Source organism: Streptomyces sp. NPDC057682, assembly GCF_042799575.1.
In the GTDB taxonomy this organism is placed as follows: domain Bacteria; phylum Actinomycetota; class Actinomycetes; order Streptomycetales; family Streptomycetaceae; genus Streptomyces.
The window spans coordinates 56,881-168,204 of record NZ_JBHVIN010000001.1 but is presented as its reverse complement, the minus strand read 5'-3'; the positions used below and the strand labels follow the sequence as shown (position 1 = coordinate 168,204).

Here is a 111,324-nt window from a genome sequence, read left to right as displayed (position 1 = left end):
GATGGCGCAGGACGGCGGTGATCCGCTCCACCTCGGCCGGGGTGCAGGGGTGTTCGAGCCGGTCGGCGCGGGCCGCCGGGTCGCCCGCGGCCAGGCGCAGCAGCAGGGCGAGATCGGCGCGCGGGCGTCCGGCGAGCGGGGCCAGGACCGGGTTGGCGGTCAGGGCGTTCTCGACGAAGCTCAGGGCGAAGACGTCCTCGCGTCCGCTCAGCACCTCGCCGAGGTTCCAGACGTCGGCCCGGTTGGCGAGCATGTCGGGGATCCGGAAGCGCTCGCCCGACTCGGTGTACGGATTGCCCGCCATGCAGACCGCGAAGCGCTTGCCCCGCAGGTCGTAGCTGCGCGGTTCGCCGTCCCTGACGCCCTCGACACGGCGGGTGGCGTCGCAGAGCGGGATGAACTTCTGGAGCAGTTCCGGCGAGGTGTGCTGGATGTCGTCCAGGTACAGCAGCGTGTTGTTGCCCGCCTCCAGCGCGAAGTTGATCTTCTCGATCTCCTGGCGCGCGGTCGCGCTGCCCGCCCGCGCGGGGTCGAGCGAGGTCACGTCGTGACCCAGGTTGGGGCCGCTGATCTTGACCAGGACGAGGCCCAGCCGGTCGGCGACGTACTCCATGAGCGTCGTCTTGCCGTAGCCGGGCGGCGAGACGAGCAGCAGCAGCCCCTGCGAGTCGGTGCGCCGGTCGGCGTCGGCGGTGCCGAGCTGCTTGGCGAGGCTGTCGCCGATCAGCGGCAGGTACACCTCGTCGAGCAGCTGGTTGCGGACGAACGCCGACATCACCCGCGGCCGGTGGTCCTCCAGCCGCAGCCGCGCGCGCTCGGCGTCGACCAGGGCGGTGCGCCGCCGCTGGTAGGCGCGGAAGCCGGGGACCGTCTCGGCGCGGAACCGCGCGGTGCGGGCCAGCAGTTCGTCGATGCGCACGGTGAGCGCGCCGCGCTCGATGCGCGGATGGACCCCGAGCAGACCGTCCACGCGCGCGGTCAGCGGCGCGTCGCCGTCGTAGCGGACCAGCACCGGTTCGGGGCACAGCTCGACGGCGACGGCCTCCGCGAGAAGACCCGCGTCCGGCTCGGTTCCGCTCGACGCGGCGTACGCGCCGAGCCATCCCTCCACCAGCTGGCGGCGGGCCGGCAGATCGTCCGCGAGCGCGGCCAGGTCCTCGTCGTACGCCGGGGTCCCGGTCGTCCGGCGGAACTTGTCCAGGAAGGTGCGGACCCCGGCCGCCGTGACGAAGCCCTCCGGACCGCCGGTCAGCTCCTCGAAGAGGTACGCGGCCACCGCCGCCGCCCCGTCCCCGGCGATCTCCGCCGACCACTCCTCCTGGAGCGCGTCCACGGCCCCCGACAGCCCGAAGGTCTCCCGGGCGCGGGCCAGCGAACGGGCCCGGCGGGTCCACGAGACACGGCGCGCCTCGTCCGTTCCGTACGCCCAGAAGAGCTGGGCGGCGGCGCGGACGGCGGGCGAGTGGCGCAGCAGCCCCGCCCCGGGGTACAGCTCCAGCAGGGCGGTCAGGATCGCGGTCGCGTCCTCGTCGTGGACCCCGCGCTGATATCCCTCGTCGTACGCGGCGGCGGCCGACTCCCGCACCAGCGCCGCCAGCTCCGCTTCGTCCAGCGCGGTCAGCCGGTCCGCGCCGTGCTCGGCGAGCAGCCGGGCGGCCAGGTGCTCGCCCCGGTAGACGTCCGGGGACTCCGAGGGCAGCGTCTGCTCCCAGTACGGCCGGGTGGCGGCGAACTCCGGGTCGGTGACCGGCATCCGGTAGTCGGTCCCGGTGACGGCGAAGGCGAGCCCGTCGTCCTGTGGCACCAGGGTCAGTTCGAAGGGCTGGGTGTTGACCGCGAAACGGTGCCGGCCCAGCCGGATCGTCGCCCCGCCGTCCGCGTACAGCTCGCCCCGGTCGCGCAGCGCGCGCGTCGCCTCCTGGCGGGCGGCCAGCAGCTGCCCGTCCAGTTCCTCGGCCCGTACGGTGTCGCCGAGTCCGCGCAGCTCATCGGCGGTGCGGCGGACCTTGGCGACCATCGGGTCGGAGGCGAAGTAGGTGTGGACGGCGTCCGCGTCGGCCAGTGCGGCGCTGCGGCGCGCGACGGTCTCCAGCACCCGGTGCGCCGAACCGGCGAGCCGCTCGGTGCGGCGGGCCAGCTCGTCCGCGAGGGTCTGGCGGCGCGCCGAGAACGCCTCGTACACCTCGGTGCGGCGCTCGGCCAGTTCGGCCAGGAAGTCGTCGAACTCCGCGAACCGCGCCTCCAGGTTCTCCAGTTGGAGCAGCAGCCGGGCGAGCTGGTCGGAGCAGGCGTCCGGGGTGTCCGAGGCGGCCAGCGCGGCCGTGACGGCCTGCCCCAGCAGCGCGGACTCGGCGGCGAACTCGGCCCGCCCCTCCCGGTCCGCCAGCTCCCGGCGGCGGTGGCCGAGCGTGGCGCGGGCGCGGTTCACACCGCCCAGCACCTCCGCGATCCGCTCCAGGATCGAGGTGCGCACGACGCCGTCGCCGATGTCGAGACCGGCGACCACCTCGGTCACTGTGCCCAGGCCGTCCGTCATCGACGCCAGCCGCTCGCCGAGCGCGGAGGCGTCGGTGACGGTGGTGAGGGCGGCGGCCTCCTCGGTGAGCCGGGCGACGTCCTCGTGGTAGCCGGTGAAGGCGTCGGGCCCGGACAGGAACGCGACCGCGCGCCGGCCCGCCGCCTCGATGTCCTCCGCCGTGCTCGCGGTGAGCCGGGCGATCCGCTCGGTGTCCGCGTACCGCATCTCGGAGAGCGTCGCCAGATGGCCGTGGGCACCGCGCAGCGCGGTCAGCCGGCCGACCCACTCGGCGGCCGTGCGCGGGGCCTCGCCGCGCACCGTGCGCACCAGTGCGGTGATCCGCTCCGCCGTCTCCTCGACGGCCTCGGCGGCCCGCCGGGTCTCCTCCTGCACGGAGGCGAACTCGGCCAGCACCTGGCGCGCGGTGCCGCTCAGCTCGGCCAGCGGCTCGCCCAGGGCGCCGAGCGCCTCGTCGTCGAGCCAGTGGTAGCGGTCGGTGGCGCGGGAGCAGTCCGCGACGAGCTGTTCGTAGACCGCGGTGGTCGGGGTGGTCGCGGCGGCCCCGTGGGCGAGCGCCAGGCAGTCCGAGATCCCGCGCACCAGGTCCGCGTTGCCGACCCGGGCCAGCGGGCCGTCCCCGGCCGGGCGGGAGGCGGCATGGGTGTCGGAGACGTACGGCGTCTGCCAGCGCTGCACCGGATGCACCCGGGCCGCCCCGCCGTCCGGCCCCTCCACGGGCTCCCGCAGCAGCAGCAGGGTGCCGTCGTCGAGCAGCCCGTGGCCCCGGCCCTGGAGCGGGGTCGCGACCTCCTGGCGGATCAGGTTGTACGGGAGCAGCAGACCGCGCCCGTCCTCGCGCGAGCGGAAGGCGTACAGCACGTCCTCGCCGTTGGGGGAGCGCACGGCCCCCTCGAAGACGGGATCGGTGAGCGGCTGCGCGATGTCGAAGGTCTTCGCGGTGCCGGAGGTCAGGTAGTAGCCGCCGGGGAAGATCAGGCCCTGGTCCTCGGGGAGCCGGTGGCAGGCGGGGCCGATCCCGTCGAGCCGGACGACCGTGCCCAGCAGGGAGTTGAAGACGAGGTGGCGCCGCGCCTCCTCCTTGTAGGGGCGGATCCGCAGCAGGACCAGCGGGCCCAGCTCCGCGTACTCGACCTCGGCGTCGGCCAGCGACTGGAGCGGTTCGGCGACCGGCTCCCGGTAGATCCCGTCGGGGGTGTCCGTGTCGTTGACGGTCTTGACCGTGAGACGGCCGTTCAGCGTGTCGACGAACAGCCGGGGCTCCTCGCCGATGGCGATGTGCGGATGCCGGCCCGCGACATGGGCCTCCCGGCCCGCTGTGACCCAGGTGACGTCGTGCTGGGGCGGGAAGACGTGGTCGCGCTCGCCCCGGGCGTCGAGGAAGGCGCCCGGCGAGCCGTCGGCGTTCAGCGCCCAGCGCAGCACCCGGATGTCCTCGGCGCTCTCGCCGGTGCGGAAGACGGCCAGCAGCCGGCCCTCGGTCCGGCGCAGCCGCAGCAGCCGCGCGTCGCGGAAGTAGCGGTGCAGTCCGTGGAACTCCCGGACGAACGCCTCGTCCGTGAGCAGCCCCCCGGTGCCGGGCGTGAGGTCCGCCGCGTACAGGGCGAGCACCTCGTCGACGCCCGGTTCCCCGCGCAGCCCCGGACCCCGCTCGAAGCCGACGAGGAACTGTCCGCCGACGGCGACGAGGTCCCGGGGGACCGAGGGCCGTTCGGTGCGGACCTGCTCGCTGCCGAGCAGCCGCAGCCCGGTGGAGCCGAACTCCTCGGTCCGGCGGGCGTTGAGCGCCTCGGCCCGGCGCACCAGCTCCGCGGCCTGGGCGCCGAGCCGGCGCCGCAGCACGTCGTAGGCCCCGGCCTCGGGCCCGGCGGGGGGCGCGGTCACGGTGTCCATGCGGGTCTCCTTACGGGGGGCGTCGAGCGAGCGGGCGCGCCCGGTGACGGGCCCGGCCGGATGGGGCCGGGCCCGGGGACCGTGACCGTTTCACGTGAAACAGCCGCGGTCGTGGGTGTTCGTACCGGTCCGGACCGTCGCGGTCGTGGTGTTCGTACCGGTCCGGACGCCGGATCAGGCGACCGGCGTGCCGTTGCGGGACGGCGGCACCAGCTCGGTCACGGGGACGTCCGCGAGCCCCAGCGAGCGCGCGTGGTCCAGCAGTTGACGTACCTGGTCCGCGCCGACGCCCGCACCCGGCGCCTGTGCCATCCGCATCAGCAGCGACGACACCGTGAGGTTCCGTACATCGCCGGTGGTCACCGAGGAGAGCACCCGGGTCAGGTCGTCCGTGAAGGACGAGGTGCCGTCCAGCCACGGTCCGGCCAGCGACTTCGCCGTCTCGGAGTTCTCCACGAAACCGTCCAGGCTCTTGCCCATCGAGATGGACGAGACCAGCCGGTCGAAGAAGACCGACTCGCCGCCGACGATGTCGATGTCCGCGTTCTCCAGACCGGTGGCCAGGACGGTCGCCTGGGCCTCGGCCACCTGCCGCTGGACCTCCAGACCGGCGAGCCGGATCTCCTTCTCGGCCGCCAGCCGCAGGCGGTACTCCTCGTGCACCCGCGAGGCGTCGTCCAGCGCCGCCATCGCGGCGGCCTTCTCCGTCAGACCCGCCGCCTCGGCCTTCAGCTTCTCGCCGATCATCGCCGCGTCGGCGGTCGCCTGGGCCTGGGTGCCCTCGGCCGTGGCGAGCGCCTTGAGCCTGGCCCCTTCCGCCTCGGCCCGCAGCCGCGCGGACGCGGCCTCGGCCTCGGCCAGACCGGTCTTCTCGATGACCTCGGCCGCCGCGTCGCGCACCTGCACGTCCGCGAGGCCCGGCGCCGCCGACTCGGCCTGGATGCCCTCGGCCAGCCGCAGCTTCGCCTGCGCGTCCAGGTCCGCGGTCTTCAGCCGGGCCTCGGCGAGCGTCAGCTGCTCGGCGGCCCGGTGGGTCGCCGCCGCCTCGGCGGCCTCGGCCGCCTTGATGTCCTTGACCAGCTGCTCCTGGGCCTCCGCCTCGGCGGCGATGATGACCGACTTACGGGTGCGCTCCGACTCCTCGACGGACCGCAGCGTCTTGATGGACTCCTCCTGCTCGGCGACCGTACGGTCCACCGCGATGCGCTCGCGGATCACATCGGCGACCTCGCGGCGCTCCGCCTCGACCTCCTTCGTCGCGGCGATCCGGTTCAGCTCGGTCTCCCGCTCCCGGCTGATGACCTCGATCAGCCGGTCCTTCTCGATGCGCTCGTTCTCCACCGCGATGACCCGCTCGCGGTTCTTCTGCGCGACGGCGATCTCCCGGGCCTGGTTCTCCCGCTGGATGCCGAGCTGCTCCTCGGTCCTGATGAACGCGGCCTGGGCGCCCAGCCGCTCCTCCTCCTGGACCCGGGCGGTCGCGGACTCCTCACGGGCCCGCAGCGTCTCGACCTCGCGGCGCTGCTTGATCTCCGCCTCGGCCTGCCGGCGCTCCAGCTCCAGGATCGTCTCCCGGGCGTCCACGTCCTGGCGGGTGATCTCCTTCTGCTCGGTGCGCTGGAACTCGTTGGTGCGCACATGCTCGATCGCCGTCAGCTCGGTGATCTTCCGGATGCCCTGGGCGTCGAGGATGTTGGCGCCGTCGAGCTGCGCCATCGGCGTCTGCTCCAGGAAGTCGATCGCGGCGTCGTCGAGGTGGTAGCCGTTCAGATCGGTCCCGATGACCCGGATGATCCGGTCCCGGAACTCCTCGCGCTTGGTGTAGAGGTCGACGAAGTCCAGCTGCTTGCCGACCGTCTTCAGCGCCTCGGAGAACTTCGCGGCGAAGAACTCCTGGATGGCGACCTTGTCGCTGGCCCGCTCGGTGCCGATGGCCTGGGCGACCTTGATGACGTCCTCGACGGTCTTGTTGACCCGGACGAAGAAGGTGATGTGGATGTCCGCGCGGATGTTGTCCTGGCAGATCAGACCCTCGCGCCCGGTGCGGCGGATCTCGATCGTCTTGACCGAGATGTCCATCGACTCGGCCTTGTGCAGCACCGGCAGGACGACGGCACCGGTGAAGGTCACGTCGACCTTCTTCGTCTTGGAGATGATCAGGGCCTTGCCCTGCTCCACCTTCCGGAAGAGCCGGGTGATGATCAGGAGCAGGGCGATCGCGATGAGCAGGACCACGGCGACGAGCAGGCCGAGGCCCAAGGAGATGGCTTCCATGTCAGTCCTTGGCGGCTGGTGGTGCGGAACGGAAGAAGTCGAAGGGGCCGGCGCGGCACCCGGGACGGGCGGTCGCGTGGCGGCGGGCCGGACCGGCGAGGGCGGGTCCGGGCGGTGGGCGGCACGGTGCACGGGCGCTCCGGGAGGACGGAGCGGCGCGGGGCTCCGGGGTTACGGAGCCGCTGTCGGTGGGCCCGGGTCGAGCGCACGGTCGTACGGCGAGACCCAGAAGAACTCGCCGTCCTCGTCGTACGCGTAGAGCAGCCCGGGGCTGCCCGCCGTGAACTCCGCGTCGTCCGGCCGCAGCTGGCGCACCTGGACGATCGCGGTCGAGCCGTCGGCCGCGGCGACCTCGGCCTGGCCGAAGTCCGTGCCCACGGAGCCCGTCCGGATCGTGCAGACCCGGCCCAGGAAGTCCTGGCGCGATGGAGGAGGCTGATCCGGGAAGAAGCGCCGGAAGTGGCGGACGAGCAGCCGCACCACGGCCCAGGAGACCAGCAGTGCCCCGGCGAGGACCGCGCAGGCCAGGACGGCGCGCAGGGTTCCGGCGGCGTCGCTGTGGTGCAGCAGTACGGCACCGGTCAGCGAGATGAACCAGCCGACCGCGACCATGACGGAGACCGACAGCGTGACCGGCACCCCGCCGATCCCGGCGGCATGGGCGTCCAGATCGGCGTCGAAGGAGTGGTGGTCGGCGGCGCCGACCAGGACGAGCAGCCAGAAGGCGATGACGACGACCAGCGCCGCGGAGAAGAGGACGGTCGGGAAGGACAGTGCCGCGTCCAGGAACTCCCGCATCGTTTCCACCCCCTGCCGTTCCGCCGGCGGCTCGGGCCGGCTCCTGTCCGGAGGTGTGCGGCGGTGACCCCGGTGCCGCGACGCCGCTGTGCGCGGCCCCGCGGCGACCGGGTCTTCCCCCGTTCCCCCCGTGCACCCCCGTGTTTCCCCCGTGGTCCCCCGGTCGGTGCTGAAGAGATCGTGTCATCCGGGGTCCCCGAACCGCATTGCCGGATTCCGGCAGTGTTGCTCCCCGTCGGCATGCCGGGCACCGGCACTCACCCGTATGGGTTGTGCAAATATCTACGCGACACAGGAGTGGAGGCGGGTACGTGGCGGAACCGGTGATTCCCGACCATTTCCTTGAGGGCTATGCCCGGATTCTGGCCGACGTGGCCGAGTCCGGCCGCCGGCTCACGCGGGAGGAGCTGGAGACCCGGCGTTCGCTGGGCCGGCAGGCCGCCGAGGCCGGGCACCAACTGCGCGCCCTGGTCCGGATGCACCTCGCCGAGACCCGCACCGGCTGGCCGGGCGCCGCCCCCGGCGCCACCCCGGCCGCCACCGCCGCGGCCGCCGAGAGCGTGCTGGCCGCCGTGGAACAGGCCGTCGACGCCTTCGCCGAGGGCTTCGAGCGGGCCCAGCGGCTGACCGTGCGCCGCGAGGAGGCGGCCCGCCGGGAGTTCATCGACGACCTGCTGTACGGGCGCAGCGATCTGGGCCGGCTCGCCGAGCGCGCCACCCGCTTCGGGCTGCGGCTCTCCCGCGCGCACGCCGTCGCGGTGGCGGCGGGCCCGGAGGCGTACACCGAGACGGACGCCGTGCCCCGGCAGGTGGAGTCCGCGCTGCTGACCCGCTTCAGCGGCCGCAAGATCCTGCTGACGACCAAGGACGGGCGGCTCATCTGTATCGCGCCCGGCAGCCAGCCCGATGTGCTGCGCTACTTCGCCAAGCAGGCGCACGCCGCGACGGACGGCGGCCGGGTGGCCGTCGGCCGGGCGCACCGCGGTCCCGGCGGAGTGGTCCAGTCGTACGACGAGGCGCTGGAGGCGCTGGAACTGGCCGAGCGGATGGGGCTGGACGACCCCGTGCTCTTCTCCGCCGATCTGCTCGTCTACCCCGTGCTGACCCGCGACCGCCAGGCGATGGCCGATCTGGTGCGCAGCGAACTCGGCCCGCTCCAGGAGGCGCGGGGCGGCGCCGAGCCGCTGCTGAAGACGCTCGCGGTCTACTTCGACTCGGGCTGCGTCGCGGCCGAGACGGCCCGGCGGCTGGCGCTGAGCGTCCGCGCCCTCACCTACCGGCTGGAGCGGATACACCAGCTGACCGGTTCGGATCCCTCCGACCCGATGCACCGCTACACCCTCCAGACCGCGGTGATCGGCGCCCGGCTGCTGGACTGGCCCGCCAAGGAGGTCTGAGCGCCCGTCGCGGGTGGTGGCGGGCCCGCTGCCGGAACCCGGCAGCGGAAGCCGTCAGCGGGTCCGGCCGCCCGGGGTGCGGGCGCTCTCCTCCAGCCGGACGAACGGGATCGCGCGGCCGGCCCGGCGGTAGTCCTCCGCGCCGCCGGCAGCGCCGTCGACGGGCAGCCCCATGAACGCGCAGAGCCTGCGCGCGGCGCGGGGATGGCGCTGGGCGTAGCGGGCCATCAGCTCCGCGCCCTCCTCGGGCTCCAGGAACCGGGCCGTCACCGCGTGGAACGCGCGCCCCACCTGCACGGTGGCCTGCGGCGTCCCGCGCAGATTGCGGTACCAGTCGGCGCCGGGGCCGAATCCCGACGCCACCGTCCAACTGCGCCGGCCGCCGTCCGCGGCGGACTCCACGACCTCGATCACCGTGCGGCGGTTCAGCCCCGAACTGCGCCCCGTGTGCACCAGGAGCAGCAGCCGTCCTCGGAACAGGGGGCCGAGCCCCGCCCGGAACATATGGACGGGCAGCCGGGCGAGGGTCCGCCGCCAGCCGGTGGGCAGGGGTGGCCGGTGCGGTTCGGGCGAGGACGCGGCTTCAGACATCACCCCGCAAACGTTGCACAGTCCAAAGGTTCTGTCATGGTCACGAGTGGCGGATTCGGTACCGGTTCGACACCGTTTCGGACTCGGTCCGTCCGCACCGTACGGACGGCTACCCTCGCGGGCATGTCCGAATCCGCCGCTCTCACCGCCACCCGCGAGGCCTACGACGCCGCCGCGCCCACCTACGCCCGGCTGTTCCGCGACCAGTTGCGCGACCGCCCGCTGGACCGGGCCATGCTCGGCGTCCTCGCCGAGGCCGTCCGGGAGACCGCGGACGCGGGCGGACCGGCACGGATCGCGGATCTGGGCTGCGGGCCGGGCGACGTCACCGCGTACCTCGCCGGGCTCGGCGTCACCGTGTGCGGGGTCGACGCCTCGGCCGAGATGATCGCGACCGCCCGGCGCACCCATCCGGAGCTGCGGTTCACCACCGGGTCGATGGCCGGGCTGGACCTCGCCGACGGCTCGCTGGCCGGGGTGCTCTCCCGGTGGTCCGTCATCCACACCCCGCCCGAGGAGCTGCCGGCGATCCTGGCGGAGTTCCACCGGGTGCTGGCGCCCGGCGGGCATCTGCTGATCGGTTTCTGGGCCACCGACGACGCCGCGACCCCGACGGAGGTCTTCGATCACGCGGTGGCCCCGGCGTACCGCTGGTGGCCCGGTCATCTGGCGGAGCTGCTGCGCGCGGCCGGTCTGACCGAGGTGGCCCGCGCGGTGCGCGAACCGCAGCCGGCCGACCGCCGGCAGTTCCGCGAGACCCATCTGCTCGCCCGCCGGGACTGAGCCGGTCGGGGCCGAGCGGGTCGGGACTGAGCCGGTCGGGGCCGCGCGCCGGGACTGAGCCCGTCGGTACCGGGCCCGTCCGTACCGGGCCCACCGGGCGTGAGCCCGTACCGACCCCGCCGTACCGGGCCTGCCCGGCCGCCCGCCCGGTTCCCGTTCCGGGAACGATTCGAGTACGCCGCCCCCGCGCGGTACAAAGAGGCATGGCCGCGCACGAACAGTCCGCCGAGGAACGCCCGTCGGGCCCGGATGCTCCCGACGCCCCCGACACCCCGGGGCGGGACGACGTGGACGCGGTGACGGGCGCGGTGCTCACCGCCTCGCGGCTGCTGGTCGCGGTCTCCGCCCGCTCGCTGGCGGCCGTCGAGGACCGGGTGACGCTGCCCCAGTTCCGGCTGCTCGTCGTGCTCGCCACGCACGGCGAGGCCAAGCTCGTCGCGCTGGCCGAACGGCTCGGCGTGAACCCGTCCACCGCGATGCGCATGGTGGACCGGCTGATAGCCGCCGGTCTGGTGGAACGCCGGATCAATCCGGCCAGCCGCCGCGAGACCGCCCTCCGGTTGAGCCCGGAGGGCGGCCGGCTGGTGGCGGACGTGACCTCCGCCCGCCGCCGGGAGATCGCGGCCGTCGTCGCCCGCCTCGCCCCGGAACAGCGCAGCGCGCTGATCGACGCCCTCACCGCCTTCACCGCGGCGGGCGGCGAACCGGCCGCGTCCGGGGGCGGCGCGGACGCCTACCCGCTGGGCTGGGCCCCCGACCTCCCGGCCTGACCGGGTCCGACCAGGCCGGGTCCGACCAGGCCGGGAACGTCCGGGCCGGGAACGTCCGGGCCGGCTCCGACCGCGCCGGGAGCGACGCGGCCACGGGGAGCGGGCGTCAGGACCCGTCCTTCGAACCGGCCAGTTCCTGTTCCTGGTCCGCCGTCGCGGCGGGCGCCGGAACCGCGGCCTCCGTACCCGGCTTCACCGCCTCGGCGGTCTCGGCGGTCTCGGCGGTGTCGGCGACCGGGGCGGCCGGGGCGACCGGGACGGCCGCGGCGGGTGTCGGTGCCGCGGTGCCGCGGCGCTTCTGGATCATTTCCACGACCGGCTGCGTCCAGCGCGCGGTGAGCGGTCCGACGATGACCAGGATCAGGACGTACGCGGTGGCGATGGGCCCGATGCGGGGCTCGGTCGCCACGGCCAGACCGGCGATGACGATGGAGAACTCGCCGCGGGCGACGAGCGTGCCGCCGGCCCGCCAGCGCCCGCGCGACCCGATCCCGGCCCGCCGGGCCGCGTACCAGCCGGTGCCGATCTTGGTGAAGACGGTGACGACGGCCAGCAGCGCGGCCGGCAGCAGCACCGGCGGGATCTCGGCCGGATTGGTGGAGAGCCCGAAGAACACGAAGAAGACGGCGGCGAACAGGTCCCGCAGCGGGGTCAGCAGCTTGCGCGCGCCCTCGGCGACCTCGCCGGAGAGTGCGATGCCGACGAGGAACGCGCCGACGGCGGCCGAGACCTGGAGCTGCTGGGCGACCCCGGCGACCAGGACGGTCAGTCCGAGGACCACGAGGAGCAGCATCTCCGGATTGTCGGAGGAGACCGCGCGGCTGATCAGCCGGCCGTGCCGCAGCGCCAGATAGAGGACGAGGCCGACGGTGCCGAGCGCCACGAGGAGCGCGAGGCTGCCGCCCGCCAGGCCGACGCCCGCGAGCATCGCGGTGAGGAGCGGCAGATAGACGGCCATCGACAGGTCCTCGATGACCAGCACCCCGAGGATGACGGGCGTCTCCCGGTTGCCGAGCCGGCCCAGGTCCGCGAGGACCTTGGCGATGACGCCGGAGGAGGAGATCCAGGTGACCCCGGCCAGCGCCACCGCGCCCACCGGGCCCCAGCCCAGCAGCAGGGCGGCGACGGCGCCCGGTGTCGCGTTGAGCACGAAGTCGACGGCGCCGGACGGGTACTGGGTCTTGAGACTGGTGACCAGTTCGGAGGCGCTGTATTCGAGTCCGAGGAGCAGGAGCAGCAGGATGACGCCGATCTCGGCGCCCACGGCGGTGAACTCCTCGCTGGCCCCGAGGGGCAGCAGGCCGCCCTCGCCGAAGGCGAGGCCGGCCAGCAGGTAGAGCGGAATGGGGGAGAGCCCTATGCGGCCGGCGAACCGTCCGATGATGCCCAGCCCGAGGATGACGGAGCCGAGCTCCACCAGCAGTGCGGTCGTGTCGTGCACGGTCAGCCCTCCGCAATGATCTCGGCGAGGGTGTCCACACCCTCGCGCGTACCGACGGCGACGAGCGTGTCCCCGATGGCGAGCCGGAAGTCCGGCCCGGGAGACGGATGCGCGCTGTGGGTGCGCAGCACCGCCACGATGGACGCCCCGGTGCGGGTGCGGGCCCGGGTCTCCCCGAGCAGCCGGCCGCCGTACGGGGAGCGCGTCCCGAGCGGGATGTGCTCGGTGACGAGGTCGATGCCCTCGGTCCGTACGGCGTCGATCGGCGCCGAGTCGATGAGATGGGCGAGCCCGGTCGCCTCCTGTGGGGTCAGGGGTACGGAGAGGCGGCACGAATCAGGGTCGTCCTGGTCGTAGAAGCCGATGAACCGCCGCCCGTCGTGGTGGACGACGACGGAGATGTGCTGTCCCGACTCGGTGGTGTAGTCGTACTGGACGCCGACTCCGGGCAGCGTGGTGCGGTGGGTTCCCATGGCTTCCTCCCGAGGGGCGCGGTTCGCCTGACGTTCTTGGCCGTCTCTTTAGATCCGCATTACCTTATCCGGAGGCTTCCGCCGGTCCACCGCGTGGGGAAGGGTGCCCTCAGTTGGCGAAGCCGCCCCGGGGCTCGATGATCTCCAGATTCGTTCCGTCCGGGTCGTTGAAGTACGCGACCTTGGTGCCGAGCGCGGCCTCCGGGGTGACCTCGCCCGCGAGGAAGGTGTAGGCCTCGCCGAGGAAGTCGTATCCGGCCTCCTTCATCCGCCGGTGCACCTCGTCGAAGCTGTCGACCTTGAAGCAGAGGTGCATGGAGCCGGGGCGGTTCGCCTTTCCGCCGGTCGGTTCGCCCACCGGGTCGGTGAACTGGATGAGGTCGATGCCGAGGCCGTCGATGTTGATCGTGGCGTACTGGAGCGTCGCGACCGGCAGACCCTGCGACCGGCCGAACGGCACGCTGTTCATCGTGCCCCGGGCGACGGGCTCCCGGCCGGTGAGCGCGGTGTAGAACGCGATCGACGCGTCCAGGTCCGAGACCGAGATCCCGGCGTGCGCGGCCCGGGTCAGGTTCATGGGGGTGGGGGCGACAGCCATCTGCGATCTCTCCAGGGTCCGGTGAGGAAGGGTCGTCACCATTCTTCTGGAAGATCCCTTGTACGCACTTCGTCGGGAACGGGGTGGGGCTCGGGCCGGTCCCGTGCCGGCCCCGTACACGGCTGTGCCCGGCCGGTACGGGACCGGTCGGGCACGGGAGCCGTGTGGTGCGAACCGGTGTCAGTCGCTGATCTCGATGGCGCCGTTCTGCTCGGAGGTCTGCGGCTGGGCCGGGACCGGCGGCTTCGCGGACGCGCCCTTGAGGTTGCCCAGCAGGGCGCCCAGGTCGACGCCGGTGGTGGAGCTGAGCAGTTCCATGCCCTGGGCGACGTTCTCGGTGACCGTGCGCGACAGCTGGCTGGCACCGTCCGTGGAGATGACCGTCATCTTGTCGATGGCGCTCATCGGCTCGGAGGCCTTGGCGACGACCTGCGGCAGCACCTCGACGAGCATCTGGAGGACGGCCGCGTCCCCGTACTGCTTGAAGGCGTCGGCCTTCTTCTGCATGGCCTCGGCCTCGGCGGCACCCCGCGCGGCGATCGCGGCGGCCTCGGACTCGCCCTCGATGCGCACCGCCTCGGCGAGCGCGGAGCGGTGCAGCTTCTCGCCCTGACCGGTCAGCCGGGCGCGCTCGGCGTCCGCCTCGGCCTCCTTGACCTGCGCGATCCGGCGGGCCTCGGCCTCCTGCTCGGCCTGGTAGCGGGCGGCGTCGGCGGGCTTGCGGACCTTGGTGTCGAGTTCGCGGTCGGTCAGCGCGGCCTGCCGCTCGGCGACCTTCTCCTGCTCGGCCAGGACCTCCTGCTGGCGGGCGGCCTCGGCGAGCGGACCCGCGGCGTTGGCCTTGGCGGCGGCCGCCTCGGTCTCGGCCTTGATCTCCGCCTGCTTGAGGTAGAAGGTCCGCTCGGCCACGGCGATCTCCTCGGCGGCCTTCAGCCGGGCCTGCTCCGAGGCGCGCCGGGCGATCGCCTCGGCGATGTCGGCCTCCTGCTTGGCGCGGGCGGCCTCCGGGCGGCCGAGGTCCTCCAGGTAGGAGCCCTCGGTGGTGATGTCCTGGATCTGGAAGGCGTCCAGGATCAGGCCCTGACCGGACAGGCTGGCCTCGGCCTCCTCGGCGACCTGGGCCGCGAAGGCGGCGCGGTCGCGGATGATGTCCTCGACCGACATCCGGCCGACGATGGCGCGCAGCGCGCCCGAGAGCACTTCCTGGGTGAAGCCGACGATGCCCTGCTGCTGCTGGAGGAAGCGCTGGGCGGCGGCGCGGATGGCGTCCTCGCTGCCGCCGACCTTGACGATGGCGACGCCTTCGAGGTTGGACTTGACCCCGCGCAGGGTGACGGCGCCGCGCACGGCGACCGGGATGTGCCGGCTGGAGAGGTCGAGGGTGAACTTCTGCTGGACGAACGGGACGACGAAGACGCCGCCGCCGACCACGACCTTCTGGCCGCTGTTGTCGATGCTGGCCCGGCCGGTCACCGGATCGATGGACTTCTTGCCGCGGCGGCCGGTGATGATGAACGCCTGGCTGGGACCCGCGACCTTGTAGCGGGTGATGACGGCGAGCGCGATCAGGACGAGGAGTACGACGACTCCGACGACGGCGATCAGAACTGGACTCATGAGGCGGTCCCCCTCTGCCTCCCGACGGGGACGGCAGTCGTGTGGCGTCCGGCGGACCTTCTGGCGTCCGGCGGAACTACTAGCGTTCGACGGGGCGGACGGCGACCGAGGTCGTCGAGAGCGTCGCCTCGACCCAGACCTCGGCACCGCGCGCGACCGGCACCGGGCTCTTCGCCGAGAGCTTCACGGGCTGTCCGCCGAGCCGCAGCAGCACCTCCCCGTACCCGTCGGCCGGAATGGCCGTGACCACGGAGCCCGAGGTGCCGACGAGGTCCGACTCGCGCGGTGTGGCGTCGGTCTGGTCCCTCATCAGGGCCCTGCTGAACTTCCAGGTCAGCCAGGCCGCGACCAGACCGGCGAGGGCGCCGGCGGCGGTCGCGACGACGGTGCCGGCCCCGGTCGTGCCGAGCACGATGGCGCCGCCGAAACCGAGCATCGAGAGGAAGCCGGCGACGACCGGCAGCGAGACGAGCCCGCTGAACAGCCCTTCCAGCAGCCCCCCGAAGAGCCCTTCGAGGATTCCGTCGAAGACCAGGGACAGGGCCAGCAGCACGATTCCCGCGATACCGAGACCGAGGAACACGGTCATCCGATCACCCCTCCCCGGCCCTGCGGCCCCCGCCGTACCTCCGTCGAACTGGCTGGATCGTCCCATACCGGCGTGGCGGGGGACACTGCCGTGTCCCGGCAGTGTTCTAGCTGTTACGGATGCCGGACACTTGCTTCGCCAGGGTGTCGAGCGACTGGAACGTGGCCCCCAGCAGCGCCACGTGCTTCCACCGCAGCACGCCTTCGGGGTCGACCAGGAACACCGAGCGCCGCACCCCGATCCCGGGCGCCGCGACCCCGAAGGCCCGCGCGGTCTCGCGCTCCGGGTCGGCCAGCAGCGGCATCCGCAGCCCGTGCGCGCGGGCGAACCCCTCATGGCTGTCCACACCCTGGGGGCTGATCCCCCAAACCTCCGCGTCCAGCCCCTCGAAGGTCTCCAGACCCGAGGAGTACGCGCAGAGCTGCTTGGTGCACACGGCGGTGTTGTCCCCCGGGTAGAAGGCCAGCACGAGGGCCCGGCCGCGGGCCCGGGAGAGCGTGTAGTCGCGGCGTTCGAAGGAGTCCCCGGCGAGGACGCCTCCCGCCAGGGTGAAGTCGGGGAGCGTGGTGCCGAGTTGCGGTGACGATGCCATGGTGTGCCCTTCGGTGTGCGGCGCTGGTGGACGGAGCGGCCCGTGCTCCGTACAGCATGCGCGCCCCCGGTGCGGCGCCCGCACGCGGAGGGGTCAGCCGGCCGGGGCGGCGTAGTAGCCCAGGAACATGTCCACGCCGTGGGTGATCAGCCGGTCGGTGGCGTCGTCGTCGAGCGTGGTGCCGTACGAGCCGAAGACCAGGTGCGGGAAGACCAGCAGCGCGTACAGCTGGATGATCGCCGTGTCCAGGTCGGGGACGACGAGCCGTCCCCGGTCGGCGAGCGCGCGCAGGGCGTCGGCGACGGCCGGGTGGTGGCCCTCCGGACCGCTGCCCCGCCAGCCGTGCGCCAGCTCCGGGAAGCGGTGCAGTTCGGCGGCGACGAGGGTCCGCAGGGCGATCACGTCGGCGTTGCCCCGGACGGCCGCGACCCAGCCGCGGGCCGCCTCGGTGAGGGCGGCGCGCAGGTCGGAGGCGTCGGGGAGGGCGGCGAGCGCCGCGGCCGACGCGCCGCCGAGCGGTTCGTCGAGCGCGTCCGCGATGACCGCGGTGAACAGGGCTTCCTTGCTGCCGAAGTGGTTGTAGACCGTCACCTTCGAGACGCCCGCGTCGGCCGCGATGGTGTCCATGCCGACCCCGAACCCGTCCCGGAGGAACGCCGCGCGCGCCGCCTTCACGATGGCGGCCCGTTTGGCCTCGGCGCGGGGTCCGGTGGGGCGCGGTCTGTTCTCCATGGGGCGATGCTAACAGCGACCTGAACTGTACGGTTGAGTTCATGTGAACTGGACCGTACAGTTCAGATCATGACGCCTGACGAGACCTCGCCGCGCTCCGGCGCGCCCGCCGCCACCCCTCCGCACGGCCGCACCCACCCCGGCCACCACGGCTCCCACCCGCCGCCGCCCGTCCTCCGCCGGCCCGGGGTGCTGCTGACGCTGCTGTGCGCCGCCCAGTTCATGCTGGTGCTCGACGTCACCGTGGTGAACGTGGCGCTGCCCGACATGGCCGCCGATCTGCGCCTGGACCGCACCGCGATGACCTGGGTGGTCACCGCGTACACGCTCTGCTTCGGCGGACTGATGCTGTTCGGCGGCCGGCTCGCCGACGCGCTGGGAGCCCGGCGCGTCCTCCTCACCGGTCTGGCCGTCTTCACCGCCGCCTCGCTGGCCTGCGGCCTCGCCGACAGCGCCGCCGTCCTGATCGGCGGACGCGTCGCCCAGGGCCTGGGGGCCGCGCTGCTCTCCCCCGCCGCCCTCGCGCTCGTCACCACCTCCTTCCACGGCGCGGCGCGCACCCGCGCGCTCGGCGTCTGGGCCGCGATCGGCGGCACCGGCTCCGCGGTGGGCGTGCTGCTGGGCGGCGCGCTGGCCGGGGGACCGGGCTGGAGCTGGGTCTTCCGCGTCAACGTGCCCGTCGGCCTCGCCCTGCTGGCCGTCCTCCCCGCCCTCCTGCCGCCGCCCGCCCCCGTCCGGCGCCCCGTCCGGCTCGACCTCCCCGGCGCGCTCCTCGTCACGGCGGGCACCGCCGCCCTGATCTACGGACTGGTCGAGGCCGGGGACAGCGGCTGGGGCGAACCGGCCGCCCTTCTGCCGCTGGCCGCCGCCCCCCTGCTCTGGGCGGCGTTCGCGGCGGTCGAGCGCGCGTCCCGCCGACCGCTGATGGACCTGCGGATGTTCACCCGTCGGCCGGTGCTCGCCGGGGCGTTCCTCATGCTGATCTCCACCGGGCTGCTCCTCGCCTTCTTCTTCCTCGGCTCGGTCTACCTCCAGCACGGCCGGGGCTACGGGGCCCTGCGCACCGGGCTCCTCTTCCTGCCCGTGGCGGTGGCCGTCGGGGCGGGCGCCCATCTCGGCGCACGGCTGGTCACCTCGGTGGGCAGCCGGCCCACCGCCGTCGGCGGCATGGTGATCGCCACCGCCGGCTGCGTGCCGCTGACCGGCCTCGACGCGCACAGCGGGGTGTACGGGACGCTGCTGCCCGCGCTCTCCGTGTCCGCGCTCGGCCTCGGCGCGGTCTTCGTCACCGCGACCACCACGGCGCTCGGCATGGTCGCCCACGAGGAGGCCGGGCTCGCCTCCGGCGTGGTGAACACCTTCCACGAGGTCGGTGGCTCCGTCGGTGTCGCCGTGGTCTCCACGGTGGCCGCGGCCGGTATCGGCGGCGCGGCCGGCACCGTGACCGGCTTCGCCGACGCCTTCCTGGTCTGCGCGGTGGCCGCGGGCGGATGCGCCGCCGTCGCCGGCGTGCTGGTGCCCCGGGGCAAACCGGAGACCGGCGGGGCGATGCCGCTGCACTGAAGCACGACCCTCTGGGGATGCGGGCGCGGTGCGGTCGGCCCACGATAAGGACCGGGCGGACAGGGTGTCCCGCGCCCCGCCCGGGAGGTGGACTTGCAGGCCGAAGCGCACGCCGACATGCCGTCGCCGCTGGACGCCGGGGCGCTCGCGGCGCTGCTCGACGGCACCACGGCGGGGGTGGGCGTCCTGGACACCGGGCTGCGGTACCTCTACGTCAACCCGGCCCTCGAACGGCTCAACGGCCTCCCCGCCGCCGCCCACCTCGGCCGCACCGTCGCCGATGTGCTGCCCGGGGTCGACGCCCGGGAGGACATGATGCGCGCGGTACTGGCCGACGGACGGGCCCGCGAGATCACCTCCAGCGGCTGGACCCCCGCCGCCTCCGGCACCGCCCGGCGCTACTGGCACGGCGCCTACCACCGGCTGGAGGTGGCCGGCCGGGTCGTCGGCCTCGCCGGAATCGTCCTGGAGGTCATGGCCTCCGACGAGGAACAGCGCCGGCTGGCCCAGGCCCGCCGCCATCTGACCCTGCTGGACCTCGCCGGCACCCGGATCGGCACCACCCTCGACATGGACACCACCTGCGCCGAACTGGTCGACCTGGTCGTCCCGGAGCTGGCCGACCTCGCGACCGTCGAGGTCTTCCCCCGGGACGTCGCCCCGCCGGTGCGCCCCGCACCCCCGGGCCTGGTCCGGCTGCGGCGGGCCGCCGCCACGGCGGTGCCGGAGCTGCGCGGGGCGCTGGCGCGGTTCGGCGCGACCGGCGACTACGTCGACTACCAGGAGGACGCCGCCGTACCGCGCTGTCTGGCGGACAACCGGCCCGTCGTCGAGAACCTCACGACCGACGTCCAGCTCGGCCGCTCCGCACCCTCCCCGGACCGGGTCGCCGCCTACCGCTCCCTCGGCATGCACTCGGCGGTGATCGTGCCGGTCTCCGTGCGCGGCGAGCCGATCGGCGTACTGGGCCTGGTCAGGGCCGGGGACTCGCCCGTCTTCACGGAGGACGACGTGCTGATCGCCCGCGAGCTGGCCGGGCGGGCCGCCGTCGGGCTCGACCACGCGCGCCGCTTCACCCACGAGCACACCATCGCCCTGGAGCTCCAGCGCTCCCTGCTCTCCGAACCGCGCCCGCCGCACCCGCACATCGAGATCGCCACCCGCTATCTCCCGGCCGACCGCAGCGTCCTCGTCGGCGGCGACTGGTTCGACGTCATCCCGCTGCCCGACGGGCGCCATCTGAAGGCCATGGGCGATGTGATGGGCCACGGCGTCGAGGCGGCCGTCGCCATGAGCCACTACCGCTCGCTGCTGCGGCTGCTGGCCGACGAGCAACTGCCGCCGCACCGCATCCTGGAACAGCTGGACCGGATGGTGGAGCGCTCCGGGCTCGACCGGGCGGCGACCTGTCTGCTCGCCCTCGTCGACCGGGCCGGGCAGATCTGCCAGGTGTCGAGCGCCGGCCATCTGCCCCCGGTGTTCATCGACCCCGGCCCCGGCGGTACGCGGATCGGGGACGTCCCGGCCGGGCCGCCGCTGGGCACCGGCTTCGGCGGCTACCGTACGACCTCGATCGCCTGCGGCCCCGGAACGGTGCTGTTCATGTACACCGACGGCCTGGTCGAGCGGCGCGGCGAGGACATCGACGTCTCCGTCCGCCGACTCGCCGACCTGACACTGCCGCCCAGCGGCGCGCTGGAGGAGCTGCTGGACACGGTCCTCGACCGCTTCGGCCCCGGCGCCGAGGACGACATCGCGGTCCTGGCCTCGCGCGCCCGCCCCGGCCCGCCCGCCTGACCGGCAACGGGACGCGGCGCCCCGCCCTCACCCCAGCAGGAACGCGCCCGCCGTCGCCGCCCCCAGCGCCGCACCGGCCGTCACCTGCGCGGTCGTGTGGTAACCGAGTGCCACCCGCGACCAGCACACGGCCACCGTCATGACGTAGCCCGCCAGCCACCACGGCGAGTGCACCGCGCTCAGCAGCGCCACCGAGGCCGAGGCGACGGAGGCGTCCACGGAGATCTTCCAGACCGTGTTCACCGCCAGGAGCACCACGGTCATCGCCCACAGGGCGAGCATCGCGGTCAGGATGCCCGAGGGCGCGCCGCCCGCCACCATGACGGCCGAGCCGGCGCCGATGGAGCCGAGGATGACGAAGAAGATCGGGGCCCGTTTCGTCCGGTCGACGACATGGCGGTCGCCCCAGGTGCCGCGCCCGCGCTCCCATTCGATGTACCCGGCCGGGACGATTCCGGCGCACAGCGCGCCGAGCAGCCCCCAGAGGATCCCGGTCCAGTCGCCCGCGGCGGCCAGCCCGATGGCGAGCATCCCGCCCAGCAGGACGTTGCGGGGCTGGAAGACATCGGTCACGGTGCGGGCGACGGGGTGCTCGGCCGCGGGGCCGGCGGTGCTGTCGGTGGTCGTGGTCATGCCGGGTGCTCCTCGACGGCCGCGGGGGACTCCAGGATCCGCCGGGCGTCCTGCCCGGTGGCAGTACGGAAGGCGGCGGCGACCCGGACGAGCCGGGCGATCTCGCCGTCCTGGTCGGTGGCGTGCTGGGCGGCGACGGCGGCGGCCGGGCCGGCGGTCGCGCCCGCGCCCCGGGCCACCAGCGCGGCCCGGATCCAGAGCGCGTCGGCCACCGGACCGGGCCCGCCCGCGGCGGCCTCGGCGGCCGGCAGGAGCGCGTCCGGCACGTAGTGGCGCAGCTTCTCCACCGCGTCGGCGATGTCCGCCGCCCAGCGGTCGATGCGCAGATCGGCCGGGGTCCCGAACCGGGTCAGCTCGCGCGGCAGCGACCGCGGGGGCTCGAAGGGCTGCTCGGGGAAGGCCGTCATCAGCTCGTACCAGAGGGGGTGCAGCCGGGCCTGGGCGCGCCAGAGCTTCGCGCGGCGTGCGACGTTGTGGCAGGCGGGCACGGAGGCGCCGACCGCGAAGAAGGCGAACAGGACGAGCTGGGCGGCCTCGGTGATCTCGTCGAAGCGCAGCGCGAACGCCTCGCCCGGCCGGTCCACGACGCTGATCCACAGGAACAGCGTGCGGCTGACGGTGTAGCCGACGCCGATGAACATCGCGAACGTCATCATCCCGAGCCCCACCCGCAGATGGAGCCGCCGGGCGCTGCCGGTGGCCAGGGCCCACTGGTAGGCGCAGACGGCGGACGCGGCCCCGAGGTAGAGGTAGAAGACCGTCATGTAGAGCGTCGCGCCCCACTGTCCGGCGTGGTCGGCGACGAAGCGGTCCGAGGGGGTGGAGCGGTCGACGACGGTGAAGAAGAGGACGGTCAGCAGGACGAGCGTGGCGACCGAGGCCTTCGCCGCGACCTGCTGGATCAGCCGGGCGAACCGCACATGGCGGGGGACGTCCCCGGCGTCCGCGTAACTCCCGTAGATCGCCACGATGTAGCTGAGGATGGCGAGGATCGCGACGGTCGCGGTGTAGTGCTTGATGAGGACGGACAGATCGGTGACCGGGCTGTCGTTGAGCCCGATGCGCACGATGCGGGTCTTGGTCCAGAGCGCGGCCGCGAATCCGGCGTAGCAGCCCCAGAGCGCCCGGCGCCGCCGGTCCTCCTCGTCGCCCCACAGGGCGGCCGGCATGCGCCACAGGGCGACGGCGGTCATCAGGCCGGCTATGAGGTAGCCGGCGGCGTCGAGCGGGGTCACGGCAGGGGTCCTTGGGGTGGGGGGACGGGGAGGGGCCGGCGGGTCAGGACCGGCGGAAGAACCCCCGGCGGCGGTGGGCGACCGGCCGTGCGAGCGAGTTGGCGAGCCGTCCCACCATGTCGTCGCTCGTCACGTCCCGGGCCATCCGGGGGATGAGCGAGGCCCCGAGTTCGGCCATGCGCTCGTCGTGGGTGTCGTACTGTGCGCGGGCCTGCACCGCGTCCGGGGCGAGCACCGCCTCCGGCCCGACGACCCGGGCGATCAGCGAGGTGTCGAAGACGGGCAGCAGCCGCCGCAGTTGCTCGGCGTCCAGCGAGGCGCCGTGGTCGAACCACTCGTGGCACAGCTCGTGCAGGATGACGTGCTGGGTCTGGTACGCGGTGGGGCGGCGGCGGAAGAGGACGAAGCTGGTCCCGCCGGCCTTCAGCCGCAGCCCGCACGCGGTGTTGACGCGGGCGAGCCGGTCGGGCATCTCCTGGAGCACGATGGTGCGGCCGGTGGCCTCCGCCATGTTCGCCACCAGCCCCTCGACGGTGAAGGGGAAGGGAAGCGGCAGACCGGCCAGCCCCGCCTCGCACTCCTTCCTCAGTTCACGCATGCACGAACCCTAATCCTCGGGGCCGTCCGGGGTCTCCCGGTCCTTCGCGTCCTGGAGGAGGTCCAGGGCGAACTGGAGCAGTTCGGGCGGAAGTCCGTCCTCGTCGAGGCCCCGGCCGGCGATTCCGCTGATCTCCCCGGTCCGCCGTTTGGCGAGGAACTGGAGTCCGGCGACGACGTCGTCGACGACCTCGGACTCCTCCTTGAAGAAGCGCCAGTCCACCCCGAAGCCGAGCCCGAGCGCCTTGAGGATGTCCTCGGACGGCTGGGTCACCTTGCCGGCGAGGATGTTGGAGAAGTAGCTGTGGGAGAGGGAGCCGCCGCGCTCCCTGACCAGGTCGGCGAAGACCCGGCCCGAGATCTTCCGGCCGGGAAAGGTCTTCTCGACCATGTACTCGACCTTCTGCCGCAACGTCCGCAGCTCCGGCGCGCGTTCCCCGCCGCTGTCCATCCGGCCCCCCACGTTCCCGTCCACCGCGCGGGCGCCTGTCCGGCCGTCCGCGCTGCTCGTTTCGGTCAACGGGCTCGTACTGTAACCAACCCGCGGGCCCGGTCGGCCGCCCGGGAACCCTGGCGGGACACCGTAGTGGGACGAAGTGGAGCATGTCGCTCCGGTGCTCGGAGCGGGCTTGCGCAAACACTCTACGTCACTGTTAACTCGAAAAAACATGGGCAGGGGACCACGAGGGGAGTCCCTTGCCCATGAAGACGTATGCGCGGGTGACCCGGGAAGACGGACGCGCGAGCGCCGCGAAGACGTGCGCGCGGGCCCGTCCGGGGGAAGAGGGCCCGCGCACACAGGGGTGTAGCCCTTCACGACGGGGGATGCGTGAAGGGCTACCTCTGCATTATGGCCCCTGGTCAGGCAGTCATCAACTGACCCGCCGGTCAGTGCCCTTGGCGGGTGTCCCGGCTCGGCGCCGCCGGCCGCGCCCGCCGGACCGCCGCACCGCCGGGAAATGCCCTTCGGTGTCCCCGCCGAATTCTCCGCGGGGTGCGGACGGAAATGATGGTCCGACCGGTCCGTCGCAATTACATGCCGCGCTTGTTCGGATTCATCGTGCTACCGTGGATCTCAGTTGCAGTTGTGGTTCCCGATGACGTCGGTGCTTCTCCCGGAGAAATGGCCCGGTGAGTGCGCTTCTGTATTTCCGGTGCATTGTCCGGACGGGGTAATCATCGCGACGACGTGGGACCTGCACGGTGCGGGTTCCCGGGCTCTGCCCCAGAAGGAGAAGAAACATGGCCAGCGGTACGGTCAAGTGGTTCAACGCGGAAAAGGGCTTCGGCTTCATCGAGCAGGACGGCGGCGGCGCCGACGTCTTCGCCCACTACTCGAACATCAACGCCACCGGCTACCGGGAACTGCAGGAGGGCCAGAAGGTCTCCTTCGACGTCACGCAGGGCCAGAAGGGCCCGCAGGCGGAGAACATCGTCCCCGCGTGAATCCGATGGCACCGGCGCTCCGGCGCCGTGTGGACATTCACGGCCGGGCCCCGCACCACAGGTGCGGGGCCCGGCCCGTTCGCGTATACCGAAGGGCCGTTCCAGTGATTTCCGTTCCGCCATGCACGTCGAATTCCCCGATACGCGTCCGGTCGAGGAAGGACACTCCATGAACCGCGACCGTCCGGGCCGCCAGGACCGTTCCGGCCGTTCCGGCCGTTCCGACGACGGGGATTCCCGTGCGCGGGGCGGCGGCCCCCGGCGGACCCGTTCCGGTGGATTCCGCGCCCAGGGCCAGGACAAGCCCGGCGCCCGGCGGCGATTCGGCGCCCCGGTGCAGCGCGCCACCGGGAGCGCCCGCCGCACCGCCACCCGCAAGGGCGAGTTCACCCTGCCGGAGACCGTCACCCCGGCGCGGCCCGCCGTGGACTCCTTCGCCGCCCTGCCGCTGCTGCCCGCCCCGCTGCTGGCCGCGCTCGACGCCGAGGGCGTCACCGTTCCCTTCCCCATCCAGGGCGCCACGCTGCCCGACGCGCTCGCCGGTCGCGATGTCCTCGGCCGCGCCCGCACCGGCTCGGGCAAGACCCTGGCCTTCGGCCTGGCGCTGCTCGCCCGCACCGAGGGCCGCCGCGCCGCCGCCCGCCGCCCGCTCGCCCTGGTCCTCGTCCCCACCCGCGAACTGGCCCAGCAGGTCACCGCCGCACTCGCCCCGTACGCCCGCGCGCTGAAGCTGCGCACGGCCACCGTCGTCGGCGGGATGTCCCTCGGCAAGCAGAGCGCGGCGCTGCGCGGCGGCACCGAGGTCGTCGTGGCCACGCCCGGCCGCCTCAAGGACCTGATCGAACGCGGCGACTGCGCCCTGGAGCGGGTCATGGTCACGGTCCTGGACGAGGCCGACCAGATGGCCGACCTCGGCTTCATGCCGCAGGTCACCGCGCTGCTCGACCAGGTCCACCCGGAGGGCCAGCGGATGCTGTTCTCCGCCACGCTGGACCACAACGTCGGCTCCCTGGTCGGCCGTTACCTCCACGACCCCGTGGTGCACTCCGTCGACCCGGCCGCCGGCGCGGTGGCGACGATGGAGCACCACGTCCTCCACGTCCGGCCCGGCGACAAGGACGCCACCACGACGGAGATCGCCACGCGCGAGGGCCGGGTGATCATGTTCCTGGACACCAAGCAGGCCGTGGACGAGCTGGCGAAGCACCTGCTCTCGCAGGGCATCGAGGCCGGGGCGCTGCACGGCGGGAAGTCCCAGCCGCAGCGCAACCGCACCCTGGAGCGGTTCCGCACCGGCCAGGTCCCGGTGCTCGTCGCCACCGACGTCGCCGCCCGGGGCATCCACATCGACGACCTCGACCTCGTCGTCAACGTCGATCCGCCCACCGACGCCAAGGAGTACCTGCACCGCGGCGGACGCACCGCGCGGGCCGGCGCGTCCGGCAGTGTCGTCACCCTGGTGATGCCCTCCCAGCGCCGCGAGGTGGCCCGGCTGATGGCCGAGGCCGGCATCACCCCGCACATCGCGGAGGTGCGCCCCGGCGCGGCCGAGCTGAGCAGGATCACCGGGTCGCGCCCGGCCCGAGGGAAGGCCGGCGACGGGAAGGCCAGCGGGAAGGCCGCCGACGGGGAGGCCGCCGACGGGGAGGCCGGCGGGAAGGTCAGGCCCACATCGCGTCGGCCAGAGTGACCCCGGCGAAGGCCGCGCCGAGGCCCGCGACCACGCTCGCCGCCGCGTTGACGGCGGCGTAGAACCGGGCCCCGTCCTCGGCCAGCCGCAGCGTCTCGTAGCTGAACGTCGAATACGTGGTCAGCGCCCCGCACAGCCCCGTGCCCACCAGCAGCTGGACGTGCGTGGAGGCGGCCCCGGCCGCCACCGCGCCGGTCAGCAGCCCCAGCACCAGGCTGCCGCACACATTGACCGTGAACGTCCCCCACGGGAAGACCGTGTCGTGCCGGGCCTGCACGGCACGGTCCGTCAGATAGCGCAGGGGGGCGCCGACGGCCGCGCCGGCTATGACGAGCAGCCAGTTCACCGCTGCTCCCCCGTGCCCCGCTCCGGGTCCGGCGCGGGCTGCGGCCGGACGATCTCGCAGGCGTCCAGGGTGACCGGCCCGCCGTTCGTCAGCTCGGCGATGCGCGGCAGGAAGGCCCGGATCCGTTCCTCCGTGTCCACGACGACCACCGCCACCGGCAGGTCCTCGCTCAGCGAGAGCAGCCGCTGCGTGTGGATCATCGAGGAGGCGCCGAACCCCTCGATGCCCCGGAAGACGCTCGCGCCCGCCAGCCCCGCCGCGTGCGCCCGGTGCACGATCTCCGTGAAGACCGGGCGGTGGTGCCAGGTGTCCGTCTCGGCGACCAGGACGGTCAGCCGCAGACCCGGATGTGACGCCGATGCCGTCATGCCTGCCTCCAAGCCAGTGCGCGGCGGGTCAGCCACACCGCGCTCCACACCGCCGCGAGGGCCGTGCACAGGGTCAGGGCCAGATAGGCCAGCCCGGTCCGGGCCCGGCCGCCGTCGACCAGCCGCTCGATGTCCACGGCGTACGTCGAGAACGTGGTGAACCCGCCCAGCACCCCCGTACCGAAGAACGGCCGCACCAGCCGGTGGACCGGCCACGCCTCGTTGATGACGACCATGAACACCCCGATGACCGCGCAGCCGGTCGCGTTGACCACGAGGGTCGTCCACGGGAAGCCGCCGGCCGGGGTGGGCCAGAGCAGCGAGGCGCCGTACCGGGCACAGGCGCCCACGGCACCGCCCAGCGCGACGACCGCGACGACCGCGGTCTGCGGGTTGCGGACCTTCTCGGACACACGTCTCCTACCTGCCGGGGCGACCGCCGGACGCGGGCGCGCGCACGTACGCAAGTAGGGACCGTTGGCGGTACGACGACCGCGGTTCGGGTACGGCGGGCCCCACCGCCGCGCGGCGACCGACACCGGTCCCCGCTCCCTCCAGATTATCGCCCGCGTCCGGCCGGGGCGTACCGGGCGGATCAGAGGCCCTAGGGTGACCCGCGTGTATGCCGGCGGGGAATTGCGGACGACAGTAGAAGACAGGGTGCGGGTGCCACTGCCCCGCCGTGCGGACGGAGGGGAGACGGCGGCCGGGGCGGTCGCGCCGCCGTGGTGGCGGCGGCAGCGGGTCCCGCTGACCGCCGTGGCCGTGGTGGTCCCGCTGTACGCCGTATGGGGGCTGTTCCTGGCCACCGGCGGCGGCGACCTCGCCGCGCAGCTGGCCTGGACGGGGTTCACCGCACGGCATCCGGGCGCCGCCTACAACCTGTCCTGGTACGGCGGGACCCACACCGCCAACTACAGCGTCTTCTCCTCCTACGTGATGGCGTTCGTCGGCGTGCGCACCGTCTCCGTGGCCGCCGGGCTCGCGGGGACCTGGCTGCTGGCCGTCCTCTTCGAGCGCCGGGGCATGGCGCACCCCCTGCTGCCCGCGCTGTTCGGCGCGTTCGCGCTGTGGTGCAACGTCGCCTCCGGGCGTACGACGTTCGCCCTGGGCGTCGCCATCGGGCTCGTCGCCTGTCTGTACGCGGAGCGGGCGGTCGTCGCCGTGGCGGCCGGGGCGCTGTCGACGATGGCCAGCCCGGTGTCGGGCCTGTTCCTCGTGGTGACGGGGGCCGCGTATCTGCTGGACCGGCAGTGGCGCAAGGGCGTGTACCTCGTGGTGCCGTTCTTCGTGGTGGTCGGGTCCACGTCGCTGCTCTTCCCGTTCCACGGCGAGCAGCCGATGCCCGGGAACCGGGTGTGGATGCCGCTCGCGGTGTGCGCGGTGCTGGTGGTCGCGGCCCCGGCGGGGCGCGCCTGGCTGCTGCTGCGGTACGGCGCCGTCGTGTACGCCGTGGGGGTGGTGCTCACCTATTTCGTCGCCTCACCTATCGGGACGAATGTGGAACGGCTGCTCGGCCTGGTCGCGCCGCCCCTGCTGCTGGCGGCGGCGAGCGCGCTGCGCCGGGAGGGGTCCCGGCGGCGGGCTGCGGTGATGGCGCTGGCCCTGGTGGTGTCCTGTGGCTGGCTCCTCAACAAGACCGTGAGCGATCTCAGGGTGTCCAGCAAGGAGCCGGTCTGGGCGGCGCACACCGAGGGCGTGGTCGCCGAACTGCGCCGCCTGGGCGCCGACCGCGGCCGCGTCGAGGTCGTCCCGGCCCGCAACCACCGCGAGGCGACGGTGCTCTCCCCGTACGTGAACATGGCGCGCGGCTGGAACCGGCAGCTCGACGTCGAACGGGGCCGGCTCTTCTACGACGGGACCTTCTCGCCGAAGGAGTACCGGGCCTGGCTGGACCGCTGGGCGGTGGGCTTCGTGGTGCTCCACCACGGCAAGCCGGACGGCCCCGCGCGGGCCGAGGCGGAGCTGGTCGCGGCCGGACAGCCCTGGCTGACCCCGGTGTGGCGGGACGCCGGCTGGACCGTCTACCGGGTGCACGACGCGACGCCCCTGGTCCAGGCCCCCGCCCAGGTGGTGCGCGGCGACGACGCGGAGCTGGTGGTGCGGATGCCCGAGGCCGGTTCGGTGACGATCAGGGTGGCCCATTCGCCGTGGCTCCGGGCGCGCGGCACGGACGGCGGGCGGGCCTGTCTGCGGCCCGACGGCGAGTGGACCCGGCTGACGGTGCCGAAGGGCGGGACGTACCGGCTGGACTCGGCGTACCGGCTGCCCCGCGACGGGGGCTGCTGAGGTCGCTGAGGCCGCTGGGCCGGGCGGGGCCGTGCGATCGGGGGCTGGTGGGGCCGGGTCTGCGGGGGCTGCTGAGGCCGCTGGGCCCGGTCTGCGGGGCGCGTGGGGGTCGCGGGAACGTGGGGCGCGCCGGGCCGTCCCCCGGGGCGTCCACCCCGGGCCGTGTCTCCCGGGGCGCGTCCCCGACCAGCGGTTTCACTCGATCGGCCACGGTTTCTGCGCACCGGGCGGTGAGGCCGCAGGGTGGAGGTCATGTGGCCCCATCAACGCATATGGCTGGGCGCCGCGGTCCTCCCGCTCGCCTTTCTGATGCTGCGGGACGCCCCGGTGCGCTTCATCTCGTCCGCCCCCGCCGCCCCGGTGCACGAACGGGCCCCGGGGGTTCCGCAGCCGACGATCGTCACCCGCGCGGACTGGCACGCGGACGAGGGCATGGTGCGTGAGCACGCGGTGTACACGGGGGCGGTGCGCGCGGTCTTCATCCATCACACGGGGGAGTCCAACGCCTACGACTGCGCGGACGTGCCGCAGATGCTGCGGGCGGTCGAGGAGGCCCACATCAAGGGCAACGGCTGGGACGACATCGGCTACAACTTCCTCGTCGACCGGTGCGGAACGATCTACGAGGGCCGGGCCGGCGGCATCACGCGCCCGGTCCGGGGGGCGCACACCACCGGCTTCAACGCGGACAGCGTGGGCATAGCGGTGCTGGGCAACTACGGGCGCGGGACGAAGGTGCCCCGGGCCCTCGTGCGGGCACTGGCGGAGGTCGCGGCCTGGAAACTGCGGCCCGGTTCCGATCCGCGCGGCACGGTCCGGCTCGTCTCGACGAACGACGCGAGCCGCTACCGCAAGGGCGAGGCGGCCGTTCTCCACGTCATCTCCGGCCACCGCGACGCCTATCAGACCAACTGCCCCGGCGAGGCGCTGTACGCGGCGCTGCCCGAGATCCGGGACGAGGCGGCGGCCCTCCGGCAGGCCCGCACCGGTACGGCGGACGCGGAGTCCCCGCGTGGGCCGGAGCGGGACGGGAGGTCTCCGGACGGGCCTGAGCCGGGCGGGGGATCCGGCCGGAGCGGGGTGCCCGGCGGAGGCGGGGACGGGGCGCCGTCACTCCTTCGGGTTTCGCACTAGTACGTATTCTTGTTTTGTCTAGTGTGAATGACCTAGCATGGCGGTATGCCCGCGACGCAGCCTCTTCCCGTGACCCTGACCGGCCGCCATGTCCGCATCGAGCCGCTGTCCCTCCACCATCTCGACGACCTCTTCGCCGCCGGAGGCGACGACGACGAGGTCTGGCGCTGGCTGGGCCGCCCGACCCCCCGCACCCCCGAGGATCTGGCCGCGGTGATGGCGGACCTGCTGGAGGACGCCGGGCGAGGTGCGTACGTCCCGCTCGCCGTCATCCACCGGGAGAGCGGCCGGGCGATCGGCTGGACCACCTTCATGGACATCCATCTGCCCGACGAGCGCCTGGAGATCGGATTCACCTGGTACGGCCGCGCCCACTGGCGCTCCGCCGTCAACACCGAGACCAAGATCCTGCTGCTCACCCACGCCTTCGAGGAACTGGGCATGGGACGCGTCCAGTTGAAGACCGACCATCTCAACGTCCGCTCCCAGGAGGCGATAGCCCGCCTCGGCGCCCGCCGCGAGGGAGTCCTGCGCCGCCACCGCCGCCGCCCGGACGGCACCTGGCGCGACACGGTCTACTTCTCGCTGCTCGCCGAGGAGTGGCCGGAGGCCAGGGCGCGCCTGTCGGCCCGTATATGAGGGGCGCGGAGGGTTTCCGCCGCCCCTGAGGGGCGCGAGGGGCGTGCGCGGTTCTATTGAGGGGGGCGTCCGCCGCTCCTCAGGTGGTGGTGGTGGCGGGGCCGTACGGGGAACGCCCCCGGGCCCGTGTCCACAGGTCGGGCCGTACGGGGGGACGCCCCCGGGCCCGTGTCCACCGGTCGGTGGACACCGGGTTCCACCGGCCGGGGCTGCCGGCCGGAGCACGCCCCGGACCAGCATGAACGCATGACAATTCGCCCCGTACGCATGGCACGTTGGAGCGCCAGGCACCCCTGGCGCGCGATCACCGGCTGGTTCCTCTTCGTCCTGCTCTGCCTCGGCGCGGGCATCGCCGCCGGGAGCAACTCCGCCACCACGGAGGACTTCTGGGTCGGCGAGGCCGGGCACGCCGAGTCGATGGCCACCGAGGCCGGTCTCCAGCGCCGCCCCACCGAGCACGTCCTGATCCGGTCCCGGTCCGGACCGCTGGACACCGCGCGGGCCGGCGAGGCGGCCCGCGACCTCACCGCCCGCATGACCGCGCTGCCCGAGGTCGCCGAGGTGGCGCCGCCGGTCCGCGCGAAGGACGGCAGCGCCCTGCGGGTCACGGTCGTCCTGAACGGCCCCGAGCTGGAAGGGAAGGAGAACGTCGTACCGCTCCTGGAGCGGACCGCGCGGGTGGCGGAGGCCCACCCGGACCTGATCGTCGAAGAGACCGGATCGCCCGCCATCAGCAAGGGCGTCAACGACCAGCGCGACGACGACCTCGCACTGTCGGAGCGGCTGTCGCTGCCGGTGACCCTCGTGATCCTGCTGGCCGTCTTCGGATCGGCCGTCATGGCCGGGGTGCCGCTGTTGCTGGCGCTCTCGTCCATCGCCGCCGCCATGGGCCTGTCCATGCTGGCCTCGCACGTGCTGCCCGACCCCGGCGTCGGCACCAACATGATCCTGCTCATGGGCCTCGCCGTCGGCGTCGACTACACCCTCTTCTACCTGAAGCGGGAGCGCGAGGAGCGGGAGCGGGCGGGCGGCCGGCTGGGGCCCGAGGCCCTGGTGGAGCTGGCCTCGGCCACGGCGGGCCGGGCGGTGCTGGTCTCCGGTCTCGCGGTGATCGTCTGCACCTCCACCCTCTACCTGGCCACCGACGTCATTTTCTCCTCCCTGGCCACCGGTACCGTCCTCGTCGTCGCGGCGGCCGTGCTCAGCTCGCTGACCGTGCTGCCCGCGCTGCTCGTGAAGCTCGGCCACCGCGCCGAACGGCGGGCCGCGCGGAAGGCCGCCCGCCGGACGCGGCGCGGGACACCGGCCCGGGTCCGCGGGGAGCGGTCCGGGAACGGCCGCCTCTTCGAGGCGCTGCTTCGCCCGGCCCGGCGGCGGCCCGCGCTCACCCTCTGCGTCTCCGTCCTGGTCATGCTCGCCGTCGCCGCCCCCGCGCTGGGCATGAAGCTGATCGACCCGGGCAAGGACACCTTCTCCCGCTCCATCCCGGCGATGCGGGTGTACGACCGGCTGACCGCCGCCTTCCCCGAACTCCTCGTCACGCACGAGGTCGTCACCCGCAACGCTCCCGGCCGGGCCCCCGAGGTCAGGAAGGCCCTGGACGAACTCGGCCGGCGGGCCCAGGCCGATCCGCTCTTCGCCCGAGGCACCGCGCCCGTGGTGCGGACCTCGGCCGACGGCCGGACCAGCGTGCTCGCCCTGTCCGTACCGCATCCGGCACCCTCCGACGAGGCCATCGCCTCGCTCGGCCGGCTCCGGGACCGCTACATCCCCGCGACGGTGGGCACGTTGACGGGAACGGACACGGCAGTCAGCGGGGACGTGGCCCGGGGACAGGACTACGTGCACCACGAGCGCGGTCAACTCCCGCTGGTGCTCGGGCTCCTGCTGCTCCTGACCTTCGCCACGACGGCGGTGGCGTTCCGCTCCACGGTCATCGGGCTGCTCGGCGTCGGACTGAACCTGCTCTCCGCCGCCGCCGCGCTCGGCGCGCTCGTCCTGGTTTTCCAGGGCACCTGGGCCGAGGGCCTGCTGGGCTTCGACTCGCTCGGGGCCATCGCCTCCCGGGTGCCGCTCTTCCTCTTCGTGCTGCTCTTCGGGCTCTCGATGGACTACCAGGTCTTCGTCGTCAGCCGGATCAAGGAGGCCCTGGACCACGGGGCGACGGCGCGCGAGGCGGTGCTCGACGGCATCGCCCGCTCGGCCAAGGTGGTGACGAGCGCGGCGCTGGTCATGGTCACGATCTTCGCGGCCTTCGTCTTCCTGCACCTCACCGAGATGAAGCAGATGGGCTTCTGCCTGGCCGTCGCGGTCCTCCTGGACGCCGTCGTCATCCGGCTGATGATCCTGCCGTCCGCCCTGCTCCTGCTCGGCGAACGGGCCTGGCGCCCCCTGCGCCCCGGCCGGCGGGCCCCGGCCCCGGCCCCGGACCCGGTGACCGCTGCCGTGCCGGCCGCGCCGCCCGTAGTCTGACGGCCATGCTTCAGCGGCCCCGGAAGGGCGATCCGGTCTGGATATGGGTGCTCCACGGATGGGAGGCCCTGTCCTGGGCCCTCACCGCCCTCGTCGTCCTGATCACCTCGCTGGGCGGCACCCCGGGGGACCGCAAGCTCGGCATCCTCGCGCTGACGGCCGCGCTCGCCCTCTGCTACGCGGCGGTGCGGCTGCGCCCCGGCAACCGGGTGCTGAGGCCGTACGGGTATCTGGGCGTCCTCGTCGCGGTGCTGGGCGGACTGGCGTATCTGGGCGACGGGTACGGCGTCTTCTACACGGTGATGCTCGCCCAGTTCCTCGTCTTTTCGGACAGCCCCCGGGGCGTCGTCGTCCTCACCGGCCTCGGGGCCGTCGCCATCACGGTCGGGGGGAGCCTGCGGGAGGGCGGCGGGGCGGAGGTGTTCCTCACGAACACCGTCTCCTCCGCCGCCGTCTGGGCCGTCGCGGTCGTCATGGCGCTGCTGACACCCAGGGCCCTGGCCCAGCGCGACGAACGGGCGGTGCTACGAGCCCAGTTGACCAGCACCCGGCTCGAACTGGCCGAGATGTACCAGCGCCAGGGCGCGGCCGAGGAACGCGAACGCATGGCCCGGGAGATCCACGACACCCTCGCCCAGGGCTTCGCCTCCATCATCGTGCTCGCCGAGGCGGCCGCCGCCCAGCTCGACGTGGACACCGCGCGCAGCGCCCAGCAGCTCCGCTCCATCGAGCGGACGGCCCGCGAGAACCTGGCCGAGGCCCGGATCCTGGTCGGCTCCGCCCCCGCGGGCGGGGCGGTCCCAGGCTCCCTCGCGACGACGCTCCGCCGCACCCTGGACCGTTTCGCGGAGGACACCGGGCTCGCCGTCACCGCCGAACTCGACGACGTCGGCTGCGACCGCCCGGCCCGGATCGCCCTGCTGCGCTGCACCCAGGAGTCCCTGGCCAACGTCCGCAAGCACGCGGGCGCCACCACGGTGGGGGTCGTCCTGGCCCGGGGGCCCGGCACCGTCGAGCTGGAGATCACCGACGACGGACGCGGGTTCGCCGTCAAGGAGGCCCGGGGTTTCGGCCTCGACGGGATGAGGCGCAGGCTCGCGGAGTTCGGCGGCGGTCTCACCGTCACCAGTTCGCTCGGCGACGGCACCCGCGTCCTCGCCACTCTTCCGCTCCCTCTCGACGGACAGGTGTGACCATGACCGAAGGACCCACGGGGCCCGTGCCCCCGCTGCGGATCGTCCTGGCCGACGACCACACCGTGATGCGCTCCGGCCTGGTCGCCCTGCTCTCCTCGGAACCCACCGTCGAGATCGTCGGCGAGGCCGGCGACGGCGCCGAGGCGGTGCGCCTCGTCGAACGCCTGCGCCCCGACGTGATCCTCCTGGACCTGCGGATGCCCGTCCTCGACGGGGTGGGCGCCACCGAACGCATCGTCGCCGGCGACGCCCCCACACGCGTCCTCATCCTCACCACGTACGACACCGACGCGGACATCGAGCGCGGCGTGGAGGCGGGCGCCACCGGTTACCTCCTGAAGGACGCCACCCGGGAGCAGTTGGTGGAGGCCATCCACTCCGCGTCCCGGGGAGAGACGGTCCTGGCCCCGAGGGTCGCCCAGCGCCTGGTCGCCCGTATGCGCCGCCCCGCCGCCGTCACCCTCACCACCCGCGAGGCCGAGGTCCTGCGGGCGGTCGCGGACGGTCTCTCCAACGGCGAGATCGGCCGCCGCCTCTTCATCGGCGAGGCCACCGTGAAGACCCACCTCCTCCGCATCTTCGCCAAACTCGACGTCAGCGACCGCACCCGCGCGGTGGTGGTCGCGATGGAGGCGGGGCTGCTGAGCGGGGAGTGAGCCCCGGGCCCATGACGCGAGGACGCCCGGCCGGAGACCCGGCCGGGCGTCATGCCGATTCCTCTTACCCCTACCGCCGGGCGGTGAAGTGGTCCGCGCCTGCGGCGGTGGCGAACGACGAAAGCGCGGCGCGGCTGATGAGCAGTGCGGGGCCGTGCGGGTCCTTGCTGTCGCGGACGGCGACGGTCCGGGCGTCGAGGACGCCGCATTCGACGCACTGCGCGCCGCTGTCGCTGTAGGAGGACTTCCACCAGGTCACCGGCAAGGTGGAGGCGTCGTGGATGTTGCTCATGTGCTCTTCCTTATCTCTGTGATGAGAGCCGCCGACGCCTCGACGGAAAGCGCGGCGGCGCTGAGACGCTGCCAGGCGTCCCGGTGAGCGGCGACCTGCTCGCGTTCCTCGACATAGAGCGCCGAAGTCAGCCCCTCCGTGTGGACCACGTCGAGGTCCGCATGCGGGCCGAAACCCAGAACGGTGAAGCTCCCCAACTGCCCGACGTGCAAGGGTGCGTGGGAGGGGAGCACTTGGATGTTGATGTTCGGGCGCTTGCCCGTGGTGAGAAGGCGGCCCAACTGTTCACGCATCAATCCATCGGTGTCCGCAGTGGAACGCAGCGCCTGCTCGGCGATGATCGCCCACAGAGTGAGCGGGTCCTCGCGCGTGAGTACGGCCTGGCGGCCGAGCCGCACCTCGACCAAGGAGTCGACGCGCGCTTCGACCGCTTCCGACATTGCGGTCGCCCGGATGATGTCGCGGGCGTACTCGGCTGTCTGGAGCAGACCGGGGATCACGCCGAGCTGCCATGACGAGATGGACTCCGCCTCCGTCTCCAGGCTGATCAGGTCCTCGTACACAGGTGACACGATGCCCCGGTAGGAATGCCACCAGCCGCGCTGCGCGCCCTCCTTGGTGAGGACCAGCAGCGCCGCCCGCAGTTCGTCGGTCACCTCGCGCCCGATCTCCGCGTAGAGGTCGAGCAGGGTGTCGATGTCCTTCGCCTTGGCGGCGCTTCGGGCCGTCTCGATCCTGGACAGCTTCGAGTAGGCGAACTGTCCCTTGGACCGCTCCGCGACCTCTTCGAGGGTGAGTTCACCGCGCAGCGCGCGCAACTTCGCACCGAGGCGCCGACGGCGCACTGTAGGCGTACTCACTTCTTTGCCCTCCCCTTTGGCGGCGTGCTCGACAGTCTGCCGTGAGGGTTCACGGCCTGTCACCTGCGTGCTTCGTACTGGTGTCTTAGCTTCTAAAGGCACATGCAAATTTCTACAGTGTTGTGATTCTGCTTGCACAGTGAGTAGCTGAAAGAGCACTCTGGTGTGACGAAGAATCGCAGCCTCATGGAGCGTGCGGCTGACTCGTGCGCGCCTTGACGCCTGCCTGTGAGGGGATACGCATGATTGAACAATGGCAGACGGCTTTATCCGCTTCCTGTGCACCACTCGTCGGCCCGCCGCCTGTCCTGCTGCTCGCGAGTGAGCCTCAATCCGCCAAAGTGGCACGGGACTTCGTCCGTGAGTTCGTGCCGTACCACGTTCCGGGGGTTTCCGAGGGCTACGTGGAGACGGTCGTCCTGGTGGCGTGCGAGCTGGTGACCAACGCGGTTCGCTACGGCACCGAACCAGGCGACTCCGTGCGCGTCGTGCTCGACAGCGACGACAAACGGACGCGGATCGAGGTGCACGATCCGGTACGAAGGCACCCACGCCCCCGGCCCCCGTCGTGCGAACGTGACCGGGGGCGGGGACTGATCATTCTTGACGCGTTGTGCCCCGGTGCCTGGGGGATCTACGACATCCCGTTCGGGAAATCGGTGTGGGCCGAGTGTGCCATGGGGCCGCCGGGGCGGGGATGAACGAAGAGGAACGCCCGCCCGGCGGGGTGACCGGGCAGGCGGTCCGAAGGAAAGAAGGGGCTCAGGCCGTGGTGCAGAGGGTGGTGCCGAGGCGGAAGGCCGCGGGGGCGGTGCTGTTGCCGGTGTGGGTGGCCTGGTAGCCGATCTGGACGGAGGCGCCGGGGGCGAGGGAGGCGTTGTAGGGGAGGTTGGTGGCGGTCACGGTGCCGGTGGTGGGGGTGTAGCCGGCGTTCCAGCCGGAGGTGAGGGTCTGGCCGGGCGGGAGCGTGAAGCCGAGGGACCAGCCGTTGAGGGGGGTGGTGCCGGTGTTGGTCAGGGTGAGGGAGGCGGTCAGGCCGGTGTTCCAGACGCTGGTGGTGACGGCGACCCGGCAGGCCGAGGGCTCCGGGTCGGTGCCGGGGTCGGGGTCCGGGTCGGTCGGGGTGGTGCCGTCCAGACCGAAGAAGGTGATGGCACGCGCCTCCATGCCGGACATCGGCAGGCTGTGGCCGACGCCCTGGACGCTGATCGCCTCGACGGGGGCGTGGTCACCGGTGGCCCCGTAACGGGTGCGGGTCCAGCCCGACTGCGGGGTGTCGGTGGAGACCGGGGTCCGGGAGACGCCGAGGACGTCGGTCCACTGGTCGATCTCCTCACCGAAGTTCGGGTAGCGCAGCGTGGTGTCCTCGGTGCCGTGCCAGAGCTGCATCCGGGGACGGGCACCGCTGTAGCCCGGGTACGCGGCGCGTGCCAGGTCGCCCCACTGCTGCGGGGTGCGGTCCACCGTGCCGTTGGCGCAGGCGCTGTTCCAGCCCGATCCGTCCGTGGTGGCGAAGCAGGAGTGCGGGACGCCCATGAAGGCCGCGCCCGCCTTGAACACGTCCGGGTAGTCGCCCAGCAGGACGTTGGTCATCATCGCGCCGGAGGAGGCGCCGGTGACGTACGTACGGTCCGGGTCGGCGCCGTAGCGCTGCTGGACGTACCCCACCATCGACCGGATTCCCACCGGGTCGCTGCCGCCGTCCCGCCGCAGCGCCTGCGGGGACGAGACGTCGAAGCAGTTGCCGCTGCGGGTGGCGGAGGGGTAGATCACGAGGAAGCCGTACCGGTCGGCGAGCGAGGCGAACGCCGTACCGGAGTAGAAGGCCGGTCCGGAGCCCGTGCAGTAGTGCACCGCCACCAGGACGGGCGGCCGGGCCCCGGCGGAGGCCGGCACGTACAGATGCATGCGCAGGCCGCTGGGGTTGGCGCCGAAGTCCGTCACCTCGGTCAGCGAGGCGGCGGAGGCCGGGGGCGACACGGCGAGCAGGAGCGCGGAGAGCAGCGGCAGCACCCCGCCGAACAGCGCGGTCAGCCAGCGCCCGAGCGGGCGCCGACCCGGCATCCGGCCACGGGCGGCGGCCGGTTCGTACGGGGTGCGCGGAGACGTCCTCCGGAGGTGCGCGAGGCGGCCGGCCGGGGTCGCGGTTCGGCCGGTCATGGATCTATTGGTCATGTCCCTGTCCTTCCTAGACTGCCCGCTGTGAAGGGATTGCTGCTGCGGCTCTCGGCGCTGGACGCCGATGCCGCCACCGCTGTGCGCGTGATCGCCCACTTCGAGGCGCTGCTCGGCGGCGGTCCTGACCCGGTGTCCCTGGCGCGGTCCACGGCGGGTCTGGCCGGGTGCGCGGCGGGGCTGGAACTCCCCGACGGGCGCGCGGCACGTTTCGGTCCCGGCGGCGCGGCCCTGCGCGGGGCGCCCGTCCGGGTCTCGGGCCGGGTGGTGCTGGAGCCGTCCGGCGCGGTCTGGCTGGAGCGGCCGGGCGCCCCCGAGCCCTTCGACGAACTCGTCCTGGAGTGGATGGCCATCACCGCCCGGGTCCTCGCCGGCCGCCCCTGGCAGCCGCCGGGCCTGCGCCCCGCCGATCCGGCCCTGGTCGAGCTCGTCCTCTCCGGCCGGGAGGACGTTCCCGACCGCGTCCGCGCCCTGCGGCTCCTGGGGTTCTCCCCCGACACCGGACTGCGCGTCGTCGCCGTCGCCGGCCGCCCCGGCACCGACGCCGGGGTCGAGGCCGTGGCCCTGCTGGGGCGGGGGGCGCCCATGGGCACGGTCCGGGTGGCCAGGGTCGGCGCGCTGGGTGCGGTGCTCGTCCAGCCCGGTACCGACGCGGCCGGGGACGATACGGCGGCCCGGCTGCGGGAGGCGCTGCGGACGCGCGCGGGGGAACGGGGGGCGGTCGCCCCGCCCGGGAGCCGTCCCCCGGGCTCCGGCACGGCTCGTCCCTCCCCGCCCCGGGCCACCGGCTCCGACGGGACGCGTCCGCATGCCCCCGCCCCCGGAATCAGGGCCGGGGTCGGCGGCGAGGCCGACCCGCTGGACGCGCGGGCCTCGTGGTGCCAGGCGCGGGCGGCGCTGAGGTTCGCGGTGGCGGGGGATCCGCTGGACGCGGTGGCCGACCACACCGAACTGGGCCCGGTCGCCCTGCTCGCCGACATCCCGGCCGACCGGCTCCGCGCCCAGTCGGACGTGCGCGGGCTCGGACGGCTGGCCCGGGACGACCGGGCCGGCCAGGGGGCCGCCCTGCTGGCCGCCCTCTCCGCGTTCTGCCGCACCGGCACCCTGCGCCGGGCCGCGGCCGAACTCCACCTGCACCACAGCTCGGTGGCCGCCCGGCTGACCCGGGTGGAGAAGGAGTGCGGCTGGAACCTCCGCGACCCGCGCGACCGCTTCCACGCCCAACTCGCGCTGTACGCGTGGCGGCTGGCCGAGGCGGGGGAGGCCTCGGACGGCGGGTGAGGGGGGTGTGTCCGTCCGACTCCCGCGTGGGACGGCCCGGCCGTCCGTAGGCGCGGCTCGCACAGTGCCTCGGGTGAGGGGCGGGAGCGTCCTTCCGGACCGACGCGGGCGGCGACTCGGCGCCCGTACGCGCTCACCGGCCGGTCCGGTCCGTGCCCACCGGTGCTCAGCGGCCGGTCCGGTCCGCGTCCGCAGGGCCTCACCGGCGCCCCAGTGCCGTGCCGAGGACGGAGACGGCCTCGCGGGTGGCGTCCTGGATGACGGCCGCGTGGTCGACCGCCCAGGCGCCGTGGAAAGTGCCGGGGAGCAGGCGGATCGTGGCGGGGACGCCGGCGGCGGCCAGCGCGTGGGCGTAGTCGATGCCCTCGTCCCGCAGCGGGTCGAACTCCATGACCGAGATGTACGCGGGCGGCAGCCCGGCCAGCGAGGCGGTGGGGGCGCGGCCGGGTGCGGCATGGACGGGGACGACCGCCCCCGGATGCGGCCGGCCGCCCAGGTACGCGTCCCAGCTCAGCCGGGCGTTGTGCCGGTTCCACACCGGCGTATCGGTGAACAGCCGGGCGCTGGGCGTCTCCAGGCGGTCGTCGAGCGCGGGGCTGCACAGATGCTGGAAGCGGATCGCGGGGCCGCCCCGGTCCCTGACGAGGAGGGTCAGCCCGGCGGCCAGACCGGCTCCGGCGCTGTCGCCCCACAGGGCGATCCGGTCGGCGCGCACCCCCAGCGGGCCGGCGCGGTCCACCAGCCCGCACAGCCCGGCGTAACAGTCCTCCAGGGCGGCGGGGTAGGGGTGTTCGGGCGCGAGCCGGTAGTCGACGGAGACGACGAGCACCTCCAGTTCCCGGCAGAGCAGCACGTTCCAGTCGTGGTCCACGTCCGGTGAGCCGAGGACGAAGCCGCCGCCGTGGATGCCGTACACGACGGGCAGCGGCCCCGGCCCGCGCGTCCGGCGCCGGGGCCGGTGGAGGCGCAGCGTCACGTCCGGGGCGCCCGGCGGACCCGGGACGCGCAGTTCCTCGATGTCCACGCCCTCGGTGTCCGAGGCGGCCAGGGCGACCGCGAGCTGTTGGGCCTGGGCGGCCCGCGCGGCGGCCAGATCAGAGAGGTCCACCTCGGGCATCAGCGCGAGCGCGGCGGCGAGTTCAGGATCGAAAGCGTGCTGGGTGCGCATGTCTCTCCTCCGGTCCCGGATCTGCCCGGCGGGGGCGGTGGTCAGACGCTCTCACGCCGTGTTCGCGCAGGTCATCCGACGTACGTCGGGAGGAGGGGCGGGCGGACCCGACACGGCGGAGCAATCTGCGGGAACCTCAGCCGCCCGAGTACGGGGGAGAACCGCTTCCGACCTGCTGATTCGGCGCCCGCGCAAGGGAATTGGGTCCTCTTGACGCGGGTGTACGGCGTCCCTAGGTTCTCCTCGCTCGATCGATATCACACTCGAAACTTTCGGCGTGGGGGCGGTAGTGAACAGGAACAGAAGGCGAGGCAGGGGTGCAGGTCGCCGTGCGGCCGGACGCGGGTCCTCCGCCCGTCGTCGCGGCCTCGCCCGACGCGTGGCACCGCTGCTGGTCACCGGCGGGATGTGCCTGAGCGCGCTGACGGTGACCGGGACCGCCCGCGCGGACCAGGCCGGCACCGGCATCGTCGACTCCACCCGGCACGGTGGCCGCACGGTCGCGCTGACCTTCGACGACGGGCCGAACCCCACCGACACACCACAGCTGTTGAAGGTGCTGCGCGCCCACCACGTCAAGGCGGTGTTCTGCCTGTGGGGCGACCACGTCCGGGCCCATCCGGAGCTGGTGCGGGCGATCGTGGCGGGCGGGCACACGCTGTGCAACCACACCATGAACCACGACGATCTGGCCTCCTGGTCCCCCGAGCGGATCCGGGCCGATCTGGAGCGGACGAACGCCGAGATCCGCCGGGCGGTCCCGGGCGCGCGCATCCCGTACTTCCGCGCCCCGTACGGGAGCTGGGGGCAGAGCCCGCAGGTGGCGAGCGCTCTGGGGATGCAGCCGCTGGGCTGGCGGCTGGCGGTCGGCGACTGGGAGCCGCCGGGCACCGAGGAACTGGTCCGCCGGCTGGAGGAGGGCATCACCCCCGGCTCGGTGGTGCTGCTGCACGACGGCGGGGGCGACCGCAGCCAGACCGTGGCCGCCGTCGACCGCATCGTGCCGAGGCTCAGATCCCAGGGCTGGCGCTTCGAACGCCCCGCCCGCCACGCGTAGGACCCACTCACGTCAGGAGAGCTGTATGGATACGCATTCCGTGCGACACCACCGGCGTTCGGCGCCCGGGACCCGGCCGCGTGCCCGTCGGGCCGGGGCCCGGCTCGTGGCCCTGGTGGCCGGGGCCCTGCTGCTGGCCACCGTGCAGCCGACGAGTGCCGCGCCCCGGCCGCACGCCGCGCAGACCGCCGGGCAGACCGCCGCGTCGGGCCGGGGCGCGGCGGCCGGTTCATGGACGGGCAGTTGGGCGACCACGCCCACCGAGCGGCCCGCCTCGGACACCACCGTGTTCGAGGACCAGACCCTCCGGCAGGTCGTGCACCTGAGCCTCGGCGGGGACCGGGTGCGGCTGCGGCTGTCGAACGAGTTCGGGGACCGGCCCCTGGTGATCGGGCAGGTCCGGGTGGCCCGTCCGGCCGACGGGGGCGAGGGCGCGCGGACCGACCCGCGCACGGACCGGCCGGTCACGTTCGGCGGCCGGACGTCCGTGACGGTCCCGGCGGGTTCCCCGCTGCTCAGCGACCCGGTCGACCTGCGGGTGGCAGCCGGCGGCGATCTCGTCGTCAGCATCCACCTCCCCGAACGCACCCCCGGCACCACGCTCCACGCCTTCGCCCAGCGCCAGAACTACGTCGCCTCCGGTGACGTGACCGCCCGCGCCGGCATCGACCCCACCGCCACCAACGACCGCTGGTACTTCCTGACCGGCGTCAGCGTGAGCGGCGGGGCCCGGGGCGCGGCACGTCCCTCCGCCGTGGTCGCCCTCGGCGACTCCATCACGGACGGCGCGAACACCGAACCGGGCGCCGACCACCGCTGGCCCGATCTGCTGGCCGAGCGTCTGCGGACCGCCTCCGGGCCGTACGCGCGGGGCGTCCTCAACGAGGGCGTCAGCGGCAACCGGCTGCTGCACGACCCGAATCCGCCCGCCGGGTCCGACGCCGAGAACTTCGCCGCCTACTTCGGCCGGAGCGCCCTGCGCCGCTTCGACCGCGACGTCGCCTCCCAGCCGGGCGCGTCCCATCTCCTGGTGCTCCTGGGCGTGAACGACCTCGGCCACCCCGGCACCGTCGCCCCCCTGTCCGAGCGGGTGACCGCGCAGGACCTGATCGACGCCCACCGCCAGCTCGTGGCACGGGCGCACGACCGTGGGCTGAAGGCGTACGGCGGCACGATCCTGCCGTTCAAGGGGGACACCCTCGGCTTCTACAGCGCCGAGAACGAGGCCGCGCGCCAGACGTTCAACCGCTGGCTCCGGACGAGCGGCGTCTACGACGGCGTCGTCGACTTCGACCGGGCCCTGCGTGACCCGGCCGACCCGCAACGGCTGCTCGCCGCGTACGACAGCGGCGACCACCTCCACCCCAACGACGCGGGCGCGCGGGCGATGGCGGACGCGGTGCCGCTGAAGCTGCTGCGCTGACGGGGGCGGTCCCCGGCGGGGACCGTTGGCCGGACGGGCCCCATCCGACCCGCCGATCCCGTCCGGCCGGCCGCGAACCCCCGACGGGCCGGGCACGGGGCCGGGCCCGAACCGATGGGGCCGGTCACGGCCGACAGCGCGTCCAGTCCCGCCGGACCGGGCCCCGAACCCCACGGGGCCATTCACCGGCCGGCCCCGAACCGACGGGGCCGCGCACCGCCTACAGCGCGTCCGGTCCCCGCTCGCCCGTGCGGACCCGGACCACCGTCTCGACCGGCTGCACCCACACCTTGCCGTCGCCGATGCGGCCGGTGCGGGCCGCGTCGGTGAGCGCGTCGATGACGTCGTCCGCCTCCGCATCGGCGACGACGACCTCGACGCGGACCTTGGGGACCAGGTCGACGCGGTACTCGGCGCCCCGGTACACCTCGGTGTGGCCGTGCTGCCGGCCGTAGCCGCCGGCCTCGGTGACGGTGAGCCCGTGCACCCCGCGTTCCTGGAGGGCGGCCTTCACCTCGTCGAGGCGGTGCGGTCTGATGACGGCGGTGATCAGCTTCATGGGGCGGGGTTCCTGTCCTGGGGGAGCGTGGCCGGCCGGGTGGTCACGGCCGGCGCGGCACCGTGACCCAGGGCGCCGTGATCGTAGGCGCTCTCCGCGTGCTGTGTCTGGTCCAGGCCCGTCAACTCCTCCTCCGCCGAGGCCCGCAGCCCCATGACGCGGTCGACGGCCCGGCCGATCGCGTACGTCATGCCGAAGGTGTACGCGGCCACCGCGACGACCGCGACGGCCTGCCGGGCGAGCTGGCCGAAGCCGCCCCCGTAGAACAGCCCCTCGGCGCCGCCGGTCATCGCGGTGGTGGCGAACAGGCCGATGAGCAGGGTGCCGACGACCCCGCCGACGAAGTGCACGCCGACGACGTCCAGGGAGTCGTCGTAGCCGAGGCGGAACTTCCAGGCGACGGCGTACGAGCAGACGACACCGGCGGCCAGTCCGACGGCCGCCCCGCCGAGGACGCCCACGGTGCCGCACGCCGGGGTGATCGCGACCAGTCCGGCGACCGCGCCCGAGGCCGCGCCGAAGGTCGTGGGGTGACCGTCGCGCCGCTGCTCGACGAAGAGCCAGCCGAGCAGTCCGGTGCAGCCGGCCACCAGGGTGTTGAGGACGGAGGCCGCCGCCAGACCGTCGGCGGCGAGCGCGGAACCGCCGTTGAACCCGAGCCAGCCGAACCAGAGCAGACCCGCGCCGAGCATCACCATGGGCAGGCTGTGCGGGCGCATCGCCTCCTTCCGGAAACCGATGCGCGGCCCCACGACCAGGACGAGTGCCAGCCCGGACGCCCCGGACGCGATCTCCACGACGAGTCCGCCCGCGAAATCCAGCGCGCCCAGCGACTCCTTGATCCAGCCGCCCGGTCCCCACACCCAGTGCGCGACCGGGGCGTATACGAGGAGCGTCCACACCGGGACCAGGACCAGCCAGGCCGCGAAGCGGGTGCGGTCCGCGACCGCCCCGCTGATCAGCGCGGCGGTCAGGATCGCGAACGTCAGCTGGAACGTGGTGAACAGCAGCGTGGGCACCCCGCCCGTGAGGCTGCCGGGCCCGATGCCCGCCAGGCCCGCGTGGCCGAGGTCTCCGACGAGCCCGCCGAAGGCGTCGTCCCCGAACGCCAGCGAGTAGCCCGCGAGCAGCCAGACGACGGTGACGAGCGCGATGGAGACGAAGCTCATCATCAGCATGTTGAGTACGTTCTTCGTCCGGACCATCCCGGCGTAGAACAGGGCCAGTCCGGGCGTCATCAGCAGGACGAGCGCGGTGGCGGCGAGCAGCCAGGCGGTGTCACCTGTGTCGAGGCCTGCCGCGGCCACGGTCACGCGGGCCATGGGCGTTCCTTCCTCGGGGGTGCGGGCGACTGCGAGCGTGACCCGTGCGCGTTTCGTCCCGAGGTCCCGAAGGTTTCCGCCGCATTTCATTGCGTGCCGGTTGCCGCGTGCTCACGGCGGGGCGCGGTGACCGCCGGAGCACCCCCGAGTCCGTGCCCGTCGACGGACACGGACCGGGGGTGGACCCGGGGGTCGCCGGGACCGCCGAATACGGCTTGCGGCGTCGCCGCCCGCACGGCGTACGGCACCGCGCCCCCGGGCCCCTACTCCTCGATACGGGCCCCGGCCCCGCTCACCCGCACCCGGGGGTCGCCCGCGCGCAGTTCCACGCGCAGTTCGCCGGGGCGGCCCAGGTCCGCGCCCTGGTGCAGCAGGAGGACCGACTCCTCCGGGACCAGCCCCCGCTCCCGCGCGTACGCCCCGAACGCGGCCGCCGCCGCGCCGGTCGCCGGATCCTCGACCACCCCGCCGACGGGGAAGGGGTCGCGGACGTGGAAGACCGTCCCGGACTCCCGCCACACCAGTTGCAGGGTGGTGAGGTCCAGCCCGGTCATGAACGCCTTCAGCCGTTCGAAGTCGTACGCGAGCGCCGCCAGCCGCTCCCGGGTCGCGGCGGCGAGCACCAGATGCCGGGCGCCCGCGTAGCCGATCCGGGGCGGCAGCGCCGGGTCCAGCTCGTCGGCGTCCCAGCCCAGGGCCGCCAGCGCCTCGGCGACGTCCTCGTCCGCGACCGTGTGGACCGAGGGCTCCACGCTGGTGAGCGTCGCCCGCAGCGTGCCGTCCGGACCGCGCACCACCTCGACCGGGACGGTCCCGGCCCGGGTGGCGAGGACCAGCTCGCCGGGGCCGTGGCGTTCGGCGTGCGCCACGGCGGTGGCGATCGTGGCGTGCCCGCAGAAGGGCACCTCGGCCACCGGTGAGAAGTAGCGCACGGTGAAGGCGCGTTCGCGGTCGCGCAGCTCTGCCGGGGGCGCGGTCAGGAACGCCGTCTCGCTGTAGCCCAGCCGCGCGGCGACGGCCAGTTGCTCCGCGTCGGACAGCCCGGTGGCGTCCAGCACGACGCCGGCCGGGTTGCCGCCCGCCGGGTCGGTGGAGAAGGCGGTGTAGCGGAGGATCTCGGGGGCGGGGCGCGCGTGGGGTGTCGGTGTTGGTGTCGTCACCGGGCAAGCATGCGGGCGCCGGGCCCCGTAGGGGAGGAACGGCCGGCCCGCGCACCGCCGCGCACGTCCATGATCATGTGGGCTTCCTCACAGGGAAACCACAGGCCGGCGAGGCAACTGCCCCCTTTGGTCGGGAGTGTCGGACCGGGTGCCGCCGGACCGGGCGCAGGTGTGAAGAAACGGTGGCGACGGATCGGGGTGCCGGTCATACGATCACCCCATGTCGTGGGCGTGGGGCCCGTCCGCCGCGACCGCGAGCCCACGCACGCCTTCACTGACGCCCCTCGTTCCTTCCCGTCCTCCTCCCGATCCGAAGGGCCCTTGTGACGATTCGCCGCATCCTCGCCACCGCCGTCGCCGCCGCCGTGACGACCCCCGTTCTCCTCCTCTCGGCCGGACCGGCGTTCGCCGACGCCCGGCCCGCGGCCCCGGTCCAGGGGAAGCAGACCCAGGGGAAGCCCTCCGTCGAGGAGCTGGAACTGGCCGCGGCCGCCGCGCAGAAGGCGTACGACGAGGCCGTGGCGGCCGAGAACGCCGCGCTCGACGCGCTGAAGGCACTCCTCTCCGACACCCATCCGCTGGCCGTCGCCGTCACGGACGCCAGGACCGCCGCGGCCGAGGCCGCCACCGCGAAGACCGCCGCCGACCAGGCCGTCGTGGACGCGCGGGCGGCGCTGGACGCGCTCCCGGAGACGGCCACCGAGGAGGAGCGGACCGCCGCGGCGGCGAAGCTCACCGAGGCGGAGGGCAAGGCCGCGGAGGCCGCCACTGCCAAGACCGCGGCCGACACCGCGGTCACCACGGCCCAGACCGCGCTCGACGACGCACGGGTCGGCGCGGCCCGCGCTATCGGGGAGGCGCGGAACGTCACCAAGCAGGCGCTGGCCGACAAGAACGCCGCCGACGCGGCCCTCGCCAAGGCCAAGGAAGAGGCGGAGGAGGACGACGAGGACGGTGAGGACTGCGTCGCCGAACCCCGTCTGACCACCGTCGTCACCGGACTGCCGTCGACCGTGGTGGCCGGTACGAAGGTCGACTTCAAGCTCCGGGTGACCAACGGAACGGAGAAGACGATGGACGAGGTGCTTCCGTTCGCCTACGTCCACGCCACCGACACCAGCGGGCGCGGCAGCCTGGAGGACCTGGTGCGCCTCCAGTGGTCGTCCGGGGCCTCCGGCACCTGGAAGACCGTCGACAACAAGAACTACATGGACGGCGTCAGCCCGTTGAAGGCCGGTGCGCACGCCGACATCAAGCTGCGGATGACGATCGACGCCAAGACCCCCGCGGGCAACGGCGTCACCTTCGTCGCCGGTGACTACTTCAACGAGGACGGCAGCTGCGGCGGCAGCCCGGACCTGGCGGAGTACGGCTTCACGATCGCCGCCGCGGGCAGCAAGCCCGGCAAGGTGGACGACGCCAAGCCCGAGCCGACCGCCTCCGGTTCCTCGGACGTCACCCCGCAGACCGGCGGCGGCGCGCGTACGGCCAACGGCACCCTCGCCGCCACGGGCGCGTCCTCCGCGACCCCTCAGCTCGCCCTCGCGGGCGGTGCGGCCGTGGTGCTCGGCGCGGGCGCGGTGTTCGTTGCCCGCCGCCGCAGGGCCGGTTCGCACATCTGATCCGTCGGCGGGACGCGGCGCGGTGCGCCGCCGACCTGTGACGCACGGGCCCGGCACCCTCGTGGTGCCGGGCCCTTCGCGTGTCCGGGAGAGGGCGGGCGGGGGCACGACGCCCCAGGTCGCGGCGGGCGCGGGCCCGTTGGCATCCGGTGCGGGAAACCGTCCGACACTGTCCCGGAACCGCCGTCTCTGTCGCAGCGGCCCTGCAGAATTGTCCGTGATCGGTAACCGTGCTATCCCGAAGGCCTGTTCGCATGTCTTGATGGGTGCACGGCATCGGTGAGGGCGACAAAGGGGCGGGGCGGACATGGCGAAGCACAAGGGCAGAGCAGGGCACTTCCGGCTGATGGCCGCGGCGCTCGGGGTGACGGCACTGGCCGCGGCGACCTCGCTGTGGACCGCGCAGGCCAACCCGGCCGACGGCAAGCCGCAGGCCGGTATCTCCTCGCCCGCCGCCGAGCACCACGAGGAGGCGGAGGGGGACAAGGTCGTCAAGGTCGCGGAGGACATCGCGCACGCCTCGGACCGCGGCGAGCACGGCGTCAACATCACCATCGACGACGGCCCCGACCCGCGCTGGACCCCGCAGGTGCTGGAACTCCTCAAGGAGAACAAGGTCAAGGCCACGTTCTGCATGGTCGGCACGCAGGCCGAGGCCTATCCGAACCTGGTGAAGGCGGTCGTGGCCGGCGGGCACAAGCTCTGCAACCACACCGTCTCCCACGACACCGCGATGGACAAGAAGTCCGAGGCGTACCAGTCGAAGGAGATCCTGGACGCCGAGCGCATGATCACCAAGGCCTCCGGCGGGGTCCGCCCGCAGTACTACCGCGCCCCGGGCGGCGCGTTCACCCCGTACAGCCGGCACCTCGCCGCCTCCCACGGAATGCGCCCGCTCGGCTGGAACGTCGACTCCAGGGACTTCGAGCGCCCCGGCGTCGACACGATGGTCGCCACGGTCAAGCGCGAGATCGCCAACGGCCCGACGGTCCTCTTCCACGACGCGGGCGGCGACCGCTCCCAGACCCTGGAGGCGCTGCGCCAGGTCCTGCCGTGGCTGCGCGAGCAGGGCTACGAGTTCGGCTACCCGGTCCGCTGACCCGGGCGCCCGCCGCCGTATCGCATCACCACCGCCCCGACCGCCTGACGGACGCCCCCGTCAGGCGGTCGCGCGTGCGAGCACGTCCGTCAGTTCGGTGAGCCGCTCGATCCGCAGGTCCGAGCCGTCGGCCCGCGGTGACGGGCCGCCCGTGTAGAAGTCCACGCCCCGGTCCAGCCAGACCCCGGTCAGCCCGGCCCGCACGGCCGCCCGCGCGTCGCCCTCCAGCACATCGCCCACATTGACCGCCCGCGCCGGATCCACCCCCATCCGCGCACACGCGGCCCCGTACGCGTGCGGCTTCGCCACCCCGAGTTCGGCGGGCGTCAGCACCGCCTCCACATGGTCCAGCAGCCCGAACCGCTCCAGCTTCGCCCGCTGCTGCCCCGCGTTCCCGTTGGTGAGCACGGCCAGCCGGGGCCGCCCCTCCAGCCCCCTCAACTCCTCCAGGCACGGCAGCACATCGGGATAGCACCGCCAGTTCTCCGCGAACGGCGCCAGATACCGCTGCGCGATCCACGCGTCCAGCCCGTTCCCGTCCGGCACCTCCTCCCCCAGCACCGGCAGGAACGCCCGCAGCCGCCGCCGGTGATGCTCCCCGAACGAACACTCCCCGGCCAGGTACTCCCCCATGTGCCGGGCCTCCAGTGCCCACCACAGGTCCGCCAACTCCCCCGGCGGGGCCGTCGCGTTCGGGGACTCGCGGGCGATCCGGCCGATGGTCTCGAAGACCGCGCCGCGGTGATCGACGAGGGTGCCGTCGAGATCGAGGAAGATGACGTCCGCCATGGGGCGATCATCCCCGGGGCCGGATGTCGGTGCCAGGTCGCACACTGGAACTCCTGCCGCACGACCGACGTTCGCGCACGGATGGAGGGAAGGCCATGGACTGGCACGAGACCGTCGCCCGGTACGCCTGGGCCGAGAGCGACGACCTGATGGCGTACACGTTCTCGGTGATCTCGGGCGCGACCGAGGACGACGTGGTGCGGGCGTTCGGCGGGGACCCCGGGGACACGCGGCGGATGACGTTCGACGAGGCCGCCGACGAGTCGGCGGAACACCTCTACCAGGACCATGCCCTGCTGGGGGTCGTCACCTTGGACCGGCACGTCCTCACCGTCGAGTCCGGGTACCACGGCAGTGTTCCGGAGATCGCCGAGCGTGCGTCGGCCGGCGGGGGAGAGTTCTTCAGCGTCTATACGTCGGTCAACGGAGTCCACCAGGTGCTGTACGCGGTGGACGGCAAGGTGGACGGCATGGTCGACCCGGCGGATCTGGAGGACGCCGCGTGGATGGACCCCGCCCCTGTGATCCCCGGATGGGCCCAGGGCGTCGACTTCCATCTGGAGAGCGTGTGCGCCGAGTCGTTCGCACTGATGGAGCGCGTGACGGGGGCGGTGGTGGACCCGGGGTGGCTGACGGCACCCCTGCGCACGGTGCGCCTTCCGCCGCTCGACGTGCTCCTCGGCGATCAGGGGACGACTCAGCCGTCCTGAGGAGCGGCCGGAAGCCGGCCCCTCCCGGAACCACCCGCCCCCGCCCCACGTCATGAGGATCATGGAACTGGCCGGAAGCACCATGGGCGACGATCCGTCCTGGGGCGAACTTCTGTTGGGGTTCGTGATCGTGGGGGTGGTCCCGCTGGTGATCGGCGGGGCGGTGCTGTTGAGCGTGATCGGGTTGGCGATGTGGGCGACTGCGCCGTTGCGGCGGCGGGCGCGGGAGCGGGCGGAGGCGGTGGAGCCCGGCGCGGAAGGGTCCGCGCCGGGATCCGGTTCGTGAGGTGAGGCGGGTGCCTCGGGGGCGGGTCAGCGGACGTCGACCGCCTGGATGATCTGCTGGGTGACGGTGCCGCCCTTGTCGTCCTCGGCACCGGCCTTGAGGGAGATCGAGGCCGCGTCGCGCGGGACGTTGAGGGTGCCGGTCCAGGAGGCGCCGGAGCCCTTGAGGGGGACGGACTTCCAGGTGGTGCCGTTGTCGTAGGAGACCTGGAGGGTGCCGCCGCTCAGGGTGCCGGTGCCGGCCGCGCCCTTGACGTACGCGGCGGAGAGGCCGATCGGGAGGCGGGTGCCCGCCTTGACCGTGCCGGCGAGGTCCGTGTCGAGGGCGTAGTCGAGGTTGATCAGCGGGAGGAAGGTGTACCGGTCGTCCGGGGTCTCGGCCGAGCGGAAGGTCCACTCGCTGTGCGCGGTGGTGCCGATGCCCCAGACCTTCGGGTCGAGTGCGGTGTCGGTGGCCACCTTGAAGGGCAGTTCGGAGCCGTCGGTGACGCCGAACTGGGCGGTGCTGCCCAGCCTGCGGCCCGCGCTCTCGCCGTCGACCCAGGCCTCGGTGTACTGGGTCGTCCCGGCCGCCGCGCTGTACGGGTCGCCGAATCCGGTGTGGTCGGGGCCGGAGTCGCCCCAGCCGGGGATGTTGAACTGGAGGGAGTTGCCCCGCCGCTGCTGGCCCCAGCCGAGACCGCTGCCGCCGTACGGGTGCCAGACCGGCTTGAACCAGTTCAGCTCGGTGCGCCTGCCCGCCGGGTAGGTGACCAGGCCGCTGCGCTGTTCCAGGCTCTCGCCGATGTTCACCGACTCGTGCCACTGCTGGCCGTCCTCGACCGACACGTAGTCCGTGCGGTGACCGGGGAACGTCCGCGCCTCCTGGAAGCCGCCCGCGACCCGGAAGGACGGGTCGACGGAGTAGCGGAACTCGGAGCCGGCGGCCTTCTTGTTGCCGTAGTAGGTGCTGTCGACGGTGGCGAGCTGGTTCGCGCGCGGGGCGAAGACCAGGCTGCGGTCCGGGATCGCGCCCCGGTAGCCCTTCGACAGGTCGTAGACGTAGTCGAGCGTGTCGCGCGGCGTTCCCGTCGTCTCGGCCTTGCGGCCTTGGCGCTCCATGGTCAGCAGCCGGGCGAAGTCCGCCGCGTCCACGCTGGTGATCTGGAGCGGGCGGTCGTTGCCCGCCTCGTCGTAGAAGACGGTGTTGAGGCGTCCGGGGGCGTCGTCCGTGAGGAACAGCGCCTTGGCGCCCGCGTCCTGCGCGGCCTGGGCGATCTGTGCGGGGGAGAGGGTGCCGTCGACGTGCACGAGGGCGGCCCTGCCCTTGACGTTCCGGCCCGCGTAGTCGGCGGGCGCCCCGGCCCCGGCGTTCACCAGGGCCAGCCGGTTGCGGCCCGGGAGCACGGTGGAACCGGGCTGGTTCCAGGACTCCTCGACGCCCTTGGTGACGACCTGCGGCTGCCCCTCGCGCCAGGTGGTGCGGAAGGCGTACGTGCCGTCGGTGACCTTCTCGGTCGGCGCGGCGAGCAGCGTGTCGTACTTGATGGGCATGAGGACCATGCCGAAGACGTCGGTGCCGCCCGCGTTGCGGTCGTACTGGATCAGCGTCTGGTGCGGCTCGGTGTCCTTGGCGACCCTGGTCCCGACCTCGCGGAGCGTGCTGCCGTCGAGCGTGACCTCGCGGTCGCCGGTGAGCGTGATCTCCGGGGAGGAGAGGTAGCCGAGGCCCAGGGAGTCCTTGCCGTGGGTGCCGGGCACGTCGAGCAGTGTGTCCAGGTAGTACGAACCCGGCTTGAGGCGCAGCTGGACGGTGCCGGAGTCGCCGACCTCGGCGCTGCCCGGGAGGGCGCCCTTCGCGAGCTGCATGAAGCTCAGCCCGGCGGCCGTCGGCTTTCCGGCCCGGTCCTTGACGTGGACGGTGAGGGTGTAGCGCTCCTCCTCCTTGACCAGGCCGAACGCGGTGTGCGCGACGACCGTGCCGCCCGAGGTGGCCGTGATCTGCCCGGAGTTGGTGCCGACGGCTCCCTTCGCCCCGTCGCCGGTGACGGTGGTGGAGGCGGTGCCGTGCGCGGGCACGGTCAGCTTCCGGTCGGCGAGCGTGGCGAGGCCGGCGGCGCCGCCCTCCACGGCGAGGTCCAGTTCGACGGCGGTGTCGGAGGCGTTGGAGTAGGTGACGGTCCGGGTGACCGGCTCGTTGTCCTCGTACGGCCAGGCGTACATGCCGAGGTCCACGCTGCCGGTCGCGGTGACCTGCGCGGCGATCGCGTCCGGGACGGAGACCCGGCCCGCGCCGATCGCGTACGCCGAGGCGTCCAGCCGCTTCGACGAGGACATCAGCGCGTCCTTCAGCTGCCGCCCCGTCCAGTCGGGGTGCTCCTGCGCCACCAGCGCGGCCATGCCCGCGACGTGCGGCGTCGCCATCGACGTCCCGCTCATCGTGGTGTACGCGCCGGAGCCCTCCACCAGTGAGGAACGGGCGGCGAGGATGTCCACGCCGGGTGCCGAGACGTCCGGCTTCAGGCCGTTGTCGCCCAGGCGCGGGCCCTGGCTGGAGAAGCCGGCCCGGCGGTCGTCCGCGTCCACGGCGCCGACCGTGAGCGCGGAGTCGGCGGCGCCGGGCGAACCGATCGTGCCCGGGTTGTACGCGTTGCCCGCCGCGATGACGAACAGTGCGCCGGTCTCCGCGGAGAGGGTGTTGACGGCCTGGGCCATCGGGTCGGTGCCGTCCGAGCCGGTGTCCGAACCGAGCGACATGGAGATGACCTTGGCCTTGATGTCCTTGGCCGCCCACTCCATGCCCGCGATGATCTGCGACTCGTCGCCGTAGCCCTCGTCGGAGAGGACCTTGCCGACGGCGAGGGTGGCGTCGGGGGCGACGCCCTTCTCCTTGCCGTCGGACGCGGCGCCGGAGCCGCCGACCGTGGACGAGACGTGCGTGCCGTGGCCGTGGCGGTCGGCGACCTCCTGGCCGGCGATGAACGACTTCGACTCGGTGACGCGCGAGGCGAGATCGGGGTGCGAGGCGTCGTAGCCGGTGTCGAGGACCGCGACCTTCACGCCCTTGCCGGTCAGCCCGGCCTCCCACGCCTCGGGCGTGCCGATCTGGGCGTTGGACTCGGCCATGTCGGCCTTCACCCGGCCGTCCAGCCAGACCTTGCCGATGCCGGAGGAGTAACCGGCCTTCGCGGTCAGGCCGTTCCAGAACGCGCGGCCCTTGTCCGCGTCGAGGGCGGCACCGCCGATGGCGCCCAGTGTGCGGGTGCGCTCCGCGCCGCGGGGTGCGGCGGCGGCGCTGCGGGCGGCCTTGCCGCGGTAGGTGACGATCAGCGGGGTGGCGTCGGCCTTCGTGTCGGCGAGCCCCTGCTCCAGCAGGCCCGTCACGTCGAAGAGCCGCCGGTCGAGCGTGCCTGCGGCGAGATACGGCCGGGCCTCGTCGGGTATGACGCTGATCCGTCCGTCGACGACCTGGGTGCGGACGAGTCCGTCCACACCCTGGGGACGGGTGACGTCGACGGTCTGCCGGCCGCCGCCGATGTCCGTCACGGTCACCTTGTCGCCGGTCACCAGCGTCACCGTGTGGGCGGCGCGGGCGGCCTTGGTTGCCGGGGCGGGCGCGGTGCCCTGCACGGCCGGTGCGGCGGAGGCGCCGGCCATGGGCAGGAGCGCGAACGCGAGCCCGGCCGACAGCAGGGCCGCGCCGTGTCGCGCGGTACCTCTTGTCATCGTTGCCCTCTCCTCGTAGCGGCGCCGGGCGAGGGGTGTCACCCGGCGTTGCGACGAGTGTCCGGGCGGTGATCGGCCCGCACGAGGTCCCTGACCTGGCGGGAAACTGCCTCGGCATGTTCCCGCCAAGACCGGTCACGGCAGTGGGACGGGGCGTGGACGGGAGGGAGGAGACGGGAGGAGGGGGACAGGAGGGGCGGAACGGGAGGGGACAGGAGGGGGAACGGGAGGGGTGGAACGGGAGGGGCGCAACGGTGACGGCCGGGGCGGGCCCGGGGCGTTGTCCGGCCCGTCCCGGGCGGGCCCGGGGGCGTCCGTCGTCAGGACAGCCCCGGGCGGGCCCAGGGGTTCAGACGGTGGGCGCGTCCGCCGGCACCGGGCCCGGGGCCGTCCGCGCTCCCGCGGTGACGACGGGGCGGCGCCGGGCGGGCAGCCCCATGGTGGGGTTGGCGACGCCCCAGGCGGCGCCCTTGCAGACGACCTCCTTGTAGAAGGCGGCCAGCCGGCCCGTGAGGGCACGGTCGACGGAGCGGTCGTCGGCGGTGACGAACTGGATCAGCCCCTCGCCGCGACCCAGCGAGACGCACTGGTTGAAGTAGCGGAGCGGGACCTCGGGGACCTTGACCCCGGTGAGACGGGCGGCGATGGCGTCCGCGGCCTGCCAGGCCATGGGCACGCCCGAGGCGCAGGACATGCGCAGCGGCTTGTCCTCGGCACCGAGGGCCCGTGCGGCGTCGCCCACGGCGTACACGTCCGGGTGCGAGACCGAGCGCATGGTGCCGTCGACGACGATCCGGCCGTCGTCGGCGAGCTCCAGGGCGGTGCTCCGGGCGAGGCCGTGGGTGGCGAAGCCGGTGGTCCACACGGTGACGTCGGCGGGCAGGCTCCGGCCGTCGGCGGTGGTGACGTGGTTGTACCCGACGGAGTCGACGGCCGCGTGCTCGTGGACGGTGATGCCGAGCCGCCCGGTCACCTTCCGCAGGTGGGCGCGGCCCTTCTCCGAGAGCCAGTCGCCGAGGGTGCCCCGCACGGCCAGCGAGACGTCGAGCCGGGGGTGGGCCTCGGCGATCTCGGTGACCGCCTCCACCCCGGTCAGCCCGCCGCCGACGACGACCACGGACCGGCCGTCCGCCAGGGCGGCCAGCCGGTCGCGGAGCCGCAGCGCCCCGGCGCGCGAGGAGAGTTCGTGGGCGTGCTCGGTGGCGCCGGGGACGCCCCCGTCGTTCCAGCCGCTGCCGAGGGCGTAGACGAGGGTGTCGTACTCCAGAACCTCCTCGGCCCCCGGCTCCGGGCCGTCCGCGGCGGCGACCGTCACCGCCTTGCGCTCCACGTCCACGGCGGTGACCCCGGCGAGCTTCAGCCGGACGCCGGTGCCGGCGAACATCGCGCGGAAGGGGCGCGCCTTGAGGTCCTGGCCGGCCGCGAGCTGGTGCAGCCGGACGCGCTCGACGAAGTCGGGCTCGGGGTTCACGAGGGTGATGGTCACGTCCTCGGGGCGCAGCCGCCGGGCGAGACGGCCGGCGGCGATGGCTCCGGTGTAGCCGGCTCCGAGGACGACGATGCGGTGCTGCATGTCCGTGCTCCTGTCTGGGCGGTCCGCCGTGGTTCGGCGTCGTGTCACCCCCTGAACCGGACAGCGCCCCGATCCCTGACAGCCTTGTGGTGTGACCCGCGCCACACCACCGAATCCGTGCGGTGGACGATGCCGTTGCCCCAGGTCAGAGCCTGTACAGGGGCTCGTCCCCGCCCCGTGTGGCGGTCCATCGCTCGGTCGCCCGGACGAGCTTGTCGGGATTGACCTGGCTGAGGATCGACACGATGCCGTCCGGGCCGACCTCCAGGCAGCTGATGCCGATGACCCGCCCCTCGACGGTCACGACGAAGGCGGGCATCCCGTTGGCGGTCGTCGCGTGGAGCTCCGGCACGCCGCCGACCAGGGCCCGCTTGGACTTCCCGGGCTTGAAGATCCCGCGCAGGAACGTGGCGACCGCGACGGCCCCCACGAACCCCTTCGCACGGGCCGGCACCTTGCCGCCGCCGTCGCCGACGGTGAAGGCGTCGTCGGTGAGCAGCTGGATGAGGGGTTCCGTACGCCCGCTGGTGGCGGCCGCCAGGAACTCCTCGACGATCCGCAGCGCGGCGGCCTCGTCGATCTCGGTCCGGGCACGGCCCTCGGCGACGTGCTTCTTCGCCCGGTGGAAGATCTGCTGGCAGGCGGATTCGGAGAGGTCGAGGATGCCCGCGATCTCCTTGTGCGGATAGCCGAACGCCTCCCGCAGCACGTACACCGCCCGCTCGTTGGGCGTCAGCCGCTCCAGGAGGACCAGCACGGCGTACGACACCGAGTCGCGCTGCTCGGCCGTGTCGGCGGGCCCGAGCATCGGGTCCCCGGCGAGCAGCGGTTCGGGCAGCCACTGGCCCACGTACGTCTCGCGCCGGGCCCGCGCCGAAGTCAGGGCGTTCAGGCACCAGTTGGTCAGCACCTTCGTCAGCCAGGCCTCGGGCACCTCGATCCGCCCCACATCGGCGGCCTGCCACCGCAGGAACGTCTCCTGCACCGCGTCCTCCGCCTCGGCCGCCGAACCGAGCAGCCGGTAGGCAATGGCTTCCAGGCGGGGCCTGGCCGCCTCGAACCGGTCCACATCATTCACGGTCAGCGCCATACCGGGATGGTAGGGCCTGCCACCCGGACGGCGCGTGGGCGAGCGGCTGTCGGCGTGGTCACACGGGGACGGACGGCGGCTGTGGCCGTACGGGGGTCGCCGCCGTGGTCCTCCGCGGAAATCCGGTGGGCGGCGGCCCGGGCGGCCTGCTGGGATGACGCCATGACGCATCCACCGCTCCCCACCGCCCCGGCCCCCGTGTCCGTGACCTTCCCCGTCAAGGTCCGCGATCTGACACCGGCCGATCTCCCGCACTGCGGATGGTCGGGCTCGGCCCGCCATCTGGTGCACGTGGAACACGAGTTGGTCCGTGCCGAGGCCGGCGAGGTCGACTACCTCGCGGTGTGTACGCCGGCGGACCTCCCCGTGGCGATCGGCGGCGTCGACTACCGGGCCAGGCCCGGCGCCGGCACCCTGTGGCAGCTCGGTGTGATGCCGGCCCTCCAGTCCTGCGGTCTGGGCACCGTGCTCGTCCGCGCCGCCGAGGCCCGCATCACCGCGCGCGGTCTGAGCCGCGCGGAACTCGGCGTAGAGGAGAGCAACCCGCGCGCCCGCGCCCTGTACGAACGCCTGGGGTACGTGGCCTTCGGCAGCGAACCGGACGCCTGGGACGTGGAGGAACCGGACGGCACCCTGCGCCGGTACGAGACGATGTGCACGCTGATGGGCAAGGACCTGCCGTAGCAGGCGACTTGTCCGACGAACCCGGGGGAAGCGTGACCGCACAGATATGGACCTCTCTGCTCGCCCTGGCGGGCGTGGCTCTCGGCGGCGGCCTGACCGCCTTCTCCCAGCGCGCCGTCCAACGCTCCGCCGAGCGGGCCGAGGAACGCCGCCTCACCACGGCCACCGGCGAGGCCCGCCGCGCCGAACAGCTCCAGGCCGTCAAGGACTTCCTCGTCTGCGTCCAGGAAGCCGAACGCCGCGCCTACAGCCGCCCGGAGAACTGGGGCGACGACGAGACCTGGTACAAGGCGACCTCGGACGCCATGACCGCCCTCTGGATCGCCGAACGCCACCTCGCCCTCCTCTGCGACCCCCTCCTCCACGCCCCGACCCAGGCCTACGCCCGCGCCCTCAACCAGGCCGTCTGGCGCGAGATCGGCGACGCCGAGGTCAACGAGCACGTCGACCCCCACAAAACCGCCTTCATGACGGCGGCCCGCGCGAGCCTCAATGCGGTGGGGGCGGGTGGGAGGCGGGGCAGCGAGGAGCCCCCGACCGCGACCGGTGCGACCGGCGGCTGATGTCGAGGGCTCGGGCGGTTCCCTAGCGCAGGGGCTCTGCCAGTACGCCGCAGTAGCGCTTCGTCACTGCGTCACGTCAGGGGCTGGCTGAGCGGCATCACTATCATGATGAAGCCCGAGCCGGCCAGGCAGAGAACGGTCGCCAGGATCTTGTGCACGTGCAAAGTCCCTTCCTTCTGTTCTGGGGTGAGGGCGGGACAGTACCAAAGTGTGAGACCGTAAGGGAATTTCAGGCCAAGGCTTGTCTGTGGCATATGCCAAAGTCATGTGTCGATTTTGGAAATCCGAGCGGAGTCATGAGCTCAGAGGCGGCGTCTGGATTCCTCGGTGCGGACTTGCTCGATTTCGCTCAGGCGCCGACCGATGGCACGCGCCTCCGCGGGGTTGTGGGGGCGTACCAGTGCGAGCGCCCGGTGCAGGGCTTCGCGGGCTGTGTCGAGGTCTCCAGCCGCGACCCGCACCTCGGCCAGCATGGTGTGGGCCTGCACCTCGTAGTGAGTCGCCCCGATGGTCTGCGCGATCGTCAGCGCCTCCCGGAAATGCCGTTCGGATTCTTCGGAATTCCCGAGCCGACCATGGGCCTTGCCCAATCCGATGAGGGTTTCAGCCTGGGACTTCCGGTCCGTGAGCTCTTCGAAGGAGGCGAGCGCGGTCCGAAGGACCGGAAGCGCGGAGGCGGGGTCGGGGGAATCGATCAGAGTCTCCGCGAGATTCCTCTGCACAGTGGCCCGGTCGTATCTGCTGCCACCGGATTCCAGGAGGATCAGCGCTTCTTCGAACGATTGACGTGCGCTGCTTTGCTCACCTAATTGCGACTGCAATTCACCAATGTTGTTCAGGCTTTTACCTGCCGAGACGATGTCGTTGGCCCTTTTGAAGTCGCGGAAGGCGTCGCGGAAGTGGGTGAGGGCCTGGTCGGGCTCGCCGACCAGGAACAGGGCAACTGCCACATTATTGCGGCTTCGGGCCTTGTCCCAGATATCGCAGGATGAGGCAACATTGATGGCCAGCGAAGCCTGAAGCAGCACCAGCGCCTGCCGGTTCTCCCCCAGGTGCCAACTCAGCGTCCCCAGACCCCTCAGCGCTTCCGCCTCCGCGGCCGCGTCCCCCGACGCGCGGGCGAGGTCGAGGGCGCGCTCGCCGGCCGTCGCGGCGTCCGCGTACTCGCCGATGCTCGCGTTGGCCGCGCAGAGGTCGATGAGGGCGTGGCGGAGTTCGGAGGGGTGGCCGCCGTCCGCCCGGTCCCAGTGGGCGACGGCGTGGTCGAGGAGCCTCGTGGCGTCCTGCCAGTGGCACTCGGTCTGGAGGAACCCGGCGACGCTGTACGCGAGCCGGGCGGCCGGTCCGGGGGCGCCGTTCCTGCGGGCGTGGTCCTCGACGGCGAGGAGGTTGGCGTGCTCGGCGGTCAGCCAGGCCCGCGCCGCGGCGGAGTCGGGCCAGAGCGGCGGGGGCAGCGGCGGGGGCGGCGTGGGCGGGGCGGGCCGTACGCGCCGGGGGTAGGCCATCCGGTCCGCGCGGTCGGCGGCCACGACGTAGAAGGCCGTGAGCCGGTCGACGGCCTGCCGGCGGTCCTCCTCGCCGTCCTCCGAGGCCGCCAGCCCGGCGGCGTACTCGCGCAGGAGGTCGTGGAAGCGGTAGCGGTCCGGCACCGGCTCTCGCAGCAGGTGGCAGGCGAGCAGCGCCTCCAGCACCCGTTCCGCTTCGTCCTGTTTCGTCCCCAGCAGGGCCGCCGCGGCAGCCGCGGTGAAATCGGGCCCGGGATGGAGCCCGAGACGGCGGAATGCGGTCCGCTGCGGTGGCGTCAGCGTGCGGTAGGAGAGGGCGAACGCCCGCGCCATCTCCTGTTCCTGGTCCGCGCTGTGGATCTCGGCCAGCCGCCCGGGACCGCGGGCCAGACGCTCCGCGAGGACCGTCAGCGTCCACGACGTACGGGCCCGGAAACGGTGGGCGACCAGTTCGATGGCAAGTGGCAGACACCCGCAGAGGCGGACGATACGACGCGTCTCCATGGTGTCGCGCGTGCGCTCCTCCCCGGCGAAGCCGCGGAAGAGCGCGATGGCGTCCTCCTCCGGCAACGCGTCGAGCGGTACCGACAGCGCATGGGGGATACCGGTCAGATGCCGGCGGCTGGCGATGATCGTCAGGGACGGCGAACCGCTCGGCAGCAGCGGCTCGACCTGCTCGGGGCCGGTCGCGTCGTCCAGGACGATGACCATGCGGCGCTCGGCCATCATGGTCCGCCACAGGGCCGTACGCCCCTCCAGCTCGGGCGGAATGGAGGAGGCCGACGCCCCCAGCAGCCGCAGCAGGGTGGCCAGCGCGGCGCGCGCGGTGAGCGGTTCCCCGGTCGGCGAGTGGCCCCGCAGATCGATGTACAGCTGCCCGGCCGGATAGCGCTCGGCGAGCAACTCGGCCGTGGCCACGGCCAGCGCGGTCTTCCCCACCCCGGCCATTCCGGAGACCGCCTCCACGGTGACGACCGATCCGTCCCGCGCCCCGTCTCCTCCGAGCGCCGAGAACAGGGCCCGCAACTCCGCGCGGCGCCCGACGAGTGCGGGCTGCACCGGGAGGTTGCGACGCGGCGGGATGACGGGCACCGGCGGTGCGACGGGCTGAGCGGGGGCGGTCCGGGGCGGGGACGTCTCCCCAGGGGACGCCTCCGCAGGGGAGGCGGCATCGTCCCCGGCGCCGGCGGGACGCGGAACCGGAGCGGGATCGGGGTCGGGATCGGGAATCGGAACCCGAACCGGAGCGGGAACCGGAACCGCGCCCCCCACCACGACCGGAACCGAGCCGGCGGCCGGACCGGAACCGGAACCCCCGCCCCCGGCCCTGCCTCCCCCGCCCCCCTCCACCAGCTCCCGCGCCGGAACGCGGGCCAGCACCCCCTGATGGATCAGGTTCAACTCCGCGCCGGGGAGTGCCCCGTACTCCGCCATGAGGGTCTTGCGGGCCCGCTGGTGCACGCGGAGGGCGTCGCCGTAGCGGCCGCTGCCGTAGTAGGCGACCATCAGCAGACCGAGGAGCGTCTCGTCGCCGGGGTGGGCGTCGGCCAGCGCGGCGAGTTCGGGGATCTGCTCGGCGTAGCGGCCCAGTCGCAGTCCGGCCGCGAGACGCGAGGTGGTGGCGGCGAGCCGTGATTCGGCGAGGGTCCGCCGTACCGTCGCTGCCCAGAACCCGGGGAGACCGGCCAGCGCCTCGCCCTGCCACAGGGCGTCCGCGCGGGCCAGGGACGCGACGGCACGGGCGTCGTCCTCCTCGGTACGGGCCGTGTCCACGAGGCGCTGGAAGCGCCGGCGGTCGACGGTGTCGGGCGAGGTGATCAGGGTGTAGGTGTGGGACCGCCCGTCGAGGACCGGGGCGTCCGGACCCGTACCGGCCAGGCGCAGCTTCCGGCGCAACCGGGAGACATAGGTGTGGGTGTTCTCGCGGGCACGTACGGGAGGATCGCCGTCCCAGAGCCGTTCGATCAGCTCACCGATGGCGACGGGGCGCCCCGCGTCGAGAGCGAGCGCGGCCAGCAGCATCCGTTCCTTGTCCGATCCGAGCGCCAGCCACTGCCCGTTCAGACGCAGTCCCACCGGTCCGAGAATCTGGATGTCCACCAGCGCCCCCGCTGGTCCGTCGGATGAAGCATGAGCATGGCACCGCGACGTGAGTTCCGCTATACGGTGCCGGGGCGCTCGAATGATCCGGCTCAATTCTGACGGTCATTCCATGGCGACTCGGGGTAGAACGCGAAAGAGTTCGGGCCAGTCGCCAATCGATCTACGGGGGCGAAGAGTTGACCGATGCGACGGCGGCCTCACCGGGTCCGCACCGAAATGAGATCGGTGGCGAGGCGACGCTCAATGGCCCCACCATTCAGGCCCGGGAGGTGCACGGAGGAATTCACCTCCATCCCGCGCCGGCGGCGCCCCCTCAGCCGGCCTCCCCTCCACCGCCTCGCCAACTCCTCCCGGTACCACCGCACTTCACCGATCGCTCCGCCGATCTTGCCGCGTTGGACGATCTTCGGGACAGCGGAATGCCGTTGATCGTCGTCAGCGGTCAGGCGGGAATCGGGAAGACGACCCTGGTGTCGAAATGGATGCGTTCCCTGAGCGCAGAATTTCCCCATGGGCAGTTCTATGCCGATCTTCGGGGTCATTCGGGAGGCGTGCCGGTGGGACCGGGGGAGATCCTCGGCCAGTTCCTCCGGGCGCTCGGCGCGGGACCTCCCCCGGCGGACCCGGTGGAAAGGGGTGCGCTGTGGCGGTCGCTCACGGCGGAGCGGCGGATCGCGGTCATGCTGGACAACGCGTTCACGGCCGCCCAGGTCAGACCCCTGCTCCTCGCCGGTACGGACGGTCTGGTCGTCGTGACCAGCCGGCGGCGGCTGACCGGGCTGCGGATGCAGGGAGCGGGCTTCCACCAGCTCGACGCGCTGGGCGCGGACGCCGGAATCGAGCTGATCACCCGGGGCATCGGCGAGGACCGCGTCGCCGGTGAAATCGCCTCGGTACGGCGGCTGGTGGCGCTCTGCGCCGGACTGCCGCTCGCGGTCTGCCTGGCCTCGGCCCGGCTCGCGACCCGGCCGCGGCAGTCGGTCGGCGCCCTGGCCGACGCCCTCGCGCGGAACGCCGGGGGAGACCGGCTGGCCGCCCTCGAAGTGGAAGGAGAGACCTCGGTGCGCACGGCCCTGGACGCCTCGTACGCGGTGCTGAGCGAGGAGACGGCGCGGCTGTACCGGACGCTCGGCCTGCTCCCGGTGCGGACCTTCGACGCGCTGACCGCCGCCGCGGCCTGCGGCGAGTCGCTGGACTGGGCGGAACGCCGCCTGGACGAGCTGGTCGAGGCCAACCTGGTGGAGGACGTCGGACCGGACAGCTGCCGTCTTCACGACCTGCTGCGCATCCACGCGCACGACCGTGCGGTGGAGGACGATACGGAGGCGGCCCGCGAGGAGGCGCTGAGACGTTTCTGCGACTGGAGTCTGTTCACGGCCACCGCCGCCCAGCAACGCCTGACCCCCGCGCAGTTCACCCTTCCCCGGGTCTACGCCCACCCGCCCGGCCCCGGTCTGCCGCTGCCCTTCGACGACGACGTCACGGCGCTCGGCTGGCTCGACGCCCACCGGACCCAGCTCCTGGACGCCGTGCGGCTCGCCTCGCGGAGCGGCTGGTACGACACGAGCTGGATGCTCACGGACGCCCTGTGGCCGCTCTTCCTCCGATTACGCCACTACGAGGCGTGGATCGAGGCCCACGGGATCGGCCTGGACGCCGCCCGCCGGGCCGGGAACCGGGAGGCCGAGCGCCAGATGCTCAACTCCGGGGCCATCGGGCTCGGAGCCGCGGGGCGCACCGAGGAGGCCACCGCCTGGTACCGGGACTCGCTGGCCGCCGCCCGTGCGGCCGGCGACGTCCGTGACGAGGGGCAGGCGCTGATGGGCCTCGGCGCATGCCACCGCGAGGCGGGCCGGCCGGACGAGGCGGTGTCCCATCTGAACCGCGCCATCGCCGTATGGGAGGAGTGCGGCTATCCGAGGGGCGCCGCCCTCGCCCGTACGACCCTCGGTGAGATCGCCCTCGCGGCGGGTGACCCGGAGGAGGCGTCCGCCTGTTTCGCGCATGCTCACGCCGCTCTGGTCGCCGTCAACGACCCGCACGACGCCGCGCGTTCCCTGGTCTTCCTGGGACGCGCGCGGGTTCGCGCGGGGGCGTACGCCGAGGGCGTGGCGAAGATGAACGACGCGCTGGCGGTCTTCACCGCCTCCGGAGCGGCCTTCTGGCAGGCGCGCGCCCTGGAGATGCTGGGCGACAGCGCGGCCGAGCAGGGCGACGCGCCGTCCGCAGAAGCCTTCCTCGCCCGTGCCCGTGCACTGTTCGCCACCACCAGCCCGGCGGACGCGCGCCGCCTCGCCGTGAGCGGGTGACCGGGGCGTGGGGATCGCCGGGTCCGGGCCGCCGACGCCGGCGGCCCGGACCCGGCACCTCCCCGTCCCCCGGCTCAGCGGGGCGCTCCCTCAGCGCGGCAACGGGGCCTCGCAGGCGTACGGCCACTCGCGGAGCGCCCGCCCCGCGACCAGCCATGCGTGCAGGCACGACGGAAGCAGCGACTGCTCCGCGTGTGCGGACCCGGCCGAGGGCATCGCGGAACGGCAGGCCACGACGACGAGACCCCCGTCCGTGGTGTCCGCACCGCACGCCAGAGCCCATCCACCCGCGCGGTCGACGCCGTCACCGCCCTTTCCCGGGTAACCGTCGGGGCGGATCAGCGGTACGGCGGCGAGACCGCACGCCGGGTGGGCGGAGAGGAGTTCCGCCAGCCGGCGGCGTGCCCCGGCGACGGAACGTGCCCGGCCGGCCTGGAGGACGTCCGCGCAGTCCAGCAGGGACACGTCCCGGCAGCTGTCGGGGTCGACGACGAGATGCTCGTCGATGACGGACGCGGGACGCCCCCGGCCAGCGGACCCCGGACGTACGCGGAGCGAAGGGGCGGCGACCGGGCCGGCCGACGCGGCGGCCCCGTGCCCCAGGCGCACGCGGAGCGACCCGTCGGCGCAGTGGGCGTACAGCACCTCGGGGAACGGTCGCGCCTCGACCCGCACGAAGCGCTTCACGCCGAGACCTCCCCGTATCCCGGTGTCCAGGTCGTCAGCGGCGGCGGCTTCGGCAGCGGGACGGTCACGGGCTCGTGGGCGGGCTGCCCGATCCTCAGGATCCGGTACATCAGCCGCCGCATGTTCCGGTTGAACCGGCCGGGCTCCGACGTGATGCGCGACCGGATCGGGGCGTAGTCCTCGTGCCGGTACTCGCGTTCCGCGTAGTCGAGCTGGTCCGGCAACGGGTGGGTGGGCGAGAGCGTCGGCGCCTGGGCGGCGAGGGCGGCGGCCGGCGAGGCGGGGTTGATCTCGTGCTCGGGCGAGGCGGCCAGCAGCATCGGCGCCCCCGTCAACGTCGCGTACATGCTCACGGAGCCGTGGTCGCCGATCACCGCGTCGGCCGCGATGAGGATGCTGCGCCAGTCCGCCTCGGGCGGTACGACCCCGAGCCCCAGCCGCGCGCACCGCGCCAGCCAGGACCGCACCTGGTAGGCGCCGTGCCCGGCCCACACATTGGGGTGGAGGAGCAGGGCCGTACGGTAGCGGCCCGCCGGCAACTCGCCGATGAGCCGGGGCAGCAGCGCGTCGAACCGTCCGAACGCGGAGCTCGCTCCCCACGTCGACACCGCCACGACGAGCTTCTGGCCGTCACCGATGCCGAGCGCGCGGCGGTACGCGGCCCGCAGCGGCAGGCTCGCCGTGATCCGGTCGTGCGCAGGGTCACCGATGACATGCGCCAGCGGCAGCACCTCCGGGCAGCTGCGCGCCAGTTCACGCAGCTCGTCCCGGTGCGGCACCCCCACGGCGGCCGGCGGCCGTCCGCCGGGCAGCAGATCCTGCCGCCGCAGTCCCGCCACCCCCGCGCCGGCCCCGCCGACGACCCGCTTCAGATAGCCGGCCCCGTGCGACAGCGTGATCAGCGGCGCGTCGATGTGCTCCACACCGCGCGGCCCCGCGGCGAGGGCCAGATCGAACGACATCCGGGTCGCCTGCTCCCACGGCAGCACCACGCTCCCCAGCCGCGCGAGGAAGGCGGGCACGTCGTCGCCGAACGCGTGCGGTGGCGCGGTGAACAGCACCTGGAGCCGGAAGTCCGCCTCCAGGAGCGACAGGACGTCGAGGAGCCTCTTCCCGTACGTCACCGTGTGGATGACCGCCAGGACCTTCTTCCGCCCGACCAGCGTCAGCCACTGCCGCGCCTCGGGCCCCTGCTCCGCCCCGGCGCTCTCCACGACGCCCGCCGCCACGCCTTCCCCGTCCACGCCCGGGGCGAACCTTCCCGCCGCGGTTGTACTCGATCCCGAACCAGTGGTGCTCAACGCCGTCATGGCGTCCCCCTGTTGAGTCGTTACGAGTGCCTGGAATCGCTTCCGTGGAGGGGATGCCCGGCCGGAGGGACGGAAGGCTCGACCGGACCTTGCGAGAACCTTGCCTAGGGCTGCCGGTCGCGGAAGCCCGACGGTTCAGGGCAGCAGAGCCCCGCAAACCGACAGCAGTGTCAAGCGTCCTGACGGAGCGTCAATCCCGCTCGTCGGGGGCGAGCCGGAACGTGGGGCTGGTGAAGTCCCGCCCCTGGAGCACGGGGCCGTTCTGCGTACCGCCGCTGATCGAGTTGTGGATCTCGTCGCCCGCTCCGCGCCGGGCCTCCCGCCACCACTCCTCCAGCAGCGCGCGGAACTCGCCGTCCAGCGCCGCCCGCACCCCGAGCGCGGTCGCCAGCGCCTGGGCGCGGAGCGGGTCGCCCGGCTGAGCGGCGAGCGCGGCGAGCTCCGGCTCCCCGGAACTGACCCCGGGCACCCCGTCGTCCGGCAGGCCGTCGTCCGGCGCACCACGCCGGAACGGCCGCCGCACCAGCGCCGTGAGGCCCTGCCAGGCCGACCGGCCCGCATCGCCGCCGACACTTCCGGCCAGGGCCGTGAGGGCGGCCGCGGTGATCGGGTCCATGCGGGGCTCCCTGGGCAGGCGGTGTCCTCCACCCTCAGGGTAGGCGCGGTGCCGGACCGCCGCCCCGGCCTTGCGACGGGTGGCCGGATCGCGCGGTGCGAGCAGTCGAGGGCGCCCCTCTCGTCCGTGACCCGGATCACTTCCCGGCCGCCGATGAATCCGATCATGCCCGTCGGTCATACGAGCGACACCAACGAGGCAAGAAGGGTTCCACCGTGACCGACACGCTCACCTCCCCCCGCATCTCGCCCCGCACCACCTCCCGTTCCGCGCCCTCCGCCCCGTCCGCCGCAGTACGCGCCACCCTGACCGCGGGCGTGGCGGCGGGCCCGCTCTTCCTCGCCGCCGGTCTTGTCCAGGGCGCCGCACGGGACGGCTTCGACTTCACCCGGAACGCGCTCAGCCAACTCGCCCTCGGCGAGGACGGCTGGATCCAGACAGTGAACTTCGCCGTCGCGGGCGCGCTGCTGCTGGCCGGTGCGGGCGGCTTGCGCCGAACCCTGCGCGGAAGACCTGGCGGAACCTGGGGGCCCGCCCTCGTCGCCGTGTTCGCCGTCTCCTTCTGGCTCGCGGCGGCGTTCCCCGCCGACACGGGGGCCGGCTTCCCGGCCGGAGCCGCCGAGGAGACCGTGATGACGGGCCACGGCACCGTCCACATGGCCGCCGGAACGGTCGGCTATCTCGCCCTGTGCGCCGCGTTCCTCGTCCTCGCCCGCCCTCTCGCCGCCGCAGGGCACCGCGGCTGGGCACGCGCCTCCCGTATCGTCCCGGTCGTCGTCCTCGCCGGGTTCATGGCCTCCGCCACCGCCGTCCTCGCCTTCACCTGCGGCGCCGGACTGGGCATGCTCTGGCTGAGCGCGATCACGACCCGCCTGACCACCGGCAGCACCACCACCCACTGACAACCACGTCCCCGGCCGCCCCTTTCCCGTCTCCCGCCTCTTTCATCTCTCCCGCCTCTCCCGTCTCCACCCTCTCCCGAAGGAACCGCCCCACCATGACGAACACCCCCGCCACCAAGGGCCCCGCCAGCTACTTCCCCTCCATCGAGAAGAAGTACGGCCGTCCGATCTCCGACTGGAAGGGCCTCATCCGCTCCTCCCCCCTCACCAAGCACATGGAACTCGTCACCTGGCTCAAGACCGAACACGCCCTCGGCCACGGCCACGCCAACGCCCTCGTGGCGCACACCCTCGCGGAGGACGCGGGGAAGTGAAGTCGGCCGGCCGGACCCCCAGTCGGATGTCCGGGGTGCGGCCCCGCTGGCCGGGCAGGTTCGCACCGTGGGAGTCTGTGCCCGCGTCGTCCGGCAGCCCGGGGGCCGCCCGCGGGGGCGGGGGCGAAGAGGCCGGCGCGCATCCATCGGGAGGGGACAACCACATGCGCAGACGTTTCGTACGGGGAGCCGCGCTGCTCTCCGGCCTCGTGCTCGCCTGTACCGGTCTGAACATCACGAGCGCGGGACCGGCCGCCGCCAAGGACGTGAACGGGTGCACGGTGGGGTACTGGTGCGGCTGGTCTCGCGCCGACGGCACCGGAACGCGGTACATGACGAACAAGAACGTCGCCGACCTCGGCAGCTGGGACAACAAGGTCCGGTCGCACGTCAACCGGACCAAGCTGATCGCGTGCACCTACGACGCCAAGAACTACAACGCGTCCGGCGGCTACTTCGCCGAGGAGCCCGCCGACGACAGCCTTGGCTGGAGCGCGCAGTACCCCCCGTCGATCAGCTCCATCAGGTTCGTCCGCACGGAGCGTGAGTGCGCCTACACCGCCTTTCCGTACTGGTACGCGGAGACCGCCCCCAAGGACCTGGGCTTCGGCGACATGAACGGCGACCGCAGGGCCGACGTCATGGTCCGCGACCTGGCGGGACGGCTCTGGCTCAGCTCCGGAAACGGAACCGGCCGGCTCGTCGGTTCGGGCGGCTGGAACGCCATGAACGCCCTCACCCGGCACGGCGACTTCAGCCGCGACGGCCGCGAGGACCTCATCGCCCGTGAGGCGTCCACCGGAAAGCTGTGGCTCTACCCGGGCACCGGCACCGGCTCCCTCGGCGCGCGCAGGCTCATCGGCACGGGCGGCTGGAACGCCATGAGCAACATCACCGCCTACGGAGACCTGACGGGCGACGGCCGTTCCGACCTCATCGCCCGCGAGAAGTCCACGGGCAAGCTGTGGCTCTACTCGGGCACTTCCACCGGAAAGCTCGGTTCCCGCAAGCTCATCGGATCCGGGGGCTGGAACGCCATGAACGCCCTCGCCGGCGTCGGTGACGCCACCGGCGACGGCCGCCCCGACCTCTACGCCCGCGAGAAGTCCACGGGCAGGCTCTGGCTCTACCCGGGCACTTCCACCGGAAAGCTCGGTGCCCGCAAGCTCATCGGCACCGGAGGCTGGAACGCCATGGCCAACCTCGTCGCCGTGGGCGACTTCACCGGCGACGGCCGCCCCGACCTCGCCGCGGTGAGCAACACCACCTTCGCCATCGACGGCTACAGCGGCAACCCCGGCTGGCTCGTCACCTACCCCGGACTGGGCAACGGCTCCCTGGGACGCTCCGAACTCACCAACGGCGACTGGTGGGGCCTGCACGGGTTCGCGTAGGACGGGGCCGCGCCTCTCGCGGACGCAGAACCATCTCCGAGCCCTTGCGCCCCGGCCGGGGCGCAAGGCGACAACGAGTTCGACGACCTTGCCGGGGCCCGTGACGGGCGTACGCGCCGCACCCTTATGCGTCCACGGGCACCGACGGGGTGACCCATTCGACGAACTGGACGACCACCCCGTTGGGGTCGGTGACCTGGAAGAGGCGTTCGCCCCAGGGCTCTTCGCGCAGCGGCATGGTGATCTCGACCCCTTCGCCGCGCAGCCGCTCCTCCTCGCCCTCGATGCCGGTGGCGGTGAAGGCGAGGATCAGGCCGGAGGCGCGCTGGTCGCGCTGTGCGGCCGGCAGTACCTCGTTGCCGCGTGCGAGCAGGACGATGTCCACCGCCGCGTCCTCACGGGACAGAAGGGCGAAGCCCTCGGCGGCCGCCTGCTCGGCGTAGCCGAGGTGAGCGGTGAAGAAACGCCGGGAGGCGGCGATGTCGTCGACGGTGAGCGAGACGGTGGAGGCGGTGATCTGCAAGGGCTTCTCCTTGTGAGTGAGGGGTACGGGACGCGGGTCGTTGGCTGAGGGGCCGTCAGTATCCGGACCGGCGCGGGAGATTGCGGGCCTTCACGGCGATGCGCCGGGCGGGCGCGGGCATGGGCGCGGACCGGGCGGGGTGCGGGTTCCTGAAGGGCGGGACCGGGGTGCGGTCGAACGGCACGGCCGGTGACGCTCCGGTGCTGACGGGCGTGATCTGAAGGGTGACGGGGTGGCGCTCGGGCATGGGGACTTCCTTTCCTCGCTCCGTACGAAACTTACGACGGGGGTAAAGTTAGCCCGATGTCGCCATGGGCGTCAACATAAAAATGCTACGGACGTAAGATTGCGCCATGACTACCGATGGAGCCTCGCCCCCGTCCCCTCCCGGCCTGCGCGAATCCAAGAAGCAGGAGACCCGCCAGCTCATCTCCGACGTCGCCACCGGCCTGTTCCTCGCCCAGGGGTTCGAGCAGACCACCATCGCCGAGATCGCCACGGCCGCACGGGTGGCGAAGAAGACGGTGACCAACTACTTCCCGCGCAAGGAGGATCTGGCCCTGGACCACCAGGACGCCTTCGTCGCCTCCCTCGCCGATACGGTGAAGGGCCGCCGCCCCGGAGAGTCGGCCCTCTCCGCCCTGCGCCGCGCCTTCGCCGACGCCGCGGCCGCCGCCAGCCCGGTCGCCGGCTTCTCCGGCCCCGACTTCGCCCGCATGGTCGCCGACAGCCCCGTCCTCACCACCCGCCTGCGCGACCTCCACGACCTCCGCGAAACCGCCCTGGCCGACACCCTGGCCGACACCACCGGAACCCCGCGCGACGCCATCACCCCCCGCACCGCCGCCGCCCTCCTCGGCGCGGTCCACCGCACCCTTTTCCAGCGCATCCAGGACCTCACCCTCGCCGGCCACGACAGCCCCCGGATCTCCGCCACCATCACCACCGAGTCGGATACGGCCTTCGGCCTTCTGGAGCCTTCGCTCGGCGAGTACGCCACAGCGTGAGGCGGCCGTTGTTCACGGGCGCTCCGAGGCCCCGGAGCGAAGGCCTTGAGTCGACCGGCCGAAGGCCCTGCGGTACGAACCGCGACGGCTCGGGTCCTCGCGCGCCGGGAGGGGGAGAAGGACCGGTACGACGTGCTGGTGGCCGAGGTGCTGCCGGCCCGGCCTCGCCGGTAAGGGGGCCGGAGAAGGGCAACCACCGGCGAAGAGCGAGAACCGGAGAAGGGCAGCAAGAAGGCCCCGGTCCACGACCAGGGCCGGCCGGCTGATCGGATCGGAAGGGGGTGACGCGGACCTGGTGTCCGCAGGGTGCGGTCGTGCCGTCGCTGCCGGAGGTCGGGAGGGCGACGGCTTTCGGCCGGGGCGTGCGGATACCGGTCAGAAGGGCGGTTCGCCCGTGCTGCCGTGTCCCGGCCGGCACCCCACGCGTGTGCGCCGCGGTCGTGTGCGGCGGGTGGCGTCCGGCCGACGTCGCCTCAGTCCGTGGTCGGCGGCTCTTCCGAAGCGGCGGCGCGGCGGTACTCGGCGTTGATGCGCTGGGCCTCTTCGAGCTGGTCCTCCAGGACCACGATGCGACAGGCGGCCTCGATGGGCGTGCCCTGGTCGACCAGTTCGCGGGCGCGAGCGGCGATGCGCAGTTGGTAGCGGGAGTAGCGGCGGTGGCCGCCCTCCGAACGCAGCGGGGTGATCAGACGGGCTTCGCCGATCGCGCGGAGGAAACCCTGGCTCGTGCCGAGCATCTCGGCGGCCCGGCCCATCGTGTAGGCGGGGTAGTCGTCGTCGTCAAGACGGTCGTACGAGTCGTCTGCTGTCACTGGCACCTCTCTTGTGGAACGCGTCGAGGGGCCTTGGTGCCACATGGCACCAAGGCCCCGAAGGAACTACTACACCACCTGCCGGTCCCGATGCGGCACCGGCCTTCTGTATCCGCAGCTCCGACCTGACCGCTGCCGGGAGTGCGGGGATCGCGGTTGCTTGACCGGAGACCACCTCACTATCGATGTCCTGCGGTACCCGGGCGGGCCGAAAGCTCCGTCCCGGGCGATCCTGATGGCGTCGGCTCCTCCGTTCTTCTCTCGGTGGTCAATTGGCCTGTCTGCGGGTACTGCGTACCGCGTTCACGGATACCGCGGCCGTCGTGACAGCGGTTCCGCTCCGGCGGCACCGGCGGCCCCTTGCCTTGGGCCACCCGGTCCGGTGGTCAGCCTCGTCGCCATCCTGCAACAGCCCCGGCTTCGGGACTCCACCGCCGAACCGTCCTGCGTGTACGTGCGTCACCGGCAGTTCGTCTCTGCCGGGCATTGATGCCTCTCTCGGTTACAAGAGAAACCCTAGCCAGGCCAGTAGGCAATGTCTACTCTGGCCGTAATAGATTTTCGAGTTCACCCCAAGGAGGTAATCGGCTTCGCCGGAGGAGTCGGCTCGTCCGCGGACTACCGGGCCGTCACCGTGGCCGCCGTTGCCCAGGCGTCTTCGGAGGGAGGCGGCAGGTCTCCGAGGGCGGCGGACGGCTCCCGGAGGACGACCGGCCGAGGGACGGCGGGCCGGTCCGTGCATAGGATCGGCTCTCATGTCGAAGCCTGACGAACTGCTCGTTGACATCGCCACACTGGTGGAGTCCGGGCACAGCAACCAGATGTCCCTGACCGTGGTCGTCGGTGGTGCTGTCATCACCGGCCGGCTGGCCCCCGAAGCCGTATGGCGGCAGCGGGTGTCGGAAGTCCTGACCGACTCGGCACAACTGGGTGAGTTCTCCGCCGTGTTCACCGCGGCGCCCCGGAGCGACGGGCCGCCCGCCCATCTGCACTTCCACAGGGCACGCATCCTCCAGGGGACGGTGGGGATCCCGGAGACGGGCGGTATGTACCGCGTCTCGATCACGGATGTCGGCGCCTGGACCATGGGCGACTTCACCTACTCCGGGCACTGACGTCGCGCGGAGGAACCCGCGGGTACGAGAAAGGGCCCGGCCGGCACATACCGGTCGGGCCCTCCCTCTCGGGTCTCGGCTCGCGCTCCCCGTCGTCCGGACGGCGTGCGGCCGGGCGCCCGGCCGGGGCCGGACGTCGTGAAGCGGTCAGGCGGTCGTGTGGCCGCCCAGCGTCTCGGAGGCGCGCTGCAGCGGGCTGCGCGCCGAGGCGGACGCAGTGGTCCGGGAGGCGCTGTGGCAGGTGAAGCCGAGCTTGGTCATCGCCCGGACGACTTCGTCGGCGGTGAAGTCACGACGGTCCTGGCGGGTGATGACCTCGCCGACCTGCTTGGCGGGGTAGACGCGACGGCCGATGGTCACGGAATCGCCGTTGACCTCCTCGGGCTTGATGTCCTTCATGGAGTTCAGGACACCGTCCTTCGTGAGCTCGAACGGGAAGCGGGCGATGACACAGCGCATGATGCCTCACAGGGAGAGGAAGGGGACGGGTGCACGGGGCGGCGCTTCACGGTGCCGGGGCGAGAACGCCTGGGGCGCCGGCGTTCCGGTCCACGACGAAGGGGGTGGCGGTCCGACGGTACGCCCCGTCCTCGGCCGCCGTTGTGGCGACTGGTGCGGTGTGCGGACGGCGGTGGCCCAGGATGTCGCGCAACTGGATCCGGTCCGAGTAGCCGGGGCCGTCGCGGACGACGGTGAGCTGGGCCCGGGTGACCAGTCCGGTGCACCGGCTGTCGTTGTCGCAGACCCTCAGATGCCCGGTTCCGGCACTGGTCATGACCGACAGGGCCACCTCCACGGTCATGTCGTCGCAGACCCGCGGTCCGGCCGTGTCCATGGCATCGGGCGCCGCGGAAGGGACGGAGCCCGCGTTCGTCGGATCGGGCTGATTCCGGAGCGATGTCATCACGTGCCTCCTGCGGGGACGGGTCGGTTTCCGGATCACGCGGTGGTCAGGCCGCCGCGTTCGGGGCGGACGGCCGTCCCCGTCCGCGCCGGGAAGCCGTGGAGGGGCCGCGCCGGGAGGCGGGGGACGCGCTCCGCCGGCGCTGCTCGGGTGCGGGGGCGGTGATCGTCACGGGGACGCCTGAGGGGGTCCGGGCGCCGGTGATCCGGCTGAGTGCCGCCTCGCCGGAGCGGACCCGGGTGGTCCGGGGCACGATGCCGGCGTCCGCCATGACGCGGGTCATGTCGCGGCGCTGGGCGTCGGTGACGAGGGTGACGACCTTGCCGGACTCGCCGGCCCGCGCGGTACGGCCGCCGCGGTGCAGGTAGTCCTTGTGGTCGGTCGGCGGGTCCACGTTCACGACGAGATCCAGGTGGTCGACGTGGATGCCGCGGGCCGCGACGTTCGTCGCGACCAGGACGGTGACGTCCCCCGCCTTGAACTGGGCGAGGGTGCGGGTGCGTTGCGGCTGCGACTTGCCGCCGTGCAGGGCTGCGGCACGGACCCCGCTGGCGAGGAGGTGCTGGGCGAGGCGGTCCACGGCGTGCTTGGTGTCCAGGAACATGATCACCCGGCCCTCGCGCGCGGCGATCTCCGTCGTCAGCCGGTGCTTGTCGGCACCGTGCACGTGCAGGACGTGGTGCTCCATCGTGGTGACCGCGCCCCGGGAGGGATCCACGGAGTGGACGACGGGATCGGTCAGATAGCGCCGGACCAGAAGGTCGACGTTGCGGTCCAGAGTCGCGGAGAAGAGCATGCGCTGGCCCCCGGGGCGGACCTGGTCCAGGAGTGCGGTGACCTGCGGCATGAACCCCATGTCGGCCATCTGGTCGGCCTCGTCCAGGACAGTGGTCGCGACCCGGTCCAGCCGGCAGTCACCGCGTTCGATGAGGTCCTTGAGGCGGCCGGGGGTGGCCACGACGACTTCGGCGCCGCCGCGCAGCGCGTTCGCCTGCCGGCCGATCGACATCCCGCCGACGACGGTGGCCAGACGCAGCCGTGTCGCGCGGCTGTAGGGGGTGAGGGCGTCGGTGACCTGCTGCGCGAGCTCCCGGGTGGGAACGAGGACCAGCGCCAGCGGCTGACGGGGCTCGGCGCGCTGTCCGGCGGTGCGGGCCAGCAGGGCCAGGCCGAAGGCGAGCGTCTTGCCGGAGCCGGTCCGGCCGCGGCCCAGGACGTCGCGGCCCGCCAGGGAGTTCGGCAGCGTCGCGCCCTGGATCGGGAACGGCGTGGTCACGCCCTGCGCGGTGAGCGCGGCCAGCAGGCTCCTCGGCAGGTCGAGCCCGCTGAACGCCTCGACCGCGGGCAGCGCCGGGGTGATCGTCTCGGGCAGGGCGAACTCGCCCCGCACCGCGGCGGGCCGTCGCCCGCCCGAACCGCTCGGACGGGAGGAACGGCTCGGGGCGTACGAGGAGCGGCGACCGTCCCGGACGGAACCGGCGGCGGGGTCGTATCCGTGACCGTCACCGCGGCGGGGTCGGGAGGACCGGCTGTTCGTGCGTGTGGGGTTCATGAGGAACCTTCCTTGATACGGCACGTATCAAGGAATTCCCCAGAGAAAGAAAAGTGCGGGGAATCACAGGCACGGACCGAATGAAATGCGAACGCGGGGCACGAAGGAGAATTCGTGTAGGCGCACACATGAATAGGTGAGGGGGTGCGAGGTCGAATCCGGCACATCGCCGGCTGCGGCTTCGAGGATGCTGCACCCCTCGGCCGTGTTTTCCCGTGGACATGACCACCAGAAAATGCAAGCAGCTGGGGCCCGCACCCCGAAGGATGCGGGCCCCAGCTACGAAATACGCGTCAGCGTCAGGCGGAAACGATGTTCTCGGCCGTCGGGCCCTTCTGGCCCTGAGCGATGTCGAACGACACCTTCTGGCCTTCCTGGAGCTCGCGGAAGCCCTGGGCGGCGATGTTCGAGTAGTGGGCGAACACGTCGGGGCCGCCACCGTCCTGCTCGATGAAGCCGAAGCCCTTTTCCGCGTTGAACCACTTCACGGTGCCGGTAGCCATGTCAATCTCCTCTGGGCAGTACACCGGAATCCGCACTCTACGGACCCCGTGTCGCCGCGATGATGCCCTGCCCGGAAACGACCGGAAATACGAAGCGCCCCTCTCCGGCGTGAACCGATCCGAGGCGCCTGAAATCTTTGGGTACCAAAACTGCAACTGACTTCGACAGTAGCACGCCGGGCAGGATTATGTACGCGAACGATTTTCCCGCCCATCCCGAGACAGAAACCCTCCCCGTGCGGACCATTAAATTCTGAGACCGCCGGCACAGGTATTCAGCGCCCGACCGCACCGACCCCGGACGACCAGCCCCCAAGGCCCAAGCCCCAGCACCCCATCACCCAGCCCCCGAGGCCCGGCATGCGGGGCCCCGAGGACCGGGTAACGTCCTCGGCATGTTCTTCCAGGTGCCGATCCTCGGGGGAGAGCGTGACGGACCCCGCTGACGTCCTTCGGCGCCACGACCGTCCCCACCGCGCATCCGCAGACCGCTTCACCTCATGACCGGGAGAACCCGTGACCGACAGCAAGAACATCAACAACCCCGTGGGCCAGGGCGGCGGCCAGCGCAAGCGCCTCTCCCGCGCCGAACGCCAGAACAACGGCCCCCACCGCAACCTCGACCGCCGGAGCGCCGCCGACCGGAAGGCGGAACTCGTGCGCAAGATGCGCGAGAAGACGCACGGGACCGAGACCCCGGGGCAGACGAACGACGACCCCGCACAGAGCTGACGCACCGCCGTAGCCGTCGCCTCTGGGCTGCGCCTCTGACCCATCGCGCGTGCTCAGGTGGCTGGGTGATCGCACCCTCGTTGCCCGCCGTTCACCGCCCTCACTGGCACGTTGTGATACGCGTTCACGCCCCGGGCAGACCCATGGAAGAGAGGGCCTGCCCGGCGCCGGCCAAGCAGGATCAGAAGGACAGGTCAGCGGAGCGCGAAGGCGCCGTCCATCGGTTCCGCCCTGGCGTCGATGGCCCCGCGCCCACTGGAGGAAGCGGAGGAGGCCGCCGGCCGACTACGTATCACCGACGCGGATGGCCATGACGGTCCCGTCGGCCCGGATCGAGATCGCGTTCCAGTCCTTCGCAGTGCTGTGCCGTGGCCACTCGTTTCGCAGGTCGTACGTGTGACGGCGGTACTCGTTGACGTGCCCCTTGCGAAGGTGGTCGTACAGGCCGGCGTGAAGCCCGGAGAACGCTTCGACGCGGACGCCGTTGAGGCGGTAGATGTGATCGGTGCCGACGAAGTCAATGCCGTGGATGCGGTGAGCGGCGTCTCGTAGCTTGCCCGTGCGGGCAAGGCTGTCGTGCTGGAAGTGGTGTCGTCCCTGGTCCGTTGTGAGGTACTGCCCGGTGGGTTTGCCCCCGCCGGTGAAGGCGGTCAGCATGGCGGCTGCGGTGCGTGCCAGAACGATGCTGAACCAGGCGAAGTCTTCGGGGACCACATGAAACCCCGGCAGGACCTCGGCGGAACCCTCTTCGTACCTGACGGCGTCGGCCATCAGGTTTCCCCGGCCCAGGACGAGGTCCAGATCGGCTCCCGGCTTCCCCGCGGCCGGGTTCAGCGCGGTCGTGCCGGGCGCCTCCAGAGCGTGCAGGACGAGGCTCTCCTTCGAGGGGATCTCCGTGCCGATGAGCAGGAAGGGCACGGACCTGTAGGGCCCGATGTGCACCGACTCGACGTGCGCACTGGCGTTGCTGAGCTGCTTGTACACCTGGTGCACACTGCTGTGGGTGCCCTTGGAGGCCAGCAGGAGGACCTTGGACGGTTGCCCGGGTCGCCAGGCTTCGACGAAGAAGTGCGGCCGACGCTGCAGTGCTTCCGGGCGAGGCCCGTTGCCGGTCCCCAGCTTGGGCCAGCCGGCCTTCAGCGCGACGTCCGCCGGGATGATGGAGACGAGATGGTCGGGATAGCGGGACCCGACGATCGACTCGGCCAGCAGCGAGGCGAATCCGGCACCGATCTCCCCCGACTGCGTGGCCTTGTAGAAGCGCAGAAGGTCGCGGCCCTCGGAGGACAGTTTCAGGTACTGCCCGTGGTTCCGCTCCAGGGCCTGGCTGTAGCGCAGGCTCCCCCAATGCTCTGAGAGCCCTCGCCCGGCCCCTTGCCGCGACACCGCGGAGCCGAGCCCCATGGCGTGCAGAAGCTGCCACGGGGTGATGGTCAACGACCGCGGAGCCTTCCGGACGGTACGGAAGCCGCTGCGCCTGCGCAGCGGGCGGTATTTGTCCGCCGACCGGAGCAGCCACAGCGAGAGATGGATCGGACATGCGTCGGGCACGGCGTAGCAGTCCGGACGACAAGAGAGCCCCAGGCCATCGGCCTGGGGCTCGGTGTGTCAGAGAGGGATGACGCGGACCTGGTTTCCGCAGAGTTTGGTCATCTCGTCGCTGTCGGAGGTCAGAAGGGCGACAGGCTTCGGCGTCCGTACGCCTGGCGCTGTCGTCAGGCCTGCGAATGAGACTGCTGAGCCGGACGAGGGCCAAGGCGCGCACCGCTATCGTGTCCTCCTCTGATCTTGGGGGGTCAACCATGCGTATATCGCTCCGCTCCGCTCTCGTCAGTGCGGCCGCGGCGATCGGCCTACTCGCTGGGGTGACGGTGCCGACCGCGGCAGCGTCATCGGGCTACGACCGCTGCCCGAAGGGGAAGGTCTGCCTGTTCGACGGCGCGTACGGCGCGGGAGCCATGGCAACGTACTCCGGCAGCAAGTCGAGCCTGGGTTCCTTCGACAACAAGGCTTCGTCCCTCATCAACCGCACGGCGTCCGATTACATATGCGTCTACACCAGATCGTCTTACCAGTACATCGACAGCGTGCACGACGTTCTGATGTGGACCGGGAGCCATGAGGGCCTGGACCTGGCCGGCTTCCACGACGCCAACAGCCACCTGTCCAACAACGTCAGCTCGTTCCGTCTCGGCGGTACCTTGCACAGTTGCCTGACCGGACTGGACTACATGGAGTGGTACAACAGCAGCAACTACGACGCCCGGCCTGCCCGGACCTTCGGCGACCTCAACGCCGACGGCAGGAGCGACGTGCTGTTCCGCTCCCGCACCGGCCGACTGTGGTTCCTCCGAGGTGACGGCACCGGCACCCTCATCGGAGCCGGCTGGAACTCCATGACCGCGCTCACCAGGCACGGTGACCTCAACGGTGACGGTAAGGAGGATCTCCTCGCCCGTGATACCTCTGGCGTGTTGTGGATATACCCCGGCAACGGCAAGGGGTGGTTCGGCACCCGCGCGAAGATCGGCGGGGGCTGGAACAGTATGCGCCGCATCACTGCGGCCGGTGACCTCAACGGTGACGGTAAAGGCGACCTGCTCGCAGCCGACACCTCTGGTGTGCTGTGGATGTACCCGGGTAACGGCAAGGGGTGGTTCGGCACCCGCGCGAAGATCGGCGGGGGCTGGAACAGCATCAATGCTCTGGTCGGCATAGGTTCCTTCAACAAGGGCACCACCAACGACCTCATCGCCCGTGACACCGCCGGCAAGCTCTGGCTCTACCCCGGCAATGGCAAGGGATGGTTCGGCACCCGCACCTTGATCGGTACGGGCGGCTGGCAGCGGTTCCAGTCGCTCTTCTCCGTCGGCGACGCTACCGGTGACGGCAACAACGATCTCTTCGGCGAAGGCCGTGGCACCCTCGACCTCTACGGAGGCACGGGTCGGGGCACCCTGACCAACCGCGTCAGCGACTACCAGTGGGACGACCGCGAAACCGTCTTGTAGGAAACCACTGATATCGCAGCCGAACGAGCATCGGGCACTGCCGTATCCGCACCAGGGGGCAGGGGCCGCCTGCGGCGGGCACGTCTGAAAGTCGGCGACGGTGCAGGCAGGCGAGCTTCACGCAGTGGCCCGGGCACTCGTGCTGGCCCTCGGCCGGCACGATGCGGTAGTAGTTGATTCGCAGCCGGGACTGATCGAGATCGAAGGTGGTCAGTCCCGGGACCACGCCAGGTGAGGTGGCACGCTCACTGTGCCGTGCTCGGGGCCGGCCAGTACGGAGAGAGCTGGGGCAGGCGCCGAGCGGACTTGGCGCGGCGGAGATCGGAAAGGCCGGCAGTGCGCCGCGTGATCCGGGCGGGCCGGCTGGTCAGAGAGGGATGATGCGGACCTGGCTGCCGCAGAGCTTGGTCATGTCGTCGCTGTCGGAGGTCAGCAGGGCGACGGGTTTCGGCTGGCGGAGCGCGACCTCGGCGACCGTGGCGTCGATGGCGTACTTGTGCCCGTGCAGCCCGGCGGCCTTGAGTAGCTCTGCTGCGGCCTTCGCCGCTTGTTCGGTGACCGGCTCCACCTTGACACGGGACAGGGCCCAGTTCAGGCGAGGCATGTTGGTGCGGGAGTGCGTGACTTCCACGATGGTGTTCGCCCCGATCAGGAGGTCGGCTCCCATGTCGTGGAAGACCTGCAGCATGGCGAGGAACTTGCGGTCCTGCGCGATCCAGGCGGAGAGCCCTTCCGAGTCCAGGACGACGGTCTCGATGCGCTCGCTCACGCGGCGTCCGCGCCCGTGGAGGTACCGACGGAACCGAAGATCTTCCCGCGTGCTTCGGCGAGCTCCTCATCGCTGAAGGGTCCGTGCTCCTCCTCGTGACGGCGGAGGTCGTCGCCCAGGAGCTGGTGCCGGATCTGGCGGGCCACGGCTTCGGCCACGTAGCCGGAGACGTTGTCCGTGAGCTTGCGGAGCTCCGCCACCTGGTCGCTGGGCAGCGTGACGGTGATGCGGGTCGTTGAGGACATGAGTCGAGCATACTGGAGTATGCAGGGTGTCGCCGTGTGGTGCTCAGGCTGCTCGCGGGGGCAGGCATCGGTTTCCTGATGAGGAAGCGAAAAGGCCTTAATGCCTACCTCGAAGTCACGACTCCGGCCACCTGGGGCAGGGAGAGACGTGCATCGATCCCGAGCCGGCGCAGCGCGACGGGCCTTGGCGAGGGGCAGGCGCCACCCCCTGCCGCTTGAGCTCCAGCACTGGCCTCGTGCCCACTCGACCACCGGTAGCCTCTCGACAGCGTTCAGTGTCGAGGAGGGGGCGGGCCGTGACTGAGCAAGCATTCGGGATCGACAAGATTCAGCTGGTCAAACTGCTGCGGCGGGTGGCCGAGGGCGAAGCGCAGCTGCCGGAGTTCCAACGCGGCTGGGTGTGGCCGGACCACAACATCATCAGTCTGCTCGCCTCGATCTCTCGTGGATACCCGGTCGGCACCCTCATGTTGCTGCAGACCGGTGGTGACGTCCGTTTCAAGTGCCGCCCGGTCGAGGGCGCCACGCCGCCCCCGGGCACCGAACCGGACACCCTGATCCTCGACGGCCAGCAGCGGATGACCTCGCTCTTCCAGTCGCTCATGCTCGGCAAGCCGGTCGAGACACAGAACCAGCGCAAGCAGCGGATCACCGGCTGGTTCTACGTCGACATGGTCAAGGCCCTCGACCCCCAGGCGGACCGTGAGGACGCCATCCGCCTTCTGCCGGCGGACCGGGTGGTCCGCAGCTTCCGTGGCGATCTCATCGAGGACTACTCGACTCCGGAGAAGGAATACGCGGCCCGGCTCTTCCCGCTCTCCCAGCTCTTTTCCAACCGCGACTGGAGCTACGGATACGAGGACTACTGGAAGGATCAGGGGCAGGACGGCCGCAAGTGGTGGCGGGACTTCGAGGAGGCATTCGTCCGCCCCTTCGAGCTCTACCAGGTGCCGGTGATCGAACTGGGGAAGCAGACCGAGAGGCAGGCTGTCTGCCAGGTCTTCGAAAAGGTCAACACCGGCGGCGTCACCCTCACGGTCTTCGAGCTGCTCACCGCCACATATGCCGCCGAAGAGTTCGACCTGCGCGACCACTGGAACAATGTGGTCCGGACCGAGTGGAAGGCGCCGGAGTACCGCGTCCTCAAAGAGGTTGCCAACACCGACTTCCTGCAGGCCGTCACCCTGATGGCAACGGCTGCCCGGCGCACCGACGCCGCTACCGTCGGGATTGACGAAGAGCGCCTGCCGCGCATCGGCTGCAAGCGCAAGGACATGCTGGAACTGGGGCTGGACGCGTACCGCCGCTACGCACCACTGGTCGTCCAGGGCTTCAAGGACGCCGCGAAGTTCCTCCGCCAGCAGTACCTCTTCGACACCAAGTTCCTCCCCTACGGCACCCAGCTGATCCCGCTCGCCGCGATCCTCAGCACGCTCGGCGAACATGCCGAACCGGCCGGTGCGCAGCAGAAGCTGGCCCGTTGGTACTGGTGCGGTGTGTTCGGCGAGCTGTACGGCGGCTCGACGGAGACCAGGTTCAGCCACGACCTTCCCGAAACCGTGAGCTGGGTGCGCGGCACCGGGGCCGAACCGCGCACCATCCGCGACGCCCAGTTCAGCGAGAGCCGCCTGCTGACATTGCGCACCCGCAACAGCGCCGCCTACAAGGGGATCTACGCACTTCTGATGAAGGAAGGTGCCGTCGACTGGCGGACCGGTGAGAAGACCGAGACCACCGAGTACTTCGCGGAGTCCGTGGACATCCACCACATCTTCCCGCAGGCGTGGTGCGAGCGGGAGAACATCGCCCGGGGCACTTACAATTCGATCGTCAACAAGACCCCGCTGACCGGACGCACCAACCGCATCATCGGCGGCACGGCGCCCTCCGCCTACCTCCCCAGGCTCGCGAAGAACGCCGAGGTGGACGCGGACACCGTGGCCAACCACATTCGCACCCATCTGGTCGATCCCGTACTGCTCGCCAAGGACGACTTCGCGGGCTTCTTCGAAGCCCGGCAGCAGGCCTTGGTCGAGGCGATCGAGACGGCCACCGGCAAGGCGGTCGTCACTGAGGACGGATATCCCGCAACCGGTGCGGTGGACGAGGGCGACGAAGCCTGAACGCCCGCCGGGCGCCGTGACGGCCCCCTTCCCGAGCCCGGTCGACCACTCGCTGACCGGGCTCCTCGAAGGGGGCCGGCCGGCCTCGTGCACGCTGCCCGCGAGAAGGCCGACGAGAAGCCTTCTGGTGCGGATCTGGCGCAGGACGCTTGAACCGGTCTAGACAACAAAGAAGCCCCCGGCGCTGGCCTGGGGCTTTTTCATGGAGCGGGTGACGAGAATCGAACTCGCGCTCTGAGCTTGGGAATCAACGGTCCTTCGTCCCGGTCTGGATCGCTGACCTGCAGAAATGGGTGCCAAGGCGAACCCTGGGGCTCACCTTGGCACCTGTGGTTGACCGTGGTTCTCCGCTTCGCCGGGCACGGATCGGGCACGGTCACCTTCTGATCCGTAGCTCTAGCCGGATCGGTCAGTGACGGGCATACCGGCTGCTACGCGGCCCCAGAGAGACAGTGGCGGGTGGCGGCGGCTGCTGTGGTTGCGGTACGCCGCTGCTGTACGTCAGGTCATATGCAACTTCGGGGACATCACTGGCACCACCTGGTGCTAGGTTTCGGGGATGCGTGTTGGGGTGTATGTAGACGCGTACAACGTCTACTACGGGGGCCGTGGTCTGTGCGGCCGAGGAACAGACGGTTGGCGCTGGCTGGACATTCGAGGACTGGCTGGTTCGCTACTCAGCGATAACCCAACCTGGACCGAGGCGAGCCTTGAAAGGATCGTCTACTGCACGGCTCGTATCAGTGCAGCGACGAACGACTCTGCCCAACGGGACCAGGACATCTACCTCAAGGCTCTCCTGGCCAGCCAAAGCGTCGACTACATCGAGTACGGCAAGTACGTCTACAGGGTCAAGGCTGCTCCTCTGGCGAGGAAGGACCGCAGAGGCCGGCCGCAACTTGTGACTCCAGACTGGCCCATCATGATCCAGGATGGCGGCACACCTTGCCAGTCAGGGATCTTCATGGCCTCGGTCGCAATCAGCGAGGAGAAGGGCAGCGACGTGAACGTCGCCTCGCATCTCTTGCTCGATGTCCTTGGCGGAGCGATAGATGCAGCCATCGTGATCTCGAACGACAGCGACCTACGCTTCCCGCTGGCTCAAGCACGCCAACGTGTGCCGGTCGGGCTGGTCAACCCAGGCAAAGGCTTCTTGGCTGGCGACTTGAGAGGTAGCCCTCAAGACGGTGTGGGCCTGCACTGGTGGAAACAACTAGCCGCCGCAGACTTCAAGCAGCATCAGATGCCCGACCCTGTTGAGCGCTATGCTCGACCAGACGGTTGGTAGATCTCTTCCCGCGTCATTTCCGCCACAGCTTGACGGCCCACTTTTGCGGCGGTACTGTCTTCTCATAACTCACCTGACCCCTTGTGGGTCAGGTTTTTTCTTTCCCTGAACGCCTTGTCGGTGGTGACAACCCCCACGACCTGCAGCGATTACACAGGGCATCTAGGTTCTGCCTGCCAACAGGCGTCCACCGGGTTCCAGCGATACGCTCCGTCGCTACGCTGCACCTACGGTGACGGAGCGTATCGCTGGAACCCGGTGGACGCAGGGAAAGCGTCAAGTTTTTACCCTTTCTTTACCATCCTGTCGCACTTGGCAGCTCAAGCCACCACGGCATTCACCAGAGACACCGCAGCTCCCATCCCGTCCGCCTTCGACCCACACTCCGTGGAGCGGGCGTGGTTCAGGGCGTCAAGGTGGAGCGCGCCACTGTACGAACGACCTTGACGCCCTGGGCCGCGACTGCTCGGCTCTGCCTGGGCCGCGACTGCTCGGCTCTGCCTGGGTCGAAGGTGGTCGGGATGGGAGCCCCACGACGCTCACCACGAGACGGCCGGCACTCGCGAACGGCGCCCCTGCCATCCCGGAGTCTGAGCGCCCCCGCCGGAGGCATCCTCTTGAAGCCGCAGGCTTGGTTCTCGACTCATGCCCCCGGGCCTATCCAGTTGTGGGCGCGCGTCGGCGGCGGCAGCGCCGAGCGGGCCGAAGGCAGGAGCGCGGGCGCAGCCAGAGCCGGGAAGCGCGCCCGGCGGAGCGGAGCGCAGCCGGGTGCCTTGATGAGGTAGAGAAACCTGTAACAGCTCAGTGCTCGAAAGGCTGCGGATCGGGCGTCTGGTCCTCGAACCCGGATGGAGCGGGGGATGCGGTGCGCTGAGCAAGCCAGCCCGAGACGCGCGGGCCGCCGTTGACGGCGCCACCTTCCCGAACCGTCCGGACGTGCTCGAAGCCATGGTCCAAGTAGTAGCGCTGGAGGGCGGTGTTGCTCGTCCATGCGTCAAGGCGGAGCCATCTAGCTGCCGACCGGTACGCGCGGTCTCCCGCCCAATCGAGCAGCCTTCCTCCAAGATCCCTTCCCGCATAGTCGCGGGACACCGTCAGTTTGTTGATGAAGAGAGACGCCTCCGCCAACTCCTCGCTCGTCCACAAACCCGCTTCGGCCTCTGGCGTCAGGGTGATGGTCCCTACCGTGCGCTTTCCATCCCGGAGCATGAACACCGTTCCAGCTTCGATCGTGGCCAACAGCCGGTCTGCCGGATAAGGCCGGCTCCACTGGTCGCTGCCCAACTTGCTGATCCAGGAAGCGGCTTCGACCCGGAATGCCAAGAGCTGGTCCAAGTCGCTCGGGACTGCGGTCGTGATTCTCACAGGGCGTCGTTCTCGCTTCGGGCAGACAAGTCACCGATCTCGTAGTTCATTCGGTTCAGGTCGCCACGGAAGGTCGTGATCGTGCAGCGAATCGGGCGCTCGGAAGAGTAGCCGGTCCGGGTCCAGAGAAGGACAGGGATGCCTGCACCTATGTCCAACAGTCGGGCCTCGTCCGGGGTCGGCATCCGGGTAGCGATCTCGTCGGCGTAGCCAACCTGCTCGATGCCGAGGCCGGCGAGGTAGCGCGTAGTCCCCTCAGCGATGTCACCAGGTTCGGTCAGCCGTGGCGCCGCCCCCACGAGCCAATCCGGGTAGTGAGTGGCCTGAGTCGACCACGGAACATCGTCAACGAACCGGTGGCAGAACCTGAGGACCGCTCGCGATCCTGCCTCCACTTTCAGGCGCTGGGCCACGTACTCGGGGGCCGTGGTGAGCTCGACGCGAAACGTCTGGTGTGGCCGGCGACCGGCGTTTGTGACGTCTGTCGAATAGGCATCGCCTACCTGCGGGAAGTCCAGGTTCTCGAAGCGTGAGGCGTTCAGTTCAAAGACCTCATGCTTGCGGACCTCGTAGCCAAGCCCCTGGCTCGACGTGATCAGACCCTCGCTGACCAGCAAGCCAAGTCCTGATCGGACGGTGTTCCTGGACGCGTCGAAGCGGTTCGCCAACTCGCTCTCTGAAGGAAGGCGTGCGCCGGGGCCGTAGGTGCCGCTGTCGATCTCACGACGCAGTGCGTCGGCCACCTGTCGGTACTTCGGCTGCTTGCTCATGCCTCCATCATGACGCACTCGGTCAACTTGTTGGTACATGTGCGCCCGAAGTGCTTGACGCCGCGCCCTCGGCGGTGCAGTCTCTACCCATCAGCTTGTACCAACAAGTTGACCAAGTGGCCTAAGCGGTATTGGCCAGCGCAATCGAGGAGACAGCTATGCCGTCCTTCAAGATCGACGTTTCGACTGCTGTGGTGTTCGTGGCGACGCCTCCGACGCCGAAGCTGGTGAGCAAGCAGACCGGCGAGATCGCCATGGACCGGGAGACCGGCGCCCCGCTCGCGACGGTGGGCCTGCTGATCTCGGACGAGGGGGAGGGCAACCTCTACCAGGTGACGGTCCCGAACACGGGTGTCCCGGAGAACCTGGTCCCCGGGACCCCGGTCACGGTGATCGGGCTGAAGGCCCGCGACTGGGAGAACACGTTCAACGGGCAGACCCGGCACGGGATCAGCTTCCGCGCGGTCGCGGTGACCCCGCTGGGGGCCTGATCATGTCGGACCTGTCCATGATGATCGAGACGGCTGGGGTCTTATCGGCCGCCGGCGGTCTCGGTTACGCGAGGGTTCGGGCTCCGCGTGTGTTCTGGTCGCTGGTGGGTCTGCCGGTGGCCCGGGTGCGGTTCGCGGCTACGTATCACTCGACGATGGATGTGTGTGGTCTGACGGTTCAGCCGTCCAGGCTGCGGGCGTTCGTGGTCCGCAACGTGGCCCGTCGCCCGGATGTGCAGCCGGTTCCGCCGAAGGTGCGCCGGGTCCGTGGTTCCTCGACCGGGATGCGGGCGATACTCCGCCTTCCGGCCGGCCTGGAGCCCGCTGACGTGGCTGCGGCCTCGGAACGGCTGCGGCACGCCTGGGGTGTCCACTCCGTGCACGTGGTGGAGGGCAAGCCCGGCTTCGTGGAACTGCGCATGACCGGCTACGACGTCCTGCGCCGGGTGAAGATGCCCCGTCGCCTGCCCCGCAGGGCCATGGCCGGCCCGCTGGTCGTTCCGGTCGCGCTGCGGGAGGACGGCACGGCGTTCGTCCGCGACTACCAGAAGATCCCGCACGCCCTGACGGTCGGTGCGAATCAGTCGGGCAAGTCGATGTATCAGCGCAACCTGATCAAGGGACTGGCGAAGCTGCCGGTGGGCCTGGTCGGGATCGACTGCAAACGCGGTGTCGAACAGCGGGGCTACGCTCCCCGCCTCTCCGCCCTGGCGACTACCCCGGATGAGGCCGCCGGCCTGCTGGAGGCCCTGGTCACGGAGATGGAAGAGCGCTTCGACGTCCTGAGCGCTCATGGCGTCTCGGACCTGTGGGACCTGCCCGCCAAGGTGCGGCCGGTGCCGCTGGTCGTCCTGGTCGATGAGGTCGCGGAACTGTTCCTCGTCGCCACGAAGAAGGACGAAGAGCGGCGGGACGGGATGGTGATGCGCATGATCCGACTCGCGCAGATGGCCCGCGCGGTCGGGATCTTCCTGGAGGTCTGCGGCCAGCGCTTCGGCTCCGACCTCGGCAAGGGCGCCACCGCGCTGCGTGCCCAGCTCACCGGGCGTGTGGTGCACCGGGTCAACGACAAGCAGACCGCCGAAATGGCCCTGGGCGACATCGCCCCCGAAGCGGTCTTCGCCGCGACGACCATCGCCCCCGACCGCCCCGGCGTCGCCGTGGCCGGGGATGCCTCCGGCGGCTGGTCCCGCATCCGCACCCCCGCCATCACCCCGGCCGACGCGGTCGCGGTCTGCCAGGAGTACGCGCACCTCACCCCGCACCTCGCCGCGCTGGCACCGTTCCGGCCGGCCGTCCCCCTCGCCGCCCCGGCACCGGCCGCGCCGCTGCTGAAGCCGCGCCCGGTCACCGAGTAACACCCCCGCACCCCTGGTTGGCGTGACCGTCTCGCGCCAGGTCCCTACCCCGCCCATGCCTGGAACCGGAAGGAACCACCGCCATGGCCACCACGAAACGGACCACCACCCCGCCCCCGTCCCAGACCGCGCCCGTGGTCGAGCCGGCTGTCTGCAAGCCGTGCGGTGGCACCGGCAACGTCCCCACCACCGTCCGCGTCGGCCGCAAGCGCCGGCCGGTCGGACAGCAGGACGGCCTGTGCCTGAACTGCTTCGGCACCGGCACCGGCACCGGCACCGACCCGGACGCCTGACCCCCGCCCCTGCTCCGGGTGCCGGGTGGTGACCACCACATCCCGTCCGGCTCCGGCCCAACCCTCTGAAAGGAGGTGACCACCATGCCCCGTACCTTCCGCCCGGACGCTGTCCTGGTTCAGGCCGTGATCGCCGGCGCGTTGTCCTTCTCGCACCTGCACGACCTGGCCGACGCGGCCGGACAGCACGGCTGGAAAGCCTGGGCCTACCCGATCAGCGTGGACCTGCTCCTGGTCGCCGCCTGGCGCCGGATGCACACAGCCGCTGACAGGGGCCCGGCCTGGGTCTGGTTCGTCATCGCCCTGGCCGCGTCCCTCGGCGCGAACATCGCGACCGCCGGAATGCTCGACCTGGACGACGTCCCGCCCTGGCTCCGCATCCTCGTGGCCGGCTGGCCCGCCCTTGCCTTCCTCGGCGGAACACTCCTCGCCCACACCACCGGCACCACGGCCGACACCGAACCCACGCCGACCGCACAGCCGTTGACTGCCCCGGCCCCGGTCTCTGAGCCGGTCCCGGCCGTCACGGTCGAGCGTGACCCCGGCCCCGCTCCGGACCCCGCGCCCGAACTGCCCCCGGTCCCAGCTCCGGCACCGGAACCCGTCCCGGCCCCGGCACCGGTAGCCGTTCCTGCGGTGGCTGTTCCGCCGGCGTTGCTGGATCACGCCCGGAAGGTCGCTGACACCCACCACGCCACGACCGGCAACCGGATCGACACCGCGACCCTGCGTACCCGCCTCGGTATCCCCGCCCCGCTCGCCGACGCCATCACCGCCCAACTCGCCTGACAGAAAGAGAGGTTCACGCGATGCCGCGTCCGAACCGCTTCACCGACGTGATCCGTATCGGCCCCGTGAGGGTCGGCACCCACTACGACGGCCGGGGCCGCACCAAGCACACCGCCGCCTGCACCGCCCCCGGCTGCAACTTCTCCGCCGACTACCACGGACGCGCCGCCGCCGAACTCGCCGCCCGCACCCACCGCTGCAACCCCTGACAGGAGGAGCAAGCCGTGTTCACCCCGAAGATCCCGCCCCCGGACACCGCCCCCACTCCCGGGCAGTCCCTCGTCCCGCCGCTCACCGGCCTCGCCCACCCGCTGGCCTGCAACTGCCACCACACCCCCGCTCCCGCACCGGCCCCCGTCCAGGCCCCGGCTCCGGCGGTCGGTCGGGCCGCCGTCCAGCTCACCCCCGGTGCCCTGATCGTCGCCGCCGTCGGCGGTACGGCCATGGTCCTGGTCATCGGCACGGTCCTGGTCTCCATGCTCCTGGCCACCGCGATCACCGCCGCCTCGGTCGCCGTCTGCACCGTCGTCCTGCGCTCGCTCCTCAACAGCCAGAACAAGAACCGGTGAGCCCGGTGGAGGTCCCCGCCGTGGCCGCCGCGTTACCCGCCCTCGGATGGGCCCTGCACAGCGGCCTGCTGACCCGCCGCCTCGCCGCCGCCCGCCGAGACCCCCTGACCGGCCTTCACACCCGGGCCGGCTGGACCGCCCGCGCCGAACGCCTCCTGGACCGGCACCCCGGCGCGCTCGTCATCCTGATCGACCTGGACGACTTCAAGACCATCAACGACACCCACGGCCACGCCGCCGGCGATGCGGTCCTGGCCGCCACCGCCGAACGCCTGACCTCCTGGTGCGGACGCCACGGAATCGCCGCCCGCCTCGGCGGAGACGAATTCGCCGCCATCGTTCCCGCCCTCGGCACGGCCGGCCTCCCCGCCCTCCGGGCGGCGCTGGACCAGCCGGTGGCGCACAACGGTCGCATCGTGCCGGTCTCGGCCTCGGTCGGCCACAGCACCCGCGACCATCTGCCGCTGCCGACGCTCACCCACGCCCTCTCGGCCGCCGACGCCGCCATGTACGCGGCCAAGGGACACGGCCGGCGCAACAACACACCCCGATGAAAGGACACCCCGCCATGGGCTTCTTCAGCCGCAAGAGCGACACCACCCCGACGAACCCCGCCATGACCGAGATGGGCCGCGAGTTCGCCATCGCCCGCCGCCACGGCGACCGCAAGACCATGCGCCGCATCGGCCGCGAGTACAACGCCACCGCCACCACCGAAACCGACGCCGCCTCGTTCCAGGCCGGCCAGAACGCCTACGACGCCATCCCGCCGATCAAGACCCCGCGCCGCAACCGGCGCCGCTAGCTCAGCCCCCGGGGCGGCCTCTACCGCCAAGTATCCGCCGCCCCGGGCGCCCACCACTTCCAGACCCAACGGACCCGAAAGGGAGACACCATCATGCCCGAAAGCACCCTGCCCCGGCCCGTCTGCGGCCACTGCGACGGCTTCCCCACCGTCGCCGTCACCACCGGCACCCGCAGCCTCGACGGCCACCGCCACACGGTCAACGCCGACTGCCCCGCCTGCCACGGCACCGGCCACACCCTCCCCGCCGCCCGGACCACCACCCCGATCGGGGCGTGAGCGCCATGGCCGACCTCACCCCGACGCCGGACCGCCCCGGCCTCCACGTCAGCAAGCCCTCCCCGAACGCCCCCGCGACCGGATCTGCGGTCTGCCACTGCGGCGCCACAGCGACCGCCACCGGTGACGCCCAGGTCAAGGCCCTGGTCGACGGCTGGACCACCCACCACGGTGCCGCCCACGACCGGACGGGACGGTGACCGCCATGGACCGCGTTCTGGATCTCTTCTCCTGCGCCGGCGGGGCCGGTTGGGGCTACCACCTCGCCGGGTTCCAGGTCGATGGCTGCGACACCGCCGAGCGGCCGAACTACCCCTTCGCCTACCACCGGGGCGACGCCCTGGAATACCTCGACCAGCTCACGACCACGGGTGACATCGACCGGTACAGCCTCGTGCACGCCTCGCCGCCCTGCCAGGCCGGCTGCGCCCTCACCATCGGCACCAACACCTCCCAGGGCTGGGGCGGCGCCCACCAGGACCTCGTCACCGCAACCCGTCGGCTCCTCGACGCCACCGGGCTCCCGTACGTGATCGAGCAGCCCAACGGCCGCGCCCCGATCCGCAAAGACCTCACCCTGTGCGGCGAGATGTTCGGCCTCGGGGTCCTGCGGCACCGGAACTTCGAACTCGGCCGCTGGACCACCGCGTCCCCCGCCCATCGCCGGCACCGGGGCTACGTACGCGGCTACCGCCACGGCATCTACCGGGACGGGCCTTACGTCGCCGCGTACGGGGAGGGCGGCGGCAAAGCCACCGTGCCCGAGATGCAGACCGCCATGGGCATCACCTGGACCGACGTCCACGAAGAACTCACCGAAGCGATCCCGCCCGCCTACACCCGATGGATCGGCACCGCCTTCTCGACGGCACGGCAGGAGGTGCTGGTGTGAGCGACACCGCCACCATGGCGGGCCTGGACCCGGCCACCCTCACCGACCTGCTGAGGGTGGTCGGGTCTCCCGGCTTCGACCGCCTCACCGAACAACTCCGCCGCACCGGCGGCTGCTCCCAGCCCATCCACCTCACCGGCGCCACCAAGACCATCGACCGGGCAACCGGCACCCTGCTCCACCACTACTCCACGGATGCCGAGCCCGGCGGACGGTTACGGATCGCCTGCGGCAACCGCCGCGCCTCCCGCTGCCCCGCCTGCGCCTGGACGTATGCCGGCGACACCTACCACCTCATCCGCGCCGGCCTCACCGGCGACCCCGACAAAGGCACCCCGCACACGATCCGAGATCACCCCCGGGTCTTCGCGACGCTGACCGCCCCCTCGTTCGGGCCCGTCCACAACCGGCCCGGGAACCGGCCCTGCCGCTGCGGCACCCACCACCGCGAAGACGCGGCGGAACTCGGCACGCCCCTCGACCCCGATCGGTACGACTACGCCGGCGCGGTGCTCTGGAACAACCACGCCTCCGACCTCTGGCGCTACTTCACGATCTACCTCCGCCGTGAGATCGCGAAGCGCGCCGGCCTCACCCAGAAAGCCGCCCGCGAACAGTCCAAGGTGTCCTTCGGAAAGGTCGCGGAGTACCAGAAACGCGGAGCCGTCCACTTCCACGCCGTGATCCGCTTCGACGGCCCCGAAGGACCGAACACCCCGCCCCCCGCCTGGGCAACCCTGCCCCTGTTGGAAGACGCCATCCGTGCCGCCGCCGCACGCGCCGAGGTCACCGTTCCCGCGAACGAGGAAGCCGGCTTCCCCACCCCCTGGGTGCTGCGGTGGGGCACGCAGCTCGACGTCCAGCCCATCGGCGCCTTCGGCAACGGCGAGGACCTCACCGAACAGGCCGTGGCCTCCTACGTCGCCAAGTACGCCACCAAAGCCGCCGAAACGACTGGCACCGTCGACCGCCGGATCGGGAACAAGGAAGCGCTGATTCTTCTCGACGTGCCCGAGCACCCGCGTCGGCTGATCGAAGCCTGTCTCGATCTGCATCACGCCTACCCGGACCGCAAGTTGCGCGACTGGGCGCACATGCTCGGCTTCCGGGGCCACTTCTCCACCAAGTCCCGCGCCTACTCCACCACCCTCGGAGCCCTCCGCCAGGTGAGGGCCGATTACCGCGCCGCCGAACAACGAGCCGCCCTCGGCCTCCCCGACCCCGACGACCACCCCGAGGCCACCACGCTCACGCTCGCGCACTGGGCCTACGCCGGCAACGGCCACACCCCCGGCGAATCCTGGCTCGCCGCCAACATCCACCGCGACATCCAACACAACCGCGAAACCGCCCGCGAACACCGCGCCGAACTCGAAGAGACAGGGGAATGCTGATCATGACGAACAGGCTGCTGACTGTTGAACAGGTTGCCGAACTGCTCGGCACGACCTCCCGATTCCCGCGCCGGCTGATCGCGGAAAGGCGCATTGAGTACGTGAAAGTGGGCCGACACGTCCGCATCGCGGAGCACGTGGTGGAGGCGTTCGTGGCCGCCCACACGGTCACGCCGGTGCGTCGTCTGCGAGGTGCCGCCTGATGGCTGGCAAGAAGCGGCAGTTCGGCCGCGTGCGCAAGCTCCCCTCGGGTCGGTATCAGGCTCGCTACCTGGGCCCGGACGGCATCGATCGCCCGGCGCCCGAGACGTTCCGGACCAAGCGGGACGCTGATGACTGGCTTGCCGACCGGCAGAGCGAGGTTCGGTCAGGGGACTGGCGCGATCCCGACGCTGGCAAGGTGAACTTTGGTGAGTACGCCCTCCGGTGGGTGGAGGAGCGTGACCTCGCCGCGACGACGGACGAGCTGTATCGCCGCCTGCTTAGGCTGCACCTCCTGCCGACCTTCGACGGGGTCGACCTCGACAAGGTCACGCCGCCCTCCGTCCGGGCCTGGCGCACCGAGAGGCTGAAGGCGACGGAGGCACCGACAACGGTGGCCAAGTCGTACCGGCTCCTTAAGGCGATCATGGAGACTGCCGTGGACGACGAGCTGATCCGCCGCAATCCGTGCCGGATCAAGGGCGCGGGCAAGGAGTCTGCGGAGGAACGCCCCACGGCCACCGTCCCGCAGGTTGATGCCCTGGCCGACGCGATGGGCCCCCGGTGGCGGCTGATGGTTTACGTCGCCGCGTACGGACCGGCCCGGCCCGAGGAGCAGGCGGCGATGCGTCGGCCGGACGTGGACCTGGAGAACGTCGGGGTCTGGGTCCGTACGGCTGAACCTGAGCTGACCACGGGCCGCCGTGCTCCGGGAGACACCAAGTCGGCGGCCGGTCGGCGGTTCCTCGTGCTGCCGGCGTTTATGGCCACCGATCTGGAGCGCCACCTCGACTGGTACGCCGAGAAGACGCCGGACGGGTTGCTGTTCGTGGGGGAGAGGGGCAGGCCGTTCCGTCGCTCCACCTTCGGCCGGAAGTGGCGCAAGGCGCGGGCCAAGGTCGGCTTGCCGGAGAACTTCCGCTTCTACGACCTCCGGCACACCGGGCACACCCTCTCGACCCGGTCCGGGGCGACCCTCAAGGACACGATGGTGCGGGCCGGCCAGTCCACCGAGCGGGCCGCGCTGATCTACCAGCACTCCGACACCGAGCGGCAGAAGGAGGTGGCCGACGGCATCGACGCTCACGTGCGCGCTGCACGACTTCGGGCACAGGAGGAGGGGGCCAAGCAGCGATCGGGCACGGAACGGGCACGCGACGCCTGAAGTGGTCCAGACAACAAACAAGGCCCGGGTCTATGACCTGGGCCTTAGTCGTGGAGCGGGTGACGAGAATCGAACTCGCGCTCTGAGCTTGGGAAGCTCATGTTCTACCATTAAACTACACCCGCGTAACGCAACTGGATGACCAGCGACGCATCGTCCCACACTGTACCCCATTGAAGGCCCCCCGAGGCGCCGGCCCGGATGTGCGGCGTGGGGGGTGGGGGTGGACGTGGGTGTGGGGGGCGGGAGTTGGGGGCGTAGCGTGGGGGTCGGAGTGCCGGGTGGGGTGGGGTCCTGTTCATCCCCTAATGTGGCTTTCTCGTCCACGGCTTGATGGGGAAGGGACTTGATGGACTCCATGGAGCGCACCGTCGTCCGCTGTGCCGAAGGGCACGTTTTCGCTACCTCCTCGTTCCCGATGCAGCAGCTCGGGTCCGGGCGGATCGGGCCGGGGAGGCTCATCCGGTGTCCTCGGTGCGCACGGTTGCGGCATGCCGTGCCCGTGGTGTTCGAGAAGCGGTAGGCGGTAGGCGGTAGCCAGAGCGGTAGACGCAGCGGCAGGGACAGCGGGGGACAGGCGCGCGGGCGGCCCGATGAGGGCGGTTCCGCGCGTTCTGCGTATCCTCGGTGGGTGCTTCTCTCAGACAAGGACATCCGGGCCGAGATCGACGCCGGACGCGTACGTATTGATCCGTTCGATGCGTCGATGGTGCAGCCGTCGAGCATCGACGTGAGGCTCGACCGCTATTTCCGGGTGTTCGAGAACCACCGTTATCCGCATATCGATCCCGCCGTCGAGCAGGCCGATCTCACGCGTACGGTCGAGCCGGACGGGGACGAGGCGTTCATCCTGCACCCGGGAGAGTTCGTGCTGGCCTCGACGTACGAGGTCATCTCGCTGCCCGACGATCTGGCCTCGCGGCTGGAGGGCAAGAGCTCGCTGGGCCGGCTGGGGCTGGTGACGCATTCGACGGCCGGGTTCATCGACCCGGGGTTCTCGGGGCACGTGACGCTGGAGCTGTCGAATCTGGCGACGCTGCCGATAAAGCTGTGGCCGGGGATGAAGATCGGGCAGCTGTGCATGTTCCGGCTGAGTTCCCCGTCGGAGTTCCCGTACGGCTCCGAGCGGTACGGGTCGCGTTACCAGGGGCAGCGCGGTCCCACCGCCTCGCGGTCGTATCTGAACTTCCACCGGACGCAGGTGTGATGTCCGATGAGCGATGAGACGCGGGAGAACCTGACCTACGAGGGCTTCGGGCACGCCGTGCGGGAGCTGGCGCAGACGGTGGCCGACGACGGGTTCGAGCCGGACCTGGTGCTCAGCATCGCGCGGGGCGGGGTGTTCGTCGCGGGCGGGCTGGCGTACGCGCTGGACTGCAAGAACATTCATCTGGTGAACGTCGAGTTCTACACCGGGGTCGGCACCACGCTGGACATGCCGGTCATGCTGGCGCCCGTTCCGAACGCGATCGATTTCTCGGACAAGAAGGTCCTCATCACCGATGACGTGGCCGACACCGGAAAGACGCTGAAGCTCGTCCGCGATTTCTGTGTCGACCATGTCGCCGAGGTGCGGTCCGCGGTCATCTACGAGAAGTCGCATTCGCTCGTGAAATGCGAGTACGTGTGGAAGCGGACGGACCGCTGGATCAACTTCCCGTGGAGTGTCCAGAAGCCCGTCGTGCGGCGCGGGGGACAGGTCCTCGACGCCTGAGCACGTAACAGGAATCCCCGGTCTCGGTAGGAACGGGGCCGGGGATTCCGTGCGTCGGGGACGTGCGGGGACGCGAGGGTCAGAGCGTGCCGAGCTTGAGGATCGAGACCAGCGCCAGGAGCTGGATCGCCGAGGCCGCCAGGGCCTTGGGCCAGGGCAGGTCGTGCGATTTGCTCACCATCGAGGTGAGCAGGGCCGCGGCGGCCAGCCAGGTGATCCAGCCGAGCAGCTGGACCAGGGAGTTCTCGCCGCCCAGGAACATCGCGAAGACCAGACGCGGCACGTCCGTGATCGACATGATGAGCATGGACAGGCCCACCGTCGGCTGCCACGCGCCGTCGCCGCCGAGCTGGCGGGCGAGCGTGTGCGTGACCGCGCCGAGGATCAGACCGCCGATCACGAAGGCGGCGCCGGTGATCAGGACGTACGGGACGGCGGTGTTGAGCGGGGCGTGGATCGTGTCGTCGCGGGCCTCGTCGAAGCCGAACAGCGCCAGCAGGCCGTAGAGGAACGTGACGATCAGCGCCGGGCCCCAGACCGCGTAGTCGCGCATCTGCCAGAACGTGGGGTTGGGGCGCGTCACGATGCCCGTCAGCAGCTGCTTCCAGTGCAGCCGCGGGCCGGCCGGCTGGGCCGGGGCCTGGCCGGCGCGGTAGGTCTGTCCGTCGCCGTAGGGGTCCTCGTTGACGCTGAAGGCCTGTGTGTGGCCCGGGTTGTTGGCGTACGGGTCGCCCTGCTGCGGGTAGGGGGCATGGCCGTGCTGCTGGGGGTACGGGTCGCCGAAGTACTCCGGCTCGCCGGAACCGCCCTGGTAGCCGTTGTCGTACCCGCCCTGGTGGCCGCCGTGCGGCGGGGCCCCGTGGCCTCCCGCCTGCGGCCACGGCTGCTGACCGTACGGCGCCGGTCCCTGACCGCCGTACGGCTGCTGCCGCGGTTGCTGATGCCCTTGCTGCGGGGTGCGGTTGTCCCGGCCGCGTCCGATCCTGAATCCAGCCACGTCATCGAACGTACCTGCTCCGCACGGGCCGGGTGGATGGGGTGGGGGATCTGGCCCGCCTTTGACGCCCACCTGTGACATCCCCTAAGGGAACCCCGGGGGGTTGTCCCCCCTCCGTACGGCGCGGGGCCGGCGCGGCGCTCAGTCCGCGGTGAACAGCGCGGTGGTGAACGTGATCAGGGGGCGGTCCGGTGTCGCCGCGGGGTACAGCGCGATCAGGTCCGCCGTCTCGCCCCGGTGGGTGCGGACGACGAGGTCCGGCTTCCGGTCGCCGTCGAAGTCGCCGTACCGCTCCAGCAGAGTCGTTTCCGCACGGGCCGGGGACGTGCCGGCCCCGGTCCGCAGCGGGGCCGTGGGCAGCGGCGCGGGCGGCGCCGGGAAGCGGTACGTACCGCCGGGGCGGGTCGGGCCGTCCGGGGTGCCGCGCAGCAGCGCCGCCCGGCCCGCGGTGTGGCGGGTGTGCGGGCGGGCGGCGTACACCAGGTCGTCGTACCCGTCCCCGTCGAGGTCCGCCCGGGGCTCCGGTGCGAACAGATAGGCGCCCGCGCCCGGAACGGTGCCGCCGGCCGCGTGCGGGCGGCCGTCGCGGGTGAACGGCCCGCGCAGGAAGCTGAACCGCCCCTCGCTCGCCGTCACGGCCAGGTCCGGCTTCCGGTCGCCGTCGAAGTCGCCGCAGACCGGGTGGTCCGGCCACTCGTTGCCGAAACGGGCCCGGTCCGGGATGCGCAGCGTCACCGCCCGGCCCGTGAGGCCCCCGGGCGAGCCGAAGAGGATCTGGAGCGGGACCGGCGGCCTGCCGACGCCGTCGTACGGGGGGTCGGTGCCCACCACGAGGTCCGTGAAGCCGTCCCCGTCCAGGTCGCAGGCGGTCTCCGCGTCGAACGCCGAGGGGAGCGTGTCGCCGATCTTGGCCGCGTGGGTGCGGGCGGCGAGCAGTTGGCGCGTCGACGGGTCGAGGCCGCCGTCCTCGGAGCCGTAGACGACACCGATCCCGGCGTCGTCGCCGTGGCTGTCGGACGCGGGCTTCACCAGGTCGTTCAGGACGAGATCGCGGTGGCCGTCGCCGTTGAAGTCGTACGGGACGCGGCTGCCGGTGCCGTGCGGTACGGGGTGGCGGGCCGCGCCCGCCAGACCGGAGAGCGCGGTGGGCGGGGTGTCGCCGTTCTTGTCCGGGGCGTCGGACGAGCCGCCGCAGGCGGTGAGCAGGAACAGGAGGCCGAGCCCGAGGGCCCCGGCTGCCCGCGCGCGCAGGAAAGGGCCCGTGGTCGTCCGGCGCCCCGCACCCCCCGGCGTTCGCCCGGGGGACGTTCCGTATCCGGGAAGCGCCCCCCGCCCTATCGGCGCGTCCGCTTCCGCGTTGCGTATCGGCACGGGATTCCTCCGCTGCGTATCCCCGGAGGGACACCTCGTACGTCTCGTGGGCCGCGGCCGTCCCGGCCGCCCCACATGATGCGTCACGGCGGCGGGAAAGCAGAAGCGGCCGGTCCTGCCCCCGAGGCAGGTCCGGCCGCTTCCGCGCACCGCGGTGGCGCGCTGTCCGGCTACTTCGCCGGTTCCGGCTCCGGCGCGTCGGCCGTCTCCGGCTCGCCCGTCGGATCGGCCGGGGTCTTCACGGACTCCAGCAGCAGCTGGGCGACGTCGACGACCTGGATCGACTCCTTCACCTTGACGCCCGTGGCGGAGCCGCTTTCGGATGCGGCCTTCTTGCCGTTGACCGAGTCGGTCAGCATGACCAGGCAGAACGGGCAGGCGGTGGAGACGATGTCCGGGTTGAGGGAGAGGGCCTCGTCGACACGCTCGTTGTTGATGCGCTTGCCGATCCGCTCCTCCATCCACATCCGGGCACCACCGGCGCCGCAGCAGAAGCCGCGCTCCTTGTGGCGGTGCATCTCCTCGTTCCGCAGACCCGGGACCTTGGCGATGATCTCGCGCGGGGGCGTGTAGATCTTGTTGTGACGGCCCAGGTAGCAGGGGTCGTGGTACGTGATCAGGCCCTCGACCGGGGTCACCGGGATCAGCTTGCCCTCGTCGATGAGGTGCTGGAGCAGCTGCGTGTGGTGGATGACCTCGAACTCGCCGCCGAGCTGCGGGTACTCGTTGGCGATGGTGTTGAAGCAGTGCGGGCAGGTCGCGACGATCTTCTTCGCGGACTTGGCCTTCTTGGTCGAGTCGTCCTCGTCGTCCTCGCCGAACGCCATGTTCAGCATCGCGACGTTCTCCTGGCCGAGCTGCTGGAACAGCGGCTCGTTGCCGAGGCGGCGGGCGGAGTCACCGGTGCACTTCTCGTCGCCGCCCATGATCGCGAACTTGACGCCCGCGATGTGCAGCAGCTCCGCGAAGGCCTTGGTGGTCTTCTTGGCGCGGTCCTCCAGGGCGCCGGCGCAGCCGACCCAGTAGAGGTAGTCGACCTCGGTGAGGTCCTCGACGTCCTTGCCGACGATCGGGACCTCGAAGTCGACCTCCTTGGTCCACTCGACGCGCTGCTTCTTGGCCAGCCCCCAGGGGTTGCCCTTCTTCTCCAGGTTCTTGAGCATCGTGCCCGCCTCGGACGGGAACGCGGACTCGATCATCACCTGGTAGCGGCGCATGTCGACGATGTGGTCGATGTGCTCGATGTCGACCGGGCACTGCTCCACGCACGCACCGCAGGTCGTGCAGGACCAGAGGACGTCCGGGTCGATGACGCCGTTCTCCTCGACCGTGCCGATCAGCGGGCGCTCGGCCTCCGCGAGGGCTGCCGCGGGAACGTCCTTCAGCTGCTCCTCGGTCGCCTTCTCCTCGCCCTCCATGTCCTTGCCGCCGCCGGCCAGCAGATACGGGGCCTTGGCATGCGCGTGGTCGCGCAGCGACATGATCAGGAGCTTCGGGGAGAGCGGCTTGCCGGTGTTCCAGGCGGGGCACTGCGACTGGCAGCGGCCGCACTCGGTGCAGGTGGAGAAGTCGAGGATGCCCTTCCAGGAGAACTGCTCGACCTGGGAGACGCCGAAGACGGCGTCCTCGGCCGGGTCCTCCCAGTCGATCTCCTCGCCGCCGGTCGTCATCGGCTGCAGGGCGCCCAGGGCGACCGCGCCGTCGGCGTTCCGCTTGAACCAGATGTTCGGGAAGCCGAGGAAGCGGTGCCAGGCGACACCCATGTTGGTGTTGAGGGAGACCGTGATCATCCAGATCAGCGAGGTGCCGATCTTGATCATGGCGACGAAGTAGATGAGGTTCTGCAGGGTGCCGAGGGCCAGTCCCTTGAAGGCCAGGACCAGCGGATACGAGACGAAGTACGCGGCCTCGTAGCCGTCGACGTGGTGGATCGCGCCCTCAAGACCGCGCAGGGTGAGGATCGCCAGGCCGATGATGAGGATGACGTACTCGACGAAGTACGCCTGCCAGGCCTTCGAGCCCGCGAACCGGGACTTGCGGCCGGCCCGGGACGGGAGGTTCAGCAGCCGGATGGCGATCAGCACGAGGATGCCGACCGTCGTCATCAGGCCGATGAACTCGATGTACAGCTCGAACGGCAGCCACTCGCCGATGATCGGGAGGACCCAGTCGGCCTTGAAGAGCTGGCCGTAGGCCTGGAGCAGCGTCGGCGGCAGGGTCAGGAAGCCGATCGCGACGAACCAGTGCGCGAAGCCCACGATGCCCCACCGGTTCATCCGGGTGTGGCCGAGGAACTCCCTGACCAGGGTGATCGTGCGCTGCTTGGGGTCGTCGGTGCGACTGCCCGCCGGTACCGGCTGTCCGAGGCGGACGAACCGGTAGATCTGCGCGACGGCTCGGGCGAGGAGCGCGACGCCGACGACGGTCAGCACCAGCGACACGATGATCGCGGCGAGTTGCATGGTGGGGGCTCCTCGGGCCTGCTCGGGTGGGATTCAGCGATGATCGCTGATTACTAAGCAGTAACTTAATCAGTCTGTGCTGACACTATCCACTTATTCCGCCGTCCTGTAGCCGGGCAGGCGGTGATCTGTGTCGCTCAGGCGTGCCTTGCCGTGCCGCAGCCGGGCGGCCGTCTCGCGCAGGGGTCCTCCCGCGGCCCGGACCAGGATCGCCAGATCCAGCCGGAGCCGGTGGTGTTCGGCGTAGTGCTGGTCGAGGAGGTCCGCCGCGTCCCACGGCATGGCCGAACGGTGGCGGACCTGGGCCAGGCCGGTCAGGCCGGGCCGCAGTTCCAGCCGCCAGTCTCGCGCATCCGTCCGCCGCCCGAGCGCCTCGGCCGGCGTGAGTGGCGCCGGGCCGACCAGGGACAGCTCGCCCCGTACGACATGGGGCAGCCGGGACAGGACGTGCAGCCGCAGCCGCCGGGTGCGCAGCGACCGCAGCGTGAAGGGGCGGCCCCCGGCGCCGATCCGGGGCGCGTGCGTCCAGGCGGAGCCGGGGCCGCCGCGTACGGCGAGGGCCAGGGCGGCCGCGGCGATCAGCGGGGCGGCCAGCAGCAGGAGGGTCGTGCCGAGTGTCAGGTCCAGGGTGCGTTTCGCGGAGGGGAGGCGCGGTGTGCGCCCCCGCGTGGACCTCGGTGTACGCGTCTGCATCGTTCGCACCTGCCTGGGTCGGGCCGCCCGCCGTGGGCGGATCGGGTGCCGGTTTTGCGCGGCTCTCGGCATTTTGTGACAGAACGATCCCACGAGGCGATGATGGGGAGGGGTGTGTGGCCCCCGGGGGGTGCGGGGTGTCGCGCGCCGGAGGGGTGGGTCGGGTGCGTACGGCCCGTATGCGAAGGGTGTCCGGTCCCCTTCGGAGTGATGTTTTCCCTGGTCGCATGGGGTACATGCATGTTAGTTGAGTCGACTCGACTCAGGTCTGTTGACTCTGGGGCGGGTGTCATGCATCCTTGAGCCAGATCCACTCAAGTAGTCAGTTGGAGGAATTGAAATGGCACGTGCGGTCGGCATCGACCTGGGCACGACTAACTCCGTCGTCAGCGTTCTCGAAGGCGGCGAGCCCACCGTCATCACCAACGCCGAAGGCGCCAGGACCACGCCGTCCGTCGTCGCCTTCGCGAAGAACGGCGAGGTGCTGGTCGGCGAGGTCGCCAAGCGCCAGGCTGTGACGAACGTCGACAGGACCATCCGCTCCGTCAAGCGCCACATGGGCACGGACTGGAAGATCGACCTCGACGGCAAGAGCTTCAACCCGCAGCAGATGAGCGCCTTCATCCTGCAGAAGCTGAAGCGCGACGCCGAGGCCTACCTGGGCGAGAAGGTCACCGACGCGGTCATCACCGTTCCGGCGTACTTCAACGACTCCGAGCGCCAGGCGACGAAGGAGGCCGGCGAGATCGCGGGCCTGAACGTCCTGCGCATCGTCAACGAGCCGACGGCCGCCGCGCTGGCGTACGGGCTCGACAAGGACGACCAGACGATCCTCGTCTTCGACCTCGGTGGCGGCACCTTCGACGTGTCCCTCCTGGAGATCGGCGACGGCGTCGTCGAGGTGAAGGCCACCAACGGCGACAACCAGCTCGGTGGTGACGACTGGGACCAGCGCGTCGTCGACTACCTGGTGAAGCAGTTCGCCAACGGGCACGGCGTGGACCTGTCCAAGGACAAGATGGCTCTCCAGCGTCTCCGCGAGGCCGCGGAGAAGGCGAAGATCGAGCTGTCCTCCTCGACGGAGACCACGATCAACCTGCCGTACATCACGGCGTCGGCCGAGGGCCCGCTGCACCTGGACGAGAAGCTCACGCGCTCGCAGTTCCAGCAGCTCACCGCCGATCTCCTGGACCGCTGCAAGACGCCGTTCCACAACGTCATCAAGGACGCGGGCATCCAGCTCTCCGAGATCGACCACGTCGTTCTCGTCGGTGGCTCCACCCGCATGCCGGCCGTCGCCGAGCTCGTCAAGGAGCTGACCGGCGGCCAGGAGGCCAACAAGAGCGTGAACCCGGACGAGGTCGTCGCCATCGGCGCCTCGCTCCAGGCCGGTGTCCTCAAGGGCGAGGTCAAGGACGTCCTGCTCCTCGACGTCACCCCGCTGTCCCTCGGCATCGAGACCAAGGGAGGGATCATGACCAAGCTCATCGAGCGCAACACCACGATCCCGACCAAGCGCTCCGAGATCTTCACGACGGCCGAGGACAACCAGCCGTCCGTGCAGATCCAGGTCTACCAGGGCGAGCGCGAGATCGCGGCGTACAACAAGAAGCTCGGGATGTTCGAGCTGACCGGCCTTCCGCCGGCGCCGCGCGGTGTCCCGCAGATCGAGGTCGCCTTCGACATCGACGCCAACGGCATCATGCACGTCGCCGCCAAGGACCTCGGCACCGGCAAGGAGCAGAAGATGACCGTCACCGGCGGCTCCTCGCTGCCGAAGGACGAGGTCAACCGGATGCGTGAGGAGGCCGAGAAGTACGCGGAGGAGGACCACGCCCGCCGCGAGGCCGCCGAGTCGCGCAACCAGGGCGAGCAGCTCGTCTACCAGACGGAGAAGTTCCTCAAGGACAACGAGGACAAGGTCCCCGGTGACGTGAAGACGGAGGTGGAGACCGCGCTCACCGAGCTGAAGGAGAAGCTCAAGGGCGAGGACACCGCCGAGATCCGCACGGCCACCGAGAAGGTCGCGGCCGTCTCCCAGAAGCTGGGCCAGGCCATGTACGCCAACGCCCAGGCCGAGGGCGGCCCGCAGGGCGACCCGCAGCCGGGTGCCCAGGCCGACGGCCAGGACGACGTGGTCGACGCCGAGATCGTCGACGACGAGAAGGACACCAAGGGCGGTGCGGCGTGACCGAGGAGACTCCGGGCTTCGAGGAGGAGCCCGACGTCCCCTCCGGCGCCACCCCCGACGACGCCGAGCCGAAGGCCGCCGACTCCTCCTCGGAGAAGGCGGCCCCGGCCGGGGACGCTGATCGGACCACCGGTCTGACGGCCCAGCTGGACCAGGCACGCAGTGCGCTCAGCGAGCGCACCGGCGACCTCCAGCGCCTCCAGGCCGAGTACCAGAACTACCGCCGCCGGGTCGAGCGGGACCGGGTCACGGTCAAGGAGATCGCCGTCGCGGCGCTCCTGTCCGAGCTCCTGCCGGTGCTCGACGACGTCGGCCGGGCCCGTGACCACGGTGAGCTGGTGGGCGGGTTCAAGTCGGTGGCCGAATCCCTGGAGACGGTCGTCGCCAAGCTGGGACTCCAGCAGTTCGGCAAGGAGGGCGAGCCCTTCGACCCGACGATCCACGAGGCCCTGATGCACAGCTACGCGCCGGACGTCACCGAGACGACCTGCGTGGCGATCCTGCAGCCGGGGTACCGGATCGGCGAACGGACCATCCGCCCCGCGCGGGTGGCCGTGGCCGAGCCGCAGCCGGGGGCGACCCCGGCCGCCAAGGAAGAGAAGACCGACGACGAGGAGAGCGGTGGCGGCGAGGAGGTCTGACATCCCGTCCGACCACCAGGCCGCACACCGCCCGGTCACGGGGCCTCTCGCCCGGACGCTGCCGCACCGCGGCGGGGTCCGTACGGGAGGCCCCCGGCCGATCGTCCGGAAGGAGGGACGTCGATGAGTACGAAGGACTTCGTCGAGAAGGACTACTACAAGGTTCTCGGCGTCCCGAAGGACGCCACCGACGCCGAGATCAAGAAGGCGTACCGGAAGCTCGCCCGCGAGTTCCACCCGGACGCCAACAAGGGCGACGACAAGGCGGAGGAGCGCTTCAAGGAGATCTCCGAGGCGAACGACGTCCTCGGCGACACCAAGAAGCGCAAGGAGTACGACGAGGCGCGCGCCCTCTTCGGCAACGGCGGTTTCCGCGCCGGACCCGGCGGCGCGCAGGGCAACTTCAACTTCGACCTGGGCGACCTCTTCGGGGGCGCGCAGGGCGGCCAGGGCGGCGCCGGCGGATTCGGCGGCGGCGGTCTGGGCGACGTCTTCGGCGGGCTGTTCAACCGGGGCGGCACGGGTGCCGGCCCCCGGGTGCAGCCGCGCCGCGGCCAGGACATCGAGTCCGAGGTGACGCTCAGCTTCACCGAGGCGGTCGACGGGGCCACGGTCCCGCTGCGGATGTCCAGCCAGGCGCCCTGCAAGGCCTGCTCCGGCACCGGCGACAAGAACGGCACCCCGAGGGTCTGCCCGACCTGTGTCGGCACCGGCCAGGTCTCGCGCGGCAGCGGCGGCGGCTTCTCGCTCACCGATCCCTGTGTGGACTGCAAGGGCCGGGGCCTCATCGCCCAGGACCCCTGCGAGGTCTGCAAGGGCAGCGGCCGGGCCAAGTCCTCCCGCACCATGCAGGTGCGGATCCCCGCGGGCGTCCTGGACGGCCAGCGGATCCGGCTGCGCGGCAAGGGCGCGCCGGGCGAGCGCGGCGGACCGGCCGGCGACCTCTACGTCGTCGTCCACGTCGACGCCCACCCGGTCTTCGGCCGCAAGGGCGACAACCTCACGGTCACCGTGCCGGTCTCCTTCACGGAGGCGGCGCTCGGCGGCGAGGTGAAGGTGCCGACGCTCGGCGGGCCGCCCGTCACCCTGAAGCTTCCGGCCGGTACGCCGGGCGGACGCACCATGCGAGCCCGGGGCAAGGGCGCCGTGCGCAAGGACGGCACCCGTGGCGACCTGCTGGTCACCGTCGAGGTGGCGGTCCCCAGGGACCTGGGCGACGAGGCCCGGGACGCCCTGGAGGCCTACCGGAAGGCGACCGCGGACCAGGACCCGCGGGCGGAGCTGTTCCAGGCAGCGAAGGGAGCTTGAGGTGGACGGCCGACGACGCAATCCGTACGAACTCACCGACGATTCCCCGGTGTACGTGATCTCGATCGCGGCCCAGCTCTCGGGCCTGCATCCGCAGACGCTGCGCCAGTACGACCGGCTCGGTCTGGTCTCGCCCGACCGCACGGCCGGGCGTGGCCGGCGCTACTCGGCCCGCGACATCGAGCTGCTGCGCACCGTGCAGCAGCTGTCGCAGGACGAGGGGATCAACCTCGCCGGGATCAAGCGCATCATCGAGCTGGAGAACCAGGTCGCCGCGCTCCAGCAGCGCGTCGCCGAGCTCTCGGCGGCGGTGGACGGCGCGGCGGCGGCGATGCAGCAGCGCGAGGCCCAGGTCCACGCCTCCTACCGGCGCGATCTCGTGCCGTACCAGGACGTGCAGCAGACCAGCGCGCTGGTCGTCTGGCGCCCCAAGCGGCCGAAGGACTGACCCGGCGGGTCCCGGGTGCCTTCCGGGGCCCGTACGGCCCGCACGGCCCGCAGGAGAGGCCCGTCATCCCGTTCGCCGGGGTGGCGGGTTTCTCGTGTGCCGGGGAGGGGTGCGGTCAGGCCTCCTGGTCGAGGATGCCCGACCGGGCGATCAGATAGCCGAGCTGGGCGCGGCTGTTGCTGCCGAGGGCGGCGTTGAGCTTGGCCACGTGGGCGCGGCAGGTGCGGACGTTCATGCCGAGCCGGCGGGCGATGGAGTCGTCGACGTGGCCCTCGACGAGCAGTTGGGCGATGGAGCGCTGGACGCCGCTGATCCCGCGGGGCACGGAGTCGTACTTGACCTCTTCGCGGAGGGGGGCCGCGCGGGCCCACAGCTGCTCGAACACCTTCACCAGGTACTCGACGAGTCCGGGGTGGCGCAGTTCCAGGGCGTTCTGGCGGTCGTCCGTCGCCGGGATGAACGCGACCGTGCGGTCGAAGATGATGAGCCGTTCGATGAGCTCCTCAAGAGTGCGGATCTCGACGCTCTCGTCGGCGATGCGCTCGGCGTACGCCAGTATTCCGGGGCTGTGGCGGACCGTGTGCTGGTACAGGGTGCGAATGCTGACGCCGCGGTCCACCACGGACAGCCCGCGCTCCAGCGCCTCGCTGAGCCGGTCCTCGCTCCGGCCGCCGCCGGGCTGGACGGTGAGGACCTCGGTCCGGCACTCTGCAGTGGCCAGGTCGAGTGCCGCGTTGATCCGGTTGAAGCCCTCCAGCACGGTGATGGCATGGGTGGTGGGCGCGTCCTGGGCGCTGATGTCCATGAAGGGTTCGAAGGATTCGGCCAGCTGGATCGAGTGGCGGCGCCGTTCCTGGATCTCGCGCTCGATGGGGTTGAGATGCTTCGCCAGGGCGGCCGACGGAGGGACGGGTCTGAGCCAGGCGGCGTCGTCGGGGTCGGGGTGCAGCAGCGCGAAGTCCATGAGGCAGGGCGCGGGTTCGGCCTCGCTCCGGGCGATGCGGCCCGAACGCAGCGCACTTGCGTAGAGACGTCTTCCTTCGTCGCACAGCTCAGTGATGCCATGAGGATGTGTCGGCTTTATATCACTTCTGACCATTTCTCCACCCCCCAGGTTCCTGAACATGCAGGAACATGATGCATCGACTTGGTGGTGTTCGTGTGCCCAGGTGAGACATCGTCTTTGGTGCGGGGGAGAAGAATCCACAAGTGAGGACGAAGCCGACTATGTATAAGCGAATGCTTCGCTCGGCGCTTGCCGCCTCGTTCGTTGCGGCTCTGAGCCTCGGGGCCCTGAGCGCCGGCGACATTGCCTGGAGGAGCGGGTCCGGGGCGACGGCGGGCGACATCGCCTGGTCGACCCGGGCGGGTGCGGCCGGCGACATCGCCTGGTTCGGCGGAAACGCCGCACCGTCCGACATCGCGTGGCGTGTCCAGGCCGCGGCCCCCGGCGACATCGCCTGGGTTCAGCCGACCCGTGCGGGCGCCTGACATGACCACCCCGCCGGACGACCGGACCTTCCGGCGCGAGATGGCAACGGCCTACCGCTCAGGGTGGCACTTCATCGACCTCGTCACGGCCCTCCCCCACCGTGGTGATTCGTTGATGGTCACTCTGTTCGGCGACCCGGTCGTCGTCGCCCGTGAGGACGACGGAGAGGTGCGGGCCTACCGCTGCCTCCGCAAGCCGCGCGGCGCGCCGCAGCCGGTGCGCTGTGCCATCCGGTACGACATGATCTTTGTGAACCTCGACCGGCGTGACCACCAGCTGTTCGAACCCGAAACCATTTCCGCCACCCCCCGCAGTGCCTGAGCGATCCCCCGTCGTTCCACGTCGCTCAGTCACTCCCCCACACAACGGCGCCTCCGTGACCTGAACACGGTGGCGCCGTTGTGCTGTCCGGGTACGGCCGGGGCGCGGTCAGGCCCGTCCGAGCGCCCGGTCGAGGGTGATCTCGATGACGACGCGGTCGGGGTTGGGCGACGGGGTGCGGGCGTAGCGCTCGGTGTGCCGGCGCACGGCCTCGGCGACCCGGTCCTCCTCCGTACGGATCCGGGCGACGCCCTCCAGGGTCGCCCAGCGGCGCCCGCTCACCTGGCAGGCCGCGACCCGGGCGCCGTCCGGGCCGGCGGCCAGGATGTGGGCGGCCTTGCGGCTGTTCCTGTTGGTGATGACCCGGGCGAGGCCCGCCTCGGGGTCGTACGTCACGCAGACCGGCACCACGTGCGGGGTGCCGTCGGGGCGGTGCGTGGTGAGGGCCGAATAGTGGGGCTCGCGCCAGAAGGCCAGGTAGTCCGGGCCGGGATCGCGTACGTCGACTGCCATGGGGCCAGCGTATGCAGGGGTCGGGAGCGCTGCGGTGGCGGGCCGACCGGGGCGCCGGTTCACTCGGAGCGGACGGGTGCGCGCGGAGTCCGCGAAACTGCCTTGAGTGGAATAGACTCAACTTTGTGCACGTTGACCGTGTCAGTCATCAGTATTGAGCCAGAACCGCCGCCGCAGGAAGGAGACAGCGCACGTGGACGCCGAGCTGACCAACAGGAGCCGGGACGCGATCAACGCGGCCACCAGCAGGGCCGTGAAGGACGGACACCCCGATCTGACCCCCGGGCATCTGCTGCTGGCGCTGCTCTCGGGCGAGGACAACGAGAACCTGGTCGATCTGCTGGCCGCCGTGGACGCGGACCAGATCGCCGTGCGCACCGAGACCGAGCGGCTGCTGGGCGCCCAGCCCAGCGTGACCGGCTCGACCGTCGCACCGCCGCAGCCCAACCGCGAGCTGCTGGCCGTCATCTCCGACGCCGCCGAGCGGGCCAAGGAGCTGGGCGACGACTACATCTCCACCGAGCACCTGCTGATCGGCGTCGCCGCGAAGGGCGGCCGGGCCGGTGAGATCCTCGACGGGCAGGGCGCCAGTGCGAAGAAGCTGCTGGACGCGTTCGAGAAGAGCAGGGGAGGGCGCCGGGTGACCACACCGGACCCGGAGGGCCAGTACAAGGCCCTGGAGAAATTCGGTACGGACTTCACGGCGGCCGCGCGTGAGGGCCGGCTCGACCCGGTCATCGGGCGCGACCAGGAGATCCGCCGCGTCGTCCAGGTGCTCTCGCGCCGGACCAAGAACAACCCGGTGCTCATCGGCGAGCCCGGCGTCGGCAAGACCGCCGTCGTCGAGGGGCTGGCCCAGCGCATCGTCAAGGGCGACGTCCCGGAGTCCCTGAAGAACAAGCGGCTCGTCTCGCTGGACCTCGGCGCGATGGTCGCGGGCGCGAAGTACCGCGGCGAGTTCGAGGAGCGCCTGAAGACCGTCCTCTCCGAGATCAAGGAGAGCGACGGCCAGATCATCACCTTCATCGACGAACTGCACACCGTCGTCGGCGCTGGCGCCGGCGGCGACTCGGCGATGGACGCGGGCAACATGCTCAAGCCGATGCTGGCCCGCGGCGAACTGCGGATGGTCGGCGCCACCACGCTCGACGAGTACCGCGAGCGCATCGAGAAGGACCCGGCCCTGGAGCGCCGCTTCCAGCAGGTACTGGTGGCCGAGCCGACCGTCGAGGACACCATCGCGATCCTGCGCGGGCTCAAGGGCCGCTACGAGGCCCACCACAAGGTGCAGATCGCGGACGCCTCACTGGTCGCCGCCGCGACGCTCTCCGACCGCTACATCACCTCCCGCTTCCTCCCCGACAAGGCCATCGACCTCGTCGACGAAGCCGCCTCCCGGCTGCGCATGGAGATCGACTCCTCGCCCGTCGAGATCGACGAACTCCAGCGCTCGGTGGACCGGTTGCTCATGGAGGAGCTGGCCCTCAAGAACGAGACGGACCCCGCGTCCAAGCAGCGGCTGGAGAAGCTGCGCCGCGACCTCGCCGACAAGCAGGAGGAGCTGCGCGGCCTCAACGCCCGCTGGGAGAAGGAGAAGCAGGGCCTCAACCGGGTCGGTGAGCTGAAGGAACGCCTCGACGACCTGCGCGGCCAGGCCGAACGCGCCCAGCGCGACGGCGACTTCGACACCGCGTCCAAGCTGCTGTACGGGGAGATCCCCGGACTGGAGCGCGAGCTGGCCGAGGCCGACGAGGCCGAGCAGGAGGCCGCCCGCGAGCCCAAGGAGACCCTGGTCAAGGAGGAGGTCGGCCCCGACGACATCGCCGATGTCGTGGGCGCCTGGACCGGCATCCCGGCCGGCCGGCTCCTGGAGGGCGAGACGCAGAAGCTGCTGCGCATGGAGGCGGAGCTGGGCAAGCGGCTCATCGGGCAGACCGAGGCCGTGCAGGCCGTCTCGGACGCGGTGCGCCGCACCCGGGCCGGGATCGCCGACCCCGACCGGCCCACCGGCTCGTTCCTCTTCCTCGGCCCGACCGGCGTCGGCAAGACCGAACTGGCCAAGGCGCTCGCCGACTTCCTCTTCGACGACGAGCGGGCCATGGTCCGCATCGACATGAGCGAGTACAGCGAGAAGCACAGCGTCGCCCGGCTGGTCGGCGCCCCGCCCGGATACGTCGGCTACGAGGAGGGCGGCCAGCTCACCGAGGCCGTCCGCCGCCGCCCGTACACCGTCGTGCTGCTGGACGAGGTCGAGAAGGCCCATCCCGAGGTCTTCGACATCCTGCTCCAGGTCCTCGACGACGGCCGGCTCACCGACGGACAGGGCCGGACGGTGGACTTCCGCAACACCATCCTGATCCTGACGTCCAACCTCGGCAGCCAGTACCTGACCGATCCGCTGAGCAAGCCCGAGGAGAAGAAGAGCCAGGTCCTGGACGTGGTCCGGGCCGCGTTCAAGCCGGAGTTCCTGAACCGGCTGGACGATCTGGTGGTCTTCTCCGCGCTGTCCGGCGACG

The 111,324-nt window shown here is 71.8% G+C and carries 106 protein-coding genes, 1 tRNA gene and 2 pseudogenes (2 of these 109 cut by a window edge); 56 read left to right on the top strand and 53 right to left on the bottom strand.

The genetic code is table 11. The features are described from left to right. The 3 genes from ACFVDM_RS00795 to ACFVDM_RS00785 form a co-directional block, all read right to left on the bottom strand. Nucleotides 1–4,429, bottom strand: the 5' portion of a protein-coding gene (locus ACFVDM_RS00795) for a DNA repair ATPase (RefSeq protein WP_383631030.1). 482 nt of this gene lie to the left of the window's left edge; only the first 4,429 of its 4,911 coding nucleotides appear in the window; its start codon is at nt 4,427–4,429; its stop codon lies off the left edge, out of view. A gap of 174 nt (nt 4,430–4,603) precedes the next feature. Beyond that, the gene (locus ACFVDM_RS00790) at nt 4,604–6,703 is read right to left on the bottom strand and encodes a flotillin family protein (RefSeq protein WP_383631027.1); all 2,100 of its coding nucleotides are present in this window, start codon (nt 6,701–6,703) and stop codon (nt 4,604–4,606) included. 171 nt (nt 6,704–6,874) lie between these two features. Next, nucleotides 6,875–7,501, bottom strand: coding sequence for a hypothetical protein (locus ACFVDM_RS00785; protein WP_383631024.1), 627 nt, complete (start codon nt 7,499–7,501; stop codon nt 6,875–6,877). Between the two features lie 311 nt (nt 7,502–7,812). Here ACFVDM_RS00785 and ACFVDM_RS00780 point away from each other — a divergent pair, with 311 nt between their 5' ends. Continuing rightward, entirely contained in the window at nt 7,813–8,898 is a 1,086-nt protein-coding gene (locus ACFVDM_RS00780; RefSeq protein WP_383631021.1) for a PucR family transcriptional regulator, read from the top strand. Between the two features lie 54 nt (nt 8,899–8,952). Here the strand turns inward: ACFVDM_RS00780 and ACFVDM_RS00775 are convergent, their stop codons facing one another. Then, entirely contained in the window at nt 8,953–9,489 is a 537-nt protein-coding gene (locus ACFVDM_RS00775) for a nitroreductase family deazaflavin-dependent oxidoreductase (RefSeq protein WP_383631018.1), read from the bottom strand. A 123-nt stretch (nt 9,490–9,612) separates the two neighbouring features. Between ACFVDM_RS00775 and ACFVDM_RS00770 the strand changes: the two genes are divergently transcribed. Both ACFVDM_RS00770 and ACFVDM_RS00765 read left to right on the top strand, forming a co-directional pair. Beyond that, entirely contained in the window at nt 9,613–10,272 is a 660-nt protein-coding gene (locus ACFVDM_RS00770) for a methyltransferase domain-containing protein (protein WP_383631015.1), read from the top strand. 203 nt (nt 10,273–10,475) lie between these two features. Next, entirely contained in the window at nt 10,476–11,042 is a 567-nt protein-coding gene (locus tag ACFVDM_RS00765) for a MarR family winged helix-turn-helix transcriptional regulator (protein WP_383631013.1), read from the top strand. A gap of 106 nt (nt 11,043–11,148) precedes the next feature. On the opposite strand, the gene ACFVDM_RS00760 is transcribed toward ACFVDM_RS00765, so the two are convergent. The 7 genes from ACFVDM_RS00760 to ACFVDM_RS00730 all read right to left on the bottom strand — a co-directional run bounded on the left by ACFVDM_RS00760 (nt 11,149) and on the right by ACFVDM_RS00730 (nt 17,084). Further along, nucleotides 11,149–12,483 carry a cation:proton antiporter gene (locus ACFVDM_RS00760; protein WP_383631010.1) on the bottom strand — a complete coding sequence of 445 codons (1,335 nt, stop codon included), beginning with the start codon at nt 12,481–12,483 and terminating at the stop codon, nt 11,149–11,151. Between the two features lie 2 nt (nt 12,484–12,485). Then, complete coding sequence (locus tag ACFVDM_RS00755) at nt 12,486–12,956, bottom strand: cation:proton antiporter regulatory subunit (RefSeq protein WP_383631007.1); 471 nt, start codon at nt 12,954–12,956, stop codon at nt 12,486–12,488. A 109-nt stretch (nt 12,957–13,065) separates the two neighbouring features. Beyond that, complete coding sequence (locus tag ACFVDM_RS00750; protein ID WP_383631004.1) at nt 13,066–13,554, bottom strand: VOC family protein; 489 nt, start codon at nt 13,552–13,554, stop codon at nt 13,066–13,068. Between the two features lie 180 nt (nt 13,555–13,734). Then, entirely contained in the window at nt 13,735–15,171 is a 1,437-nt protein-coding gene (locus tag ACFVDM_RS00745) for a flotillin family protein (protein WP_383631001.1), read from the bottom strand. Nucleotides 15,172–15,250: 79 nt separating this feature from the next. Then, nucleotides 15,251–15,760 carry a hypothetical protein gene (locus ACFVDM_RS00740; protein WP_383630998.1) on the bottom strand — a complete coding sequence of 170 codons (510 nt, stop codon included), beginning with the start codon at nt 15,758–15,760 and terminating at the stop codon, nt 15,251–15,253. Nucleotides 15,761–15,866: 106 nt separating this feature from the next. Next, nucleotides 15,867–16,352: a peroxiredoxin gene (locus ACFVDM_RS00735; RefSeq protein WP_383630994.1), complete on the bottom strand. Its 486-nt coding sequence runs from the start codon at nt 16,350–16,352 to the stop codon at nt 15,867–15,869. A 93-nt stretch (nt 16,353–16,445) separates the two neighbouring features. Beyond that, nucleotides 16,446–17,084 (bottom strand): TetR/AcrR family transcriptional regulator, encoded by a 639-nt coding sequence (locus tag ACFVDM_RS00730; protein ID WP_383630991.1) that lies wholly within the window; start codon nt 17,082–17,084, stop codon nt 16,446–16,448. Nucleotides 17,085–17,153: 69 nt separating this feature from the next. On the opposite strand from ACFVDM_RS00730, the gene ACFVDM_RS00725 reads away from it, so the two are divergent. Together ACFVDM_RS00725 and ACFVDM_RS00720 are read left to right on the top strand one after the other, a co-directional pair. After that, nucleotides 17,154–18,647, top strand: coding sequence for an MFS transporter (locus ACFVDM_RS00725; protein WP_383630988.1), 1,494 nt, complete (start codon nt 17,154–17,156; stop codon nt 18,645–18,647). Nucleotides 18,648–18,764: 117 nt separating this feature from the next. After that, complete coding sequence (locus ACFVDM_RS00720; RefSeq protein ID WP_383632099.1) at nt 18,765–20,444, top strand: SpoIIE family protein phosphatase; 1,680 nt, start codon at nt 18,765–18,767, stop codon at nt 20,442–20,444. Nucleotides 20,445–20,471: 27 nt separating this feature from the next. Here ACFVDM_RS00720 and ACFVDM_RS00715 read toward each other — a convergent pair whose 3' ends face one another. Genes ACFVDM_RS00715 through ACFVDM_RS00700 form a run of 4 tightly spaced genes read right to left on the bottom strand, consistent with a single transcriptional unit; the run spans nt 20,472 to nt 23,360 of the window. Then, a complete protein-coding gene (locus ACFVDM_RS00715; RefSeq protein ID WP_383630985.1) occupies nt 20,472–21,077 on the bottom strand; it encodes a hypothetical protein in 606 nt (201 codons plus the stop codon). Further along, entirely contained in the window at nt 21,074–22,312 is a 1,239-nt protein-coding gene (locus ACFVDM_RS00710; RefSeq protein ID WP_383630982.1) for an MAB_1171c family putative transporter, read from the bottom strand. Before ACFVDM_RS00710 ends, ACFVDM_RS00715 begins: the two co-directional genes overlap by 4 nt. Nucleotides 22,313–22,355: 43 nt before the next feature. Then, nucleotides 22,356–22,910, bottom strand: coding sequence for a toxin (locus ACFVDM_RS00705; protein WP_383630977.1), 555 nt, complete (start codon nt 22,908–22,910; stop codon nt 22,356–22,358). A 9-nt stretch (nt 22,911–22,919) separates the two neighbouring features. Then, complete coding sequence (locus tag ACFVDM_RS00700) at nt 22,920–23,360, bottom strand: hypothetical protein (RefSeq protein ID WP_383632096.1); 441 nt, start codon at nt 23,358–23,360, stop codon at nt 22,920–22,922. A 791-nt stretch (nt 23,361–24,151) separates the two neighbouring features. On the opposite strand from ACFVDM_RS00700, the gene ACFVDM_RS00695 reads away from it, so the two are divergent. Together ACFVDM_RS00695 and ACFVDM_RS00690 are read left to right on the top strand one after the other, a co-directional pair. After that, nucleotides 24,152–24,355 (top strand): cold-shock protein, encoded by a 204-nt coding sequence (locus tag ACFVDM_RS00695; protein ID WP_383630974.1) that lies wholly within the window; start codon nt 24,152–24,154, stop codon nt 24,353–24,355. 169 nt (nt 24,356–24,524) lie between these two features. Further along, nucleotides 24,525–26,091, top strand: a pseudogene (locus ACFVDM_RS00690) (DEAD/DEAH box helicase); the annotation flags it as partial. Here the strand turns inward: ACFVDM_RS00690 and crcB (ACFVDM_RS00685) are convergent. Genes crcB (ACFVDM_RS00685) through crcB (ACFVDM_RS00675) form a run of 3 tightly spaced genes read right to left on the bottom strand, consistent with a single transcriptional unit; the run spans nt 26,017 to nt 27,172 of the window. Beyond that, entirely contained in the window at nt 26,017–26,391 is a 375-nt protein-coding gene (gene crcB, locus ACFVDM_RS00685) for a fluoride efflux transporter CrcB (RefSeq protein WP_383630970.1), read from the bottom strand. The pseudogene ACFVDM_RS00690 and the gene crcB (ACFVDM_RS00685) sit on opposite strands and share 75 nt — an antisense overlap. Further along, nucleotides 26,388–26,759 carry a DUF190 domain-containing protein gene (locus tag ACFVDM_RS00680; RefSeq protein ID WP_383630967.1) on the bottom strand — a complete coding sequence of 124 codons (372 nt, stop codon included), beginning with the start codon at nt 26,757–26,759 and terminating at the stop codon, nt 26,388–26,390. The genes crcB (ACFVDM_RS00685) and ACFVDM_RS00680 overlap by 4 nt, the downstream gene beginning before the upstream one ends. Further along, nucleotides 26,756–27,172: a fluoride efflux transporter CrcB gene (gene crcB / locus ACFVDM_RS00675; protein WP_383630964.1), complete on the bottom strand. Its 417-nt coding sequence runs from the start codon at nt 27,170–27,172 to the stop codon at nt 26,756–26,758. Before crcB (ACFVDM_RS00675) ends, ACFVDM_RS00680 begins: the two co-directional genes overlap by 4 nt. A 253-nt stretch (nt 27,173–27,425) precedes the next feature. On the opposite strand from crcB (ACFVDM_RS00675), the gene ACFVDM_RS00670 reads away from it, so the two are divergent. The 6 genes from ACFVDM_RS00670 (at nt 27,426) to ACFVDM_RS00645 (ending at nt 35,145) form a co-directional block, all read left to right on the top strand. Next, the gene (locus ACFVDM_RS00670; protein WP_383630961.1) at nt 27,426–29,048 is read left to right on the top strand and encodes a hypothetical protein; all 1,623 of its coding nucleotides are present in this window, start codon (nt 27,426–27,428) and stop codon (nt 29,046–29,048) included. A 252-nt stretch (nt 29,049–29,300) separates the two neighbouring features. Then, nucleotides 29,301–30,182, top strand: a complete 882-nt coding sequence (locus ACFVDM_RS00665; RefSeq protein WP_383630958.1) for a peptidoglycan recognition protein — start codon at nt 29,301–29,303, stop codon at nt 30,180–30,182. A gap of 45 nt (nt 30,183–30,227) precedes the next feature. Then, nucleotides 30,228–30,821, top strand: coding sequence for a GNAT family N-acetyltransferase (locus ACFVDM_RS00660; RefSeq protein WP_383630955.1), 594 nt, complete (start codon nt 30,228–30,230; stop codon nt 30,819–30,821). Between the two features lie 267 nt (nt 30,822–31,088). Further along, complete coding sequence (locus tag ACFVDM_RS00655) at nt 31,089–33,293, top strand: MMPL family transporter (protein WP_383630952.1); 2,205 nt, start codon at nt 31,089–31,091, stop codon at nt 33,291–33,293. A 5-nt stretch (nt 33,294–33,298) separates the two neighbouring features. Next, a complete protein-coding gene (locus ACFVDM_RS00650) occupies nt 33,299–34,486 on the top strand; it encodes a sensor histidine kinase (protein WP_383630949.1) in 1,188 nt (395 codons plus the stop codon). 2 nt (nt 34,487–34,488) lie between these two features. Then, a complete protein-coding gene (locus ACFVDM_RS00645; RefSeq protein ID WP_383630947.1) occupies nt 34,489–35,145 on the top strand; it encodes a response regulator in 657 nt (218 codons plus the stop codon). A 70-nt stretch (nt 35,146–35,215) separates the two neighbouring features. On the opposite strand, the gene ACFVDM_RS00640 is transcribed toward ACFVDM_RS00645, so the two are convergent. Next, nucleotides 35,216–35,437, bottom strand: a complete 222-nt coding sequence (locus ACFVDM_RS00640; RefSeq protein WP_383630944.1) for a DUF397 domain-containing protein — start codon at nt 35,435–35,437, stop codon at nt 35,216–35,218. Continuing rightward, a complete protein-coding gene (locus ACFVDM_RS00635; protein ID WP_383630941.1) occupies nt 35,434–36,297 on the bottom strand; it encodes a Scr1 family TA system antitoxin-like transcriptional regulator in 864 nt (287 codons plus the stop codon). The genes ACFVDM_RS00640 and ACFVDM_RS00635 overlap by 4 nt, the downstream gene beginning before the upstream one ends. A gap of 242 nt (nt 36,298–36,539) precedes the next feature. Between ACFVDM_RS00635 and ACFVDM_RS00630 the strand changes: the two genes are divergently transcribed. Beyond that, nucleotides 36,540–36,998, top strand: a complete 459-nt coding sequence (locus ACFVDM_RS00630; protein ID WP_383630938.1) for an ATP-binding protein — start codon at nt 36,540–36,542, stop codon at nt 36,996–36,998. A 61-nt stretch (nt 36,999–37,059) separates the two neighbouring features. Here ACFVDM_RS00630 and ACFVDM_RS00625 read toward each other — a convergent pair whose 3' ends face one another. Beyond that, complete coding sequence (locus ACFVDM_RS00625) at nt 37,060–38,361, bottom strand: PHB depolymerase family esterase (RefSeq protein WP_383632093.1); 1,302 nt, start codon at nt 38,359–38,361, stop codon at nt 37,060–37,062. A gap of 138 nt (nt 38,362–38,499) precedes the next feature. Between ACFVDM_RS00625 and ACFVDM_RS00620 the strand changes: the two genes are divergently transcribed. After that, nucleotides 38,500–39,753: a PucR family transcriptional regulator gene (locus ACFVDM_RS00620; protein ID WP_383630935.1), complete on the top strand. Its 1,254-nt coding sequence runs from the start codon at nt 38,500–38,502 to the stop codon at nt 39,751–39,753. 199 nt (nt 39,754–39,952) lie between these two features. Here ACFVDM_RS00620 and ACFVDM_RS00615 read toward each other — a convergent pair whose 3' ends face one another. After that, a complete protein-coding gene (locus ACFVDM_RS00615) occupies nt 39,953–40,921 on the bottom strand; it encodes an alpha/beta hydrolase (RefSeq protein ID WP_383630932.1) in 969 nt (322 codons plus the stop codon). Between the two features lie 379 nt (nt 40,922–41,300). On the opposite strand from ACFVDM_RS00615, the gene ACFVDM_RS00610 reads away from it, so the two are divergent. Continuing rightward, entirely contained in the window at nt 41,301–41,978 is a 678-nt protein-coding gene (locus tag ACFVDM_RS00610; protein WP_383630929.1) for a polysaccharide deacetylase family protein, read from the top strand. Between the two features lie 25 nt (nt 41,979–42,003). Beyond that, a complete protein-coding gene (locus tag ACFVDM_RS00605) occupies nt 42,004–43,401 on the top strand; it encodes an SGNH/GDSL hydrolase family protein (RefSeq protein WP_383630926.1) in 1,398 nt (465 codons plus the stop codon). Nucleotides 43,402–43,621: 220 nt separating this feature from the next. Here ACFVDM_RS00605 and ACFVDM_RS00600 read toward each other — a convergent pair whose 3' ends face one another. The 3 genes from ACFVDM_RS00600 to ACFVDM_RS00590 form a co-directional block, all read right to left on the bottom strand. After that, nucleotides 43,622–43,960, bottom strand: a complete 339-nt coding sequence (locus ACFVDM_RS00600) for a P-II family nitrogen regulator (protein WP_383630922.1) — start codon at nt 43,958–43,960, stop codon at nt 43,622–43,624. Continuing rightward, on the bottom strand, nt 43,957–45,282 hold the full coding sequence (locus ACFVDM_RS00595) for an ammonium transporter (protein WP_383630919.1): 1,326 nt from the start codon (nt 45,280–45,282) through the stop codon (nt 43,957–43,959). The genes ACFVDM_RS00600 and ACFVDM_RS00595 overlap by 4 nt, the downstream gene beginning before the upstream one ends. A gap of 263 nt (nt 45,283–45,545) precedes the next feature. Beyond that, entirely contained in the window at nt 45,546–46,442 is an 897-nt protein-coding gene (locus tag ACFVDM_RS00590) for a PhzF family phenazine biosynthesis protein (RefSeq protein ID WP_383630916.1), read from the bottom strand. A 323-nt stretch (nt 46,443–46,765) separates the two neighbouring features. On the opposite strand from ACFVDM_RS00590, the gene ACFVDM_RS00585 reads away from it, so the two are divergent. After that, complete coding sequence (locus ACFVDM_RS00585) at nt 46,766–48,064, top strand: LAETG motif-containing sortase-dependent surface protein (protein WP_383630913.1); 1,299 nt, start codon at nt 46,766–46,768, stop codon at nt 48,062–48,064. Between the two features lie 307 nt (nt 48,065–48,371). Further along, nucleotides 48,372–49,163, top strand: coding sequence for a polysaccharide deacetylase family protein (locus ACFVDM_RS00580; protein ID WP_383630910.1), 792 nt, complete (start codon nt 48,372–48,374; stop codon nt 49,161–49,163). Between the two features lie 60 nt (nt 49,164–49,223). Here the strand turns inward: ACFVDM_RS00580 and ACFVDM_RS00575 are convergent, their stop codons facing one another. After that, nucleotides 49,224–49,952 (bottom strand): HAD family hydrolase, encoded by a 729-nt coding sequence (locus ACFVDM_RS00575; protein WP_383630907.1) that lies wholly within the window; start codon nt 49,950–49,952, stop codon nt 49,224–49,226. Between the two features lie 95 nt (nt 49,953–50,047). Here ACFVDM_RS00575 and ACFVDM_RS00570 point away from each other — a divergent pair, with 95 nt between their 5' ends. Beyond that, the gene (locus ACFVDM_RS00570) at nt 50,048–50,662 is read left to right on the top strand and encodes a DUF6461 domain-containing protein (protein ID WP_383630904.1); all 615 of its coding nucleotides are present in this window, start codon (nt 50,048–50,050) and stop codon (nt 50,660–50,662) included. Nucleotides 50,663–50,723: 61 nt separating this feature from the next. Next, nucleotides 50,724–50,948 (top strand): hypothetical protein, encoded by a 225-nt coding sequence (locus ACFVDM_RS00565; RefSeq protein ID WP_383630901.1) that lies wholly within the window; start codon nt 50,724–50,726, stop codon nt 50,946–50,948. A 26-nt stretch (nt 50,949–50,974) separates the two neighbouring features. Here the strand turns inward: ACFVDM_RS00565 and ACFVDM_RS00560 are convergent, their stop codons facing one another. The 3 genes from ACFVDM_RS00560 to sigJ form a co-directional block, all read right to left on the bottom strand. Further along, a complete protein-coding gene (locus ACFVDM_RS00560) occupies nt 50,975–54,652 on the bottom strand; it encodes a S8 family serine peptidase (protein WP_383630898.1) in 3,678 nt (1,225 codons plus the stop codon). A 349-nt stretch (nt 54,653–55,001) separates the two neighbouring features. After that, nucleotides 55,002–56,225, bottom strand: coding sequence for an NAD(P)/FAD-dependent oxidoreductase (locus tag ACFVDM_RS00555; protein WP_383630895.1), 1,224 nt, complete (start codon nt 56,223–56,225; stop codon nt 55,002–55,004). Between the two features lie 145 nt (nt 56,226–56,370). Next, complete coding sequence (gene sigJ, locus ACFVDM_RS00550) at nt 56,371–57,315, bottom strand: RNA polymerase sigma factor SigJ (protein ID WP_383630892.1); 945 nt, start codon at nt 57,313–57,315, stop codon at nt 56,371–56,373. Between the two features lie 162 nt (nt 57,316–57,477). On the opposite strand from sigJ, the gene ACFVDM_RS00545 reads away from it, so the two are divergent. Then, nucleotides 57,478–57,999: a GNAT family N-acetyltransferase gene (locus ACFVDM_RS00545; RefSeq protein WP_383630890.1), complete on the top strand. Its 522-nt coding sequence runs from the start codon at nt 57,478–57,480 to the stop codon at nt 57,997–57,999. 32 nt (nt 58,000–58,031) lie between these two features. Further along, complete coding sequence (locus ACFVDM_RS00540; protein WP_383630887.1) at nt 58,032–58,562, top strand: hypothetical protein; 531 nt, start codon at nt 58,032–58,034, stop codon at nt 58,560–58,562. Between the two features lie 302 nt (nt 58,563–58,864). Here ACFVDM_RS00540 and ACFVDM_RS00535 read toward each other — a convergent pair whose 3' ends face one another. Then, nucleotides 58,865–62,167: a BTAD domain-containing putative transcriptional regulator gene (locus ACFVDM_RS00535; RefSeq protein ID WP_383630884.1), complete on the bottom strand. Its 3,303-nt coding sequence runs from the start codon at nt 62,165–62,167 to the stop codon at nt 58,865–58,867. Nucleotides 62,168–62,589: 422 nt separating this feature from the next. Between ACFVDM_RS00535 and ACFVDM_RS00530 the strand changes: the two genes are divergently transcribed. Beyond that, nucleotides 62,590–64,479: a tetratricopeptide repeat protein gene (locus ACFVDM_RS00530; RefSeq protein ID WP_383630881.1), complete on the top strand. Its 1,890-nt coding sequence runs from the start codon at nt 62,590–62,592 to the stop codon at nt 64,477–64,479. Between the two features lie 90 nt (nt 64,480–64,569). Here ACFVDM_RS00530 and ACFVDM_RS00525 read toward each other — a convergent pair whose 3' ends face one another. The 3 genes from ACFVDM_RS00525 to ACFVDM_RS00515 form a co-directional block, all read right to left on the bottom strand. Further along, nucleotides 64,570–65,166: a hypothetical protein gene (locus ACFVDM_RS00525; RefSeq protein ID WP_383630878.1), complete on the bottom strand. Its 597-nt coding sequence runs from the start codon at nt 65,164–65,166 to the stop codon at nt 64,570–64,572. Then, a complete protein-coding gene (locus ACFVDM_RS00520) occupies nt 65,163–66,410 on the bottom strand; it encodes a hypothetical protein (RefSeq protein ID WP_383630875.1) in 1,248 nt (415 codons plus the stop codon). The genes ACFVDM_RS00525 and ACFVDM_RS00520 overlap by 4 nt, the downstream gene beginning before the upstream one ends. Nucleotides 66,411–66,666: 256 nt before the next feature. Continuing rightward, a complete protein-coding gene (locus ACFVDM_RS00515; RefSeq protein ID WP_383630872.1) occupies nt 66,667–67,092 on the bottom strand; it encodes a hypothetical protein in 426 nt (141 codons plus the stop codon). Nucleotides 67,093–67,307: 215 nt separating this feature from the next. Here ACFVDM_RS00515 and ACFVDM_RS00510 point away from each other — a divergent pair, with 215 nt between their 5' ends. The 3 genes from ACFVDM_RS00510 to ACFVDM_RS00500 all read left to right on the top strand — a co-directional run bounded on the left by ACFVDM_RS00510 (nt 67,308) and on the right by ACFVDM_RS00500 (nt 69,702). Next, nucleotides 67,308–67,994: a DUF998 domain-containing protein gene (locus ACFVDM_RS00510; protein ID WP_383630869.1), complete on the top strand. Its 687-nt coding sequence runs from the start codon at nt 67,308–67,310 to the stop codon at nt 67,992–67,994. 95 nt (nt 67,995–68,089) lie between these two features. Then, nucleotides 68,090–68,308: a DUF4287 domain-containing protein gene (locus tag ACFVDM_RS00505; protein WP_383630866.1), complete on the top strand. Its 219-nt coding sequence runs from the start codon at nt 68,090–68,092 to the stop codon at nt 68,306–68,308. Between the two features lie 164 nt (nt 68,309–68,472). Beyond that, on the top strand, nt 68,473–69,702 hold the full coding sequence (locus ACFVDM_RS00500; protein ID WP_383630863.1) for an FG-GAP-like repeat-containing protein: 1,230 nt from the start codon (nt 68,473–68,475) through the stop codon (nt 69,700–69,702). 124 nt (nt 69,703–69,826) lie between these two features. On the opposite strand, the gene ACFVDM_RS00495 is transcribed toward ACFVDM_RS00500, so the two are convergent. Next, nucleotides 69,827–70,225, bottom strand: coding sequence for a VOC family protein (locus ACFVDM_RS00495; RefSeq protein ID WP_383630860.1), 399 nt, complete (start codon nt 70,223–70,225; stop codon nt 69,827–69,829). A 55-nt stretch (nt 70,226–70,280) separates the two neighbouring features. Continuing rightward, complete coding sequence (locus ACFVDM_RS00490; protein ID WP_383630857.1) at nt 70,281–70,472, bottom strand: hypothetical protein; 192 nt, start codon at nt 70,470–70,472, stop codon at nt 70,281–70,283. Nucleotides 70,473–70,578: 106 nt separating this feature from the next. Here ACFVDM_RS00490 and ACFVDM_RS00485 point away from each other — a divergent pair, with 106 nt between their 5' ends. Continuing rightward, on the top strand, nt 70,579–71,232 hold the full coding sequence (locus tag ACFVDM_RS00485; protein WP_383630854.1) for a TetR/AcrR family transcriptional regulator: 654 nt from the start codon (nt 70,579–70,581) through the stop codon (nt 71,230–71,232). A 473-nt stretch (nt 71,233–71,705) separates the two neighbouring features. Here the strand turns inward: ACFVDM_RS00485 and ACFVDM_RS00480 are convergent, their stop codons facing one another. Then, on the bottom strand, nt 71,706–72,044 hold the full coding sequence (locus ACFVDM_RS00480; protein ID WP_383630851.1) for a MerR family transcriptional regulator: 339 nt from the start codon (nt 72,042–72,044) through the stop codon (nt 71,706–71,708). A 755-nt stretch (nt 72,045–72,799) separates the two neighbouring features. Between ACFVDM_RS00480 and ACFVDM_RS00475 the strand changes: the two genes are divergently transcribed. Then, nucleotides 72,800–73,159: a hypothetical protein gene (locus ACFVDM_RS00475; protein ID WP_383630848.1), complete on the top strand. Its 360-nt coding sequence runs from the start codon at nt 72,800–72,802 to the stop codon at nt 73,157–73,159. 147 nt (nt 73,160–73,306) lie between these two features. On the opposite strand, the gene ACFVDM_RS00470 is transcribed toward ACFVDM_RS00475, so the two are convergent. From ACFVDM_RS00470 to ACFVDM_RS00455, 4 genes are all read right to left on the bottom strand, one after another. Further along, a complete protein-coding gene (locus ACFVDM_RS00470) occupies nt 73,307–73,618 on the bottom strand; it encodes an SCO5918 family protein (protein WP_383630845.1) in 312 nt (103 codons plus the stop codon). A 46-nt stretch (nt 73,619–73,664) separates the two neighbouring features. Then, nucleotides 73,665–74,063, bottom strand: a complete 399-nt coding sequence (locus ACFVDM_RS00465; RefSeq protein WP_383630842.1) for a hypothetical protein — start codon at nt 74,061–74,063, stop codon at nt 73,665–73,667. Between the two features lie 46 nt (nt 74,064–74,109). Further along, entirely contained in the window at nt 74,110–75,615 is a 1,506-nt protein-coding gene (locus ACFVDM_RS00460; RefSeq protein ID WP_383630839.1) for a DEAD/DEAH box helicase, read from the bottom strand. A gap of 299 nt (nt 75,616–75,914) precedes the next feature. Then, nucleotides 75,915–76,118 (bottom strand): cold-shock protein, encoded by a 204-nt coding sequence (locus ACFVDM_RS00455; RefSeq protein ID WP_123453305.1) that lies wholly within the window; start codon nt 76,116–76,118, stop codon nt 75,915–75,917. Nucleotides 76,119–76,634: 516 nt separating this feature from the next. Between ACFVDM_RS00455 and ACFVDM_RS00450 the strand changes: the two genes are divergently transcribed. Next, on the top strand, nt 76,635–76,850 hold the full coding sequence (locus ACFVDM_RS00450; protein WP_383630835.1) for a DUF6243 family protein: 216 nt from the start codon (nt 76,635–76,637) through the stop codon (nt 76,848–76,850). 285 nt (nt 76,851–77,135) lie between these two features. Here the strand turns inward: ACFVDM_RS00450 and ACFVDM_RS00445 are convergent, their stop codons facing one another. Beyond that, on the bottom strand, nt 77,136–78,401 hold the full coding sequence (locus ACFVDM_RS00445) for a hypothetical protein (RefSeq protein ID WP_383630832.1): 1,266 nt from the start codon (nt 78,399–78,401) through the stop codon (nt 77,136–77,138). Nucleotides 78,402–78,458: 57 nt separating this feature from the next. Then, nucleotides 78,459–78,551: pseudogene (locus tag ACFVDM_RS00440) on the bottom strand (DNA-binding protein); the annotation flags it as partial. Nucleotides 78,552–78,652: 101 nt separating this feature from the next. Here ACFVDM_RS00440 and ACFVDM_RS00435 point away from each other — a divergent pair. Then, complete coding sequence (locus ACFVDM_RS00435) at nt 78,653–79,861, top strand: FG-GAP-like repeat-containing protein (RefSeq protein ID WP_383630829.1); 1,209 nt, start codon at nt 78,653–78,655, stop codon at nt 79,859–79,861. Nucleotides 79,862–80,228: 367 nt separating this feature from the next. Here ACFVDM_RS00435 and ACFVDM_RS00430 read toward each other — a convergent pair whose 3' ends face one another. Continuing rightward, on the bottom strand, nt 80,229–80,630 hold the full coding sequence (locus ACFVDM_RS00430; RefSeq protein WP_383630826.1) for a DNA-binding protein: 402 nt from the start codon (nt 80,628–80,630) through the stop codon (nt 80,229–80,231). Next, on the bottom strand, nt 80,627–80,875 hold the full coding sequence (locus ACFVDM_RS00425; RefSeq protein WP_383630823.1) for a hypothetical protein: 249 nt from the start codon (nt 80,873–80,875) through the stop codon (nt 80,627–80,629). The genes ACFVDM_RS00430 and ACFVDM_RS00425 overlap by 4 nt, the downstream gene beginning before the upstream one ends. A 296-nt stretch (nt 80,876–81,171) precedes the next feature. Here ACFVDM_RS00425 and ACFVDM_RS00420 point away from each other — a divergent pair, with 296 nt between their 5' ends. Together ACFVDM_RS00420 and ACFVDM_RS00415 are read left to right on the top strand one after the other, a co-directional pair. Then, nucleotides 81,172–82,998: a DUF262 domain-containing protein gene (locus ACFVDM_RS00420; protein ID WP_383630820.1), complete on the top strand. Its 1,827-nt coding sequence runs from the start codon at nt 81,172–81,174 to the stop codon at nt 82,996–82,998. 559 nt (nt 82,999–83,557) lie between these two features. Next, a complete protein-coding gene (locus ACFVDM_RS00415; RefSeq protein WP_383630817.1) occupies nt 83,558–84,286 on the top strand; it encodes a hypothetical protein in 729 nt (242 codons plus the stop codon). A gap of 801 nt (nt 84,287–85,087) precedes the next feature. On the opposite strand, the gene ACFVDM_RS00410 is transcribed toward ACFVDM_RS00415, so the two are convergent. Then, nucleotides 85,088–85,651, bottom strand: coding sequence for a GNAT family N-acetyltransferase (locus tag ACFVDM_RS00410; protein WP_383630814.1), 564 nt, complete (start codon nt 85,649–85,651; stop codon nt 85,088–85,090). Further along, a complete protein-coding gene (locus tag ACFVDM_RS00405) occupies nt 85,648–86,421 on the bottom strand; it encodes a GntR family transcriptional regulator (protein WP_383630811.1) in 774 nt (257 codons plus the stop codon). Before ACFVDM_RS00405 ends, ACFVDM_RS00410 begins: the two co-directional genes overlap by 4 nt. Nucleotides 86,422–86,579: 158 nt before the next feature. Between ACFVDM_RS00405 and ACFVDM_RS00400 the strand changes: the two genes are divergently transcribed. The 14 genes from ACFVDM_RS00400 (at nt 86,580) to ACFVDM_RS00335 (ending at nt 94,657) form a co-directional block, all read left to right on the top strand. Further along, on the top strand, nt 86,580–86,912 hold the full coding sequence (locus ACFVDM_RS00400) for a hypothetical protein (RefSeq protein ID WP_383630808.1): 333 nt from the start codon (nt 86,580–86,582) through the stop codon (nt 86,910–86,912). A gap of 2 nt (nt 86,913–86,914) precedes the next feature. Continuing rightward, nucleotides 86,915–88,270 carry an FtsK/SpoIIIE domain-containing protein gene (locus tag ACFVDM_RS00395; RefSeq protein ID WP_383630805.1) on the top strand — a complete coding sequence of 452 codons (1,356 nt, stop codon included), beginning with the start codon at nt 86,915–86,917 and terminating at the stop codon, nt 88,268–88,270. A gap of 83 nt (nt 88,271–88,353) precedes the next feature. After that, the gene (locus tag ACFVDM_RS00390; protein WP_383630803.1) at nt 88,354–88,563 is read left to right on the top strand and encodes a hypothetical protein; all 210 of its coding nucleotides are present in this window, start codon (nt 88,354–88,356) and stop codon (nt 88,561–88,563) included. A gap of 84 nt (nt 88,564–88,647) precedes the next feature. Next, nucleotides 88,648–89,352, top strand: coding sequence for a DUF2637 domain-containing protein (locus ACFVDM_RS00385; protein WP_383630800.1), 705 nt, complete (start codon nt 88,648–88,650; stop codon nt 89,350–89,352). A gap of 20 nt (nt 89,353–89,372) precedes the next feature. Beyond that, nucleotides 89,373–89,561: a mobile element transfer protein gene (locus ACFVDM_RS00380; RefSeq protein WP_353780360.1), complete on the top strand. Its 189-nt coding sequence runs from the start codon at nt 89,373–89,375 to the stop codon at nt 89,559–89,561. Between the two features lie 15 nt (nt 89,562–89,576). After that, complete coding sequence (locus ACFVDM_RS00375) at nt 89,577–89,921, top strand: SpdD protein (RefSeq protein ID WP_383630797.1); 345 nt, start codon at nt 89,577–89,579, stop codon at nt 89,919–89,921. A 5-nt stretch (nt 89,922–89,926) separates the two neighbouring features. Beyond that, the gene (locus ACFVDM_RS00370) at nt 89,927–90,475 is read left to right on the top strand and encodes a GGDEF domain-containing protein (RefSeq protein ID WP_383632090.1); all 549 of its coding nucleotides are present in this window, start codon (nt 89,927–89,929) and stop codon (nt 90,473–90,475) included. A 14-nt stretch (nt 90,476–90,489) separates the two neighbouring features. Next, entirely contained in the window at nt 90,490–90,726 is a 237-nt protein-coding gene (locus ACFVDM_RS00365; RefSeq protein ID WP_383630794.1) for a hypothetical protein, read from the top strand. A 93-nt stretch (nt 90,727–90,819) separates the two neighbouring features. Further along, nucleotides 90,820–91,005 carry a hypothetical protein gene (locus tag ACFVDM_RS00360; RefSeq protein WP_383630792.1) on the top strand — a complete coding sequence of 62 codons (186 nt, stop codon included), beginning with the start codon at nt 90,820–90,822 and terminating at the stop codon, nt 91,003–91,005. 5 nt (nt 91,006–91,010) lie between these two features. After that, nucleotides 91,011–91,205: a hypothetical protein gene (locus tag ACFVDM_RS00355; protein ID WP_383632087.1), complete on the top strand. Its 195-nt coding sequence runs from the start codon at nt 91,011–91,013 to the stop codon at nt 91,203–91,205. Between the two features lie 5 nt (nt 91,206–91,210). Continuing rightward, nucleotides 91,211–91,897: a DNA methylase gene (locus tag ACFVDM_RS00350; protein WP_383630789.1), complete on the top strand. Its 687-nt coding sequence runs from the start codon at nt 91,211–91,213 to the stop codon at nt 91,895–91,897. Continuing rightward, nucleotides 91,894–93,291, top strand: coding sequence for a replication initiator protein RepSA (repSA, locus tag ACFVDM_RS00345; RefSeq protein WP_383630786.1), 1,398 nt, complete (start codon nt 91,894–91,896; stop codon nt 93,289–93,291). Before ACFVDM_RS00350 ends, repSA begins: the two co-directional genes overlap by 4 nt. A 2-nt stretch (nt 93,292–93,293) precedes the next feature. Next, nucleotides 93,294–93,494: an excisionase family DNA-binding protein gene (locus tag ACFVDM_RS00340; RefSeq protein ID WP_383632084.1), complete on the top strand. Its 201-nt coding sequence runs from the start codon at nt 93,294–93,296 to the stop codon at nt 93,492–93,494. Then, the gene (locus tag ACFVDM_RS00335) at nt 93,494–94,657 is read left to right on the top strand and encodes a tyrosine-type recombinase/integrase (RefSeq protein ID WP_383630783.1); all 1,164 of its coding nucleotides are present in this window, start codon (nt 93,494–93,496) and stop codon (nt 94,655–94,657) included. The genes ACFVDM_RS00340 and ACFVDM_RS00335 overlap by 1 nt, the downstream gene beginning before the upstream one ends. Nucleotides 94,658–94,708: 51 nt before the next feature. On the opposite strand, the gene ACFVDM_RS00330 is transcribed toward ACFVDM_RS00335, so the two are convergent. Continuing rightward, a tRNA-Gly gene (locus tag ACFVDM_RS00330) sits at nt 94,709–94,782 on the bottom strand. A 506-nt stretch (nt 94,783–95,288) separates the two neighbouring features. Here ACFVDM_RS00330 and dcd point away from each other — a divergent pair. Next, nucleotides 95,289–95,864 carry a dCTP deaminase gene (gene dcd / locus ACFVDM_RS00325; RefSeq protein WP_383630780.1) on the top strand — a complete coding sequence of 192 codons (576 nt, stop codon included), beginning with the start codon at nt 95,289–95,291 and terminating at the stop codon, nt 95,862–95,864. Nucleotides 95,865–95,870: 6 nt separating this feature from the next. Further along, a complete protein-coding gene (locus tag ACFVDM_RS00320; protein WP_383630777.1) occupies nt 95,871–96,371 on the top strand; it encodes a phosphoribosyltransferase in 501 nt (166 codons plus the stop codon). 79 nt (nt 96,372–96,450) lie between these two features. Here the strand turns inward: ACFVDM_RS00320 and ACFVDM_RS00315 are convergent, their stop codons facing one another. The 4 genes from ACFVDM_RS00315 to ACFVDM_RS00300 all read right to left on the bottom strand — a co-directional run bounded on the left by ACFVDM_RS00315 (nt 96,451) and on the right by ACFVDM_RS00300 (nt 101,894). Beyond that, complete coding sequence (locus ACFVDM_RS00315) at nt 96,451–97,368, bottom strand: Yip1 family protein (RefSeq protein WP_383630774.1); 918 nt, start codon at nt 97,366–97,368, stop codon at nt 96,451–96,453. A 141-nt stretch (nt 97,369–97,509) separates the two neighbouring features. After that, entirely contained in the window at nt 97,510–98,619 is a 1,110-nt protein-coding gene (locus tag ACFVDM_RS00310; protein WP_383632081.1) for an FG-GAP repeat domain-containing protein, read from the bottom strand. Between the two features lie 290 nt (nt 98,620–98,909). After that, entirely contained in the window at nt 98,910–101,201 is a 2,292-nt protein-coding gene (locus ACFVDM_RS00305) for a (Fe-S)-binding protein (RefSeq protein ID WP_383630772.1), read from the bottom strand. 93 nt (nt 101,202–101,294) lie between these two features. Further along, a complete protein-coding gene (locus ACFVDM_RS00300; RefSeq protein WP_383630769.1) occupies nt 101,295–101,894 on the bottom strand; it encodes a sugar transferase in 600 nt (199 codons plus the stop codon). Nucleotides 101,895–102,234: 340 nt separating this feature from the next. Between ACFVDM_RS00300 and dnaK the strand changes: the two genes are divergently transcribed. From dnaK to ACFVDM_RS00280, 4 genes are all read left to right on the top strand, one after another. After that, nucleotides 102,235–104,085 carry a molecular chaperone DnaK gene (gene dnaK / locus ACFVDM_RS00295; protein WP_383630766.1) on the top strand — a complete coding sequence of 617 codons (1,851 nt, stop codon included), beginning with the start codon at nt 102,235–102,237 and terminating at the stop codon, nt 104,083–104,085. After that, nucleotides 104,082–104,726 carry a nucleotide exchange factor GrpE gene (grpE, locus tag ACFVDM_RS00290; RefSeq protein ID WP_383630763.1) on the top strand — a complete coding sequence of 215 codons (645 nt, stop codon included), beginning with the start codon at nt 104,082–104,084 and terminating at the stop codon, nt 104,724–104,726. Before dnaK ends, grpE begins: the two co-directional genes overlap by 4 nt. A 123-nt stretch (nt 104,727–104,849) precedes the next feature. Next, a complete protein-coding gene (dnaJ, locus tag ACFVDM_RS00285; RefSeq protein WP_383630760.1) occupies nt 104,850–106,034 on the top strand; it encodes a molecular chaperone DnaJ in 1,185 nt (394 codons plus the stop codon). Nucleotide 106,035: 1 nt separating this feature from the next. Next, on the top strand, nt 106,036–106,482 hold the full coding sequence (locus ACFVDM_RS00280; protein ID WP_383630757.1) for a heat shock protein transcriptional repressor HspR: 447 nt from the start codon (nt 106,036–106,038) through the stop codon (nt 106,480–106,482). A gap of 115 nt (nt 106,483–106,597) precedes the next feature. Here the strand turns inward: ACFVDM_RS00280 and ACFVDM_RS00275 are convergent, their stop codons facing one another. Then, a complete protein-coding gene (locus ACFVDM_RS00275) occupies nt 106,598–107,608 on the bottom strand; it encodes a helix-turn-helix transcriptional regulator (protein ID WP_383630754.1) in 1,011 nt (336 codons plus the stop codon). A 113-nt stretch (nt 107,609–107,721) separates the two neighbouring features. On the opposite strand from ACFVDM_RS00275, the gene ACFVDM_RS00270 reads away from it, so the two are divergent. After that, nucleotides 107,722–107,973 (top strand): hypothetical protein, encoded by a 252-nt coding sequence (locus tag ACFVDM_RS00270; protein WP_383630751.1) that lies wholly within the window; start codon nt 107,722–107,724, stop codon nt 107,971–107,973. 1 nt (nt 107,974) lies between these two features. After that, complete coding sequence (locus ACFVDM_RS00265; RefSeq protein WP_383630748.1) at nt 107,975–108,295, top strand: (2Fe-2S)-binding protein; 321 nt, start codon at nt 107,975–107,977, stop codon at nt 108,293–108,295. 108 nt (nt 108,296–108,403) lie between these two features. On the opposite strand, the gene ACFVDM_RS00260 is transcribed toward ACFVDM_RS00265, so the two are convergent. Further along, nucleotides 108,404–108,808, bottom strand: coding sequence for a pyridoxamine 5'-phosphate oxidase family protein (locus ACFVDM_RS00260; protein ID WP_383630745.1), 405 nt, complete (start codon nt 108,806–108,808; stop codon nt 108,404–108,406). A 193-nt stretch (nt 108,809–109,001) separates the two neighbouring features. On the opposite strand from ACFVDM_RS00260, the gene clpB reads away from it, so the two are divergent. Then, nucleotides 109,002–111,324: the 5' portion of an ATP-dependent chaperone ClpB gene (gene clpB, locus ACFVDM_RS00255; protein WP_383630742.1), read on the top strand. Its footprint extends 272 nt past the window's final position; the window shows 2,323 of its 2,595 coding nt (coding positions 1–2,323); its start codon is at nt 109,002–109,004; the stop codon falls past the right edge of the window.

What these genes read in the sequence shown, in the direction of transcription:
- ACFVDM_RS00650 (WP_383630949.1), top strand. Translation starts at nt 33,299, where the DNA reads ATGCTTCAGCGGCCCCGGAAGGGCGATCCGGTCTGGATATGGGTGCTC.
- ACFVDM_RS00715 (WP_383630985.1), bottom strand. Translation starts at nt 21,077, where the DNA reads ATGACCACGACCACCGACAGCACCGCCGGCCCCGCGGCCGAGCACCCC.
- ACFVDM_RS00460 (WP_383630839.1), bottom strand. Translation starts at nt 75,615, where the DNA reads ATGAACCCCACACGCACGAACAGCCGGTCCTCCCGACCCCGCCGCGGT.
- ACFVDM_RS00415 (WP_383630817.1), top strand. Translation starts at nt 83,558, where the DNA reads ATGCGTGTTGGGGTGTATGTAGACGCGTACAACGTCTACTACGGGGGC.
- ACFVDM_RS00455 (WP_123453305.1), bottom strand. Translation starts at nt 76,118, where the DNA reads ATGGCTACCGGCACCGTGAAGTGGTTCAACGCGGAAAAGGGCTTCGGC.
- ACFVDM_RS00625 (WP_383632093.1), bottom strand. Translation starts at nt 38,361, where the DNA reads ATGCCGGGTCGGCGCCCGCTCGGGCGCTGGCTGACCGCGCTGTTCGGC.
- ACFVDM_RS00270 (WP_383630751.1), top strand. Translation starts at nt 107,722, where the DNA reads ATGCTTCGCTCGGCGCTTGCCGCCTCGTTCGTTGCGGCTCTGAGCCTC.
- ACFVDM_RS00595 (WP_383630919.1), bottom strand. Translation starts at nt 45,282, where the DNA reads ATGGCCCGCGTGACCGTGGCCGCGGCAGGCCTCGACACAGGTGACACC.
- ACFVDM_RS00680 (WP_383630967.1), bottom strand. Translation starts at nt 26,759, where the DNA reads ATGACGGCATCGGCGTCACATCCGGGTCTGCGGCTGACCGTCCTGGTC.
- dnaJ (WP_383630760.1), top strand. Translation starts at nt 104,850, where the DNA reads ATGAGTACGAAGGACTTCGTCGAGAAGGACTACTACAAGGTTCTCGGC.
- ACFVDM_RS00385 (WP_383630800.1), top strand. Translation starts at nt 88,648, where the DNA reads ATGCCCCGTACCTTCCGCCCGGACGCTGTCCTGGTTCAGGCCGTGATC.
- ACFVDM_RS00500 (WP_383630863.1), top strand. Translation starts at nt 68,473, where the DNA reads ATGCGCAGACGTTTCGTACGGGGAGCCGCGCTGCTCTCCGGCCTCGTG.
- ACFVDM_RS00615 (WP_383630932.1), bottom strand. Translation starts at nt 40,921, where the DNA reads ATGCGCACCCAGCACGCTTTCGATCCTGAACTCGCCGCCGCGCTCGCG.
- ACFVDM_RS00765 (WP_383631013.1), top strand. Translation starts at nt 10,476, where the DNA reads ATGGCCGCGCACGAACAGTCCGCCGAGGAACGCCCGTCGGGCCCGGAT.
- ACFVDM_RS00320 (WP_383630777.1), top strand. Translation starts at nt 95,871, where the DNA reads ATGAGCGATGAGACGCGGGAGAACCTGACCTACGAGGGCTTCGGGCAC.
- ACFVDM_RS00755 (WP_383631007.1), bottom strand. Translation starts at nt 12,956, where the DNA reads ATGGGAACCCACCGCACCACGCTGCCCGGAGTCGGCGTCCAGTACGAC.
- ACFVDM_RS00400 (WP_383630808.1), top strand. Translation starts at nt 86,580, where the DNA reads ATGCCGTCCTTCAAGATCGACGTTTCGACTGCTGTGGTGTTCGTGGCG.
- ACFVDM_RS00580 (WP_383630910.1), top strand. Translation starts at nt 48,372, where the DNA reads ATGGCGAAGCACAAGGGCAGAGCAGGGCACTTCCGGCTGATGGCCGCG.
- ACFVDM_RS00570 (WP_383630904.1), top strand. Translation starts at nt 50,048, where the DNA reads ATGGACTGGCACGAGACCGTCGCCCGGTACGCCTGGGCCGAGAGCGAC.
- ACFVDM_RS00515 (WP_383630872.1), bottom strand. Translation starts at nt 67,092, where the DNA reads ATGGACCCGATCACCGCGGCCGCCCTCACGGCCCTGGCCGGAAGTGTC.
- ACFVDM_RS00750 (WP_383631004.1), bottom strand. Translation starts at nt 13,554, where the DNA reads ATGGCTGTCGCCCCCACCCCCATGAACCTGACCCGGGCCGCGCACGCC.
- ACFVDM_RS00790 (WP_383631027.1), bottom strand. Translation starts at nt 6,703, where the DNA reads ATGGAAGCCATCTCCTTGGGCCTCGGCCTGCTCGTCGCCGTGGTCCTG.
- ACFVDM_RS00725 (WP_383630988.1), top strand. Translation starts at nt 17,154, where the DNA reads ATGACGCCTGACGAGACCTCGCCGCGCTCCGGCGCGCCCGCCGCCACC.
- ACFVDM_RS00405 (WP_383630811.1), bottom strand. Translation starts at nt 86,421, where the DNA reads ATGAGCAAGCAGCCGAAGTACCGACAGGTGGCCGACGCACTGCGTCGT.
- ACFVDM_RS00640 (WP_383630944.1), bottom strand. Translation starts at nt 35,437, where the DNA reads ATGAGCAACATCCACGACGCCTCCACCTTGCCGGTGACCTGGTGGAAG.
- ACFVDM_RS00630 (WP_383630938.1), top strand. Translation starts at nt 36,540, where the DNA reads ATGATTGAACAATGGCAGACGGCTTTATCCGCTTCCTGTGCACCACTC.
- ACFVDM_RS00505 (WP_383630866.1), top strand. Translation starts at nt 68,090, where the DNA reads ATGACGAACACCCCCGCCACCAAGGGCCCCGCCAGCTACTTCCCCTCC.
- ACFVDM_RS00380 (WP_353780360.1), top strand. Translation starts at nt 89,373, where the DNA reads ATGCCGCGTCCGAACCGCTTCACCGACGTGATCCGTATCGGCCCCGTG.
- ACFVDM_RS00600 (WP_383630922.1), bottom strand. Translation starts at nt 43,960, where the DNA reads ATGAAGCTGATCACCGCCGTCATCAGACCGCACCGCCTCGACGAGGTG.
- ACFVDM_RS00355 (WP_383632087.1), top strand. Translation starts at nt 91,011, where the DNA reads ATGGCCGACCTCACCCCGACGCCGGACCGCCCCGGCCTCCACGTCAGC.
- ACFVDM_RS00645 (WP_383630947.1), top strand. Translation starts at nt 34,489, where the DNA reads ATGACCGAAGGACCCACGGGGCCCGTGCCCCCGCTGCGGATCGTCCTG.
- ACFVDM_RS00275 (WP_383630754.1), bottom strand. Translation starts at nt 107,608, where the DNA reads ATGTTCAGGAACCTGGGGGGTGGAGAAATGGTCAGAAGTGATATAAAG.
- ACFVDM_RS00555 (WP_383630895.1), bottom strand. Translation starts at nt 56,225, where the DNA reads ATGCAGCACCGCATCGTCGTCCTCGGAGCCGGCTACACCGGAGCCATC.
- ACFVDM_RS00425 (WP_383630823.1), bottom strand. Translation starts at nt 80,875, where the DNA reads ATGTCCTCAACGACCCGCATCACCGTCACGCTGCCCAGCGACCAGGTG.
- ACFVDM_RS00335 (WP_383630783.1), top strand. Translation starts at nt 93,494, where the DNA reads ATGGCTGGCAAGAAGCGGCAGTTCGGCCGCGTGCGCAAGCTCCCCTCG.
- ACFVDM_RS00395 (WP_383630805.1), top strand. Translation starts at nt 86,915, where the DNA reads ATGTCGGACCTGTCCATGATGATCGAGACGGCTGGGGTCTTATCGGCC.
- ACFVDM_RS00730 (WP_383630991.1), bottom strand. Translation starts at nt 17,084, where the DNA reads ATGGAGAACAGACCGCGCCCCACCGGACCCCGCGCCGAGGCCAAACGG.
- ACFVDM_RS00360 (WP_383630792.1), top strand. Translation starts at nt 90,820, where the DNA reads ATGCCCGAAAGCACCCTGCCCCGGCCCGTCTGCGGCCACTGCGACGGC.
- ACFVDM_RS00470 (WP_383630845.1), bottom strand. Translation starts at nt 73,618, where the DNA reads ATGCGCTGTGTCATCGCCCGCTTCCCGTTCGAGCTCACGAAGGACGGT.
- ACFVDM_RS00340 (WP_383632084.1), top strand. Translation starts at nt 93,294, where the DNA reads ATGACGAACAGGCTGCTGACTGTTGAACAGGTTGCCGAACTGCTCGGC.
- ACFVDM_RS00565 (WP_383630901.1), top strand. Translation starts at nt 50,724, where the DNA reads ATGGAACTGGCCGGAAGCACCATGGGCGACGATCCGTCCTGGGGCGAA.
- ACFVDM_RS00655 (WP_383630952.1), top strand. Translation starts at nt 31,089, where the DNA reads ATGGCACGTTGGAGCGCCAGGCACCCCTGGCGCGCGATCACCGGCTGG.
- ACFVDM_RS00260 (WP_383630745.1), bottom strand. Translation starts at nt 108,808, where the DNA reads ATGGCAGTCGACGTACGCGATCCCGGCCCGGACTACCTGGCCTTCTGG.
- ACFVDM_RS00605 (WP_383630926.1), top strand. Translation starts at nt 42,004, where the DNA reads ATGGATACGCATTCCGTGCGACACCACCGGCGTTCGGCGCCCGGGACC.
- ACFVDM_RS00705 (WP_383630977.1), bottom strand. Translation starts at nt 22,910, where the DNA reads ATGCGTGAACTGAGGAAGGAGTGCGAGGCGGGGCTGGCCGGTCTGCCG.
- ACFVDM_RS00665 (WP_383630958.1), top strand. Translation starts at nt 29,301, where the DNA reads ATGTGGCCCCATCAACGCATATGGCTGGGCGCCGCGGTCCTCCCGCTC.
- ACFVDM_RS00435 (WP_383630829.1), top strand. Translation starts at nt 78,653, where the DNA reads ATGCGTATATCGCTCCGCTCCGCTCTCGTCAGTGCGGCCGCGGCGATC.
- ACFVDM_RS00745 (WP_383631001.1), bottom strand. Translation starts at nt 15,171, where the DNA reads ATGAGTCCAGTTCTGATCGCCGTCGTCGGAGTCGTCGTACTCCTCGTC.
- ACFVDM_RS00490 (WP_383630857.1), bottom strand. Translation starts at nt 70,472, where the DNA reads ATGCCCGAGCGCCACCCCGTCACCCTTCAGATCACGCCCGTCAGCACC.
- ACFVDM_RS00575 (WP_383630907.1), bottom strand. Translation starts at nt 49,952, where the DNA reads ATGGCGGACGTCATCTTCCTCGATCTCGACGGCACCCTCGTCGATCAC.
- ACFVDM_RS00775 (WP_383631018.1), bottom strand. Translation starts at nt 9,489, where the DNA reads ATGTCTGAAGCCGCGTCCTCGCCCGAACCGCACCGGCCACCCCTGCCC.
- ACFVDM_RS00720 (WP_383632099.1), top strand. Translation starts at nt 18,765, where the DNA reads ATGCCGTCGCCGCTGGACGCCGGGGCGCTCGCGGCGCTGCTCGACGGC.
- ACFVDM_RS00695 (WP_383630974.1), top strand. Translation starts at nt 24,152, where the DNA reads ATGGCCAGCGGTACGGTCAAGTGGTTCAACGCGGAAAAGGGCTTCGGC.
- dnaK (WP_383630766.1), top strand. Translation starts at nt 102,235, where the DNA reads ATGGCACGTGCGGTCGGCATCGACCTGGGCACGACTAACTCCGTCGTC.
- ACFVDM_RS00770 (WP_383631015.1), top strand. Translation starts at nt 9,613, where the DNA reads ATGTCCGAATCCGCCGCTCTCACCGCCACCCGCGAGGCCTACGACGCC.
- ACFVDM_RS00560 (WP_383630898.1), bottom strand. Translation starts at nt 54,652, where the DNA reads ATGACAAGAGGTACCGCGCGACACGGCGCGGCCCTGCTGTCGGCCGGG.
- ACFVDM_RS00740 (WP_383630998.1), bottom strand. Translation starts at nt 15,760, where the DNA reads ATGACCGTGTTCCTCGGTCTCGGTATCGCGGGAATCGTGCTGCTGGCC.
- ACFVDM_RS00785 (WP_383631024.1), bottom strand. Translation starts at nt 7,501, where the DNA reads ATGCGGGAGTTCCTGGACGCGGCACTGTCCTTCCCGACCGTCCTCTTC.
- ACFVDM_RS00350 (WP_383630789.1), top strand. Translation starts at nt 91,211, where the DNA reads ATGGACCGCGTTCTGGATCTCTTCTCCTGCGCCGGCGGGGCCGGTTGG.
- sigJ (WP_383630892.1), bottom strand. Translation starts at nt 57,315, where the DNA reads ATGGCGCTGACCGTGAATGATGTGGACCGGTTCGAGGCGGCCAGGCCC.
- ACFVDM_RS00300 (WP_383630769.1), bottom strand. Translation starts at nt 101,894, where the DNA reads ATGCAGACGCGTACACCGAGGTCCACGCGGGGGCGCACACCGCGCCTC.
- ACFVDM_RS00545 (WP_383630890.1), top strand. Translation starts at nt 57,478, where the DNA reads ATGACGCATCCACCGCTCCCCACCGCCCCGGCCCCCGTGTCCGTGACC.
- ACFVDM_RS00700 (WP_383632096.1), bottom strand. Translation starts at nt 23,360, where the DNA reads ATGGACAGCGGCGGGGAACGCGCGCCGGAGCTGCGGACGTTGCGGCAG.
- ACFVDM_RS00390 (WP_383630803.1), top strand. Translation starts at nt 88,354, where the DNA reads ATGGCCACCACGAAACGGACCACCACCCCGCCCCCGTCCCAGACCGCG.
- ACFVDM_RS00660 (WP_383630955.1), top strand. Translation starts at nt 30,228, where the DNA reads ATGCCCGCGACGCAGCCTCTTCCCGTGACCCTGACCGGCCGCCATGTC.
- ACFVDM_RS00735 (WP_383630994.1), bottom strand. Translation starts at nt 16,352, where the DNA reads ATGGCATCGTCACCGCAACTCGGCACCACGCTCCCCGACTTCACCCTG.
- ACFVDM_RS00530 (WP_383630881.1), top strand. Translation starts at nt 62,590, where the DNA reads ATGCCGTTGATCGTCGTCAGCGGTCAGGCGGGAATCGGGAAGACGACC.
- ACFVDM_RS00365 (WP_383630794.1), top strand. Translation starts at nt 90,490, where the DNA reads ATGGGCTTCTTCAGCCGCAAGAGCGACACCACCCCGACGAACCCCGCC.
- ACFVDM_RS00265 (WP_383630748.1), top strand. Translation starts at nt 107,975, where the DNA reads ATGACCACCCCGCCGGACGACCGGACCTTCCGGCGCGAGATGGCAACG.
- ACFVDM_RS00475 (WP_383630848.1), top strand. Translation starts at nt 72,800, where the DNA reads ATGTCGAAGCCTGACGAACTGCTCGTTGACATCGCCACACTGGTGGAG.
- ACFVDM_RS00305 (WP_383630772.1), bottom strand. Translation starts at nt 101,201, where the DNA reads ATGCAACTCGCCGCGATCATCGTGTCGCTGGTGCTGACCGTCGTCGGC.
- ACFVDM_RS00485 (WP_383630854.1), top strand. Translation starts at nt 70,579, where the DNA reads ATGACTACCGATGGAGCCTCGCCCCCGTCCCCTCCCGGCCTGCGCGAA.
- ACFVDM_RS00465 (WP_383630842.1), bottom strand. Translation starts at nt 74,063, where the DNA reads ATGACATCGCTCCGGAATCAGCCCGATCCGACGAACGCGGGCTCCGTC.